Annotated in this window: 105 protein-coding genes, 2 tRNA genes and 1 other RNA gene (2 of these 108 cut by a window edge); 54 read left to right on the forward strand and 54 right to left on the reverse strand. The window is 63.8% G+C overall.

The annotated features are described in order from the left end of the window. A protein-coding gene (locus AB8841_RS12925; RefSeq protein ID WP_370436244.1) for an HAD family hydrolase crosses the window boundary here: on the forward strand, positions 1-112 show its 3' end. Its footprint begins 509 nt before the window's first position; 112 of the gene's 621 nt are visible here — the last part of the coding sequence; its start codon lies off the left edge, out of view; the stop codon is at positions 110-112. A gap of 42 nt (positions 113-154) precedes the next feature. Beyond that, complete coding sequence (gene hrpB, locus AB8841_RS12930) at positions 155-2620, forward strand: ATP-dependent helicase HrpB (protein WP_370436245.1); 2466 nt, start codon at positions 155-157, stop codon at positions 2618-2620. Positions 2621-2919: 299 nt separating this feature from the next. Here hrpB and AB8841_RS12935 read toward each other — a convergent pair whose 3' ends face one another. From AB8841_RS12935 to aroA, 4 genes are all read right to left on the reverse strand, one after another. Then, positions 2920-3297 (reverse strand): methylglyoxal synthase, encoded by a 378-nt coding sequence (locus tag AB8841_RS12935; protein WP_370436246.1) that lies wholly within the window; start codon positions 3295-3297, stop codon positions 2920-2922. Between the two features lie 9 nt (positions 3298-3306). Further along, positions 3307-4113: a DUF1194 domain-containing protein gene (locus tag AB8841_RS12940; protein WP_370436247.1), complete on the reverse strand. Its 807-nt coding sequence runs from the start codon at positions 4111-4113 to the stop codon at positions 3307-3309. Positions 4114-4192: 79 nt separating this feature from the next. Further along, complete coding sequence (cmk, locus tag AB8841_RS12945; RefSeq protein WP_370436248.1) at positions 4193-4816, reverse strand: (d)CMP kinase; 624 nt, start codon at positions 4814-4816, stop codon at positions 4193-4195. A gap of 7 nt (positions 4817-4823) precedes the next feature. Further along, entirely contained in the window at positions 4824-6170 is a 1347-nt protein-coding gene (gene aroA / locus AB8841_RS12950) for a 3-phosphoshikimate 1-carboxyvinyltransferase (protein ID WP_370436249.1), read from the reverse strand. 173 nt (positions 6171-6343) lie between these two features. On the opposite strand from aroA, the gene AB8841_RS12955 reads away from it, so the two are divergent. The 3 genes from AB8841_RS12955 (at position 6344) to AB8841_RS12965 (ending at position 9222) form a co-directional block, all read left to right on the forward strand. After that, the gene (locus AB8841_RS12955; protein WP_370436250.1) at positions 6344-6721 is read left to right on the forward strand and encodes a TIGR02300 family protein; all 378 of its coding nucleotides are present in this window, start codon (positions 6344-6346) and stop codon (positions 6719-6721) included. Positions 6722-6782: 61 nt separating this feature from the next. Then, positions 6783-6858 (forward strand) — tRNA-Ala (locus tag AB8841_RS12960). Positions 6859-7020: 162 nt separating this feature from the next. Then, the gene (locus AB8841_RS12965; RefSeq protein ID WP_370436251.1) at positions 7021-9222 is read left to right on the forward strand and encodes a malate synthase G; all 2202 of its coding nucleotides are present in this window, start codon (positions 7021-7023) and stop codon (positions 9220-9222) included. Between the two features lie 34 nt (positions 9223-9256). Here AB8841_RS12965 and AB8841_RS12970 read toward each other — a convergent pair whose 3' ends face one another. Next, positions 9257-10291, reverse strand: coding sequence for a biotin-dependent carboxyltransferase family protein (locus tag AB8841_RS12970; RefSeq protein ID WP_370436252.1), 1035 nt, complete (start codon positions 10289-10291; stop codon positions 9257-9259). After that, on the reverse strand, positions 10288-11007 hold the full coding sequence (gene pxpB, locus AB8841_RS12975; protein ID WP_370436253.1) for a 5-oxoprolinase subunit PxpB: 720 nt from the start codon (positions 11005-11007) through the stop codon (positions 10288-10290). The genes AB8841_RS12970 and pxpB overlap by 4 nt, the downstream gene beginning before the upstream one ends. Positions 11008-11236: 229 nt before the next feature. Between pxpB and AB8841_RS12980 the strand changes: the two genes are divergently transcribed. Beyond that, complete coding sequence (locus AB8841_RS12980; protein ID WP_370436254.1) at positions 11237-12022, forward strand: 3-hydroxybutyrate dehydrogenase; 786 nt, start codon at positions 11237-11239, stop codon at positions 12020-12022. A 14-nt stretch (positions 12023-12036) separates the two neighbouring features. Here AB8841_RS12980 and pip read toward each other — a convergent pair whose 3' ends face one another. After that, entirely contained in the window at positions 12037-12981 is a 945-nt protein-coding gene (gene pip, locus AB8841_RS12985) for a prolyl aminopeptidase (protein ID WP_370436255.1), read from the reverse strand. A gap of 171 nt (positions 12982-13152) precedes the next feature. Here pip and AB8841_RS12990 point away from each other — a divergent pair, with 171 nt between their 5' ends. The 4 genes from AB8841_RS12990 to AB8841_RS13005 all read left to right on the forward strand — a co-directional run bounded on the left by AB8841_RS12990 (position 13153) and on the right by AB8841_RS13005 (position 17096). Continuing rightward, complete coding sequence (locus tag AB8841_RS12990) at positions 13153-14226, forward strand: extracellular solute-binding protein (RefSeq protein ID WP_370436256.1); 1074 nt, start codon at positions 13153-13155, stop codon at positions 14224-14226. A 69-nt stretch (positions 14227-14295) separates the two neighbouring features. Further along, positions 14296-15384: an ABC transporter ATP-binding protein gene (locus tag AB8841_RS12995; RefSeq protein WP_370436257.1), complete on the forward strand. Its 1089-nt coding sequence runs from the start codon at positions 14296-14298 to the stop codon at positions 15382-15384. Next, positions 15381-16250 (forward strand): ABC transporter permease, encoded by an 870-nt coding sequence (locus AB8841_RS13000; protein WP_370436258.1) that lies wholly within the window; start codon positions 15381-15383, stop codon positions 16248-16250. The genes AB8841_RS12995 and AB8841_RS13000 overlap by 4 nt, the downstream gene beginning before the upstream one ends. A gap of 6 nt (positions 16251-16256) precedes the next feature. Next, positions 16257-17096 carry an ABC transporter permease gene (locus AB8841_RS13005; protein ID WP_370436259.1) on the forward strand — a complete coding sequence of 280 codons (840 nt, stop codon included), beginning with the start codon at positions 16257-16259 and terminating at the stop codon, positions 17094-17096. Between the two features lie 89 nt (positions 17097-17185). Here the strand turns inward: AB8841_RS13005 and AB8841_RS13010 are convergent, their stop codons facing one another. From AB8841_RS13010 to AB8841_RS13035, 6 genes are read right to left on the reverse strand one after another with little or no spacing between them, the layout of a single operon-like run. Then, positions 17186-18253 carry a dipeptidase gene (locus tag AB8841_RS13010; protein ID WP_370436260.1) on the reverse strand — a complete coding sequence of 356 codons (1068 nt, stop codon included), beginning with the start codon at positions 18251-18253 and terminating at the stop codon, positions 17186-17188. Positions 18254-18285: 32 nt separating this feature from the next. Beyond that, a complete protein-coding gene (locus AB8841_RS13015) occupies positions 18286-19065 on the reverse strand; it encodes an ABC transporter ATP-binding protein (RefSeq protein ID WP_370436261.1) in 780 nt (259 codons plus the stop codon). A 2-nt stretch (positions 19066-19067) separates the two neighbouring features. Continuing rightward, positions 19068-19904 (reverse strand): ABC transporter ATP-binding protein, encoded by an 837-nt coding sequence (locus tag AB8841_RS13020; protein ID WP_370436262.1) that lies wholly within the window; start codon positions 19902-19904, stop codon positions 19068-19070. Next, positions 19901-20833 carry an ABC transporter permease gene (locus AB8841_RS13025; protein ID WP_370436263.1) on the reverse strand — a complete coding sequence of 311 codons (933 nt, stop codon included), beginning with the start codon at positions 20831-20833 and terminating at the stop codon, positions 19901-19903. The genes AB8841_RS13020 and AB8841_RS13025 overlap by 4 nt, the downstream gene beginning before the upstream one ends. Continuing rightward, positions 20833-21888: an ABC transporter permease gene (locus tag AB8841_RS13030; protein ID WP_370436264.1), complete on the reverse strand. Its 1056-nt coding sequence runs from the start codon at positions 21886-21888 to the stop codon at positions 20833-20835. Before AB8841_RS13030 ends, AB8841_RS13025 begins: the two co-directional genes overlap by 1 nt. Positions 21889-21895: 7 nt before the next feature. Beyond that, positions 21896-23491, reverse strand: coding sequence for an ABC transporter substrate-binding protein (locus AB8841_RS13035; protein ID WP_370436265.1), 1596 nt, complete (start codon positions 23489-23491; stop codon positions 21896-21898). Positions 23492-23695: 204 nt separating this feature from the next. On the opposite strand from AB8841_RS13035, the gene argH reads away from it, so the two are divergent. The 3 genes from argH to AB8841_RS13050 all read left to right on the forward strand — a co-directional run bounded on the left by argH (position 23696) and on the right by AB8841_RS13050 (position 26349). Beyond that, entirely contained in the window at positions 23696-25096 is a 1401-nt protein-coding gene (argH, locus tag AB8841_RS13040; RefSeq protein ID WP_370436266.1) for an argininosuccinate lyase, read from the forward strand. Between the two features lie 524 nt (positions 25097-25620). Further along, a complete protein-coding gene (locus AB8841_RS13045) occupies positions 25621-26055 on the forward strand; it encodes an Hsp20 family protein (protein ID WP_370436267.1) in 435 nt (144 codons plus the stop codon). Between the two features lie 27 nt (positions 26056-26082). Then, complete coding sequence (locus tag AB8841_RS13050) at positions 26083-26349, forward strand: DUF1150 family protein (RefSeq protein WP_370436268.1); 267 nt, start codon at positions 26083-26085, stop codon at positions 26347-26349. Between the two features lie 48 nt (positions 26350-26397). Here the strand turns inward: AB8841_RS13050 and AB8841_RS13055 are convergent, their stop codons facing one another. Then, complete coding sequence (locus AB8841_RS13055; RefSeq protein ID WP_370436269.1) at positions 26398-27159, reverse strand: alpha/beta hydrolase; 762 nt, start codon at positions 27157-27159, stop codon at positions 26398-26400. 78 nt (positions 27160-27237) lie between these two features. Here AB8841_RS13055 and AB8841_RS13060 point away from each other — a divergent pair, with 78 nt between their 5' ends. The 7 genes from AB8841_RS13060 (at position 27238) to pheT (ending at position 34200) form a co-directional block, all read left to right on the forward strand. Then, positions 27238-28482, forward strand: coding sequence for a glycosyltransferase family 4 protein (locus AB8841_RS13060; protein WP_370436270.1), 1245 nt, complete (start codon positions 27238-27240; stop codon positions 28480-28482). A 128-nt stretch (positions 28483-28610) separates the two neighbouring features. Further along, entirely contained in the window at positions 28611-29141 is a 531-nt protein-coding gene (infC, locus tag AB8841_RS13065; RefSeq protein ID WP_370436271.1) for a translation initiation factor IF-3, read from the forward strand. Positions 29142-29454: 313 nt separating this feature from the next. Next, entirely contained in the window at positions 29455-29655 is a 201-nt protein-coding gene (gene rpmI, locus AB8841_RS13070) for a 50S ribosomal protein L35 (RefSeq protein ID WP_109598789.1), read from the forward strand. A 42-nt stretch (positions 29656-29697) separates the two neighbouring features. Continuing rightward, positions 29698-30066: a 50S ribosomal protein L20 gene (rplT, locus tag AB8841_RS13075; RefSeq protein WP_047187696.1), complete on the forward strand. Its 369-nt coding sequence runs from the start codon at positions 29698-29700 to the stop codon at positions 30064-30066. A gap of 177 nt (positions 30067-30243) precedes the next feature. Beyond that, the gene (gene pheS, locus AB8841_RS13080) at positions 30244-31326 is read left to right on the forward strand and encodes a phenylalanine--tRNA ligase subunit alpha (protein ID WP_370436272.1); all 1083 of its coding nucleotides are present in this window, start codon (positions 30244-30246) and stop codon (positions 31324-31326) included. A 14-nt stretch (positions 31327-31340) separates the two neighbouring features. Continuing rightward, entirely contained in the window at positions 31341-31742 is a 402-nt protein-coding gene (locus AB8841_RS13085) for an integron (protein ID WP_370436273.1), read from the forward strand. Between the two features lie 34 nt (positions 31743-31776). Beyond that, positions 31777-34200, forward strand: a complete 2424-nt coding sequence (gene pheT / locus AB8841_RS13090; protein WP_370436274.1) for a phenylalanine--tRNA ligase subunit beta — start codon at positions 31777-31779, stop codon at positions 34198-34200. 71 nt (positions 34201-34271) lie between these two features. On the opposite strand, the gene AB8841_RS13095 is transcribed toward pheT, so the two are convergent. Next, entirely contained in the window at positions 34272-35060 is a 789-nt protein-coding gene (locus tag AB8841_RS13095; protein WP_370436275.1) for a ThiF family adenylyltransferase, read from the reverse strand. Between the two features lie 157 nt (positions 35061-35217). Here AB8841_RS13095 and AB8841_RS13100 point away from each other — a divergent pair, with 157 nt between their 5' ends. The 10 genes from AB8841_RS13100 to AB8841_RS13145 all read left to right on the forward strand — a co-directional run bounded on the left by AB8841_RS13100 (position 35218) and on the right by AB8841_RS13145 (position 44559). Further along, a complete protein-coding gene (locus tag AB8841_RS13100; RefSeq protein WP_370436276.1) occupies positions 35218-36222 on the forward strand; it encodes a BMP family protein in 1005 nt (334 codons plus the stop codon). Positions 36223-36344: 122 nt separating this feature from the next. Then, a complete protein-coding gene (locus AB8841_RS13105) occupies positions 36345-37868 on the forward strand; it encodes an ABC transporter ATP-binding protein (protein ID WP_370436277.1) in 1524 nt (507 codons plus the stop codon). Next, the gene (locus tag AB8841_RS13110; protein WP_370436278.1) at positions 37868-38302 is read left to right on the forward strand and encodes a VOC family protein; all 435 of its coding nucleotides are present in this window, start codon (positions 37868-37870) and stop codon (positions 38300-38302) included. Before AB8841_RS13105 ends, AB8841_RS13110 begins: the two co-directional genes overlap by 1 nt. After that, the gene (locus AB8841_RS13115) at positions 38299-39402 is read left to right on the forward strand and encodes an ABC transporter permease (RefSeq protein WP_370436279.1); all 1104 of its coding nucleotides are present in this window, start codon (positions 38299-38301) and stop codon (positions 39400-39402) included. Before AB8841_RS13110 ends, AB8841_RS13115 begins: the two co-directional genes overlap by 4 nt. 2 nt (positions 39403-39404) lie before the next feature. Further along, positions 39405-40310, forward strand: coding sequence for an ABC transporter permease (locus tag AB8841_RS13120; RefSeq protein ID WP_370436280.1), 906 nt, complete (start codon positions 39405-39407; stop codon positions 40308-40310). A gap of 2 nt (positions 40311-40312) precedes the next feature. Further along, positions 40313-40717: a cytidine deaminase gene (gene cdd / locus AB8841_RS13125; RefSeq protein WP_370436281.1), complete on the forward strand. Its 405-nt coding sequence runs from the start codon at positions 40313-40315 to the stop codon at positions 40715-40717. 9 nt (positions 40718-40726) lie between these two features. Continuing rightward, positions 40727-41533 (forward strand): purine-nucleoside phosphorylase, encoded by an 807-nt coding sequence (locus AB8841_RS13130; RefSeq protein ID WP_370436282.1) that lies wholly within the window; start codon positions 40727-40729, stop codon positions 41531-41533. A 2-nt stretch (positions 41534-41535) separates the two neighbouring features. Further along, entirely contained in the window at positions 41536-42297 is a 762-nt protein-coding gene (gene deoC / locus AB8841_RS13135) for a deoxyribose-phosphate aldolase (protein WP_370436283.1), read from the forward strand. A gap of 1 nt (position 42298) precedes the next feature. Further along, positions 42299-43621: a thymidine phosphorylase gene (gene deoA / locus AB8841_RS13140; RefSeq protein WP_370436284.1), complete on the forward strand. Its 1323-nt coding sequence runs from the start codon at positions 42299-42301 to the stop codon at positions 43619-43621. Continuing rightward, entirely contained in the window at positions 43618-44559 is a 942-nt protein-coding gene (locus AB8841_RS13145) for a 2-hydroxyacid dehydrogenase (protein WP_370436285.1), read from the forward strand. The genes deoA and AB8841_RS13145 overlap by 4 nt, the downstream gene beginning before the upstream one ends. A 111-nt stretch (positions 44560-44670) precedes the next feature. Here the strand turns inward: AB8841_RS13145 and AB8841_RS13150 are convergent, their stop codons facing one another. The 16 genes from AB8841_RS13150 to AB8841_RS13225 form a co-directional block, all read right to left on the reverse strand. After that, a complete protein-coding gene (locus tag AB8841_RS13150) occupies positions 44671-45372 on the reverse strand; it encodes a sulfite exporter TauE/SafE family protein (RefSeq protein ID WP_370439263.1) in 702 nt (233 codons plus the stop codon). Between the two features lie 66 nt (positions 45373-45438). Continuing rightward, positions 45439-46287, reverse strand: coding sequence for a C40 family peptidase (locus AB8841_RS13155; RefSeq protein WP_370436286.1), 849 nt, complete (start codon positions 46285-46287; stop codon positions 45439-45441). 215 nt (positions 46288-46502) lie between these two features. Beyond that, positions 46503-47885: a M17 family metallopeptidase gene (locus tag AB8841_RS13160; RefSeq protein ID WP_370436287.1), complete on the reverse strand. Its 1383-nt coding sequence runs from the start codon at positions 47883-47885 to the stop codon at positions 46503-46505. Between the two features lie 268 nt (positions 47886-48153). Beyond that, the gene (locus AB8841_RS13165; RefSeq protein WP_370436288.1) at positions 48154-49065 is read right to left on the reverse strand and encodes a 2-dehydro-3-deoxygalactonokinase; all 912 of its coding nucleotides are present in this window, start codon (positions 49063-49065) and stop codon (positions 48154-48156) included. A gap of 197 nt (positions 49066-49262) precedes the next feature. Then, entirely contained in the window at positions 49263-49898 is a 636-nt protein-coding gene (upp, locus tag AB8841_RS13170) for a uracil phosphoribosyltransferase (RefSeq protein WP_370439264.1), read from the reverse strand. Positions 49899-49927: 29 nt separating this feature from the next. Continuing rightward, positions 49928-51181: a URC4/urg3 family protein gene (locus AB8841_RS13175; protein ID WP_370436289.1), complete on the reverse strand. Its 1254-nt coding sequence runs from the start codon at positions 51179-51181 to the stop codon at positions 49928-49930. 87 nt (positions 51182-51268) lie between these two features. Next, positions 51269-52531: a GTP cyclohydrolase II gene (locus tag AB8841_RS13180; RefSeq protein ID WP_370436290.1), complete on the reverse strand. Its 1263-nt coding sequence runs from the start codon at positions 52529-52531 to the stop codon at positions 51269-51271. Between the two features lie 141 nt (positions 52532-52672). Next, positions 52673-53893, reverse strand: coding sequence for a phosphopentomutase (locus tag AB8841_RS13185; protein ID WP_370436291.1), 1221 nt, complete (start codon positions 53891-53893; stop codon positions 52673-52675). A gap of 44 nt (positions 53894-53937) precedes the next feature. Beyond that, positions 53938-54939 (reverse strand): cation diffusion facilitator family transporter, encoded by a 1002-nt coding sequence (locus tag AB8841_RS13190; protein WP_370439265.1) that lies wholly within the window; start codon positions 54937-54939, stop codon positions 53938-53940. 12 nt (positions 54940-54951) lie between these two features. Continuing rightward, positions 54952-56580 (reverse strand): ABC transporter ATP-binding protein, encoded by a 1629-nt coding sequence (locus AB8841_RS13195; protein ID WP_370436292.1) that lies wholly within the window; start codon positions 56578-56580, stop codon positions 54952-54954. Continuing rightward, entirely contained in the window at positions 56577-57740 is a 1164-nt protein-coding gene (locus AB8841_RS13200) for an ABC transporter permease (RefSeq protein ID WP_370436293.1), read from the reverse strand. The genes AB8841_RS13195 and AB8841_RS13200 overlap by 4 nt, the downstream gene beginning before the upstream one ends. Before the next feature lies 1 nt (position 57741). Beyond that, the gene (locus AB8841_RS13205; RefSeq protein WP_370436294.1) at positions 57742-58848 is read right to left on the reverse strand and encodes a microcin C ABC transporter permease YejB; all 1107 of its coding nucleotides are present in this window, start codon (positions 58846-58848) and stop codon (positions 57742-57744) included. Then, a complete protein-coding gene (locus tag AB8841_RS13210) occupies positions 58848-59240 on the reverse strand; it encodes a DUF4260 domain-containing protein (protein ID WP_370436295.1) in 393 nt (130 codons plus the stop codon). The genes AB8841_RS13205 and AB8841_RS13210 overlap by 1 nt, the downstream gene beginning before the upstream one ends. 15 nt (positions 59241-59255) lie before the next feature. Next, positions 59256-61121, reverse strand: coding sequence for an extracellular solute-binding protein (locus AB8841_RS13215; RefSeq protein WP_370436296.1), 1866 nt, complete (start codon positions 61119-61121; stop codon positions 59256-59258). Next, positions 61118-62962, reverse strand: coding sequence for an extracellular solute-binding protein (locus AB8841_RS13220; protein ID WP_370436297.1), 1845 nt, complete (start codon positions 62960-62962; stop codon positions 61118-61120). Before AB8841_RS13220 ends, AB8841_RS13215 begins: the two co-directional genes overlap by 4 nt. Positions 62963-63102: 140 nt before the next feature. Further along, entirely contained in the window at positions 63103-63642 is a 540-nt protein-coding gene (locus AB8841_RS13225) for a cytochrome c family protein (RefSeq protein WP_370436298.1), read from the reverse strand. A gap of 269 nt (positions 63643-63911) precedes the next feature. Here AB8841_RS13225 and AB8841_RS13230 point away from each other — a divergent pair, with 269 nt between their 5' ends. The 3 genes from AB8841_RS13230 to AB8841_RS13240 are packed head-to-tail and all read left to right on the forward strand — an operon-like array spanning position 63912 to position 66042. Next, positions 63912-64655 (forward strand): 3-deoxy-manno-octulosonate cytidylyltransferase, encoded by a 744-nt coding sequence (locus tag AB8841_RS13230; RefSeq protein WP_370436299.1) that lies wholly within the window; start codon positions 63912-63914, stop codon positions 64653-64655. Beyond that, the gene (locus tag AB8841_RS13235; RefSeq protein WP_370436300.1) at positions 64652-65506 is read left to right on the forward strand and encodes a prephenate dehydratase; all 855 of its coding nucleotides are present in this window, start codon (positions 64652-64654) and stop codon (positions 65504-65506) included. Before AB8841_RS13230 ends, AB8841_RS13235 begins: the two co-directional genes overlap by 4 nt. After that, entirely contained in the window at positions 65503-66042 is a 540-nt protein-coding gene (locus tag AB8841_RS13240) for an N-acetyltransferase family protein (protein WP_370436301.1), read from the forward strand. Before AB8841_RS13235 ends, AB8841_RS13240 begins: the two co-directional genes overlap by 4 nt. On the opposite strand, the gene nudC is transcribed toward AB8841_RS13240, so the two are convergent. Both nudC and AB8841_RS13250 read right to left on the reverse strand, forming a co-directional pair. Continuing rightward, positions 66039-66941, reverse strand: coding sequence for an NAD(+) diphosphatase (gene nudC, locus AB8841_RS13245; protein ID WP_370436302.1), 903 nt, complete (start codon positions 66939-66941; stop codon positions 66039-66041). The two genes, AB8841_RS13240 and nudC, sit on opposite strands and share 4 nt — an antisense overlap. Before the next feature lie 17 nt (positions 66942-66958). Further along, entirely contained in the window at positions 66959-67369 is a 411-nt protein-coding gene (locus AB8841_RS13250) for an HIT domain-containing protein (protein WP_370436303.1), read from the reverse strand. 253 nt (positions 67370-67622) lie between these two features. Here AB8841_RS13250 and ffs point away from each other — a divergent pair. From ffs to recR, 4 genes are all read left to right on the forward strand, one after another. After that, positions 67623-67721, forward strand: an RNA gene (gene ffs, locus AB8841_RS13255) — signal recognition particle sRNA small type. Between the two features lie 26 nt (positions 67722-67747). Further along, positions 67748-69568, forward strand: a complete 1821-nt coding sequence (locus AB8841_RS13260; protein ID WP_370436304.1) for a DNA polymerase III subunit gamma/tau — start codon at positions 67748-67750, stop codon at positions 69566-69568. Positions 69569-69583: 15 nt separating this feature from the next. Further along, entirely contained in the window at positions 69584-69904 is a 321-nt protein-coding gene (locus AB8841_RS13265) for a YbaB/EbfC family nucleoid-associated protein (protein WP_370436305.1), read from the forward strand. Between the two features lie 9 nt (positions 69905-69913). After that, positions 69914-70519 carry a recombination mediator RecR gene (gene recR / locus AB8841_RS13270; protein ID WP_370436306.1) on the forward strand — a complete coding sequence of 202 codons (606 nt, stop codon included), beginning with the start codon at positions 69914-69916 and terminating at the stop codon, positions 70517-70519. A gap of 212 nt (positions 70520-70731) precedes the next feature. Here the strand turns inward: recR and AB8841_RS13275 are convergent, their stop codons facing one another. After that, positions 70732-72318 (reverse strand): sensor histidine kinase, encoded by a 1587-nt coding sequence (locus AB8841_RS13275; RefSeq protein WP_370436307.1) that lies wholly within the window; start codon positions 72316-72318, stop codon positions 70732-70734. 146 nt (positions 72319-72464) lie between these two features. Here AB8841_RS13275 and dapD point away from each other — a divergent pair, with 146 nt between their 5' ends. From dapD to AB8841_RS13290, 3 genes are all read left to right on the forward strand, one after another. Further along, positions 72465-73310 carry a 2,3,4,5-tetrahydropyridine-2,6-dicarboxylate N-succinyltransferase gene (gene dapD / locus AB8841_RS13280; RefSeq protein ID WP_370436308.1) on the forward strand — a complete coding sequence of 282 codons (846 nt, stop codon included), beginning with the start codon at positions 72465-72467 and terminating at the stop codon, positions 73308-73310. A gap of 3 nt (positions 73311-73313) precedes the next feature. After that, on the forward strand, positions 73314-74477 hold the full coding sequence (dapE, locus tag AB8841_RS13285) for a succinyl-diaminopimelate desuccinylase (RefSeq protein WP_370436309.1): 1164 nt from the start codon (positions 73314-73316) through the stop codon (positions 74475-74477). A 235-nt stretch (positions 74478-74712) separates the two neighbouring features. Beyond that, positions 74713-75303: a hypothetical protein gene (locus tag AB8841_RS13290; protein WP_370436310.1), complete on the forward strand. Its 591-nt coding sequence runs from the start codon at positions 74713-74715 to the stop codon at positions 75301-75303. 107 nt (positions 75304-75410) lie between these two features. Here the strand turns inward: AB8841_RS13290 and truA are convergent, their stop codons facing one another. From truA to def, 4 genes are read right to left on the reverse strand one after another with little or no spacing between them, the layout of a single operon-like run. Beyond that, on the reverse strand, positions 75411-76154 hold the full coding sequence (gene truA, locus AB8841_RS13295) for a tRNA pseudouridine(38-40) synthase TruA (RefSeq protein WP_370436311.1): 744 nt from the start codon (positions 76152-76154) through the stop codon (positions 75411-75413). A 1-nt stretch (position 76155) separates the two neighbouring features. Next, positions 76156-76650: a GNAT family N-acetyltransferase gene (locus tag AB8841_RS13300; protein WP_370436312.1), complete on the reverse strand. Its 495-nt coding sequence runs from the start codon at positions 76648-76650 to the stop codon at positions 76156-76158. Positions 76651-76659: 9 nt separating this feature from the next. Continuing rightward, positions 76660-77592, reverse strand: a complete 933-nt coding sequence (fmt, locus tag AB8841_RS13305; RefSeq protein WP_370436313.1) for a methionyl-tRNA formyltransferase — start codon at positions 77590-77592, stop codon at positions 76660-76662. Continuing rightward, entirely contained in the window at positions 77589-78107 is a 519-nt protein-coding gene (gene def / locus AB8841_RS13310) for a peptide deformylase (protein WP_370436314.1), read from the reverse strand. Before def ends, fmt begins: the two co-directional genes overlap by 4 nt. A gap of 84 nt (positions 78108-78191) precedes the next feature. On the opposite strand from def, the gene AB8841_RS13315 reads away from it, so the two are divergent. Next, entirely contained in the window at positions 78192-79379 is a 1188-nt protein-coding gene (locus AB8841_RS13315; protein WP_370436315.1) for a DNA recombination protein RmuC, read from the forward strand. A 110-nt stretch (positions 79380-79489) separates the two neighbouring features. Next, positions 79490-79993: a ferritin-like domain-containing protein gene (locus AB8841_RS13320; RefSeq protein ID WP_370436316.1), complete on the forward strand. Its 504-nt coding sequence runs from the start codon at positions 79490-79492 to the stop codon at positions 79991-79993. Positions 79994-80062: 69 nt separating this feature from the next. Here the strand turns inward: AB8841_RS13320 and AB8841_RS13325 are convergent, their stop codons facing one another. The 8 genes from AB8841_RS13325 to rpmH form a co-directional block, all read right to left on the reverse strand. Then, positions 80063-80794, reverse strand: coding sequence for a pyrimidine 5'-nucleotidase (locus AB8841_RS13325; RefSeq protein ID WP_370436317.1), 732 nt, complete (start codon positions 80792-80794; stop codon positions 80063-80065). Positions 80795-81094: 300 nt separating this feature from the next. Beyond that, complete coding sequence (gene argB / locus AB8841_RS13330) at positions 81095-81997, reverse strand: acetylglutamate kinase (RefSeq protein WP_370436318.1); 903 nt, start codon at positions 81995-81997, stop codon at positions 81095-81097. 206 nt (positions 81998-82203) lie between these two features. Then, the gene (locus tag AB8841_RS13335) at positions 82204-82572 is read right to left on the reverse strand and encodes a DUF423 domain-containing protein (RefSeq protein WP_370436319.1); all 369 of its coding nucleotides are present in this window, start codon (positions 82570-82572) and stop codon (positions 82204-82206) included. After that, a complete protein-coding gene (yihA, locus tag AB8841_RS13340) occupies positions 82569-83225 on the reverse strand; it encodes a ribosome biogenesis GTP-binding protein YihA/YsxC (RefSeq protein ID WP_370436320.1) in 657 nt (218 codons plus the stop codon). Before yihA ends, AB8841_RS13335 begins: the two co-directional genes overlap by 4 nt. An 82-nt stretch (positions 83226-83307) precedes the next feature. Then, on the reverse strand, positions 83308-84837 hold the full coding sequence (locus AB8841_RS13345) for a CHAD domain-containing protein (protein WP_370436321.1): 1530 nt from the start codon (positions 84835-84837) through the stop codon (positions 83308-83310). Positions 84838-85190: 353 nt separating this feature from the next. Next, positions 85191-87047 (reverse strand): membrane protein insertase YidC, encoded by a 1857-nt coding sequence (yidC, locus tag AB8841_RS13350; protein ID WP_370436322.1) that lies wholly within the window; start codon positions 87045-87047, stop codon positions 85191-85193. After that, complete coding sequence (gene rnpA / locus AB8841_RS13355; RefSeq protein WP_370436323.1) at positions 87040-87489, reverse strand: ribonuclease P protein component; 450 nt, start codon at positions 87487-87489, stop codon at positions 87040-87042. The genes yidC and rnpA overlap by 8 nt, the downstream gene beginning before the upstream one ends. A 20-nt stretch (positions 87490-87509) precedes the next feature. Next, complete coding sequence (rpmH, locus tag AB8841_RS13360) at positions 87510-87644, reverse strand: 50S ribosomal protein L34 (RefSeq protein ID WP_027314822.1); 135 nt, start codon at positions 87642-87644, stop codon at positions 87510-87512. Positions 87645-87929: 285 nt separating this feature from the next. Between rpmH and AB8841_RS13365 the strand changes: the two genes are divergently transcribed. From AB8841_RS13365 to AB8841_RS13380, 4 genes are all read left to right on the forward strand, one after another. Beyond that, the gene (locus AB8841_RS13365; protein ID WP_370436324.1) at positions 87930-88700 is read left to right on the forward strand and encodes a TVP38/TMEM64 family protein; all 771 of its coding nucleotides are present in this window, start codon (positions 87930-87932) and stop codon (positions 88698-88700) included. Positions 88701-88959: 259 nt separating this feature from the next. Next, entirely contained in the window at positions 88960-90393 is a 1434-nt protein-coding gene (locus AB8841_RS13370; protein WP_370436325.1) for a PAS domain-containing sensor histidine kinase, read from the forward strand. Positions 90394-90501: 108 nt separating this feature from the next. Continuing rightward, positions 90502-90578 (forward strand) — tRNA-Arg (locus AB8841_RS13375). Between the two features lie 369 nt (positions 90579-90947). After that, positions 90948-91748: a M55 family metallopeptidase gene (locus tag AB8841_RS13380; RefSeq protein ID WP_370436326.1), complete on the forward strand. Its 801-nt coding sequence runs from the start codon at positions 90948-90950 to the stop codon at positions 91746-91748. On the opposite strand, the gene AB8841_RS13385 is transcribed toward AB8841_RS13380, so the two are convergent. Beyond that, positions 91738-92658, reverse strand: a complete 921-nt coding sequence (locus tag AB8841_RS13385; RefSeq protein ID WP_370436327.1) for a LysR family transcriptional regulator — start codon at positions 92656-92658, stop codon at positions 91738-91740. The genes AB8841_RS13380 and AB8841_RS13385 overlap by 11 nt on opposite strands. A gap of 153 nt (positions 92659-92811) precedes the next feature. Between AB8841_RS13385 and AB8841_RS13390 the strand changes: the two genes are divergently transcribed. The 6 genes from AB8841_RS13390 (at position 92812) to AB8841_RS13415 (ending at position 98367) form a co-directional block, all read left to right on the forward strand. Next, positions 92812-93672 carry a D-amino-acid transaminase gene (locus AB8841_RS13390; RefSeq protein ID WP_370436328.1) on the forward strand — a complete coding sequence of 287 codons (861 nt, stop codon included), beginning with the start codon at positions 92812-92814 and terminating at the stop codon, positions 93670-93672. A 36-nt stretch (positions 93673-93708) separates the two neighbouring features. Next, on the forward strand, positions 93709-94560 hold the full coding sequence (locus AB8841_RS13395; RefSeq protein ID WP_370436329.1) for an ABC transporter substrate-binding protein: 852 nt from the start codon (positions 93709-93711) through the stop codon (positions 94558-94560). Between the two features lie 17 nt (positions 94561-94577). Next, positions 94578-95684 carry an amino acid ABC transporter permease gene (locus AB8841_RS13400; protein WP_370436330.1) on the forward strand — a complete coding sequence of 369 codons (1107 nt, stop codon included), beginning with the start codon at positions 94578-94580 and terminating at the stop codon, positions 95682-95684. 44 nt (positions 95685-95728) lie between these two features. Continuing rightward, positions 95729-96472: an amino acid ABC transporter ATP-binding protein gene (locus AB8841_RS13405; protein WP_370436331.1), complete on the forward strand. Its 744-nt coding sequence runs from the start codon at positions 95729-95731 to the stop codon at positions 96470-96472. Positions 96473-96499: 27 nt separating this feature from the next. Beyond that, positions 96500-97537 carry a P1 family peptidase gene (locus AB8841_RS13410; RefSeq protein WP_370436332.1) on the forward strand — a complete coding sequence of 346 codons (1038 nt, stop codon included), beginning with the start codon at positions 96500-96502 and terminating at the stop codon, positions 97535-97537. 65 nt (positions 97538-97602) lie between these two features. Continuing rightward, positions 97603-98367: a gamma-glutamyl-gamma-aminobutyrate hydrolase family protein gene (locus tag AB8841_RS13415; RefSeq protein ID WP_370436333.1), complete on the forward strand. Its 765-nt coding sequence runs from the start codon at positions 97603-97605 to the stop codon at positions 98365-98367. Positions 98368-98510: 143 nt separating this feature from the next. Here the strand turns inward: AB8841_RS13415 and AB8841_RS13420 are convergent, their stop codons facing one another. The 7 genes from AB8841_RS13420 to AB8841_RS13450 form a co-directional block, all read right to left on the reverse strand. After that, positions 98511-99761, reverse strand: a complete 1251-nt coding sequence (locus tag AB8841_RS13420; RefSeq protein ID WP_370436334.1) for an AGE family epimerase/isomerase — start codon at positions 99759-99761, stop codon at positions 98511-98513. An 18-nt stretch (positions 99762-99779) separates the two neighbouring features. Then, entirely contained in the window at positions 99780-100730 is a 951-nt protein-coding gene (locus AB8841_RS13425) for a carbohydrate kinase (RefSeq protein WP_370436335.1), read from the reverse strand. 63 nt (positions 100731-100793) lie between these two features. Further along, complete coding sequence (locus AB8841_RS13430; protein WP_370436336.1) at positions 100794-101732, reverse strand: ABC transporter substrate-binding protein; 939 nt, start codon at positions 101730-101732, stop codon at positions 100794-100796. A gap of 84 nt (positions 101733-101816) precedes the next feature. Then, positions 101817-102848, reverse strand: a complete 1032-nt coding sequence (locus AB8841_RS13435; RefSeq protein WP_370436337.1) for a ribose ABC transporter permease — start codon at positions 102846-102848, stop codon at positions 101817-101819. Next, positions 102845-104374, reverse strand: a complete 1530-nt coding sequence (locus AB8841_RS13440; protein ID WP_370436338.1) for a sugar ABC transporter ATP-binding protein — start codon at positions 104372-104374, stop codon at positions 102845-102847. Before AB8841_RS13440 ends, AB8841_RS13435 begins: the two co-directional genes overlap by 4 nt. Before the next feature lie 261 nt (positions 104375-104635). Next, positions 104636-106117, reverse strand: a complete 1482-nt coding sequence (xylB, locus tag AB8841_RS13445) for a xylulokinase (protein WP_370436339.1) — start codon at positions 106115-106117, stop codon at positions 104636-104638. A gap of 127 nt (positions 106118-106244) precedes the next feature. Beyond that, a complete protein-coding gene (locus AB8841_RS13450) occupies positions 106245-109679 on the reverse strand; it encodes a PAS domain S-box protein (protein WP_370436340.1) in 3435 nt (1144 codons plus the stop codon). Positions 109680-110543: 864 nt separating this feature from the next. On the opposite strand from AB8841_RS13450, the gene AB8841_RS13455 reads away from it, so the two are divergent. Both AB8841_RS13455 and AB8841_RS13460 read left to right on the forward strand, forming a co-directional pair. Continuing rightward, entirely contained in the window at positions 110544-111230 is a 687-nt protein-coding gene (locus AB8841_RS13455; RefSeq protein ID WP_370436341.1) for a response regulator transcription factor, read from the forward strand. A 674-nt stretch (positions 111231-111904) separates the two neighbouring features. Further along, a protein-coding gene (locus AB8841_RS13460; protein ID WP_370436342.1) for a chemotaxis protein CheW crosses the window boundary here: on the forward strand, positions 111905-113978 show its 5' portion. Its footprint extends 716 nt past the window's final position; 2074 of the gene's 2790 nt are visible here — the first part of the coding sequence; its start codon is at positions 111905-111907; its stop codon lies off the right edge, out of view.

A 113978-nucleotide genomic window follows, 5' to 3' on the forward strand; every position in this document is an offset into this window, starting at 1 on the left:
TTCTCGGGCCAATATCGAAACGGCCCGAACGCTCGGCATGCATGCGATCCATTATCCCGACGAGCAGGTCGACCTCGCCGCCGAGCTGAGGCGTTACGGCTTTCCGGTTTAATGCCACGCTTGCTCTTCAAACCGGCTTGAGCCATCAGGCGGCATGCGCGTTTTCGACAGCTCCCTTCCCATCGATGCGGTCCTCGCCGATCTGACGGCGAGCCTGCGGACCCGCGCCAATGCGGTGCTGGTCGCTCCGCCCGGCGCGGGCAAGACCACGCGGGTGCCGCTCGTGCTGCTCGACGAGCCCTGGGTGGGGGGCGGCAAGATCATCGTTCTGGAGCCCCGGCGACTGGCGGCGCGCGCTGCAGCGGAACGCATGGCTCAAACCCTGGGCGAGCCGGTGGGGGAGACCGTCGGTCTTCGTGTCCGCCTGGGCTCCAAGGTCAGCCGCAGAACGCGGATCGAGGTGGTGACGGAGGGTGTCTTCGCCCGCATGATCCTCGATGATCCGAGCCTCGACGGCATCGCGGCCGTCCTCTTCGACGAGTTTCACGAGCGCTCGCTCGATGCCGATCTCGGGCTTGCGCTCGCCCTTGATGCGCAGGGCGGCCTGCGTGAGGATCTGCGTCTGCTCGTTATGTCGGCCACGCTCGATGGGGCCCGTGTCGCGAAGCTCTTGGGCGACGCGCCGGTGATCGAATCCGAAGGCCGCGCCTATCCGGTGGAGACGCGCTATCTCGGACGCGATCCCAACAGGCGCATCGACGAGCAGGTGGCGGACGCCGCCTTGCGCGCCCTGCGCGGGGAGGGCGGGTCGATCCTCGTGTTCCTGCCGGGACAGGGGGAAATCCGCCGCGTCGAGACCATGCTGCGTGAGCGCATCGCCGATCCTGCCGTCGATATCGCGCCGCTCTACGGCGCACTCGATCGCGGGGAGCAGGATCTCGCGGTGAGCCCCGCTAAGCCGGGCCGCCGCAAGGTCGTGCTCGCCACGTCCATCGCGGAAACCTCGCTGACCATCGAGGGCGTGCGCGTGGTGATCGATTCGGGCCTCGCCCGCGTACCCGTCTACGAGCCGAATATCGGCCTGACGCGCCTCGAGACCGTGCGCGTTTCGCGCGCCGCCGCCGATCAGCGCCGTGGCCGAGCCGGCCGAACCGAGCCGGGCGTCTGCTATCGCTTGTGGGAAGAGGCGGCGACGGGCGCGCTGGAATCCTTCGCGCGCCCGGAAATCCTCTCCGCCGATCTTGCGCCATTGCTTCTCGATTGCGCGGCCTGGGGCGTGACGGATCCCTCGACGCTCGCCTTTCTCGATCCGCCGCCGGCTCCCGCCGTGAAGGAGGCGCGCACCCTTCTTCAGCAACTCGACGCGCTGGATGGAGAAGGCCGCATCACGGAGACGGGACGGCGCTTGCGGGATCTGCCTCTTCCTCCGCGTCTGGCCCGCATGGTTCTGATCGCGGGAGAAAACGGTCACGCCCGCGATGCGGCGGATCTCGCCGCCGTTCTCGTGGAACGAGGGCTCGGCGGCGATACGGTGGACCTGGGCGAGCGAGTCGAGCGCTTCCGCCGGGACCGCTCGCGCCGTGCGGACGACATGCGGCGCATGGCCGATAGCTGGGCAAAGAGCCAGGCGGGCGCGACCAGAGGCGAACCGCGCTCCTTCGGTGCGCTGCTGACGCTCGCCTATCCGGACCGTCTTGCAAAGGCGCGGGGCAAGCTCGGCGACTATCTCATGGCCAATGGACGCGGCGCATCGCTGGAGCCGCACGAGCGTCTGGCCAAGGAGTCCACTCTCGCCATCGCCGAGATCTCGGGCGGCGCGGCCTCCGCGCGCATTCTCGCCGCCGCTCCGATCGCCATGGAGGAGATCGAAGCCGCTTTTGCGGACTGGATCGAGCAGAGCGACGAGATCGCCTTCGATCGTCAGGCCCGGGCCCTGCGCGCTCGTGGCGTGCGTCGCCTCGGAGCGCTCGTGCTCAACGAGCGCCCCCTGAAGGTTCCGGCGTCGGAAGAGGCCGCGCGTATTCTTGCCAAAGGCCTCGTCTCCGTGGGGCTCGATGCGTTGCCTTGGTCCAAGGCGCTGGCGCAATGGCGCGAGCGCGTGATGTTCCTGCGAAAGGCCGAGGGCGACGAATGGCCCGATCTTTCGGACGCGGCGCTGGCCGCAACCGTGGAGGAGTGGCTTGCGCCGCATCTCGTCGGAAGGAGCGGCCTCAATGATATCGGTCCGGATCTCCTGAGCGAAGCTTTGCGGAATCGTCTGCCGTGGAACCTTCAGCGGCGTCTCGATGCCGAGGCACCGACCCATATCGAGGTGCCGACGGGCTCGCAGATCCCCGTCGATTACGGTGCGGAGGAGGGGCCGGTTCTGGCGGTGCGCGTGCAGGAGCTGTTCGGCCTCGACAGACATCCCGCCATCGCTGCGGGCCGTGTGCCGCTCATCCTGCATCTGCTTTCGCCTGCCCAGCGTCCCATCCAGATCACGCGGGATCTGCCGGGGTTCTGGCGCGGCTCCTGGGCGGCCGTGCGCGCCGACATGCGCGGGCAGTATCCGAAACATCCCTGGCCGGACGACCCGCTGACCGCGCTGCCGACGCGGCGCGCAAAGCCGCGCGGGACCTAGAGCATCGGACGTGAAAAGTGGAATCCACTTTTGGGGTTCCATCCGATGCTCCCTTCTGAGACTAGCGCATCGTTCCAGCGGAAAACCGGATCCACTTTTCCGCACGATGCGCTAGCGCATCGAATGCGGGAAGTGGGCACGGGTTTTGTGTGAAAAGATGCTCAAAACCATAGACTTACAGCATCGCATTGATCCCAAAAGTGGAATCCCCTTTTCAGGGCCGATGCTGCAAGTTCTCGCCATTCGATCCTCGTCCTTATCCAGAGAAAGGCGCGCAGCGGCCGTCCCGGAGTGGGAACCTATTCGCGGAACGACTGGATCAGACGCTCGGCCGTGGCGGGGTTGAGGGCCATCGGGATGTTGTAGACCAGCGCCAGACGCATCAGCGCCTTGACGTCGACATCGTGCGGGTGGGGCGAGAGAGGATCGACGAAGAAGAACAGGGCATCGATCTTGCCCTCCGCGATCATCGCGCCGATCTGCTGGTCGCCGCCGAGCGGCCCGCTCTTCAGGCGGGTGACGGAGAGGGCAGGGCAGCGTTCCATCACCCGGCCGCCCGTCGTGCCGGTGGCGAAAAGATTGAAGGGGCGAATCTCGTTCTCGAACATGGCGACGAAATCGGCCATGTCGTTCTTCTTGGCGTCGTGGGCCACGAGCGCCAAAGTCAGCTTCTTCATGAGAGGGACTCAGTTGCTCCAGCGGTCGCGCCACTGCATCTCGCCGGCCAAGCAGTTCGTGGTGGGCGCGCTCTGGATGCGGTTGATGAGGGAGGGCTTCTCGGGCATGAGGCTGGCGACCTCGAGCAGGATCTTGGTCTTGATGGCTTCGACGAATTGGTCGCGCTCACGGACGGGAACCGTGAATGCCCCTTGGCCGCCGATCACGCAGTCCCTGTAGTAGACATCGAGCTCGGCGATGTCGAGATAGCCGGGCTGGCGCATCATGATCGGCAGCCCATTGATGATGATACCCTTCGCCACCGCGTCGTCGCGGGCCTGCACGATGGCCCGGCCCTGGTTATTGGGGCCGTCTCCGGAGACGTCGATCACCTGCCGGACGGCTTCGATGCCGCTCTCTTCGAGGAGCTTCACGCCGAAATCGACGGCGCTCGAGATCGACGTGCGCTGAGCCCGGCGCAGAGGCGTCGAGGCGATCTTGTCCGCGAAGGCCATCAGGCTTTCGGAATTGTCGAGAACTGTCCAGGGAATGATCACCTTCTGGTCGAGGGAGCCCGCCCATTCCATGTAGGTGACGGCAATCTTCCCGAGCAATCCGCCTCGGATCGCGTCATGGACCTGCTGTGAGCGGAAAGCCTGCGCGAAGCCCTCGCGCTGCAGGGCCTGCTCGTCCGTGTCCATGGAAAAGGAGATGTCGACGGCGATCACGAGGGCAAGGTCGACCTCGTTGTCGTTCTGCGCCTCGGCCGGCAACGGAAGGCCCGTCCAGAGCAAGGCTAGTCCCGCGGCTAGATGGGCGATCGCTGAGCGAACCATCGTAAACTCCTCGGAAAGGGAGGCGGACTGGTTCGCTCAGTGTGCCACCTTCTGAGCGTGGCGCAAGGTTGCGTTCTGTTCAGGACTGCTTGGCCTGAACGAGGTCGAGGGCTCTGCGGAAGGCTGCATCCGCGTCGAGGTGGGTCGTATCGAGGGTGACTGCGTCGGCCGCTGGCTTCAACGGGGCCGAGCTGCGGTTCATGTCCCGCTCGTCCCTGCGGCGGATATCGTCCAGGATCGTCTCGTAGGCGATCTGCTCGCCTCTCTTCTGTAACTCGAGATGCCGGCGGCGGGCCCGTTCCTCGGGAGTGGCCGTGATGAAGAGTTTCACATCCGCGCGAGGGCAGACCACGGTGCCGATATCCCGTCCGTCGAGCACCGCCCCGGGCGGCTGCTCGGCGAACTGACGCTGAAAGGCCAGCAGGGCGTCGCGAACTGGTTGGTAGCCGGAGATGACGGAAGCCGCCTCGCCCATCTGAGCGCCCCGCAGGCGTGGATCGTCGAGATGCGTCACGTCGAGGTCGAGGGCCACCTGATGGGCGGCGTCCCGGTCCGTCAGGTCGAGCTCCCGGTCGAGCATGACTCGGGCGACGGCCCGGTAAAGCAGGCCCGTATCGAGATGCGCGAGGCCGAAATGGTCGGAGAGGCGCTTGCCCAGGGTTCCCTTGCCCGAGGCGGCGGGACCGTCGATTGCGATGATCATGGCGGACTCAGTCCTGGATCGTGGCGCCGAGTTCGCGCATGAGGGGGATGAAGGACGGGAAACTCGTCATGATCATCGCCCCGTCGTCCACGGTCACGGGCTCTTGCGTCGCCAGACCCATGACCAGGAAGGACATGGCGATGCGGTGGTCGAGATGGGTCGCAATCGGGTTGCCGCCGCCGCGCACCGTCTTGGCGCCATGCACGATCAAATCGTCGCCCTGGATTTCGTGCTCAACTCCCGCCTCTGCGAGGCCCGCTGCGACGGCCGCGAGGCGGTCCGATTCCTTCACGCGCAGCTCATGGAGGCCCTGCATGCGGGTGGTGCCTTCGGCGAAGGCGGCTGCAACTGCGAGGATCGGGTATTCGTCGATCATGGCGGGCGCACGCCCATGAGGAACGGTCACGCCGGTGAGCTTACTGGAGCGCACGCGCAGGTCCGCCACCGTCTCGCCGCCCTCGTCACGCTCGTTCAGGCGCTCGATCGATGCGCCCATTTCGAGAAGAGTGGTGATCAGGCCCGTGCGGAGCGGGTTCATCATCACGGCTTCGATCACGATGTCCGAGCCGGGGGTGATCAGCGCGGCCACGAGGGGGAAGGCTGCGGAGGAGGGATCGGTCGGCACCACGATGTCGGTTCCGCGAAGCTCGGGCTGGCCATGGAGGGTGATGGCACGGCCATCCTCTCCGTAGGGGTTGACATCGACGGTTGCGCCGAAATGGCGCAACATGCGCTCCGTGTGGTCCCGGGTCGCCTCGCGCTCGATGACCGTGGTGCGGCCGGGGGAATTGAGGCCCGCGAGCAGGATCGCCGATTTGATCTGGGCCGAGGCGGCGGGGGTCTCGTAGGTGATCGGGAGAGTCTCCTTGGGGCCGCGCAGGGTAAGGGGCACGCGGCCGCCCTCCGCCTCGCTCACCACCGTAATGCCCATCTTCACCAGAGGGTCGAGAATACGGCGCATGGGGCGTTTGCGCAGCGAGGCATCGCCATCGAAGGTGGAGGTGATCGGGTGGCTTCCCGCAACGCCCATCATGAGGCGTGAGCCTGTGCCCGCATTGCCGAAATCGAGGACGTCCTTCGGCTCGACCAAGCCGCCGATGCCGGCACCCTTGATCCGCCAGCGGCCGGGGGCCTCCCTGGTGATGGTGGCGCCGAGGGCTCGGCAGGCTTCCGCCGTGCGCAGAACGTCATCCCCTTCGAGAAGGCCCTCGACCCGGGTTTCGCCGATGGAGAGGAGCCCGAAGATCATGGACCGATGGGAAATGGATTTGTCACCGGGAACGCGAATGCGTCCTTTCAGGGCATTTCCAGATCTGCTGGAGACAGGGGCGGCCGGGCCATGGGCGTGGGACATTCTCGGATTCCTTGAGCCTTCTCTTTGGGGCGGGCTCTAACACGGCCTCCTCCTGTCGTCACGCGCAAGGTGCGCGGCATGAGCCGTCCGGCGCAATTTCTCATTTGACAAGCCTTTCCCTCATGACTAACGGGTGCCTTCCCGACCATTCACTTCCATGAAGGCAATCACCCGTGGCCAAACCGGAACTCGGCTTGAAGCGCCAGTGCATGAGCTGCGGCGCGAAATTCTACGATCTTAACAGGGACCCGGCGGTCTGCCCGAAATGCGGCACCGTCTTCCAGGCCGCGGCTCTGAGCCGCGTCCCTGCTCCCGCAGTCGCTCGCGCCTCCAATGACGAGGAAGACACCGAGCTGGAGAACACCGGTCCGGAGATGGTCTCCCTCGACGAGGTCGAGGCTGGCGAGAACGAGAAGGACATCCCGGCCGATGACGACATCGACGTGGGCGAGGACGACACCGACGACACCTTCCTCGAAGACGAGGAAGAGGGCGACGACGACGTCTCGGATCTGATCGATAGTGATCTGGAAGACGACGAAGAGGCTTGAACCTCGCGTCGGACCTGATTATAGAGACGCCGCGGTGCCCCAAACACCGCGGATTTCAAGTGGGGCTGTAGCTCAGTTGGGAGAGCGCGTGAATGGCATTCACGAGGTCAGCGGTTCGATCCCGCTCAGCTCCACCAGAACTTTCTAAAAACAGCCGCCTTCGGGCGGCTTTTTTATTGCCCCGTTTCGATTTTGCGCCGCAACCACCCTTTGTCTCAGGCAAGAGGAGAGCATCTTCATTTTTAGGCGCGGCGCCTTAAGCTAAGGCCAGGAATGGTCACTCCATGAAAGTGGGAACAATGAATCGCGTTCAGACGCATGGGCTGTCGGTAGCGGAGGCTCTTCACGATTTTGTGGTGCGGGAGGCGCTTCCCGGCACGGGGATCGCGGCGGATGCGTTCTTTGCCGGCCTGGCCGGGCTGGTGCGCGATTTCGCGCCGCGCAACCGGGCCCTGCTGGCCACCCGCGACAGCCTCCAGGCCGCGATCGACGCCTTCTACCGCGCCCGCGCCGGCCAGCCGCTCGACCCGGCCGCCGCCGAGCGCTTCCTGCGCGAGATCGGCTACATCGTGCCCGCGCCCGAGGCGGTGAGCGTGACGACCGCCCACGTCGATGACGAGATCGCCCGCATCGCCGGTCCGCAGCTCGTGGTGCCGGTCTCCAATGCCCGCTACGCGCTCAATGCCGCCAATGCCCGCTGGGGCAGCCTCTACGATGCCCTCTACGGCACCGATGCGATCCCCGATGACGGCGCCACCGCCCGCTCGGACGGCTACAACACGGCGCGCGGCGCCGCGGTGGTGGCCCGCGCCCGCGCGCTGCTCGACGAGGCCGTGCCGCTGGCCCAGGGCAGCCACGCCGCCGCCGCCGGCTATGCCGTCCGGGCCGGGGCGCTGGTGGTCCGGCTTCAGGACGGGCGCGAGACCGGCCTGGCCGACCCGGCCCAGTGCGTCGGCTACCAGGGCGCGGCGGAGAGCCCCTCTGCGGTGCTGCTCGGCCACCACAACCTGCATCTCGAGCTCCGGATCGACCGCTCGCATCCGATCGGGGCCGCCGATCCGGCCGGCGTGGCCGATCTCGTGCTCGAGGCGGCGGTGTCGACGATCATGGACCTGGAGGACTCGGTCGCGGCGGTGGATGCCGCCGACAAGGTCGCGGTCTACCGCACCTGGCTCGGCCTGATGAAGGGCGATCTCGTCGAGACCTTCGCCAAGGGCGGGCAGACCGTCACGCGCCGGCTCAACCCGGACCGGGTCTACACCGCGCCCGGAGGCGGCGCGGTGCGGCTGCCGGGCCGCAGCCTGATGCTGGTGCGCAATGTCGGCCATCACATGCTCACCGATGCGGTGCTCGACGAAGCCGGGCAGGAGATCCCCGAGACGATCCTCGATGCGGCGGTCACGGCGCTGATCGCGCTGCACGATCTCAAAGGCACCGGGCCGCTGCGCAACAGCCGCACCGGATCGGTCTACATCGTCAAGCCGAAGATGCACGGGCCGGACGAGGTGGCGTTCGCCGACGCGCTGTTTGGCGCGGTCGAGGACCTGCTCGGGCTGTCCCGCGACACGCTCAAGATGGGCATCATGGACGAAGAGCGGCGCACCACGGTCAACCTCCAGGCCTGCCTCGCGGCGGCGGCCCGGCGGGTGTTTTTCATCAACACCGGCTTTCTCGACCGCACCGGCGACGAGATCCACACGGGCATGGAGGCCGGCCCGATGCTGCGCAAGGCCGACATGAAGGCGAGCGTGTGGATCCAGGCATACGAGGACCACAACGTGGATGTGGGGCTGGCCTGCGGGCTGCCGGGCCATGCCCAGATCGGCAAGGGCATGTGGGCGGCGCCCGACCGGATGGCCGCGATGCTGGCCCAGAAGATCGCCCATCCGGAGGCCGGCGCCAGCACCGCCTGGGTGCCGTCGCCGACCGCCGCGACGCTGCATGCGCTGCACTATCATGCGGTCGACGTGGGGGCGCGCCAGGCGGCGCTGCGCCAGCGCGCGCCGGCGCCGCTGGCCGCGCTCCTGACGGTGCCGGTGGCGCAGTCGAACTGGGCGCCGGCGGCAGTGCAGGAGGAGCTCGACAACAACTGCCAGGGCATTCTCGGCTATGTCGTGCGCTGGGTCGACCAGGGGGTAGGCTGCTCGAAGGTGCCGGACATCCACGAGGTCGGGCTGATGGAGGACCGGGCGACGCTGCGGATTTCGAGCCAGCATATCGCGAACTGGCTGCGGCACGGGATCGTGACGCGCGCGCAGGTGGAGGAGAGCCTGCGGCGCATGGCGGCGGTGGTCGACCGGCAGAATGCGGGCGACCCGCTCTACCGGGCGATGGCGCCCGGCTTTGACGGCCCGGCCTTCCAGGCCGCCTGCGATCTGGTGTTCGAGGGCGCCGCCCAGCCCAACGGCTACACCGAGTGGATCCTCCATAAACACCGAAAAACCGCCAAGGCCATCGGTGCGGCGGACCGCTCCGACGAAAGCGGCGTCAAGACCAGGTGAGACAACGGATCGCCCACGAGGCGCTCCGTCACTTTCATTCCGAGGGATCGGAGGTTTGAGGAGCGTGCGCGTCCACCATGCCGCCGATCAGATTCGTGCTGAGAAGATGGTCCGTCGTGAGTTCGAAGCGCAGCGGAACGAGGGCTGAGGGAAGTGCCCCCAGCCACTCCTTCAGCCGACGAGCCGCAGCCACGGCCTCATCCCGCGAGACGGCTCGAAAGCGAACAGGGGAGCCGGGGCGCATCTGCGCGAAGCGTCCAAGGTCGGCGCTGATGATCGTGGCGATTTTCGGGTAGCCGCCTGCCGTCTGACGATCGCGCATGAGCACGATGGGAAGGCCGCTTCCCGGCACCTGGATGTGCCCGTCCACGATTCCGTCGGACACGATGTTGAAACCGTTTCCGTGCTCGAGCTGTGGGCCGTTCAGCTGGAAGCCCATCCGGTCGGCCTGAGGGCTGATGGTGAATTCTGCGCTCAGGAAGGTCCGGATCGCCTCCTGCGTAAAGTAATCGTCCTGCGGCCCCATGATCACACGGATCGGGCCGGAATCCTCAATAGGCGCGAGCGGCAGATGCCCCGGAGCGCCTTGCTGTGCATCCGGCCGGCAGGAAAGGCGATCTCCAGCCTTCAGTGCCGCTCCGTTCAGCCCGCCAAGACGGGAGCGCGGGTGAAAGGACAGGCTGCCGAGCTGCGGCTCGACCATGAAGCCGCCTGCGACTGCGAGATACGCGAATGTGCCGCTGCGCGGATGGCCGACCTGCAGCGTGTCGCCCTCGTTCAGAACGATGGTCGTGTCGGGTTCGAGGGGCTTGCCGTCCAGGCTCGCCATGCAGCCTGCGCCAACGAGGGCGACATGCAGGCTCCCGCCCTCGCAGGTGAAGCTGCCGCCAAGATTCATGAATTCGATCGCCGCGACCTCCGGCGCATTGCCGACGAGCGCGTTCGCCATGGCAAGGCAGCGGCGATCCATGGCGCCGGACGGCGAGACGCCGAAACGCTGATAACCGATGCGTCCCCAATCCTGAAGGCTCGTCATCGGCCCGCAATTCTTCACGACAAGGTCCGTCATGCGTGCACCGGCTCCGCAACGGGCTCGCCCGCCAGCGCGGCCCTTTCGAGATCGTTCCACCGTGAGGCATCGATGGGATCGAACACGACCTCGTCTCCGGCCGCGAAGAGAAAGGCCGGATCGCGCCCGGGGGCATAGCTCAGCACCGGCGTGCGCCCCAGAAGATGCCAGCCGCTCGGCATCTCCATAGGGACGATTCCGGCCTGCTCGCCGCCGATCATGATCGATCCGCTCGGAACTTTCAGCCTGGGCTGGGTGCGCCGCGACGTGGCGATTCGCGGGTCGAGGCCGCCGAGATAGGCAAAGCCCGGGATGAAGCCGATCATGTAGATCCGGTACACGGCGGCCGAATGAAGCTCGATGAGCCGGGAGGGCGTCAGTCCATGGCGCTCCGCCACGTCATCCAGGTCGACGCCGTATTCCCCGCCATAGACCACGGGGACGCGCCAGCGTGTGCCCATCGCGGCTTGCGGCTGCAGGCCGGTCGACGCCTCTTCGAGAAGGTGAATGAGCGCGTCGTAGTCGGTGATCGTGGGGTCGAATTGCAGGGTGAGGGAGCGATAGGTGGGGACGGTCTCGATGAGCCCGGCAGGCGGGTTGGCGCGCAGAAGGGAATCGAGCGCGAGGACCTTGCCGTTCAGGCCGGGGTCGATCGCGCTCCCGAACTCGACGGTCAGAGCGGTATCGCCGCAGGGTAGAAATCGAGGTGTCTGCACTATTCACCCGTCCAATCGTTGCCCCAGATCTCTCTCACATCGACCGGGTTGGAACAATGCGGGAGTTGACCTTGCGCTATGCCTTGGAGGCAGGCGAGAGGGCTCCACGTGAGGGAACAGTGGTGAGGGACGGGTGCTCCGATTTGTCAGGCTCAACGTGTCGTCCCCCTTCATGTTATGTCATTGTGGCTCGATAGCCCCGAGGCCGGAGGCCCATGCGGAGTAGATCATGACTTTGAAAGCCAAGAATGCCGTCGTTACCGGCTCGACCAGCGGGATCGGGCTGGCCATCGCCGGGGCCTTCGCCAAGGAAGGCGCGAACGTGGTCATCAACGGACTCGGTGATGAAGCGGAGATCGAGAGGACCCGTGCCGCCATCGAGAGCGAGTACGGCGTGAAAGCCCTCTATTCGCCGGCCAACATGCTCAAAGCCGACGAGATCGCCGACATGATTCATCAGGCCGAGAAAAGCCTCGACAGCGTGGACATCCTCGTCAACAATGCGGGCATTCAGTTCGTCTCGCCGGTGGAGGAGTTCCCGGTCGAGAAATGGGACCAGATCATCGCGATCAATCTCTCCTCGGCCTTCCATGCCATCCGTGCCGCGGTGCCGGGCATGAAAGCGCGCGGTTGGGGGCGGATCATCAACACCGCCTCTGCCCATTCCCTCGTGGCGTCGCCCTTCAAGTCGGCCTATGTCGCCGCCAAGCACGGCATCGCGGGCTTGACGAAAACCGTTGCTCTGGAGGTGGCGACCCACGGCATCACGGTGAACTGCATCAGCCCCGGCTATGTCTGGACGCCTCTCGTGGAAAGGCAGATCCCTGACACGATGAAGGCGCGCAACATGACCAAGGAGCAGGTGATCAACGACGTTCTGCTCGAGGCTCAGCCAACCAAGCAGTTCGTGACCGTCGAGCAGGTCGCGGCGCTGGCCGTGTTCCTCTGCTCGGACGCGGCGAGCCAGATGTCGGGCGCCAACCTGTCCATGGATGGCGGCTGGACGGCGAAGTAGGGCACTCGCGAGGGTCAGCCCCTCGCGAAAGCGTCCGTCGCCTCGATGAGATGGTGCAGGATTCCGGGCTCGTTCACGGCGTGGCCCGCATCCGGCACCATGATGAAGCGGGCCTCGGGCCATGCGCGGTGCAGATCCCAGGCCGTCTTGGGCGGCGTGGCGACGTCGTAGCGGCCCTGGATGATGATGGCGGGGATTCCTTTTAGCCTGCAGGCGTCGCGGATCAGCTGCCCTTCCTCGAACCACCCTCCATTGACGAAGTAGTGGTTCTCGATTCGGGCGAATGCGATCGCGTAATGATCGTTACCGAACTGGTTGGTGAATTCCTGGTTGTGGAGGAGGGTGATGGTCTCGCCCTCCCACAGGCTCCACGCGCTTGCGGCCTCTTGCCGGACGGCGGGGTCCGCATGGGTCAGACGCTTGCGGTAGGCGGCCATCAGGTCGCCGCGCTCCTCCTGCGGGATGGGAGCAAGGAAACGCTCCCATTTGTCGGGGAAGATCCAGGATGCGCCTTCCTGGTAATACCAAAGCAACTCCTCACGGCGGAGCGTGAAGATCCCGCGCAGCACGAGTTCCGTGACGCGCTCCGGGTGGGTTTCCGCATAGGCGAGGGCGAGGGTCGAGCCCCAGGAGCCGCCGAACACCATCCACCTGTCTACATCGATCATGACGCGAAGGCGCTCGATATCGGCCACGAGATGCCATGTGGTGTTGGCCTCAAGGCTCGCATAGGGCGTGGAACGTCCGCAACCGCGCTGGTCGAAGAGCAGGATCTTGTACTTATCCGGGTCGAACAGACGACGCGCCGCCGGCGAGAAGCCGCCGCCCGGGCCCCCATGGAGGAACACCACGGGCTTGCCATCGGGGTTGCCGCACAATTCCCAATAGACCCGGTGCCCGTCACCGACGTCGAGCATGCCGCGATCATAGGGTTCGATTTCGGGGTAGAAGGTGCGCATGGCTGAAAAAGGCTCCGGAACAGCGGAGCTTATCCATACCCATGGGGCCGTCGTCTGTCACCATGGACAGGTTCGTGAGCCGGCTTCGGACCCCCTAGCGTGTCGTCGCAGTGTCATATAACTTTGCAACTGGGGAACACGGGTAAAAGCCCGACCTTATGGAGGATGACAATGTTGACCAAGCGCGCCGGCTTGAAGCTGGCCACAGCTTTCGCCGCTCTCATGATCGCCGGAACGGCCCAGGCGGCCGAGAAGCTCCGGCTCCTGACCTGGGCGGACTACGCTCCGAAGGAGGTCGTGGATCAGTTCACCAAGGAAACCGGGATCGACGTCGAGATCACGCTCTCGAACAACGAGGAGATGATCTCCAAGCTGCGCGCAACCCAGGGCGCCGGCTTCGATCTGGTGCAGCCGAGCCAGGACCGCATCGCGGGCCCGCAAGCGGAATTCGGAATCTACAAGCCGCTCGACCTGTCGAAGCTCAAATCCGACCAGTTCATCGCCTCCATGCTCGAGGCGACCAAGAAGAACACCACCGTGGACGGCAAGGTCTACGGCGTTCCCCACATCTGGGGCACCGATGGTCTCATCGTGAACACGAAGGCCGCGCCGAAGGTTGCCGACTACAACGACCTTTGCGACCCGTCGCTCGCCGGCAAGACGAGCTTCCGCGCCAAGCGCCCGGCGCTCATCGCCTTCGCGTTCGCCAACGGCATGGATCCCTTCGCGTCCTACGGCGATGCCAAGGCCTATGCCGCGATGATGGACAAGGTCGGCGCCAAGCTCGCCGAGTGCAAGAAGAACGTGAAGTTTTTCTGGGACGGCAAGGATCAGCTTCTCAATGCTATCCGTTCCGGCGAAGTCGTCGCCGCCATGGCGTGGGACACAGGCGGCTGGAAGCTGAACTCCGAGAACCCGGACATCAAGTTCATCGCCCCGAAGTCCGGCGCTCTGGGCTGGGTCGACACCTTCGCCATTCCGGCCAAGGGTCGCAACGACGATGCCGCCTACAAGTGGATCAACTTCAACATGCGTCCTGAGGTCGCCGCGAAGGTGGCCGCTTCCGCCGGCAACTTCACGGCATCCAACGGCGCCGACAAGCTCATGCAGGGCAAGCTGAAGGATCAGTTCGCCGACAGCTTCCCGAAGGCCGCGATCGACAACATCAAGTGGTATCCGGCCGTGCCCGCGGGCATCGAGGAGATCGAAGGCAAGGTCCTCGACCGCCTGAAGGCCGGCTCGTAACATCCGCTTCCTCACGATCAGTCATCCCCTGGCGTCGTGCCGGGGGATGACCTTTTTCGGCGCGCGTCCATGGCACAAATCACCGATCTCGATCTCGTTCACGTCATCAAGCGTTTCGGCTCCTATGCGGCCGTCAACGACGTGAGTTTCAGCGTCGCTCCCGGCGAATTCTTCTCCATTCTCGGGCCCTCCGGCTGCGGCAAGACCACGTTGATGCGGATGATTGCGGGTTTCGAGGACCCGACCTCCGGCGACATCCGAATTCGCGGGAAGTCGATGATCGGCGTTCCGGCCAACAGGCGCCCCGTGAACATGGTGTTTCAGAGTCTCGCGCTCTTTCCGATGATGAGCGTGGGGGAGAACGTTGCCTATGGCCTGACCAGCCGCGGCGTTTCCCGCGCCGAGGCCGAGGAGCGCGCCGGCCGCATGCTGGAGCGCGTAGGCCTGAAAGGTTTCGGCAACCGTCGCGTCACGGCTCTGTCCGGGGGACAGCGCCAGCGCGTCGCCATCGCCCGATGCCTCGTTCTGGAGCCGACGCTCGTTCTTCTCGACGAGCCCCTCGGCGCGCTCGACCTCAAGCTGCGCGAACACATGAAGATCGAGCTCAAGCAGCTGCAGGCCACCTTCAACACCACTTTCGCCTATATCACTCATGACCAGTCGGAAGCGCTCGTCATGTCCGATCGCATCGCGGTCATGAACCAGGGCAGGTTCGAGCAGGTCGGAAGCCCGCGCGAGCTCTATCATCATCCCGCAACGCCCTTCGTGGCGAGCTTCGTCGGCGAGACGAACAAATGGCAGGGCGAAGCAGCGGCCGCCGCCGCCGACGGCACCGTTGCCATACGTCTGCCGTCCGGCACGATGGTCCAAGGGCAGGGCAAGGTCGTCGATAAGGCAACGCTCGCCTTCGTACGCCCCGAGGCCATCGCGCTGGCACAGGATTCATCGTCTCTCGGTGGCCTGCCGAACCGGTTCGAGGGCCGCGTCTCGGCCGTGCTGTTCGATGGTGCGAATTCGAGCCTGCTGATCGATGCGGCGGGTTTCGACGAGCCCGTGCGGGCGGTGCTGCCGCAGGCCGGTCCGCTCGCCGGCATTCAGGTCGGCGCGCCGATTCATGTCGGCTGGGCGGTCGAAGCCATGAAGGTCTTCGCCGCATGAGCACGAAACCGGCCCAGCGTCTCACGCTCTTTCTGCTTCTGGCGCCGGCCGTGCTCTGGCTCGGTGTGCTCATCGTTCTGCCGCATGTGGAGATCCTCGTCCTCTCCTTCAGCGAGAGGGTGGCTCCGCGCGTCTATGCCTTCGGCTTCGGCAACTACCTCGAATTCTTCACCGAACCGCTCTATTGGCGCACCTTCGCGAGGACGGCGATCGTGTCGATCGTGGTGACGGCGCTCACTCTCGTGCTCGCCTTTCCCATCGCGCTCTATATCGCCCGCGTCGCCCAGGGGCGGCTGAAGGCGATGCTGCTGCTGCTCTGCCTTCTGCCGTTCTGGGTCTCCGAGCTCGTGCGCACGCTCGGCTGGATGATGCTTCTGCGCGAGACAGGCGTGATCTCCTACCTGCTCCAGGCGACGGGAGTGACCGGGGAGCGAATCGAGTTTCTCTACAACGACGGCGCCGTCATTCTCGGCCTCGTCTATGGCGGCCTTCTTTTCATGATCGTGCCGCTCGCCAATGCACTGGAGAGCCTGGAGCCGGCCGTGGTCGAAGCGGGCTTCGATCTCGGCGGCAGCCGCTGGACGGTGCTGCGCCGGATCGTCATTCCTCATGCGATGCCCGGCATCGTGGCCGGCTCGATCATCGTGTTCATGCTCACCGTCGGCAATTTCGCGACGCCGGTGCTGCTGGGCGGCAAGAACGGGCTGTGGTTCACGGAGCAGATCTACGCGCAGTTCATCACGCGGTTCAACTGGCCGCAGGGCGCAGCCTTCGGCATGCTCCTTCTCCTGCTGTCCTCCGCCATCGTCTGGGCCGGACTTCGTCTCACCGGACAGAGCCTGGGCACCACCTTGAAGCAGGCTTGACCCGTCATGAACCGTCCGTCCTTCGCCTGGAAGCTCTATATCGCGGCGTTCTACGCGTTCCTGTTCGCGCCGCTCCTGGTCGTGGCGGTCTTCGCCTTCAATGCCAGCCCGTTCCCGTCTCCTCCCTGGAGGGGTTTCACGCTCGAATGGTTCATCGGCTCGGGCGAGACTTTCGGAAAGCCGGGCGTGCTGGTCGATCCGATCTGGCTCGACACCATCGCCAACAGCTTCAAGATCGCCGTGCCCGTGGCGCTCCTCGCCGTTATCGTCGGCACCGTGAATGCATGGGTGCTGGAGCGGGCCGAATTTCCCGGAAAGACGCTCCTGTCGATGATGATGCTCTGGCCGCTCGTCATTCCCGGCGTGGTGCTCGGCATCTCCATCCTCGCCTTCTTCTCGCGGGTGGCGAACGGGCTCGAGGAGTGGCTTCAGACCGATCTCGATTTTCTGCGCCCCGGCCTGCCTCTGGTCGTTCTGGGCCAGCTCTCGTTCATTCTGACGATTTCGACGCTCATCATCGCGGCACGGCTGCGCAAATTCGACCGCTCGCTCGAAGAAGCGGCCTTCGATCTCGGAGCCAGCCGTGCGCGTGTGCTGCGCACGATCACGCTGCCGTTCTTGAGCCCCGCGCTCGTCGGCGCGGGACTTGTGGCCCTGCTCATGTCGTTCGAGAATTTCAACACGACACTGATGCTCGTGGGGTCCGAGCCGCCGCTGCCGATCACCATGTACGGTCAGATGCGCGAGGGGGCAACGCCGGCGATCAATGCCGTGAGTCTCCTGCTGATGCTCGGCGTCGGCGGCATCGCGAGCATCTTCGCGCTCACCGCGAAGGCGGAACGGTAAAATTCATCAACGCGGCGTTATCGAGAAAGCTCGGACGTGCATGGCCGCAGGACATGCGGCCATGCCGGAGTGGGACTGACGGGGCGGGGTCACCGTCCCCAGGTACGATCGAGAACGTTGATCCAGTTCTCGTAGCAGAGCTTGCGCAACGTCGCCTCGTCATAGCCGTGCCTGCGCATGGCATCGACGAGGCGCGGCAGTCCGCGCACGTCACCGATCTCGGCCGGAATGGTTGCGCCGTCGAAATCGGACCCCAGGCCGACGCCGTCGACACCCACATGCTCGATGAGGTGATCCATGTGGCGGATCATCTCCTCCAGCGGCGTCTTGTCGTCGCGTTGCCCGTCGGGCCGGATGAACGAGGTGGCGAAGTTCACGCCCACCATGCCGCGGCTTTCGCGGATGGCGGCGAGCTGCTTGTCCGTCAGGTTGCGCGAGTGCTGACACACGGCATAGGCGTTCGAATGCGTAGCGACCAAAGGCGCATCCGACAGCTTGGCGATGTCCCAGAAACCCTTTTCGTTGAGGTGCGAGAGATCGACCATGATCTTCAGGCGGTTGCATGCTCTCACCAGTTCGCGTCCGCGATCGGTCAGGCCGGGGCCCGTATCGGGCGTCGACGGATAACGGAAGGGGACGCCATGGCCGAAGATGTTCGGGCGGCTCCAGACCGGGCCGAGGGAGCGAAGGCCGCTTTCATAGAGCACGTCGAGCATGTGCAGATCGGGGTCAATCCCTTCGGCGCCCTCGATATGCAGGATCGCGGCGAGCTTGCCGTTGTCGAGGCAGTGGCGGATGTCCGCAGCCGACCGGCAGATCTTCACCTCGCCCTTCGAGGCACGCTCGATACGCATCAGAAGCGATGCCATGTGCACCGTTACCTGCTGGCTCGGAGCCAGCGGCAGTGGTGACGGCAGGGGCACGTCGTATTCGGTGTGGGTCATCAGGGCGTCGACGTCGATGCCCATATCCTCCGAGGGTACGTAAACCGCGAAGAATCCGCCGAAGAATCCACCCTGCTTCATGCGGGGCCAATCGAGATGGCCGATATTGTCTCCCTCTAGAAACGCCTTCTCGGGCGGGAGCGAGCCGCGCATGAGGCGCAGGAGAACGTCGTTGTGACCATCGAAAACGGGCATGAGAGGAGCGCGGGACATGTTTTCAAACAATCCTATGAAGTGGAAACGTCTCAGCCGACTTTGGCGTGCACCGGCTGCGATTGATTGCGCGTGAAGCCCTGGCTCGCCTGGATCAGGGACTGGGTATACTCGTTTGCGGCCTTGCTGGAGCGCAGAGCCTCCGACGCCGTCTCCTCCACGGCCTCGCCGTGGCGCATGACGAGCAGGCGCTCGCATAGATGCGCGACCACGGCGAGATCATGGCTCACCAGAATATAGGTCAGGCCCATCTTGCGGCGCAGCTCGTCGAGAAGGTTCAGGATCTCCGCCTGCACGGATGCGTCGAGCGCCGAGGTCGGCTCGTCGAGGAGCAGCACCTTGGGGCGCAGGATGAGCGCGCGCGCGATCGCGATGCGCTGACGCTGACCGCCCGACAGCTGATGCGGATAGCGGAATCGGAAGGAAGGGCCGAGGCCCACTTCCTTCAGCGCCTGAAGGATGCGGGCCTCCGCATCCTTCACGCCGTGAATGGCGAGCGGCTCCGAGAGCGTGCGGTCGACCGTGTGGCGCGGGTGGAGCGAGGCATAGGGGTCCTGGAAGACCATCTGCACCGTTCGGTAGAAATCCCTGCTGCGCGGCGTGGTCACTTCCTTGCCATCCACGAGCACATGCCCGCCCGTGATCGGCGCAAGGCCGCAGATGGCGCGCAGCACCGTCGATTTGCCGGAGCCGGATTCGCCTACGAGACCATAGGCCTCGCCGCGCTTGACCGTGAAGCTTACGTCTTTGACCGCTTCGACCCGGAGGCGGCCCGTGCCGAAGACGACATTGAGGTTCTGAATATCGAGCATGATCAGAGCGCCCAGGATGGATCGCGGTTCAGGGTCGGAAGCGGGCGAACGTCATCCGCTAGGGTCGGCAGGCAGCGCATGAGACCTTGCGTGTAGGGATGCTGGGCATTGCGGAAGTTCTTGGCCTCCAACTCTTCCACCACGCGGCCCGCATACATCACGAGAACGCGGTCGCAGAAGGACGAGACGAGCTTCAGGTCGTGCGAGATGAAGACGAGGCCCATGCCGCGCTCGGTCACGAGCTCGTCGAGAATGCGCAGAACCTCCATCGACACCGTCACGTCGAGGGCCGAGGTGGGCTCGTCGGCGATGAGGAGGTCCGGATCCGTGACGAGCATCATGGCGATCATGGCGCGCTGGCCCATGCCGCCCGACACCTCGTGCGGATAGAGCGCGAAGACCCGTCCCGGGTCGCGCATCTTCACGGCCTCCAGCATGGTGAGCGCCTTGTCGCGAGCTTCCGCGCGGCTGGATTTCGCATGCGCCTGGTAGGCCTCGATGATCTGCTCGCCGATGGTCATGACCGGGTTCAGCGAGTATTTCGGATCCTGCATCACCATGCTGATGCGGCCCCCGCGCAGGGTTCTCAACGTGCGCTTGGAGGCGGTGAGCAGATCGACATCGTCGAAATTCAGGCGCTTGGCCGTGACTTCCCCGGGGGGCGGCGTGAGGCCAAGGATGGCGCGACCCGTCTGCGACTTGCCCGAGCCGGACTCGCCGACGATGCCGAGCCGCTCGCGGCCGAGTTGAAAGGACACGCCGCGCACCGCCTCGACGGTGCCGGTGCGCAGGTGGAAGCGGACGCGGAGGTCTTCGACTTCGAGAAGCGGCTTCGTCATTTCGCGGCCTTCGGATCGAGAACGTCACGCAGGCCGTCGCCCAGCAGGTTGAAGCCCAGGCTCACTACGAAGATGGCCAGGCCCGGCATGGCGGCGACCCACCATTGATCGATGAGATAGTTGCGGCCCGTCGCGACCATGGCACCCCATTCGGGCAGAGGCGGCTGCGCGCCGAGGCCCAGGAAGCCGAGGCCCGCAGCGGTCAGGATGATGCCGGCCATGTCGAGCGTCACGCGCACGACCAGGGACGAGATGCACAGCGGCACCACATGGCCGAGAATGATCCGCGGCGTGGAGGCTCCCTGCAGCTTCACGGCCGCGATGAAATCGCTGTTGCGGATCATTAGCGTCTCCGCACGGGCGATGCGTGCGTAGGGTGGCCAGGACGTGATCGCGATGGCAATCACCGCATTCTCGATGCCCGGGCCCAAGGCCGCCACGAAGGCGAGCGCGAGAACGAGGCGCGGAAACGCGAGGAAGATGTCGGTGATGCGCATCAGCACCGTGTCGACCCAGCCCCCGAGATAACCCGAGATCGTGCCGACCAGAAGTCCGATGGGCGTTGCGATGACCGACACCAGGACGATGACGAAGAGTGTGATGCGCGAGCCATAAATGATGCGCGACAGAATATCGCGCGCCTGGTCGTCGGTGCCGAGCCAATAGGTCCCGCTCGGCGGCAGCAGGCGCTCCGTGCGCAGGTCGCCCCCGACCACGGGAGAATAGGGTGCGATGACGTTCGCGAAGAGAGCGACCAGGATGAGCAGCACCACGATGCCGAGGCCCAGCACCGCGAGCGGGTTCCTGGTGAAGGAGCGCCAGCCGAGATAGAAGCGGCCGAAGCGCGCCTGCCAGCGGGAAGCCGGTTCGGGCGACAGAAGCCAGGCCCGCAGGCCCGTGGGTTGAGAAAGGGCAGGGGAGCCGGCCATCAGCGGGTCCTCGGATCGAGCAGACGGTAGAGCAGGTCGGAGACGAGATTGAGCAGCACGAAAACGGCGCCAATCGCAAGCGTTCCACCGAGCACGGCGTTCATATCGGCGTTGCGCAGGGAATTGGTGATGTACTGGCCGAGACCCGGCCACGCGAACACGGTTTCGGTCAACACCGATCCTTCGAGAAGATTCGCATAGGACAGCGCGATCACCGTTACCAACGGCACTGCGGCGTTGCGCAGGGCATGGCGCCAGATCACACGCATCTCGGACAGGCCCTTCACGCGCGCCGCGATCACGTATTCCTGCGCCAGTTCGTTGAGCATGAAGGAGCGCGTCATGCGGCTGATATAGGCGAGCGAGAAATAGCCGAGCAGGCACGCGGGCAGGATGATGTGCGACACCGCATCCCAGAATGCATCCCATTGGCCCTGCATGGCGGTGTCGATCAGCACGATGCCCGTCACCGGCGTGTAGAGATAGGAATAGGTCACGTCGATGCGCCCTGGACCGGCGACCCAGCCGAGCTTGGCATAGAACAGCAGCAGGCCCATGAGGCCGAGCCAGAAGATCGGGATGGAATATCCGGCAAGCCCGAGAAAACGCACGACCTGATCGATGAGGCTGCCGCGCTTCACGGCGGCCAGAACGCCGAGCGGAATCCCGACGAGAACGCCGATGATGGTGCCCAGCGTTGCTAGTTCGAAGGTCGCGGGGAACGCATTGATGATGTCGGTCATCACCGGGTTCGTGGTGAGAACCGAATTGCCGAAATCGCCCGTGACGGCCTTCTTCAAATAGATCAGGAACTGCTGGATGAGCGGCAGATCCAGGCCGAGCTCCTCCCGGACGCGGGCGTAGACCTGAGGCGGAGCCCGATCGCCGACAATGGCGAGAACCGGATCGATGGGAACGATGCGGCCGATGAAGAAGGTGACGGCAACAAGCCCGAGAAGGGTCGTCGCCAGCACGAAAACAAAGTGAGCGGTCTTTGTAAGATAGAAGCGGAGGGCGCTGTGCCCTCCGCCTCCATTCGCGATTGAAGATGCCATCGAAAAATTAGTTCTTCTTGGCTTGCGCCACGCTGTTGGTATCGAAGGACGGCCCCATGACGAAACCGTCGACGTTCTTGCGCTCCGCAGCCACTTCGATCTGCTGCAGGAACACCACGAACGGGCCGTCGTCCATGACGGCCTGCTGCAGCTCCTTGTACATCTGGGCGCGCTTCTCCGCATCGCGCTCCATCACCGCAGCGCGGGTCTTGGCGGTCAGCGGGCCCGGATCCCACGCGTTGCGCCACGCGAGCGGCTTCGCCTTGGCGTCGTCGGCGTTGTCGTCGTTCGCAGCAAACGTGTCGGCATTGGAGTTCGGGTCCTGATAATCCGAGCCCCACTGGCCGATATAGATGTCGTGCTGGCGGGCGCGATACTTGGTCAGGGTCTGCTTGTTGTCGCCCGGAATGATCTCCAGCTTCACGCCGGCCTGAGCGAAGGTCGCCTGGATGGCCTGGGCGACGCCCGTGATCTCGGGGGTGGAGCGGGTATCCATCGTGACCGTGAAGCCGTCCTTCAGGCCAGCCTTCTCGAGAAGCTCCTTCGCCTTGGCGACGTCGAGCTTGTACGGGGTCTCGTTGATCGCACCCAGGTAGCCCTTGGGAAGGAATGCCTGGTGGACCTCACCCTTGTTCTTCATGATGGTGTCGGCAATGGCCGAGTAGTCCAGGAGATACTTCAGGGCCTTGCGGACTTCGGGCTTGGCCAGGTTCGGGTTCTTCTGGTTGAGGCCGAGATAGTAGACCGTTCCCTTCGGGGCGGAGTCGATCTTGATATCCGGGTTCTTGGAGAGGGCCGTCAGCTCTTCGGGATTCAGGTTGCGGGCGACGTCGACGTCACCCTTTTCGAGGAGCAGGCGCTGCGTCGCGGTCTCTTTGATGTGACGATAGATCACGCGGGCGAGCGGAGCCTTCTTCTCGTAGTGCGGGTTGCGCTCGAGAACGACCACCTCGTTCGCCTTCCAGTCGCGGATGCTGAACGGGCCCGAGCCGGCATAATGCGTCTTGAGCCAGGCATAGCCGAGGTCGCCGTCCTTCTCGTTCTGCAGCACGAGCTTCTTGTCGACGACCGAAGCGACGGTCGACGTCAGGCAGTACAGGACAAAAGTCGGAGCATAGGGCTTGTCGACTTCCATCGTGAATTCGTTGGGACCGGTCTGCTTGATCTTGTCCTTCACGTTGTTCTTGTCGAAGCCGAACTGGCCGAGGATGAAGGCGGGCGACTTGTCGAGGAGGACGGCGCGCTGCAGCGAGAACACCACGTCTTCGGCCGTGAGGGGGTTGCCGGAGGCGAATTTCTTGTTCTGGCGGATCTTGAACGTATAGGTCTTGCCGTCGTCGGAGACGGTCCAGGACTCGGCGACCTCGCCGTAGATCTTCGAGACGTCCTTGACGTCGTAGTTGATCAGCCGCTCGTAGGTGTTGCCCGCGAGCTCCGAGGCGCTGAACTCGAAGATTTCCGCAGGGTCAAGGGAGATGATGTCGTCGATCTGCCAGGCCTGGACCAGGGTGTCCGGAGGCGTCGCCGCCTGGACGGCGTTGAACGAGGTGGCCATCGTGGCCACCATCGCGGCGGATAGGAGGAATTTCGGTAGTCTTTTCATGGGCCAGTCCCCTTCCAGCGCTGGATGCGCTCTTGTGCAGCCGTATGAATGCAAATCACATAGGCGCTGTCGAGTCTAGCGACTGGTTTTAAACTGGCAAACATTGCGCGGTGTGCTTAATGGACGTGCAGCCCTGTTACGCCTTTGCCTCGGCCGACGACCTGTGGCAAAGGCTTAGCGAACGTGAATTCCGGGTGAAACACAGTGTCTGAAGAAGCCAAGAAATCTGGTGCCAACACCATGTGGGGCGGGCGGTTCTCGTCCTCTCCGAGCGCGCTCATGGAGGCGATCAACGCCTCCATCGATTTCGACAAGCGCCTCTATGCCCAGGACATTCAGGGTTCCATCGCCCATAGCGCCATGCTGGCCAGGCAGGGCATCATCGCCGAGAGCGACCGCGAGGCCATCCACCAGGGCCTGCAGAGGGTTCTGGGCGAGATCGAATCCGGCAGCTTCGCCTTCTCCAAGGCCCTGGAAGACATCCACATGAACGTGGAGAGCAGGCTTCGGGAGATCGTCGGCGATCCCGCGGCCCGCCTTCATACGGCCCGCAGCCGCAACGACCAGGTGGCGACCGACACCCGGCTCTGGGTGCGCGAGGCCCATGACCGCGCGGACGAGCAGCTCACCAACCTGATCGGGGCGCTGCTGGACAAGGCGGAGGCCCATGTCGCGACCGTCATGCCGGGCTTCACCCATCTCCAGAGCGCTCAGCCCGTGACCTTCGGCCATCATCTCATGGCCTATGTGGAAATGTTCGGTCGCGACCGCAGTCGCTTCCGCGATTCCCGCAAGCGCCTGAATGAATGCCCGCTGGGCGCGGGCGCGCTGGCGGGCACCTCCTTCCCGATCGACCGGCACATGACGGCGCAGGCCTTAGGATTCGACGGGCCGACCCGCAACTCGCTCGATACGGTTTCCGACCGCGACAGCCTGCTGGAATTCATGGCGGCCGCCTCGATCTGCGCCATGCACCTGTCGCGGCTGGCGGAAGAGATCATCATCTGGATGTCGGCCCCCTTCGGCTTCGTGAAGCTCCCCGACCGCTGGACCACCGGCTCCAGCATGATGCCGCAAAAGCGCAATCCCGATGCGGCGGAGCTGGTGCGCGGCAAGACGGGCCGTGTGATCGGCTCGCTGATCACCCTGCTCACCGTCATGAAGGGGCTGCCGCTCGCCTATGCCAAGGACACGCAGGAGGACAAGGAGCCGCTCTTCGATGCGGCCGACACCCTCGAGATCGTCCTGGCCGCCACCACCGGCATGATCCAGGACCTCGAGCCCGTGCCGGAACGCATGGCGGCGGTCGCCGGGGCCGGGTTCTCCACGGCCACGGACCTCGCCGACTGGCTCGTGCGCAGCCTCAACATTCCGTTCCGGGATGCCCATCACGTGACGGGCCGCATCGTCTCCGAGGCCGAGACGCGCGGCTGCAGCCTCGAGGATCTGCCGCTCGACGTCATGCAGGCGGTCGAGCCGCGCATTCACGAGGGCATCTATGACGTCCTGGGCGTCGAGAATTCCGTCCGCTCCCGCACGAGTTTCGGCGGCACCTCGCCGGATCGCGTGGCCGAGCAGGTCGCCTGGTGGCGCGGCCGGGTCTAGAGCATCGAACGCAAAAGTGGGAACCGGTTTTGCGTGAAAAGATGCTCAAGCAAGGGGAGCATCGGACGTGAAAAGTGGGAACCGGTTTTGCGTGAAAAGATGCTCAACAACATAAACTGACAGCATCGGACGTGGAATCAGCGCTTGTGGCCCCTGGCGGCCCAGGCGTGCCGATAGATGGATGATGCCGTCGGATTGCGTGGGAAGCGTTTCACGCTATCTTTCGCGCGGAGCGGAGCGATCTTCTTCCCGTGGCGCCGTGCAATCGACCGGCGCGGGAGACTGCCCTCCCAGGAAAGGGCCCCAATAATCGTCGAAGTCGCGAACGACGGTGGGGGCGTCGATGGCGCGATCATAGGTCAGAACAGGTGACCGAATACTATACCACGGGAACGAGCTGCCGAGGTCTTGATCCGCTCGGGAACCATATCCATATTGCCGATAGCGGCTCGAACAGAGCCGCGTGAGTGCCGCATGAGCGGGCTCACAATCAACCGAAGTGCCTCTAACCTTGGGCTTCGAATATGTCGCGTCAGTCGCCGTTTGGGCATCCGTTTCTGTTAGGCTTCGACGAGATCGAGCAGGCGCTCGACCGGGTCGCGAAAGCAGCTGGAGACGGCTATCCTCCCTATAATATCGAGCGTTTGGCTCGAACCGAGCGCGCTCCCGAGCGTCTGCGCATCACCTTGGCTGTCGCTGGATTCACCCAGGATCAGCTGGAGGTGACCCTGGAGGAGAACCAACTCGTCATCCGGGGACGTCAGTCCGACGACAAGACCAGGCACTTCCTTCATCGCGGCATCGCCGCCCGTCAGTTCCAGCGCACCTTCCTCCTCGTCGAAGGCATGGAGGTTCTGGGTGCCGACCTGTCCAACGGCCTGTTGTCGATCGATCTTGTCCGGCCCGAGCCGGAGCGGATCATTCGCAAGATCAACATCAGCGCCCCGGACAAGCTGTAGCGGCAGCGTCCGCATAAGGAGATGGCCATGAACCACGACATCAACAATCATGCCGGTCAGCCTTTGGATGTGGCTGAGCTGGCGACCCTTGGCCTCGGCGAGATGGCTTATGTGAAACCGTTGCGCTCGGACGATGTGGCGCGGCTCTTCCCGGAGGCTCCCAAACTCCGGCCGGGAATGGAGCTCTTTGCTCTTCTGTCCGCCAGCGGGCAGCCCATCGTGCTGACGGATTCCCGCGATGCCGCGGTCGCCAATGCCTGGGCGCACGATCTGACCACGGTGAGCCTTCACTAGCATGCCGATGGCGGGCCGGAGTCTCCGGCCCGCCATCGGGTCATGAGATCAGGCAATCGCCTCGATCGCGACGATCAGGCGCTCCAAATCCTCGTCCCGGGAGAGCCGATGGTCGCCATCCTTGATGAGGGTGAGCGAGACGCTGTCCCCGGGCAGGTGCTCCACCAGTTCGAGAGCGTGGCCCCACGGTACGTCCGGATCTTCCATGCCCTGCAGAATGTGGACGGGGCAGCCGGCCTGGATCGGTTGTCCGAGGAGAAGATGGCGACGTCCGTCCTCGATCAGCGTCTTCGTGATGGGGTATGGATCTTCCGAGTAGGCGGACGGGCGGTAATAGACGCCCGTTTCCTCGAGAGTTCGCCTGAGGTCCTCCGGAAAACGGTTCCACATCAGCTTTTCCGTCATGTCCGTGGCCGGCGCGATGAGCACGATGCCCACAGGGGCGAGGGCGGGGTGCCGCTCCAGGAGGTGGCGTGTGGCGAGAAGGGAGATCCAGCCGCCCATGGAGGAGCCCACGAGAATGGGGCGTTCCTTGAGGAACTCCGTCATGACGGCAAGCGTCTCTTCCAGCCACCGGGAGATGGTGCCGGCTTCGAAATCACCCCCGGATTCGCCATGGCCGCTGTAGTCGAAGCGCAGATAGGTGCGGCCTTTGCGTTCCGCCCAGGAATCGATCAAGCTCGCCTTGGTGGCTCGCATGTCGGATTTGAAGCCGCCGATCCAGACCACCGGGGGACCCTTGCCCTCGCGATGGAGCACGGCGATCCGGCGCTCGTTCGCATCGGAACCGACTGTGACGCTTTGCTGCATGGTTAACCTGTCCTCAACTGCTTTGAAGCAAGGGTTTAATGCGATTCTGTCAACATCTTCGAGAAGGCTCTTACATCGGTGAGTTTTTCAGCGCGACCCGGCGGAGGAGCGGCATTCCCGTCGTCAAATGTTCATCCCCTGGCAGGCCGGACCATCCTGCAGATCATCCCGGAGCTTGAGGCCGGCGGGGCGGAGCGCACCACGGTGGATATCGCCGAGGGCATCGCCCATGCGGGCGCTCGCGCCCTGGTCGCCACCGAGGGCGGACGGCTCGTAGGCGAACTCCAGGCAAAGGGCGGGATCTGGATTCCGTTCCCGGCGGCGACCAAGAACCCTGTCTCCATGCTGCTCAACGTGCGCAAGCTCGCCAAGATCTGCCACAGAGAGGGCGTGTCCCTGATTCATGCCCGGTCGCGGGCCCCGGCCTGGGTCGCGCTCGGCGCCGCGCGCAGCCTCAACCTGCCGTTCGTGACGACCTACCATGGCAGCTATTCCGGCCGCTCCTCGGTGAAGGTGCTCTACAACTCGGTCATGGCCCGGGGCGATGTGGTCATCGCGAACTCGCAGTATACGAGCAACCTGATCCGCTCTCACTACCCCCAGGCCGCGGACAGGATCGGGGTGATCTACCGGGGAACGGACTTCCTGCAATTCTCGCCTTCGGTTGTGGCGCCGGAGCGGATCGAGGCCTTGCGCCAGGCCTGGAAGGTCGCCCCGCACGAGCGCGTGGTGCTGCTCGCCGCTCGCCTGACGGGCTGGAAGGGCCATAAGGTTCTCATCGAAGCAGCGGCCAAGCTGCGCGACGCAGGCGTGACGGATGTCGCCTATATCCTGGCGGGCGATCCGCAGGGCCGGGATTCCTATGTAAGGGAGCTGGAGAGCCTGATCGAGGCCAAGAAGCTCAAAGGGATCGTGCGTCGGGTCGGTCATTGCACCGACATGCCGGCGGCCTTCCTGGCGGCGGCGGTGGTGACGGTTCCGTCGACCGAGCCGGAGGCCTTCGGCCGCTCAGCCGTCGAGGCGCAAGCCATGGGCACCCCGGTAGTGGTCTCGGAACTCGGGGCCGTGCCGGAGACGGTTCTCGCCCCGCCCGCCGTTTCGCCTCAGGACCGGACGGGCTGGCGGGTTCCGGCGGGCGATTCAAATGCGCTTGCCGAAGCGGTCGGGGCCGCGCTGAACCTGGGCGCCAGCGCGAGAATCGCCCTGGGAACCCGGGCGAGGGCCCATGTGGAGCGTCACTTCTCGCTCGAACGCATGGTTTCGAGCACTCTGAATGTGTATTCCGCCCTTCTGGATAACTGGTCAGCCCACAGAACAAGTTGACTTCCCGCCATTTTGCGCGAAATGTCAGATCATTCATGGCAAGGTTGAGCATGCTGTAGAGGCTTTTGGAAAAAGGTCTCCCCCCTCAACTGAGCCTCAAACAGGAGATAAAAGCCATTCGCCGTCCCATGAGACCCTTGCCGGTGCCGCAAAAAGAAGGCCCGCGCGCAAACCGTGACATTCGCGGCGTCCGCGAAGTTCAGCTGATCGATGATACCGGACAGAATCGGGGCGTCATGCCCTTCTTCGATGCTTTGCGCATCGCCGAGGACGCTGGCCTCGATCTGGTGGAAATCTCGCCGAACGCGACCCCTCCGGTCTGCAAGATCCTCGATTACGGCAAATTCCGCTTCCTGGAACAGAAGAAGGCCGCCGAGGCGCGCAAGAAGCAGAAGACCGTTGAGGTCAAGGAAATCAAGCTGCGCCCGGGCATCGACGACCACGATTACGACACCAAGATGAAGGCCATGAAGGGCTTCTTCGAGGAAGGCAACAAGGTCAAGATCACCCTGCGCTTCCGCGGCCGCGAGATGGCGCACCAGGATCTCGGCCTGAAGGTTCTCGAGCGTGTGAAGGCCGATGTGGGCGATCTCGCCAAGGTCGAACAGGAGCCCAACTTCGAGGGCCGTCAGGTCGTCATGGTGCTGGCGCCCCGTTAAGGGATTCTAGCGCATCGCGCGGCCCTTCGGGTCCGCTCAAACGATGCGCCATTTCCAAAAAGGAAGCATCGGATGGATCCCAAAAGTGCAAATCCACTTTTGGGATCCATCCGATGCTCTGGACCCAGGCAAATTCATGGCCCCTGAGTTTCGGGGCCATTGCTTTTTGGGCGGGCTTCTGCCATAAGCCGCCCTTCATCGAACCGCCCGGCTGTTAGGGCTGCCGTGGCGGTTCGTTTTGCTCACAGCAGCAAAGAATGGGCCGAAGGGGCGGTTAGAAGCCGCTCCGCAGGCCTGACCAAAGGAGAGCCAAATGCCCAAGCTGAAGACGAAATCGGGCGCGAAGAAGCGCTTCAAGATCACTGGCACCGGCAAGGTCGTTTACGCCCAGGCCGGCAAGCGCCACGGGATGATCAAGCGGACCAAAAAGCAGATCCGCAACCTGCGCGGCACCACGACGATGTTCGAGGGCGACGCCTACAACGTGAAGAAGTACTTCCTGCCGAACGGCTAAGGCGGTCTTTCCCCACATCCCGGATTTTGAAGGAGTTTTTCCATGGCCCGCGTCAAACGGGGCGTTACCGCCCACGCCAAGCACAAGAAGGTTTTCAAGGCTGCCAAAGGTTTCTACGGCCGCCGCAAGAACACGATCCGCATCGCCAAGCAGGCGGTCGAGAAGAGCATGCAATATGCCACTCGCGACCGTCGCAACAAGAAGCGCACCTTCCGCGCTCTCTGGATCCAGCGCCTCAACGCTGCGGTTCGCCTGCATGGCCTGACCTATTCCCGATTTATCGACGGTCTCGGCAAGGCTGGGATCGAGGTCGATCGCAAGGTCCTGTCCGAGCTGGCCATCCACGAGCCGGCGGCTTTCGCCGCTTACGTGGAACGCGCCAAGGCCGCCCTGCCGCAGCAGGCCGCTTAAGTCGGATAGACTAGCTTCGGTGCGGCTGGCTCGTTCAGCCGCACCACCTTAACCCCCTTCTCCGAGACCATCCGCGCTGACGGCTGAAAGCTGTCGGTTGCGACCACGCGGCTCGGACGACTTCACGGTTCCCGCGCCGCGCCTCACTTGAAAGCGCTTGCATCTGGCAAGGGACCGATGACCGATCTCAACCAACTCGAACGTGACCTGATTTCCCAGGTCGAAGCCGCCGGCGACGAAGCGGCTCTTGAAGCCGTGCGCGTGTCTGCGCTCGGCAAGAAGGGCTCCGTCTCCGAACTCCTGAAAACCCTCGGCTCCATGACGCCGGAGGAGCGCAAGGAGCGCGGTCCGCTCATCAACGGCCTGCGCGACCGGGTCCAGGGCGCCATCGCCGGGAAGAAAGAGACGCTCGCCGAGGCGGCGCTCGAGGCGCGCCTTGCCGCCGAGCGCATCGACGTGACGCTTCCCGTACCGGAGGCGCCGGAGGCCCGCGGTCGCATCCACCCGATCAGCCAAGTGATCGAGGAGCTCACAGCGATTTTCGCCGATATGGGCTTCTCCGTGGCCGAAGGCCCGGATATCGAGACGGACTACCTCAACTTCACGGCGCTGAACTTCCCCGAAGGCCACCCGGCGCGCGAGATGCACGACACCTTCTTCCTTGCCCCCGACGAGAAGGGTGAGCGCAAGGTGCTGCGCACGCATACCTCGCCGGTGCAGATCCGCACGATGTCGGGCCAGCAGCCGCCGATCCGCGTGATCATCCCGGGCCGCACCTATCGCCACGACTCGGACCAGACCCACACGCCGATGTTCCATCAGGTGGAAGGCCTCGTCATCGATAAGCAGGCCAATATCGCGCATCTGAAGTGGATTCTCGAAGAGTTCTGCAAGGCGTTCTTCGAGGTCGACCAGGTGAAGATGCGCTTCCGCCCGTCGTTCTTCCCCTTCACGGAGCCTTCCGCCGAAGTCGACATCCAGTGCTCGCGGAAAGGCGGCGAGATCCGCTTCGGAGAAGGCGATGACTGGCTCGAGATTCTCGGCTGCGGCATGGTGCATCCGAACGTGCTCAGGAATTGCGGGCTCGATCCCGACGAGTACCAGGGCTTCGCCTGGGGCATGGGCATCGACCGCATCGCGATGCTGAAATACGGCATGCCGGATCTGCGCCCATTCTTCGAGGCCGATGTGCGCTGGCTGAACCATTACGGTTTCCGCCCGCTCGACATCCCGTCCCTCGTCAGCGGCTTGACGAGCTAAGGGAGATAAGGGCCGTGCGGCACCTTCCGATCATTCTCGCGGGTTCATTTATGGCTCTTGCCGGTGCCGAGGCGCGCGAATCCATGCTCGATGTTTCGGTCATGGTCGGCGGCAGCGGCAACTTCGATGCATGCTCGCAGGTGGGGCAGATCGTTGGTCTCGATCCCAAAGGCGACGGTTTTCTCTCGGTCCGCAGTGGGCCGGGGGGCAAGCCGTACCGTGAGATCGATCGGCTCTACAACGGCAACCGGGTTTTCCTTTGTGGCCAGAAGGGCCCTTGGCTTGCCGTCGTTTACGGGCAATCTCCCGATGCTGCCTGCGATGTCAGTACGCCATGGCCCGTTCGCCGGCCCTATACAGGACCCTGCTATGCTGGCTGGATCCATTCCCGTTACGTCCGGGTCATTGCCGGATAGCTGAACAAGCCTTCCAAGGCACACGAGATTAGCGATGAAATTCACCCTCTCCTGGCTCAAAGATCACCTCGACACCACGGCGTCTCTCGACGAGATCGTGGAGACGCTCACGCGCATCGGCCTCGAGGTCGAAGGCGTGGAGGACAAGGCGAAGACGCTGGCGCCCTATACGATCGCCTACGTGATTTCCGCCGAGCAGCATCCCAACGCCGACCGCTTGCGCGTGTGCATGGTCGATACCGGCTCCGACAAGCCGATCCAGGTCGTTTGCGGCGCGCCGAACGCCCGCACGGGCATGAAGAGCGTGTTCGCGCCTCCCGGCACCTATATCCCGGGCAAGAACATCACGCTCGGCGTGGGCACCATTCGCGGCGTGGAAAGCGCCGGCATGCTGTGCTCGGCGGCGGAGCTCGAAATCTCCGATGATCACGACGGCATCATCGAGCTGCCCGGCGATGCGCCGGTCGGAACGGCTTATGCGGCCTATGCGGGCCTCGACGATCCGGTCATCGAGATCAACCTTACGCCGAACCGTCCCGACTGCACCTCGATCCACGGCATCGCCCGGGATCTCGCAGCCGCTGGTCTGGGCACGCTGAAGGGCGATGCCATTCTGCCGATTCAGGGACAGGGCGCGTGCCCGGTTTCGGTGACACTCGATTTCGCCGAAGGCGACGAGAAGCTCTGCCCGGCCTTTGCGCTCCGCCTCGTGCGCGGCGTGAAGAACGGCCCGTCACCGGAATGGATGCAGCGCCGTCTCATCTCCATCGGCCTGCGGCCGATCAATGCGCTCGTCGACATCACCAATTACGTCACCTTCGACCGGGGCCGGCCGCTCCACGTGTTCGACGCCAAGAAGGTGAAGGGCAACCTCACGGTTCGCCGCGCGAAGGACGGCGAGGAGGTGCTGGCGCTCGACGGCCGCACCTACAAGCTCGATTCCGGCACGGTAGTGATCGCGGACGAGAACGGTGTCGAATCCATTGCCGGCATCATGGGTGGCGAGCATTCGGGTTCGGACGAGGGCACCACGGACGTGCTGATCGAGTCCGCACTCTGGGACCCGCTGAACATCGCCCAATCGGGCCGCAAACTCGGCATCATCACCGATGCCCGCTACCGGTTCGAGCGCGGCATCGATCCCGCCTTCACGCGGCCCGGGCTGGATCTCGCCACGCAAATGGTGATCGATCTTTGCGGCGGTGAGGCGAGCGAGGCCGTGACGGCCGGTCGGGTTCCCGACGAGACCTGCGTCATCGAATTCCCATGGTCGGAAGTGCCGCGCCTGTCGGGCCTCGATGTGAAGCCTGCCGAGTCGGAGGAGATCCTCAGGAAGCTGGGCTTCCAGGTTGAAGGTGCGGGCGAGCGCGTGACCGTGACGGCGCCCTCCTGGCGTCCCGATATCGACGGCAAGGCGGATCTCGTCGAGGAGGTCATCCGCATTGCCGGTGTCGACCGTATCGAGCCTCAGCCCCTGCCGCGCCTCGAGGCGGCCGTCGCGAAGCCCATCCTCACGCTCATCCAGAAGCGCACCCGCCTTGCCCGCCGGGCGCTTGCCGTACGGGGCCTAGTGGAGGCCGTCACCTGGTCCTTCATCGCGAAGGAGGAGGCCGGGCTCTTCGGCGGCGGCCAGCCGCAGCTTGCGCTCGCCAATCCCATCGCGTCGGATCTCTCCGACATGCGCCCGAGCCTGCTGCCCGGTCTCATGAAGGCCGCACAGCGCAATGCGGATCGCGGTTTCGGTGACGTGGCGCTCTTCGAGGTCGGCCAGACCTTCGCGTCGGATGCGCCGGAAGGCCAGTCCATCAAGGCGGCTGCCGTGCGGCGCGGCACGGCCCGTGCCGAGGGCGTCGGCCGTCATTGGGATGGCGGAGCCCAGAGCGTCGATGCCTTCGACGCGAAGGCGGACGTGATGGCCCTGCTGGGGGCTCTCGGCATTCCGGCCGGCGGCCTCCAGATCGTTCCCGGCGGTCCGGCCTGGTTCCATCCCGGTCGTTCGGGCACGCTCCAGTTTGGTCCGAAGAACGTCATCGGGGCGTTCGGCGAGGTCCATCCGAAGATTCTGAAGGCTCTCGATCTGAAGGGGCCGCTGGTCGCCTTCGAGCTCAATCTCAACGCGCTTCCGCCGCCCAAGGCGAAGCCCACGAAGATGAAGCCGAAGCTGAACCTGCCCGACTTCCAGCCGCTCACCCGCGACTTCGCCTTCGTGGTCGGCCGTGACGTAGCGGCAGGCGACATCATGAAGGCAGCCCAGGGTGCCGAGCGTCAGCTGATCGTGGGCGTCGACGTGTTCGACGTGTACGAGGGCACCGGCATCGAGCCGGACAAGAAGTCGGTGGCTATCGCCGTCACCCTCCAGCCCCTGGAGAAGACGCTGACCGACGTGGAGATCGAAGCCGTCTCGGCCAAGATCGTCGCCGAGGTCTCCAAGAAGACCGGCGCGGTGCTGCGCTCGTAGTCTTCGTCAATGTGTCGTTCCGGGCGCAGTCCAGCGCATCGTGCGGTCTTCGGGTCCGCTCAAACGATGCGCTAGGCCGCGCCCGTCGCTTTCCTGCCGTTGAGCGGGTTCGTCTCGTCCCATCCGTAGCGGATGGTGTCGAAGCGCATGGAGCGCGCGTCGACCATCAGGAGGCGCCCGACGAGGCTCTCCCCGAAGCCCACGATCTCGCGGACCACCTCCATGGCCATCAGGCTTCCCATCACGCCCGCCAGCGCCCCCAGCACGCCGGCCTCCGCGCAGGTCGGGATCGCGCCTGGCGGCGGTGGGGAGGGAAACAGGCAGCGATAAGTCGGATTCGGCGCGCCGTCAGGGCCGCTCTCATGCGCTTTGATGATCGTCAAAGAGCCGTCGAACTGCCCCAGCGCCGCCGTGACCAGGGGTTTTTTCTCGCTAAAACAGGCATCCGACACCGTATAGCGGGCTTCGAAATTGTCCGTTCCCTCCGCCACGATGTCGTAGCGGCGGATGAGCTCGCGGGCATTGCCGGGCGTCAGGCGCAGGTTATGGGTCTCGACCGTAACGTGAGGGTTCAGGCGCAGGACGGCCCTGGCCGCACTCTCCACCTTCGGGGCCCCGACATCGGGGGTTCCGTGGATCACCTGGCGCTGAAGGTTGGAGAGGGACACCGTGTCGTCGTCGACGAGCCCGATGGTGCCCACGCCCGCAGCCGCCAGATACTGGATCAGCGGCGCGCCCAGGCCCCCCGCGCCGACCACGAGCACGCGGGCGGCCTTGAGCTTGAGCTGCCCGGGTCCGCCGACGTCCCTCAGGACCAGGTGGCGGGCATATCGGTCGATTTCGTCGGATGTCAGGGGCATGGAGGAGACCATAACGCGGGGACCGCGGCTATCAACCATTCCTTGCAGGAAAGTAACATCATGGCTTGACAGGGACCTTGGCGTCATGACCCTTCCCATGCCATCGTCACGGGGCAACCGGAGACGAAAATCCGGCGACAGACAGGGAACATTGCCGATGACAGTCACCAAGTTCGGCCTCGCGCTCGCAGGCCTCGCCTTCACAGCTTCGGCCGCCTTCGCGCAGCAGGCGGATTTCAAGCCCGCCGTCGTCTACGACCTGGGCGGCAAGTTCGACAAATCCTTCAACGAGGGCGTTCACATGGGCGCCGAGAAGTTCAAGAAGGATACGGGCACCGAGTACCGCGATTTCGAGCCGCAGAACGACGCCCAGCGCGAGCAGGCCCTGCGCCGCTTCGCCCGCGACGGATACTCCCCCATCGTCGCCGTCGGCTTCTCCCAGGAGACCGCGCTGAAGAAGGTCGCCGAGGAATTCCCGAACATCAAGTTCGCCATCATCGATGCCGTCGTCGAGAAGCCGAACGTGCAATCCATCATCTTCAAGGAGCACGAGGGCTCGTTCCTGGTCGGCCTGCTGGCCGCGAAAGCCTCCAAGACCGGCAAGGTCGGCTTCGTGGGCGGCATGGATATCCCGCTCATCCGCAAGTTCGCCTGCGGCTACGTCCAGGGCGTCAAATACGCCAACAAGGACGCCGAGGTGTTCCAGAACATGACCGGCACCACGGGTGCCGCCTGGAACGATCCGGTGAAGGGCGGCGAGCTCGCCAAGGGCCAGATCAGCCGCGGCGCGGACGTGATCTACCACGCGGCCGGCGGCACCGGCATCGGCGTGCTGCGCGCTACAGCCGATGCGGGCAAGCTCGGCATCGGCGTCGATTCGAACCAGAACAGCCTGCACCCGGGCAAGGTGCTGACCTCCATGGTCAAGCGTGTGGACGTGGCCACCTACAACACCTTCGATCAGGCCAAGAAGGGCACCTTCAAGGGCGGCCTTCAGGTCCTCGGCCTGGCGGAAGACGGCGTGGCCTGGTCGCTCGACGACGACAACAAGTCGCTCATCACGGACGACATGAAGGCCGCGGCCGACAAGGCTGCCGCCGACATCAAGTCCGGCACCATCAAGGTCCACGACTACATGTCGGACTCCAAGTGCCCGATGTAGGCTGACGCCTCGTTCCGGCCGCAGGCTTCTCCGAAGGGCCTGCGGCCGTATCCATTTTAGGTTCATGCGTTTTCCGATAAGATCCGCCTTCGTCTTCCTTGCCGGACAACCCCTAGAGGCCGATGTCTCCCGCCATTGAACTGATCGCCGTCAACAAGAGCTTCGGCGCCGTCCATGCCAATCGGGACGTGTCCTTGAGCGTCGAGCGCGGCACGATCCACGGCATCGTGGGCGAGAACGGGGCGGGCAAGTCGACCCTCATGTCGATCCTCTACGGCTTCTACGAGGCGGATACGGGCGAGATCCGCGTGAACGGCACGCCCACCCGCATCCGCTCCTCCAATGATGCGATTGGGGCCGGCATCGGCATGGTCCACCAGCACTTCATGCTGGTCGAGCCGCTCACCGTGGTCGAGAACGTGATGCTCGGCGCCGAAGGAGGCGCCATGCTGCGTGCGGGCGAGGCCAAGGTTCGCAAGGAGCTCGCGCGTCTTGCCAAGGATTACGGCCTCGACATCGACGCGGACGCGACCGTCGGCGAACTCTCCGTCGGTCTGCAGCAGCGCGTCGAAATCTTGAAGGCCCTCTATCGCGGTGCCGACATCCTCATCCTCGACGAACCGACTGCCGTGCTCACGCCGGCGGAGGCGGACGCCCTGTTCGCGCTGCTCCGCTCCCTGAAGCAGCAGGGCAAGACCGTCATTCTCATTACGCACAAGCTGCGCGAAATCATGGCGGTCACGGACCGTGTCTCCGTCATGCGGCGCGGCGAGATGGTGGCGACCGTCGAGACGGCAGGCACCTCTCCGCCCGAACTCGCGGAGCTGATGGTCGGCCGCCGCGTGCTGCTGCGCGTGGAGAAGACGGAGAGGGCGCCCGGCGCCCCCGTCCTGGAGGTGCGAAACCTCTCGGTCGTCGACTCGCGCGGCGTGCTGCGGGTGGCCGATGCGTCCCTGACCGTCCGCGCGGGCGAGATCGTCGGCATCGCGGGCGTTGCCGGCAACGGACAGAGCGAGCTGTTGGAGACGATCGCCGGCATGCGCCGGCCCGTGCTCGGTGCCATTTCCGTCGAAGGGCGCGAGATCCGATCCTCGCAGCACGATCCCCACCGAATGCGCGAGCTCGGCCTGCTGCATGTCCCGGAGGATCGCCTGCGCATGGGTCTCGTTCCGACCTTCCCGGCTTTCGAGAGCGCGATCCTCGGCTTCAGTCATGAGCCGCAGCTCGGTTCGGGCCCGCTGCTCGACCATGACCGCCTCGTGGCGGATCTGACGAAGACAATGGAGCAGTACGATGTTCGCCCGCCCGCGCCGCGCCTGAAGACCTCGAACTTCTCCGGCGGCAACCAGCAGAAGATCGTGCTGGCCCGCGAAATCGAGCGCAACCCGAAGGTGCTCCTGGTCGGCCAGCCGACGCGCGGCGTGGATATCGGGGCCATCGAGTTCATCCACCGCCGCCTGATCGCGCTTCGCGATTCCGGCGTCGGCATTCTTCTCGTGTCGGTGGAACTCGACGAGATCATGCATCTTTCCGACCGCATCCTCACCATGTGCGGCGGCCGGATTACGGGCGAGCGCAAGTGCTCGGAAACGAACGAGCAGGATCTCGGGCTTCTCATGGCCGGCGTAAGCGACGAGGCCGCCTAATGCAGCCGCGACTGTCGCTCGTCACCCTCGGCGTCTCCGATCTCGAGAAGTCCCGCGCCTTCTACGAGGCCTGGGGCTGGAAGGCGTCGTCCGCCAGCCAGCCCAGCGTCGCATTCTTCCAGGCGAACGGTCTCGCGCTGGCTCTTTTCGGGCGGGCGGATCTCGCCAAGGATGCGGGCGTCGAGGACAGGCCGACCGGCTTTGCCGCCGTCACGCTCGCCTACAACGCGCGTTCGAAACAGGAGGCCGACGAGGTTTACGCCCGCGCCGTCGCGGCGGGCGCGAAGGCCGTGAAGCCGCTGCAGGACGTCTTCTGGGGCGGCTATTCGGGCTATTTCGCCGATCCCGACGAACACCTTTGGGAGGTGGCCTGGAATCCCTTCTTCCCTCTCGATGAACAGGGCCACCTGTTTCTGCCGGATCATCTGACGTGAGCGCTCCCATCGACATGCCCAAATGGGCCGACACGGTCCTCGTGCCCGCGACCTCGGTCGTGGCGGCCTTTCTGATCGCCGGCCTCGTGGTGCTCAGCATCGGCGAGAATCCACTGACAGCCACGCGGTATCTTCTGCAGGGGAGCCTCGGGAGCGGCGAAGGCCTGGGCTTCACCTTGTTCTATGCCACCGATTTCATCTTCGTGGGGCTTGCGGTGGCCGTCGCCTACCATGCGGGCCTGTTCAATATCGGCGGGGAGGGCCAAGCGACGCTGGCGGGGCTGGGCATTGCGCTCGCGCTCAACAACCTCACGTTCCTGCCGGGCTTCCTGCTCGTCCCCATCGGCATTCTCGCGGCCGCGGCGTTCGGCGCGACCTGGGCCGCGGTCCCGGGCTACCTGCAGGCCAAGCGCGGCAGCCACATCGTGATCACCACGATCATGTTCAACTGGCTCGCCAGCGTGCTGATCGTATACCTGCTCGTCAACGTGCTGCGCGAGCCGCAATCCATGAACCCGGAAACGCGCGCCTTTCCGGACGCCTCGTACATTCCGTTCATGCACGAGGCGTTCGCCTGGTTCGGCGTCACGATCCCGGCTTCGCAGCTCAATCTCACCCTCGTGCTGGCGCTGGTCTCGGCCTATCTCATCTGGCTTCTCATCTACCGCTCGCGCCTCGGCTATGCGATCCGCGTGGTGGGCTCCAGCCCGACGGCCGCGGTCTATGCGGGCATTTCGCCCGAGCGCATCATCATCATCGCAATGGTCCTGTCGGGCGCGCTCGCGGGAGGGCTCGCGGTCAACGAGCTCATGGGCTACCAGCACCGCCTGCTTCTGGAATTCACCTCCGGCTACGGTTTCGTCGGCATCGCGGTCGCTCTCATGGGGCGCGCGCATCCGGTCGGCATCGTCCTCGCCTCGCTCCTGTTCGGCATTCTCTACCAGGGCGGCGCGGAACTGGCTTTCGAGCAGCCCAACATCACCCGCGACATGGTGGTGGTGATCGGCGGCATCATCATTCTGTTCGCGGGGGCTCTCGACGGTCTCTTCCGGCGGCTCGTGGCGCATCTGCTGTCACGCCCCAAACTGGCGGGACTGTGAGCATGGATCTCGGCATCATCGCAACCATTCTCGACTCGGCGCTGCGCCTGTCCATTCCGCTGCTCGCCGCGTGCCTCGCCGGACTCTGGTCCGAGCGGTCGGGCGTCGTGGATATCGGACTCGAAGGCAAGATGCTGGCCTCGGCCTTCGCGGCCGCGGCGGCGGCTTATGCGTTCGGCTCCGCGTGGATCGGTCTCGTCTTCGGAATCGCCGCCTCGGTCGCGTTCGCCCTCATTCACGGCTTCGCCTCCATCAGCCAGCGCGGCAATCAGATCGTGTCCGGCGTCGCCATCAACATGCTGGCCGCGGGCCTCACGGCCATCGTCGGCAATGCGTGGTACGGGCAGGGCGGCCGCACGCCGCCGCTCGAGGGCGAGCAGCGCTTCGACGGCATTCTCTTCGGCCATTCCGTTCTGGTATACCTCGTGCTGCTCGCCGTGCCGCTCACCTGGTACGTGCTCGGCCGCACGCGCTTCGGGCTTCGCCTGCGCGCGGTCGGCGAGAACCCGGCCGCGGTCGACACCGCCGGCATTTCGGTGGCGGGCCTGCGCTATTCGGCTGTCGTCATCGGCGGAGTCCTCTGCGGGATCGGAGGAACCTATCTGTCGGTCGCGCAGGCGGCGGGCTTCCTGCCCAACATGACCGCGGGACGAGGCTTCATCGCCCTTGCGGCCCTCATCTTTGCCAAGTGGCGCGCATGGCCCGCGCTCGGCGCATGCTTTCTCTTCGGCTTTCTCGATGCATTCGCCAATCAGCTCCAGGGACGCTCGCTCCCGGGGATCGGCGAGGTGCCGGTGCAGGCCATTCAGGCGCTTCCCTATCTCCTGACGGTCATCCTGCTCGCCGGCGTCATCGGCAAGGCCATCCCACCGCGCGCCGCGGGCGTGCCTTATGTGAAGGAGCGTTGATCATGGCTTCCCTCGACAGCCTGTTCGAAGCGGCCAGGACGATTCAGGCCAAAGCCTATGCCCCCTATTCGCGCTTCAAGGTCGGGGCCGCCATCGCGACGCCCGACGGGCAGGTCTTCACGGGCTGCAATGTCGAGAACGCGGCCTATCCGGTCGGCTCCTGCGCGGAGGCCGGCGCGATTGCCGCCATGATCGCGGGCGGCCAAAGCCGCATCGGCGAGATCGTGGTGATGGGCGAGGGCGAGAGCCTCTGCACGCCGTGCGGCGGCTGCCGTCAGCGCATCCGTGAATTCGCGGCGCCCGACACCCCCATTCACGTCGCGGGCCCGGAGGGAATCCGCCGGAGCTTCACCCTGGACGAGCTGTTGCCCTTCTCGTTCGGACCCGACAACCTGACGGACAGGTGAGGGTCGGTCATGCTCCAGCAAGTTCAAGAGGCCGCCGAATTCCTGCGGGCCCGCGGCTTCGACGGCCGCTTCGACGCCGCTTTCGTGCTCGGAACGGGCCTGGGCACTCTGGCCGATGAGGTGAGGGATGCGGTGAGCCTTCCCTATTCCGAGATCCCGCATTTTCCGAAAAGCGGCGTCTCCGGTCACGCGGGCAGGCTCGTGGCCGGCACGCTCGAAGGCAAGCGTGTCCTCCTGTTCCAGGGCCGCGCGCATTACTACGAAACGGGCGATGCCGGTGCGATGCGGCTTCCCGTTGCCGTCGTCAAGGAGCTCGGCATCCCGGTGCTGGTCGCCACCAACGCGGCAGGTTCCGTGCGCGCCTCGATCCGTCCCGGCAGCCTCGTGGCGATCGGCGACCATCTCAACCTGGCCGGCGCGAACCCGCTGCTGCGCGATCACACGGAAGGCCGCTTCGTCTCCCTGACGGGCGCCTACGATCCCGTTCTGCGCGACGCTCTTCAGCGCGCTGCGGAGCGGAGCGGCATCGATCTGCCCGAGGGCGTCTATGCCTGGCTGTCCGGTCCGAGTTTCGAGACGCCTGCCGAGATCCGCATGGTGCAGATCCTCGGCGGCGATCTCGTGGGAATGTCGACCGTGCCGGAAGTGATCCTGGCGCGGTATTACGGCCTGCGGGTCGCTGCAGTCTCGGTCGTCACCAATCTCGCCGCAGGCATCGAGGGCGCATCGCCCTCGCACCAGGAAACCAAGGATACGGCCGCGGAGGCCTCCGATAAATTCAAGCGTCTCATTCGTTCATTCGTTGCGGAGCTTTGACCATGTCCGATGCGGAAATTGCCCAACATGCTTTGCGTTGCCTCGATCTCACCGATCTGACGGATAACTGCACGGATCAGTCCATCGATGCCTTGTGCAGGAAGGCGCTCGATCCGCGCGGGCCGGTGGCGGCCGTCTGCGTCTGGCCGCAATTCGTCAAGCGTGCGCAGGAGGTCCTGAGAGGTTCGCCCGTGCGCATCGCCACCGTCGTGAATTTCCCGGCCGGCGGCGAGGATATCGATCGCGTCACCGACGACGTGCAGGAGGCTCTCTCCGATGGCGCGAACGAGATCGATCTGGTGCTGCCCTACGAGGCCGTGCGCCGCGGCAACCTGAGGATCGCGACCGAGATGGTCGAGGCCGTCCGCGATCTCGTCGACCAGGGCCGGCTGCTCAAGGTGATCCTCGAAACGGGCGAACTGAAGGACCCGACGCTGATCGAGACGGCAAGTCGCCTCTCCATCGAGGCCGGCGCCGATTTCATCAAGACGTCGACCGGCAAGACGCCCGTTTCCGCGACGCCGGAATCAGCCGCGATCATGCTCGACGTCATCAAGGCGTCCGGGCGCAATGTGGGTCTCAAGCCTTCCGGAGGTATTCGGACCCTCGCCGATGCGAGGACCTATCTCGACCTTGCCGAGCGTATCATGGGGCCGGGCTGGGCGACGCCGCAAACCTTCCGCATCGGCGCGAGCAGCGTCTACGATACGCTGATGGCGGCGATCGAGGGACGTGACGGCGCCGCCGCCACCGGGGCTTACTGACATGGTTCGACTTCCGCAGGAAATCATCCGCCGCAAGCGCGACGGCAGAACGCTCGAGGCGGGTGAGATCGAGAGCTTCATTCAAGGCTTGACCTCGGGCCACGTGTCCGAGGGACAGGCCGCTTCCTTCGCCATGGCGATCTTCTTTCGCGGCCTGTCCGTTCCGGAGCGCGTGGCGCTGACCCGCGCCATGATGAATTCGGGCGAGGTGCTGCGGTGGGACCTGCCGGGCCCCGTGCTCGACAAGCACTCGACCGGTGGCGTCGGCGACACGGTGAGCCTCGCGCTCGGCCCGGCGGTCGCGGCCTGCGGCGGCTTCGTGCCCATGATCTCCGGTCGCGGCCTCGGGCATACGGGCGGAACGCTCGACAAGTTCGATTCGATTCCGGGCTACGTCACGCAGCCCGACATCGACACCTTCCGCCGTGTCACGCGCGAGGTGGGCTGCGCCATCATCGGACAGACGGCTGACCTCGCGCCCGCCGACAAGCGCCTCTACGCCATCCGCGACGTGACAGGGACGGTGGAATCCATCGATCTCATCACCACGTCCATTCTGTCGAAGAAACTGTCGGCAGGCCTTCATGGGCTCGTGATGGACGTCAAATGCGGCTCCGGCGCCTTCATGGACAATGCGAAGGATGCGCGCGCCCTGGCCGAGAGCCTCGTGCTCGTCGCCAATGAAGCGGGCCTTCCCACGAGCGCCTTGCTCACCGACATGGATCAGCCTCTCGCGACCGCTGCCGGAAACGCCGTGGAGATGGCTTACGCCGTCGACTACCTGACGGGCCGCCGCCGCGAGGCGCGCTTCCACGAAGTGACGGTGGAATTGTCCGCCGAAATGCTCGTGCTCGGTAGGATCGCGGCCGATATCGCCGAGGCGCGCGCGAAGATCGAGGATGCGATCGTCTCCGGCAGGGCTGCAGAGGCGTTCCAGCGCATGGTGGCGGCGCTCGGCGGACCGGGCGATTTCGTGGAGAGCCACAAAAGGCATCTGCAGGCTGCGCCCGTCGTCCGTTCTGTCCATGCGGAACGCTCCGGAATCGTGCAGCGCGTCGCGACGCGGGATATCGGCATCGCCGTCGTGGCCCTGGGCGGTGGACGCACGCGCCCGCAGGATGCCATCGATCATGCGGTCGGGCTCACCGGGCTTGCCCAGATCGGCGAGACGGTCGATGCCGACCGTCCGCTCGCCATTGTGCATGCACGCAGCGAAGAGGCGGCCGAAGCTGCCGCGCGCATGGTGCGTGCCGCCTATGTCCTGGGCGATGCGAAAGCTCGGTCCGGGGTGATGATTCTCGAACGTATCGGAGTGAAGTCTTGAGCCTGCTCGTCGCCGTCACCTGGGAGCCACAGCCATGGGTCGAACGTCTCGGCCGCCATCTGCCGGGCCGCGAAATCGCCGTCCTGGGAGAGGCGTTCGACCGGGACAGGATCCGCTTCGTGGCCACCTGGGGGCCGAAACCCGGATGCCTGGACGATCTGCCCAATCTCGAGGCGGTTTTCTCCCTCGGCGCGGGCGTCGATCACCTGATGAATTATCCCGGTCTTCCCGACGTGCCGATCGTGCGCGTTTCGCAGGATGATCTGACCCATCGCATGAGCGAATACATGGTCATGCATTGCCTCATGTATCTTCGCGACCATGCACGCTTTTCGGCCGCGCAGCGCGCCAAGCGCTGGGAGGACGACCGCTCGCCGCCCATCGCGTCCGAGGTGCGTGTCGGCGTCATGGGTTTCGGCGTGCTGGGGCAGGATGCCGCCAGGAAGCTCAAGACAATGGGCTTTGACGTGGCAGGCTGGAGCCGCACGCCGAAAACCGTGGAAGGCTTCACGGTCTATTCGGGCGAGGACGGGCTCTCCGAATTCCTCGCGCGCACGGACATCCTGATCAGCCTCGTGCCGCTCACGCCCGACACCCGCGGCATTCTCAATCGCAACCTGTTCGGAAAGCTGGCGCGGGACGGCAGGCTCGGCGGTCCCGTCCTCATCAACGCGGGCCGGGGCGGCCTCCAGGTGGAGAGCGACATCCTCGCCTGTCTCGACGACGGAACCCTCAAGGCGGCAACCCTCGACGTGTTCGAGAAGGAGCCGCTGCCGGAGACCTCTCCGCTCTGGGATCATTCCCGCGTCACGATCACGCCGCACAACGCGGCCGTGAGCGAGCCCGAGGCGACAGCCCGCTACATCGCGGATCAGATCCGCCGTCACGAGGCGGGCGAGCCCTTCCAGAATCTCGTGGATCGCGTGCGGGGCTATTGACGACGCGGGGGCGAGAGCATCGGACGGGTCGTCGAACCCTCGTCCGGTGCTGTAAGCCTATGATCTCGGGCATCGGGCGCAAAGCCGATTCCCCCTTTTGCGCCCGATGGTCTAAAACGCCCCGTAACCCCGCAATCCGTCCCACAAGAGCTTCACGGCCGTCAGAGCGAGCAGGGCATAGCAGACCCGATAGAGCTGCCTCTGATCCAGGCGCTCGTGCAGCCTGAAGCCTGACCAGACGCCGAGCGGGATGAGGGGCAGACACAGGGCCATCAAGGTCCAAAGCTCCGCGCCCGGCCTTGCGAGCGCGAGCCACGGCGCGACCTTCATCAGGTTGCCGGCCGCGAAGAAGCTGCTGCTCGTGCCCGCGTAGACGACCTTCGGGAGCCCGAGGGGGAGAAGGTACATGGCGACCGGCGGGCCGCCCGAATGCGCCATCATGGAGGATATGCCCGACGCCGTTCCGGCCACGATGGCCTTTGCCTTCGAGCGAGGCTGCCGAACGATCCTGCCGCCGCCGCGAAACCACAGTCCCGTGAAGGCGAGCGTGATCAGCGCGATGAGGATGGCGAAGCCGTGCGGGTCCACCACCTTCATGAGCATGAACCCGATGGCGGTGCCGATGGCGAGCGACGGGATGAGAAGCGCGAGATCGATCTTCGACCAGGTCTTGGGCCGCCAGTAATAGAGCGCCACCGCATCCATCAGCACGAAGAGCGGCGCGAGCAGCGCGCCCGCGGCGATCGGATCCATGACGAGGGACAGGACCGGGATGCCGATGATGGCGAGGCCGCCGCCGAACGCGCCCTTCATGAACGCGATGAGGAAGACCCCGAGGGCGACGACGAGGAGGGTCGTTGGATCCGGCACGATAATCGGTCAGAGGCGCTTGATGGAGCTGATCGGTCCGTAGCTGGTCCTGCGGATGCGCTCTTCCGCGACCGACAGCGGCTCGATCATCACGGTCATGCTGTGGCCGGTGGCGTGGATGAAATCCGTCGCGTCCATCATCAGGCCCACATGGCCCTTCCAGAACACCAGATCGCCGCGCGCGAGGCCGCCGAGATCGGGCGTGACCTCGACGGCGGTGCCCAGTTCGCGCTCCTGCATGTCGCTGTCGCGGGGGGCCTTGATGCCGGCCGCCGCCAGCACGGTCTGCGCAAGGCCCGAGCAGTCGATGCCGAGGCTCGTCTTGCCGCCCCAGAGATAGGGCGTGTGCAGGAAGCGCTCGGCGACGCCCACGTAGTCGGGTTCCGTCGCATCGAGAGGGGCGAGGTGCGGCGCGTAGACCCAGCCTCCATCGGCGAGCCGTGCGTAATCGCCTTCTGTGCCCGTGACCGCAAGCCGGGCGTTGAGGGTCAGGTAATCCTGGTAGGGGAGCTTCAGGCTGGGGCCGGGATAGACGAAGGTGCGGATGGCCGCGACCCTGTGCGTCGGCGCCGGTCCCGGTTCCCGCAGGACGTCGCTTGGCAGGTAGCCGACATAGCCGTCCTCATGCAATTGCACCCAGGCCCAGCCCTCGTGCTCGTCATAGACGGTCGCGGCCTCGCCGAAGATGGCCTGCGTATCCACGGGCGCCTCCCGGGAGGGATGGCGGTGAAGGGGAGCGAAGGAAGCGGCGACACGCCTGATCGTGCCGGTCGTGTAGCGCTCGGCCTCGACCCGCCCCCGAAGCCTCTCGTCGGCCAGATCGGAGCGGACAGGGGTGATGCGGCGGTCGAAACTCATCAAAGCGGCTCCTCGGCGCGGACCGTGAGGGTGTTTCCTAGCGCATCGTGCGAAAAAGTGGACCCGGTTTTTCGCAAGGACGATGCGTTTTGTCCAAGAAGGGAGCATCGTTCCCGTCCTGCCCGGCCCTGAACCGGGCATCCACGTCTTGATGGCTCAGCGGTTCCAAAGACGTGGATGACCGGGGCGAGCCCGGCCATGACGAGAGACCACGCTTAGGAGGCGTAGCGCTTCTTGAGCAGCGCATACATGAGGCGCGCGGCCTGGACCTCTCCGCCTTCCGGTCGCGCGGGGCGGGTCGAGGGATTCCAGGCGAAGATGTCGAAATGCACATGCGCCTTGGCGTCGGACACGAAGCGGCGGAGGAACAGGGCCGCCGTCACCGAACCGGCCATCGGACCGCCCGTGTTGTTCATGTCGGCGTATTTCGAGTCGAGCTGGCTCTGATAGGGAGCCCAGAGCGGCAGGCGCCACACGGGATCGTTCACGGCCATACCGGTGCGGGTGATCTCGGCGGCGAGCTCCTCGTCATCCGTGTAGAAGGGCGGCAGCTCCGGGCCGAGCGCCACGCGGGCCGCGCCCGTGAGCGTGGCGAAATCGACGATGAGGTCCGGCTTCTCCTCGTCCGCCAAGGCCAGCGCATCGGCCAGGATGAGGCGGCCTTCCGCATCCGTGTTGCCGATCTCGACCGTGATGCCTTTCCGGCTGTTCAAGATGTCGCCGGGCCGGAACGCATTGCTGGAGATCGCGTTCTCGACCGCTGGAATGAGGACGCGCAGGCGTAGCTTAAGCTTTGCGCCCATGATCATGTCGGCGAGCGCGAGGGTGGCGGCGGCGCCTCCCATGTCCTTGCGCATCAGCAGCATGGAGGAGGCGGGCTTGATGTCCAGCCCGCCCGTATCGAAGGCGACGCCCTTGCCGACGAGCGTGACGCGCGGTGCGTTCGCGTCGCCCCAGGTGAAGTCGATGAGGCGCGGCGCGATGTCCGATGCGCGGCCCACGGCATGGATCATCGGGAAGTTCTGCTTCAGCAGATCGCCGCCGACGATGCAGGTGAACTGCGCGCCGTGGGCTTCCGCAATCCGGCGCGCGGCCGCCTCGATTCCATCCGGTCCGAGATCGTTCGTCGGCGTGTTGACGAGATCGCGGCTGCGGAACACCGCGTCGGCGATCCTGGTCACTTCTTCGGCATCGACGCCGTCGGGAACGACGAGACGCACGGCTTTCTCCGTGCGCTTGCGGTATCGCGTGAAGCTGTAGGAGCCCAGGATCCAGGCGAGCGTAGCCAGCATGGCGTCGGGCGCTGCGGTCTCGAAGCGATAGACGCCCTCCGGCAGGACCGTCGGCAGCTTGCCGACGATGAAGGGATCGCGGTGCCTGGCATCGTCATTCGCAAGGCCGAACGCGACGCCCAGCAGATTGCCGTCCGCATCCGGCAGAAGGCAGTGGCTGCCCGCCTTCCCCTCGAAGCCTTGAGCCTTCGCAAAGCCCTGCGCCGTCTTCGGCAGCTGGGCGCAGATGCCGTTCCACGTGCTCTCCGTCACGAGCCAGATCGGAAGTGAGCTGTCGGCGGACGTGGCGAGAAGAGAATGGGGCATGCTCAAGCCTTGAGGTTCGTGAAGTCGTTTCGAGGAAAGTTTTAGGGACGAAATGAAGGGATGTCATCCCGGAGAACAAGAGGCCCGGAACCTGACATTTCTCGGGCGCTCATTATCATGGCCTTTTCCCGTCATGGCCGTATCGAGTGCGGCTATCCACGTCTACGGGAACCGTTGAGCCTACCAAGACGTGGATGCCCGGCTCAGGGCCGGGCATGATAGGGCGAGGGTAAGGACGAGGGCATCAAGCGCCGCCGGTCAGCTGCGCTCATGGGGCGGCATGCTGGCGCACGATCCGCGCGAGGCCTGCCAGAAGGGCCTGCTGCGTGTTCTTCAGCTCGGTCCTGATACCGTGGCGGGCAAGGGCATGGGCATAAAGGTCGGCGCGTGCCTGATCGGCGAGAATGGTGACGACTGAAGGGCGTCCGAACTGGGCGAGCGCTCCGTTGATTTCGTCGCCCGTGAGAAGGCCTGAGAGGTAGGGCCCGAGGAGATTGCTCGCCATGCGCCCGGATACCACGGCGGCCCGCGCTCCGAACAGGAGATGAAGAAGCCCCACGCGCGCTGCGCCATCCGTGCCGCTGTTGCGCTCGGCCGCGTCGAGGCCCATGTCGAAGCCCTTCGGGTCGGCCGGCTCCGTCGCAGGGCGCCCGATCATGGATTGCTCCCGCAACAGGGCATACATCTCGCCGGTCATGAAGGTGGCGAAACGCTCGATGCGCCCGTCGCGCATGTGAATCCATTTGGGGTGCGTTCCGGCCGAGCAGACGAGGCCGTTCTCGACGCCCGCGCCCAAAACCAGTGTTTCCTCGCCGCGCATCACATCCGCGGCGCCGGGAGCCGGTTCGCAGAAAAGGCCCGGGATGATGTGGCCTTTGCGGCCATCGCCGAGATCCACCGGAACCAGTGCCCGCGCAATCTCGGCCGGACCTGCAGGGCACGAGGCGTAGGGCGCTTCCTGCCATCCCTCGCGGCTGCCTACCATGCCGACGAGCAGCACGGGCGCATTCGGTTCAGCCCCCAGCCAGCGCCCGCATTGCCGCAGGAAAACGCCGCGATGCTCGCCTTTCCGCAGGGCGGATACGCCCTCGTCCGACGAGACCTGATCGAGAATGGTTTCGTTCTCGATCAGATAGCCCCGGAAGCGGGTGGTTCCCCAGTCGGCGACGATGAAGCGCACGGCCTGATCCTTGTTTCGGTCTGTGGAGGACGACAGCACCGGACGTGAAATCGAACCCGTATCCGATGCTGTCAGTTTATGCTTTTGAGCATCTTTTCACGCAAAACCGGTGCCCACTCTTGCGTTCGATGCTCGATCATCTTTTCCCGCAAAGCCAGTTCCCGCCTTTGCGTTCGATGCTCTAACCGGGCGAGGCTTCAGCGCGTTCCATACATGCGGTCGCCGGCGTCGCCGAGGCCGGGCACGATATAGCCGTGGTCGTTGAGGCGCTCGTCGATGGAGGCGGTCCAGATATGCACGTCCGGATGGGCGCTGCGCAGCCGCTCGATGCCTTCGGGCGCCGCCAGAAGACAGACGAAGCGGAGGTCCTTCGCCCCGCGCTCCTTGAGGCGCTCGATGGCGGCTACGGCCGAATTGGCGGTGGCGAGCATCGGATCGAGCACCAGCACCATGCGGTCGCCGAGATCGGACGGGGCCTTGAAATAATATTCCACCGCCTGGAGCGATTCCGGATCGCGATAGAGGCCGATATGCGCCACGCGTGCCGCGGGCACGAGGGTGAGCATGCCGTCGAGGAATCCGACGCCCGCACGCAGGATGGGGGCAAAGACGAGCTTCTTGCCGGCGATCTGCGCACCTTCCATCTTGGTGAGCGGCGTGTCGATCTCGATGCGCTCCATCGGCAGGTCGCGGGTGACCTCGTAGCAGAGAAGCATCCCGATCTCGTTGAGGAGCTGGCGGAAGCCCTTCGTCGAGCGCTGCTTGTCCCGCATCAGGGTAAGCTTGTGCTGAACCAGCGGATGATCGACCACCGTCACGCCTTCCATCCTCATTCCTCCCTGGGTCGTCATAGGCTGATTCATCAAAACACCGTTCCGTCACTGATTACGCTGAGAGGCGGCGAGCCGTCGCCGCGCTTCTCCTTGGCCAATCTGCGCCCCGTGGCCCAGGTGCCGCCTTCGAGCACCTTCGCGAGAGGGAAGGTCTCGGCGGTAAGCCCGAGCCGGGCGCGAACCGGATCGGCAATGCGGTCCAAAAGGGCAACCGTCAAGGCCCGCCACTCGACGACGAGGGTTGAATCCACCGTATGCGCATGCCCGGCGTCTTCAGGATTCTTCAGCGCGATCACGCCCGTATCGAGAAAAAGGCCGCCATTGCGATATTCCGGCAGGCCCGTGAGACCGTCGATTTCCGTGACGGCGTACCCGGCCCATTCCAGGGGTTCGATCAGCGAATAGGAAAGCCATTGGGAGAGCTTGTGGAAGGGAATAAGCCCCTTCGTGGCGTCGGGCGCCTCGACCAGCGGGTGGCGCCAGGTATCGCCGAGATCGATTCCGCCCAGGCTGATCCGCCCCGGCCAGATCGGCCCGAGATAGGTCAGAAGCGCATCCAGGATCGACGTCGCCCTGACGGCCTCGTCCTCGGCGCCTGCCGCGATCACGTCGAAGAGCCCGCCAGGGCGGGGATCGTCGACCTGCCCGAAAATGTCGGGGTTCGTGGCCACCACGCGCCCGAGACGGTTGAGAAGGGCGGCGCGGCCCTCCAGCCCGACGAGCGGGTTGTCCGCCGACACCTGGAACCCGGCGGCGAGATCATCCGCCGTCAGCGCCATCAGCACGTCCGCATCGACCCGGAACGGATCCTCCGGCCGACTCGAAAAGGCCCCGCTCACGAACATGTCGAAGCTCGCCACGGCCAAGCCCTCGGAGCGGGCGTAAGTGTCGCCCGTACGGCCTTCCTGGTAGCGCCATTGCGGCCCGGCGCCTGCGTCGAGCAGCACGGACACGATGGCGAGATCGAAGGCCGAGCGGGCCATCTCGGCGGCCTCGGTCCATGGGGCGCCTCCCATCACCGCCTCCCAGCGGTCATGGCCGCCGGCCGTGAAATGCCGCCAGCGCGCATGGAAGGGGATGTCGAGGGAAGGATAGGCTTCGCGGATCGTCGTCACCACCTCGTCGGCGCAGGCCTCCAGGCGGGTCAGGTCCACCGTGAAATGCTGGAGGCGGCCCGCAAGGCCCGCATCGAGCAATTGATGCGACCGTTCGCGCACCGCCGCGGCCGTCAGGAGCTTGCGGGCGGCTTGGGTCTCGGGGGAGGGATTCGACTGGTCCGTCACGCGGGGCTCCGATGCTCTCTGGGGGAGAAGCGATAGCACAGTCTTCGGGAGGCCAGCACCCTTGCGCCGGGCCGGTTGTGGAGAAGGTTAAAAGCGCTCGAGGTCGCGGCCCTTCACCCTGTCGAGTTCCGCCGCATCGGGGGCTCCGTCCGGGGTGTAATAGCCGGCGGCCTTCTTGGCCTCGATCTCCACCTGGGCATCCGGCGGCACCAGTTCCGGCGGGATCGGCACCCGTTCCCCCACCTCGATGCCCGATTCCGTGATGGCGTCGTACTTCATGTTCGACATGGACATGAGCCGGTCGATGCGGCGGATGCCGAGCCAGTGGAGCACATCGGGCATGAGCTGCTGGAAGCGCGCGTCCTGCACGCCCGCCACGCATTCCGTGCGTTCGAAATAGGTGGCGGCCGAGTCGCCGCCTTCCTGGCGCTTGCGCGCGTTGTAGACGAGGAACTTGGTGACCTCGCCCAGCGCACGGCCCTCCTTGCGGTTATAGGCGATCACGCCGACGCCACCGTTTTGAGCCTCCTTCACGCATTCCTCGATGCCGTGCACGAGATAGGGCCTGCACGTGCAGATGTCGGAGCCGAAGACGTCCGAGCCGTTGCACTCGTCGTGCACGCGGCAGGCGATGCGGGTTCTCTCGTCGCTCAGGCGCGCGACGTCGCCGACGATGTAAAGGGTCGTGTTGCCGATGGGCGGCAGGAATATGCTCATATCCGGGCGCGTCACGAGCTCGGGGAACATGCCGCCGGTCTGCTCGAACAGGGTGCGGCGCAATTCGCCTTCCGAACAGCCGAAGCGCTCCGCGATGCCGGGTAGGTGCCAGACGGGATCGACGGCGATCTTCGTGACCGAAATATCGCCGGATTCGTGCAGGAAGCCGCCGTCGGCCTTCAGGCGCTTCGCCCCCATGGCCGAGAGGATTTCCGGCATGTTGAGGCGCGCCTTCGTGACCGCGATGGAAGGGCGGACGTCGAGGCCGCCCGCGATGTCGTCTCCGAAAGCTTGGCCGACCAGATGGCCCCAAGGGTCGAGCGACACGATCCTGCCCGGCTCGAACCATTGCGGGTGCGGGCCGATCTCGGCGGTGGGATGGGTGTTGTGGAGATCGGGCCGCGACAGGGGATTGAGCGCGCGTGCCGAGATCGCCAGGGCCCGGTAGAGCGAATAGGAGCCGCCATGCGCGCCGATCACGTTGCGGTCGCCTGGATTGGTGACGGTGCCGATGATCGGTCCGCGCTCCTTCGGGTCCTTGGCGCCCCATTTGATCGGATGCTTGATGGTGCCTGCATTCGGCTCGGGGTGGGATGTGAGCCTGATATGGGTCGAGCGGTTAGGCGTGCTCATGAATGATCTTCCACGCGTGAACGGGAAGACTCCCCCAACGATCGTCAGGAAAGTCTCCTTACGATCCTTGGAAGACTGAGCCAAAGTTGCGTTGCCGTCAACGGCTTAAGAGAAGGGTGCGACGCCCCGGGACGACGGTGGTCAAATCCAGGATTGTCCCTTTCTCGCGGGCCCAAGGCCCAGGTGAGTCAGAATGCTCGCTCCGATATCGGCGAAGCTGTCCCGCCGCCCGATACGGCCCGGCTCCACTCCGGGTCCGAAGCAGAGGATCGGCACATGCTCGCGGGTATGGTCCGTGCCGGGCCAGGACGGATCGTTCCCGTGGTCGGCCGTGATGATGACGAGATCGCCGTGCCTCAGCGCGGCTTCGATCTCCGGCACTCGCCTGTCGAAGGCCTCGAGCGCCGCCGCATAGCCCGGGATGTCGCGGCGATGGCCGAACTCGCTGTCGAAATCCACGAGATTGGCGAAGACGAAGCCGCCCTCAGGGAGGATTCTCATGGCCTCGATCGCCGCCGACAGACAGGCGTCGTTGCCGTTCGGCTTGACCTCCTGGCCGGTGCCGCGATGCGCGAAGATGTCACCGATCTTACCGACGCTCACCATCGGGCGTCCCGCCTTCGCCAGCGCATCGAGAATGGTATCGGAGGGCGGGGGCGTCGCGAAATCCTTGCGGTTTCCCGTGCGTGTGAAGCCGATTTCGGGAGTGCCCTGGAAGGGCCTCGCGATCACGCGCCCGATCCTGTATTCGTCGCAGAGCTCGCGGCAGATCCCGCAGAGATCGTAGAGACGCTGCAGGCCGAAGAACTCCTCGTGCGCCGCGATCTGCAGCACGCTGTCCACGGAGGTGTAGCAGATCGGCTTTCCGGTGCGCAGATGCTCGACGGCGAATTCTTCGATGATCGCGGTGCCGGATGCGTGCTTGTTGCCGAGAATGCCGGGAAGGCGGCCGCGCTCGATCAGCGCCGTCGTCAGCTTCTCCGGAAAAGCCGGAACCGTATTCGGGAAGTAGCCCCAATCGAAGGCGACGGGAACGCCCGCGATCTCCCAGTGGCCCGAGGGCGTATCCTTGCCCCTGGAGGTCTCGACGCCGTACCCCCAGGCTCCCGTGAGAGCGCCGCGCGGCGCAAGGTTCGGCGGCATGCGGCCCGTGGAGGCCTCGCAGGCCAACCCTAAGCCGAGGGCGCTCATGTGAGGAAGATCGAGCGGGCCTTGGCGCAGGCCCGGCTGGTCGCCGCGGCCCTGCGCGCAGGCCTCGGCGATGTGACCGACGGTGTCGGCGCCGATATCGCCATAGGTCTTCGCATCCTCCGCTCCGCCGATGCCAACGGAGTCGAGAACGATGAGGAGAGCGCGCGCCATGAATCCTGGTCCTTCGAGCGGTTCGAATCAAAGATGATACGGCATTACGGCGAGCGACGCGATGCCTCGGTTCCATGGAGGTGTCCCCCAAGATCATGCCCCTCGTGATTGTCGAGGGGACAGTCGCGTCCGTGATCGTGGGCGCCGGGGGAATGGATCTCGATCTGCAGGGTCGCATGCCCGATCCCGAACCGTTCTCTCAGCTCGTGCTGCGTCTCGGCGAGGAACCGATCGCCCGGATGGCCGTCCGGCATGACGAGATGGGCGGTAAGCGCCGTTTGCGTCGTGCTGATGGCCCAGATGTGGAGATGGTGGACGCGCGAGACGCCCGGACGTTCCGCCAGGAATTCCCGCACGCGCGCCACGGATATTCCGCTCGGCACGCCATGAAGCGAGAGCCTGAGCGACTGGCGCAGCAGGTCCCAGGTTCCCCAGACGATCACGGCCGAGATGACAAGGCTTAGAACCGGGTCGATCCAGGTTGCGTCCGTCCAGAGAATGGCGAGACCGCCGAGCACGACGCCCAGGGATACGACAGCGTCAGCGACCATGTGCAGGAACGCTCCGCGAATGTTGAGGTCATCGTGTCCGCTCATGAAGAGAAAGGCCGTAAAGCCGTTCACGAGAATGCCGATGCCCGCCACGACCATCATGGTGCCGGCCATCACGGGAGCTGGCTCGATCAGGCGCTGGACGGATTCCCACACGATTCCGCCGACGGCGACCATCAGGAGAAGCGCGTTGAGGAGGGCGGCCAGAATGGAGCTTGCACGCAGGCCGTACGTATAGTGCTCGTTGGGCTCACGCCTGGCCAGGGTCGCCGCCCCCCAGGCGATGCCGAGTCCCAGCACGTCGCTCAGGTTGTGGCCCGCATCCGACAGAAGCGCCATGGAGCCCGCAAAAAAACCGTAGCCTGCCTCGATGGCCACGAAGGCGAGATTGAGCGTAATGCCGATCAGAAAGGCACGGCCGTGAGTCACGTCACGGGAGTGGGAGTTGCTATGCCCGTGATGGGAATGACCTGACGGATGATGATGCGCCTGCATGGTCTTCACGCGTCATTGCCGGACGGCGTCGGCTCCGACAGTCTCGAGGTTGAAGGCTGCTGCGAACAGGGCCCGCGTGTACTCGGTCCGAGGCGCGGCGAAGATGCTCTCGGCGGATCCCTCCTCGACCACCTTGCCGTTCTGCATCACGATCACGTGGTTCGCGAGAGCCCGCACCACCTTCAGATCGTGGCTGATGAACATATAGGCCAAATCGCGGCGCTTCTGAAGATCGCGCAGCAGCTCCACAATCTGCGCCTGAACGGACATGTCGAGAGCAGAGGTCGGCTCGTCGAGCATGATGAATTGCGGCTCCAGCGCCATCGCCCGGGCAATTGCGATGCGCTGGCGCTGGCCGCCGGAGAATTCATGCGGGTAGCGGTCCATCGTTGCGGGATCGAGCCCCACATCGTGCAGTGCCTTTGCCACCACGTCGCGGCGCTGGCGATAGTTCAGGTTCTTGTCCTGCACCAGAAGCCCTTCCTCCACGATCTCGGCCACGGACATGCGCGGCGAAAGAGAACCGTACGGATCCTGGAACACGACCTGAAGATCCTTGCGCATGGGACGGATCTCCCGGGAACGCAGGCCGTCGATCCGGTTCCCGAGGAAGACGATGGGCCCCTGCGATTGGACGAGACGCAGGATCGCCAGGCCGAGCGTCGTCTTTCCCGAACCCGACTCGCCCACGACGCCGACCGTTTCGCCCCGTCGCACGCGGACGGATACGCCGTCGACGGCCTTCACATGACCGACGGTCTTCCGGAAGAAGCCGCGCCTGATCGGGAACCACACCTTGATGGGGCCCGCCTCGACCACGGTGGGGGCGCCGGCGGGCAGAGGATTGGCGCGGCCTTTCGGCTCGGCTGCGAGAAGGCGCTGCGTATAGGCGTGCTGCGGGTTGTCGAAGACCTCCGCTGTCGTGCCGTGCTCCACGATCTTGCCGTTGAGCATCACGCAGACGCGGTCGGCGATCTTGCGCACGATGCCGAGATCGTGCGTGATGAACAGCATCGACATGCCGAGCTTGTTCTTCAGCTCGGCCAGGAGCTTCAGGATCTGCGCCTGCACCGTCACGTCGAGCGCCGTCGTCGGTTCGTCCGCAATGAAGAGATCGGGCTCGTTCGCCAGCGCCATGGCGATCATCACGCGTTGCCGCTGTCCGCCGGAGAGCTGATGCGGGTAGGCTTTGAGGCGGCTCTCCGCATCGCGGATGCCGACAAGCTCGAGCAGCTCCAGCGTTCGGGCAAGGGCCTCCTTGTCGGAGAGGCCGCGATGGAGCTTGAGGATTTCGCCGATCTGCCGGTCGATGGTGTGGAGCGGATTGAGCGAGGTCATCGGCTCCTGGAACACCATGGTGATATCGTCGCCGCGCACGCGGCGCATCTCGTCCTCGTTCAAGGCGATCAGGTCCTTGCCCTTGAACAGGATGCGGCCCGATGGATGATGGGCGGAGGGGTAGGGCAGGAGCTTGAGCACCGAGAGCGCCGAGACCGACTTGCCCGATCCCGACTCGCCTACCAGCGCCACGGTCTCGCCGGGCAGGATGTCGAAGGAGACGCGGTCCACCGCCAGCATGTCGCGCCCGCCCTGGCGGAACGCGACGGAGAGATCTCGGACGGAGAGGAGGGGCTCTGTCATCGGAAGGTCTTTCTCGGGTCGAAGGCGTCACGCACCGCTTCGCCGATGAAGATGAGAAGGCTGAGCATGAGGGCGATCACGAAGAAGCCCGCGAGGCCGAGCCATGGAGCCTGGAGATTGGCCTTGCCCTGGGCCAGGAGCTCGCCGAGCGACGGCGAGCCCGGCGGCAGGCCGAAGCCGAGGAAATCGAGCGAGGTCAGCGTCGAGATCGAGCCGTTGATGATGAACGGCAGGAAGGTGAGCGTCGCGACCATGGCGTTGGGCAGGAGGTGCTTGAACATGATGGTGGCGTTCGAGAGCCCAAGCGCGCGCGCGGCACGCACATATTCGAAGTTTCGCGCCCGCAGGAATTCCGCGCGCACGACGCCCACCAGGGACACCCAGGAGAAGAGCAGCAGGATGCCGAGCAGCACGAAGAAGCTCGGCGTGATGATCGCCGAAATGATGATAAGCAGATAAAGCGAGGGAATGGCGGTCCAGATCTCGATGAAACGCTGGGCGACCAGATCGATCCATCCACCGTAATAGCCCTGCACGGCGCCGGCGAAGATGCCGATGACGGACGAGATGCCCGCGAGGATCAGGCCGAACAGCACGGAGATGCGAAAGCCATAGATGAGGCGCGCCACCACGTCGCGGCCCTGGTCGTCCGTGCCGAGCCAGTTCCACTCGATGTCCTTGCAGCCCGTGCCGCCCGTGCGCTCCGCAATGGGGCGGCATTGTTCGTCGGTGAGCATCCAGGTCGGCGGAGCCGGAGCGGGAACGGGAAGGTCGAGATTGTGGGTGTTGTACGAGAAGTGGATGGGGGCCCAGAGCATCCATCCGTTGTCCTGGATCTCCTTCGCGATGACCGGATCGCGATAATCGGTCTGCGCCAGGAAGCCGCCGAATTTTTCTTCCGGGTAGTCGACGAAGGCCGGATAGAGCAGTTCGCCCTTATAGGAGGCGAGGATCGGCTTGTCGTTGGCGATGAGTTCCGCGAACAGGCTGAGCACGAACAGAACGGTGAAGATCCAGAAGGACCAATAGCCGCGACGGTTCGCCTTGAAGTTCGACAGGCGGCGGCGGTTGAGCGGCGAGAGCTTGATGAAGCCTTCCTTCGGCAGCGGCGGCGCGACCGGCGAGGCGGCCGGGGAGACGACGGGGACGTTCTCGTTCATCTCACGCCTCCCTGGTCTCGAAATCGATCCGCGGATCGATCCAGGTATAGGTGAGATCGGACAGCAGGTTCACCACCAGGCCCATGAGGGAGAAGATGTAGAGGTTGGCGAACACCACCGGGTAGTCGCGGTTCACGATGGATTCGAAGGAGAGCAGGCCCAAACCGTCGAGGGAGAAGATCGTCTCAATGAGCAGCGAGCCCGCGAAGAAGGCGCCGATGAAGGCCCCCGGAAAGCCGGCGATCACGATCAGCATAGCGTTGCGGAACACGTGGCCGTAGAGCACCTGCCGCTCGGATAAGCCCTTCATGCGCGCGGTGAGCACGTATTGCTTGCGGATCTCGTCGAGGAAGGAGTTCTTCGTCAGCAGGGTCGAGGTGGCGAAGGCGCCCAGCGCCATGGCGGTGATCGGCAGCACCAAATGCCAGAAGTAATCGGCGATTTGCATATACCACGGCAGGAAGGCGAAGTTCTCCGAGGTCAGGCCACGCAGGGGGAAGATCTGCCAGAACGATCCGCCCGCGAACAGGACGATGAGCAGGATCGCGAACAGGAAGCCCGGAATCGCATAGCCGACGATGACGACCGCCGACGTCCAGATGTCGAAGGACGAGCCGTCCCGCACCGCTTTCCTGATGCCGAGCGGAATCGAGATGGCATAGGAGAGAAGCGTCATCCAGAGACCGAGGCTGATCGAAACCGGCAACTTCTCCTTGATCAGCTCCAGCACGGAAATGTCGCGGAAATAGCTCTTGCCGAAGTCGAACCGCGCATAGTCCCACAGCATCTTGAAAAAGCGCTCGTGGGCCGGCTTGTCGAAACCGAACTGCGCTTCGAGCTGCTTGATGAACTGGGGGTCGAGACCCTGTGCGCCGCGATAGCGGGAGGAGGACGATTCACCGCCGCCGGGGCTCCGGCTCCCGCCCGAGAAATCTCCACCGCCACCCGAAATGCGTGAGGTCGCGCCCGTGTCCTGTCCCTGCAACTGCGCGATGATGCGCTCGACGGGGCCACCGGGCGCGAATTGCACGAGCACGAAGGAGATGAGCATGATCCCGAGAATGGTCGGGATCATGAGAAGGATGCGGCGTGCGATATAGGCCAGCATCAAGCGCCTGCACGGTTGCGGCCGATACGGCCGAGATGGGTGTCACTGAAAGCGGTGGCGTATTTCAATCCGTATCCGAGCATGCGGTCAAACCCGATATGCGCCGCCCAAATGGCGGCTAATCCGAGAAAGATAGGGGAATTCAGCGCCAGCCCAATGCCGAGCAGGACGGCGGGCCCGAGGAGGGTATGGGCCGCGTTATAGAGGATGGCCCCGACCTTGGGACCCGCCAGGTAGCCCGCGAAGCTCAGATCCGGGCTGAAGAACAGGACGGCATAGAGCCACCAGGACAACCCCATGCGGGAGAAAGCCCCTGTGGCAAGGATGAGCAGCGCCGTGCCCTCGAGACGCAGGAGCAGGCGGGGCGTGCCCGCCACGGCCGGGGCCGTCATGATCGTGTCCAAACCCTACCCTCGTCCGATCCGCTTGGCCTTTTCGGCATCGTACCACCAGGTTCCCGGAGCGCCCGAGGCGAAGCGAGGCTTCTGTTCGGGGCGGGAAAACTGGTCCCAATAGGCGATCCAGTCGCTGGCTCGATACCACATGGGCACCCAATAATGGCCCGAACGGAGAACCCGGTCCAGGGCGCGGCAGGCAGTGTTGAGGTCCTGCCGGGACTTGGCGTTGGCGATCGTTTCGATCAGGGCGTCCACGGCCGGGTCGCTGATGCCGGCGATGTTCTGCGAACCGGGCGTCTTCGCCGCCTCCGAGCCGTAGACCACCCGCAGGCCGTCGCCAGGCGTCGATCCGCCGGAGAGATTCCGGCTCGCCATGTCGAAATCGAACTCCTCCATGCGGCGCTGATACTGGGCGGCATCGACGACGCGGGAGAATGCATCGATTCCGAGCCGCTTGAGATTGGCCTGGAAGGGTTGCGTGTGCGGCTGGAGCGCGGCCTGGAAATCGAGGAACTCGATTCGGAACGGCTGCCCGTTGGGCAGCTTCAGCGCGCCGCCCTCGCGCTTGCACCCGGCCTCGCGCAGCAACTCGTCGGCGCGGCGCAGCAGTTTCCTGTCCTGGCCCGATCCGTCGGAGACCGGCGGCACGGGCGGTTCGCCGAATACGGAGGCCGGAAGCCGGCTGCGGAACGGCTCCAGAAGGGCAAGCTCCTCAGGAGGCGGCGGACCGGCGGCCTTCATGTCGCTGTTCTCGAAATACGACGTGGTGCGCTTGTACAGGCCGAACATGATGTTGGCGTTCGTCCACTCGAAGTCGAAGACGAGCCCGATCGCCTCGCGGATGCGCGGATCCTTGAATGCCTCGCGGCGGGTGTTGAAATACCAGCCCTGGACGGAGGAGGGCGCGTCGTTTCCGATCTCTTCCTTCTTCACCTTGCCGTCGCGGATGGCCGGAAAGTCGTAGCCGGTCGACCAGATGCGCGAGGTGAATTCCTCGTGATAGTTCAGCGTGCCGTTCTTGAAGGCCTCGAAGGCCACCGTCCGGTCGCGGAAATATTCCCAGCGGATGCGGTCGAAATTGTTCTGGCCCACATTCACGGGCAGGTCCTTGGCCCAGTAATCGGGGACGCGCTCGAACTCGATGAAGCGTCCCACTTCGAACTTGCCGACCTTGTAGGGTCCGGAGCCGAGCGGCGTCTCCAGCGTCGAGGCCTCGAAGTCCTTGCCCTGCCAGTAGGGTTCGGAAAAGATCGGAAGCGCGGCGACGACGAGATGCAGGTCACGGCTGCGCTTGGGCGTGAACCGGACGCGCAGGACGTCGTCGGCCTCCGCTTCGGCGGAGGCCATCTGAGTCAGCAGGGCGCGATAGACGGGGTGGCCCTTCTCCTTCAGGATGTTGAGAGAAAACGCCACGTCCTTCGCGGTGAGCCGCGAGCCGTCGTGAAAACGCGCCTCGGGGCGCAGGATGAAGCGGTAGGTGAGCTTGTCGGCAGAGACGCGCACGGTCCTCGCGACCAGCCCGTAGAGAGCATCCGGCTCGTCGCCCGAGCCTGCCATCAGCGTGTCGAAGGTGGCGCCCATGCCGGCGGCGCCGTCACCCCGCAGCACAAAGATGTTGAGCGTATTGAAGGTGTCGAAATTCTGGTTGCCTGAGGTCTGCTTGATCTGGAGCGCCAGCGTGCCGCCTTTCGGAGCCGCGGGATTCACATAGGCGAAATGCTGGAAGTCCGGCGGATATTTCAGATCGCCGAAGGCGGAGAGCCCGTAGGTTTCGGTCTCTTCCGGCGATTGAGCGAGGCTGCTTCTCGGGAGGAGGCTCAACACCGCGCCGGCGGCGCCGGTCTTGAGGAGGGTACGCCGATCGAACGTCCTCATCGCGGCGCTCCCACCTTCGCGGCCTTGGCCTCGTCATACCACCAGACGGTCGGAAAGGCCGCGCCGCCATAGCGCGGCATGGTCTCCGGGTGGCTGTAGCGATCCCAGCGGGCCGTGCGCTGCTTCAGCGACGTCCATTGCGGAACCACGTAATGATGCGCGAGCAGGACCCGGTCGAGGGCCTTCGTGGCGGCCACGAGCTCATCGCGATCCTTGGCGTAGATGATCTTGTCGATCAGCACGTCGACCGCCGGATCCGAAATGCCCGCGAGGTTGCGCGAGCCTTCGCGCCGGGCCGCCTGGGACCCCCAGAACTCCCGCTGTTCGTTGCCCGGCGACAGCGATTGCGGCCAGACCGCCGTGGTGATGTCGAAGTCGAAGGAGCGAGTGCGGTTGGTGTATTGCACGTCGTCGACCGTCCGGACCGAAACGACGATGCCGAGCCGTTCGAGCACCGACTTGTAGGGCAGGAAGACGCGCTCGTCGTTGGGGCTGCTGCTGAGAAGCTCGACGCTCAGCGGTTCGCCGCTCGCATTCATCCGCCGGCCGTTCTTCACGTCCCAGCCGGCTTCGCGCAGCAGGCGGTCCGCTTCGCGCAGGTTGCCGCGGATGTTTTCCGGTGTGTCGTTGATCGGATTCTTGTAGGGCGTCGTGAACACCTCGGGCGGAACCTTGTCGCGCAGCGATTCGAGGATCTCCAGCTCCTTGCCTTCGGGCAGGCCGGAGGAGGCGAGTTCGAGGCCGTAGAAGTAGCTGTTCACGCGTTCATAGAGCCCGTAGAAGACGGCCTTGTTGAGCTCCTCGAACGGAAACGCGAGGTTGAAGGCGCGCCGCACGCGCTCGTCCTTGAACTTGTCGCGGCGCAGGTTCAGCACGAAGGCCTGCATGATGCCGGTGGCGCGTAAGGGGAATTCCTCGAGAACGACGCGGCCCTCCCGCCGCGCCGGGAAATCGTAGCCCGTCGCCCAGTTGCGGGCGCTGTTCTCTGTGCGGAAATCGATTCGATCCGCCTTGAAGGCCTCGAGCAGCACCGTCGCGTCGCGATAATATTCGTAGCGGATCTCGTCGAAATTGTTCTGACCGACATTCACGTTGACCGCCTGGCCCCAGTAATCCTTCACGCGCTCATAGGCGGCGTTGCGGCCCGCGTCGAAGCTCTTGAGGCGATAGGGGCCCGAGCCCAGCGGCGCCTCCAGCGTCGTCTGCGTGATGTCGCGCCTGCGCCCGTCCGGGCCGTTGCCCTCCCACCAGTGCTTGGGCAGCACCATCAGCTGGCCCATGATCTGGGGCAGCTCCCGGTTGCCTTTTTCGTTGAAGGTGAACGTCACGTCGCGCTCGCCTGACTTCTCGGCCTTCGTCACGTTGGCGTAGTAGAAGGCATAGGTTGGGCTGTTCGCCTTGAAGGCCTCGAAGGAGAAGATCACGTCGTCGGCCGTGACGGGCTGCCCGTCATGCCACTTGGCCTCCGGGCGCAGCCGGAACGTGACGGAGGAATAATCCTCCGGATAGGAGAACGTTTCGGCGAGCAGGCCGTAGGAGGCGCTCGGCTCGTCGAGGGACGACGTGGTGAGCGTCTCGTAGACCAGGCCGAGGCCCTGTTCGGGCGATCCCTTCACGCCTGCGACCACGATGTTGAAGCTGTCGAAGGTGCCCTGCGCCCCGAGCCGGACCAGTCCGCCCTTGGGGGCGTCCGGGTTCACATAATCGAAATGCGGGAAGCCGGGCTGGTACTTGGGCTCCCCGAGGAGGGCCGCACCATGCCGCCACTGGGCTTCCTGGGCTGCGAGGGGGTTGAGGCCAAGGCAGGCGGCCAGGAGGCTGAGCAGAAGGGTACGGATCACGAAGCGTCTCCTGAAGGGCGAGGCGTCTGGCGGCAGGTTACATTTTTGGGCGGACCGGGGCGAGCGCAAGGGAGGAGGGGTAAAACAAAAGCCGGGCACAAGGCCCGGCTTCTCTAAAATTCAGGTTTGTTCTCTGGACCTTACTGGGCCGGGAACGGAACGGGGCTATCCGACAGGGTCCGCAGGTAAGCGAGCAGGTCGGCGCGCTCCTTGTCGTTCGCGATGCCGGCGAAGGCCATGATGGTGCCCGGCGTTGCCTTCTTCGGGTTGTGAACGAAGTCGTTCAGGGCCTCGTAGGTCCAGTTGCCGCCATGGGCCTTCATGCCGTTGGAGTAGTTGAAGCCTTCGTGCGAGGCGACCGGACGGCCGACGACGCCGTAGAGGTTCGGGCCGACCTTGTTCGGGCCGCCCTTGGTCAGATCGTGGCAGGCGGCGCACTTTTTGGCTGCCGCCTGGCCCTTGGCCGGATCGGCGTTGGCCAGAAGGACGGGGAGCGGCTCGGCCGGTGCAGCCGGCGCGCCTGCGCCCCCAGTGGAAGCCTCCTCGGCTGCCGGAAGGTCATAGCCCGGAACGGCCGGTGCATGAGGCGAGAACAGACCTTCGGCAACGACTTTGACGCCGACCACGAAGAGAAGCGTACCGAAAAGGGCACCCAGGATCTTATTGGTCTCGATATTCATAAGTTAGGCTCTCCTCGCCTGGTCACGGCGAACCCAGCGCAAACAGAACGGCTTCGCGGGCGGGCGCCCACGGTTACGCGGCGTTGCTTAGCCGTTATGAAGGGGTTTTGACAATGGGGTTGTTGCAGGTTTTGCCGCTCCATTGGTCGCAGCGCGGTTCAAAACACCGGCCGGGGGGCTCGGGTTCCTGCCGTCAAGTGCCGCACAGCCCATGACAAACGGGAGACGCCTTGGTAAGGACGCGCAGCTTTTACTCAGTAGACTGCGCCATGTCCGACCCTCTCATTCTCATTCCCGCCCGCCTCGCGGCGACCCGCCTGCCGAACAAGCCCCTGGCGGAGATCGCCGGCGAGCCCATGATCGTCCATGTCTGGCGGCGGGCCGTGGAGGCCGGAATCGGACCGGTCGCGATCGCGACCGACGCCTCGGAGATCGCCGAGGCCGTGACGCGCGCCGGCGGCCGGGCCGTCATGACCCGATCCGACCACGCCTCAGGTTCCGACCGAATCTTCGAGGCTGTGGAAAAGCTCGATCCCGAAGGGCGGCACGACGTGGTGGTGAACGTCCAGGGGGATCTGCCGACCGTCGATCCGGCCGCCATTGCGGCCTCGGTTGCGCCTCTTTCCGACACCGATGTCGATCTGGCCACCCTGGTGGCGGTGATCGATCGTGAGGAGGAGAGGACCAATCCGAACGTGGTGAAAATGGTGGGAGCCCAGATTTCGCCCGGACGCTTCCGGGCGCTCTACTTTACCCGCGCCACGGCCCCTTTCGGGGAGGGTCCGCTCTATCATCACATCGGTCTTTACGCTTATCGCCGCAAAGCCCTGCAGCGCTTCGTCGCCATGCCGCCGTCTCCGCTGGAGATGCGCGAGAAGCTGGAGCAGCTGCGGGCGCTGGAGGCCGGCATGCGCATCGACGCCGTGGTGGTCGAGGGCGTGCCGCTCGGCGTCGACACCCCTCAAGACCTGGACAGAGCCCGCGAGATCATCGCGGCCCGGAGGACAGCATGAAGCAGGTTATTTCGTTCCAGGGCGAGCCGGGTGCCAATTCCCACATCGCCTGTTCGGAAATGTATCCCGGTTGGGAGGTGCTGCCGTGCCCGACCTTCGAGGACGCCTTCGCGGCCGTGAACGAAGGTGAGGCGGGGCTTGCCATGATCCCCATCGAGAACTCGATCGCGGGCCGCGTGGCGGACATCCATCACCTTCTGCCGACCTCCGGCCTCCATATCGTCGGCGAGCACTTCCTGCCCATCCATTTCCAGCTGATGGCGCTGCCCGAGGCCGATCTCGGCACGATCAAGAGCGTGTACAGCCACGTCCACGCCCTGGGGCAATGCCGCAAGATCATCCGCAAGCTCGGCCTGAAGGCGAACGTCGCGGGCGATACCGCCGGGTCCGCGCGGCAGGTCGCGGAGTGGAAGGACCCCACCCGCGCCTCGCTCGCCCCCCGTATGGCTGCCGACATCTACGGCCTGAAGATCCTCGCCGAGGATGTGGAGGACGAATCGCACAACACCACGCGCTTCGTGATCCTGTCGAAGACGCCGCAATGGGCTCCGGCCGATAAGGGGCCGACCGTCACCTCTTTTGTCTTCCGTGTGCGCAACCTGCCCGCAGCGCTCTACAAGGCCCTGGGCGGCTTCGCCACGAACGGCATCAACATGACGAAGCTCGAGAGCTACATGGTCGAGGGCTACTTCAAGGCCACGCAGTTCTATGCCGAGGTGGACGGCCACCCGGAAGACCGGAACCTCAAGCGCGCTCTCGAAGAACTCGAGTTCTTCTCCCGCGAGCTGCGCATCCTCGGCGTCTATCAGGCCGCGCCCTTCCGCGAGCATATCCAGGAAGCCGCGGAGTGAAGACCATCATTCGCGACGGGAGCGTGGCCGACATCGAAGGCATCGCTCGCGTTCATGTGCAGGGCTGGCGGGAATCCTACAAGGACATCCTGCCTGCTCCCGCACTCGCGGGTTTGACCGTCGAGGCGCGGATCAGCGGCTGGCGGCATGTCATGGAGCAGGCTGACGATCGATCGCTTCTCCTCGTGGCGGAGGGTTCGAGCGGTGGCATCGTCGGCTTCGCGCAAGGCGGTCCCGTTCGGCCCGACCATGCCGCGATTTTCGAGGCGGATGCCGAGATCTATGCCATCTACCTGATCGACGAAGTGAAGCGTCAGGGAATCGGGCGAGCCCTTCTGGGACAGGTTTTCGCCCATCTCGCCAACCGGGACTTCCGCTCCGCCGGGTTATGGGTGCTGAAGGACAACCACGCCGCGCGAGGCTTCTACGAGACTTTCGGCGGCAAGGCGGGGCGGGAACAGGAGCTTTCCTTCGGCGACTGCTCCGTCACCGAGATCGCCTATCGATTCGACCCGATCCCGCAGCCGGGCCCTTAATCCTTCACCCACTCCCTCAGCAGGTGGTTCGCAATGGCGATGGGCGAGGGCGCCGCGAAGTGCTCGTGCGAGCCCTCCAGCATGCGGCGCACGTCGTCCTTCGTGAACCAGCGGGCATCCTCCAGTTCGTCCCGGTCGAAGGCGATCTCTTCGCTGATCGCTTCGCCGACGCATCCGATCATGATATTCGACGGGAAGGGCCAGGGCTGCGAGGTCAGATAGCGAACCTTGCCAACCCGGATGCCGGCTTCCTCGAAGGTTTCGCGGCGCACCGCGTCCTCGACGGTCTCGCCCGGCTCCAGGAAGCCCGCGAGACAGGAATACATCTTCTCCGCAAAGCGCGGCTGACGGCCCATGAGGCACCTGTCGCCGCGGGTGATCAGCATGATCACGACAGGGTCGGTGCGGGGGAAATGCTGCGCGCCGCAAGCCGCGCAATCGCGCCGGAACCCGGCCTGAGCGGCCTGGGTGGGGGCGCCGCAATTGGCGCAGAAGCGATGGCGGTGGTGCCAGTCGAGGATCGACTTCGCCATGGCCAGAATGCCGAGTTCTTCCGCCGGCACGAGGCCGCGGACCGCAATCGAGCGCAGATCCGTCACGGTATAGGCGGGATCGCTCTGAAACAGCTCCGCCGCTTCAGGCGCAGCCAGGGTCGCGATCACGGGCCGCTCCTGCAGGGTGCCGAGGAAGACCTGCTCCTTGTGCGACGGCAGGTGGTCCAGGGCGGAGAAGGGGAGGAGACCCGTGCCGGGCTCTCCGGCCTTCAGGATCGGCAGGTCGCCTGCCAGGAGGATCAGGGCGCTCTCCGGGTTTTGGGCCGCGTGGGCAAGAGCTTCCGGGTCCCGCTCCGCGCTGTGGCGGACGAGAGGATTGGTGATGTAGCCGATGGGACGCGTCATGGGTCGGGCTTTTAGGTTCAGGCTTCGGCGAAAAGAACGGCGGCGCGCTCGATGAGCGCGGTTGCCGCATGGTCCGGGTAGGGCGTGCGCGTGCCGTGGCCCCAGACGGGGCCGGGCCAGGCGGGGTCCGAGCGGAAGCGCCCGATCACATGGACATGAAGCTGCGTCACGATGTTACCCAGCGCGCCCACATTCACCTTGTCCGGCTTGGAGAGGGCCAGCATGACCTTGGTCGCAATGCGAATCTCCTGCGCCAGCCGGGCGTAGTCCGCGTCCGAGAGATCGGTGAACTCGCTCACGTTCGGGAGGCGCGGCACGAGCACGAACCAGGGAAAGCGGGCATCGTTGAGGAGCAGGACCGAAGAGAGAGTGAGATCCCCGATGGGGAGCGTATCGGCTTCGAGCCGGGAATCGAGCTGGAACATCATAAGCCCTATCTAGCCGAGGTCGCGGCTCTCTGTCAGCCGTCATCCCCGCTTCTTGCGTCATCCCCGGCGGGCGGAAATCCATAAACGCTGACGCTCCCGGAAAGGGCACGGCCGCCTCTCGACTGATCCGGCATCGTCAGCGTATGTGGATCTCGGGCCTTGGCGCAGCGGGATCGCCGGTCTGGTCGGGCAAGGAACCCACAGGAAGAAGTTTCCAACTTGCGTTCCTGATCCGAAACGCCCATATAGCGATTGGGAGGTTGGCGAGGGACGTCTCACTCGCCAACCGGGTCAGGTCCGGAAGGAAGCAGCCCTAACGAGACCGAACGGGTCTTCGTCCAGCCTCCCACCTTAAAGTTTCCCAAAGCCTTGCAGCCGATGGACAACACCACAGCCGGCACGCCCATGAACGACGAGCCGGCTTTGCCGGGTTTCCCCGCCGCGCCACAACCGGCCGCGCCGTCCTCGCCCTATCGCGTTCTCGCCCGCAAATACCGTCCCCGCACCTTCGACGACCTGATCGGTCAGGAGGCGATGGTCCGCACCCTCTCGAACGCCTTCGAGACCGGGCGCATTCCCCAGGCCTGGATGCTCACCGGCGTCCGCGGCGTGGGCAAGACGACGACGGCGCGCATCCTGGCCCGCGGCCTCAATTACCAGAAGCCCGACGGCTCCGGCGGCCCTACCATTCACATGCCCGAGCTCGGCGTGCATTGCGAAGCCATCATGGAATCGCGGCACGTGGACGTGCTGGAAATGGACGCCGCCTCCCATACCGGCATCGACGACGTCCGCCAGATCATCGACGGCATCCGCTATTCGCCGGTTTCCGCGCGCTACAAGGTCTACATCATCGACGAGGTTCACATGCTCTCGGAGAAGGCGTTCAACGCCTTCCTGAAGACGCTGGAGGAGCCGCCGCCGCACGCGAAGTTCATTTTCGCCACCACCGAGATCCGCAAGGTCCCGGTCACGATCCTGTCCCGCTGCCAGCGTTTCGACCTGCGCCGGGTGGAGGCGGACAAGCTCGTCGGCCATCTCTCCCGGATCTGCACCTCCGAAGGCGTGCAGGCCGAGCAGGAGGCTCTTGCCGCCGTCGCTCGCGCGGCCGAGGGCTCGGTGCGCGACTCGCTGTCGCTGCTCGACCAGGCCATCGCTCACGGCGCGGGCGTGGTGACGCCGGACACGGTGCGCGACATGCTGGGGCTCGCGGACCGCACCCAGGTGATCGATCTCTTCGAGGCCGTGATGCGCGGCGACGTTCCCGCCGCTTTCGCCGGACTTCGCTCCCAATACGATGCGGGCGCTGATCCGGCCGTAATTCTGTCCGACCTCGCCGCTTTCTCCCATGTGGTCACGCGCTTGAAGCTCATTCCCGAAGCCGCGAAGGATCCGGCTTTGTCGGAGATCGAGAAGACGCGCGGTCTGGATTACGCGCAGAAGCTCTCGGTGCGCACGCTCTCCCGCGCCTGGCAGATGCTTTTGAAGGGCATTCCCGAAGTCCAATCCTCCAGCCGTCCGATCTCGGCGGCCGAGATGGTGCTCGTGCGTCTGGCCTATGCGGCCGATCTGCCGACGCCCGACGAGGCGCTGCGCGCGCTGAAGGACGGCGCTCCTCCGCTCGTTCCCAGCGGGCCCGCGCCGTCACGCCCGTCCGGCGGTCCCGCGACCTCCGGCAACATGGCGCTCGCTACGTCGCAGGCCCGGCCGCAGCCTCGCCCGCAGCCCGCGCCCGCCGAACCTGCCATGCGTCTGCGCCGTTTCGAGGATGTGGTGGCGCTCGCCGGGGAGAAGCGTGAAATCGTGCTGAAGGCAGCCCTGGAGCGTGACGTTCGTCTCGTGCGCTTCCAGGAGGGCCATATCGAACTCAGCCTCGCGGAAAACGGCAGCCGCACCATCGCCAATGATCTGGCGCGCGCACTTCAGCAATGGACGGGCGAGCGCTGGATGGTCTCCCTCTCGTCGGAAGAGGGTGCGCCGACATTGCGCGAACAGGCGGTGGCGGCGGAGCGCGAGCGCAAGGAAGGCGCCGCCAGCCATCCGCTCGTGCAGGCGGTCCTGTCCAAATTCCCCGGCGCGCAGATCGTCAACGTGATCGAGCGCGCCGAGAAGGCGGGCGAGGACGCGGAGACGGAAATCTTGGGCGAGGCCGATGCGCTGGCAGCGCATGAGGCGGAAGCCGACGACGATCTTTTCTAATCAAGGAGCGCGGTCATGAAGGACATCATGGGATTGATGAAACAGGCTCAGGCTATGCAGCAGAAGCTGCAGGACGCCCAGGCCGAGCTCGACAATCTCGAGGTCGAAGGCACCGCCGGCGGCGGCGTTGTCGCCGTGAAGATCACGGGTAAAGGCAATCTCAAGGCCATCAGCATCGATCCCTCGCTCATGAACCCTGATGAGAAGGAGATCCTCGAGGATCTCATCGTGGCCGCCATGAACGACGCGCGCGGCAAGGCTGACCGCGCCGCGCAGGAGCGCATGGAGAGCCTGACGAAGGGCCTTCCCCTGCCGCCCGGTCTGAAGCTGTTCTGAGGCTCTTGAATGGCCCAGCACGTTGCCGGTCCCGAGATCGAGCGCCTGATCCAGTTGCTCGCGCGCCTGCCGGGCCTCGGCCCGCGCTCGGCGCGCCGGGCCGCGCTCCATCTCATCAAGAAGCGGGACACGCTGCTCAATCCGCTGAGCGAAGCGATGCGCATCGCCAATGAACGCATCGTCGTGTGCTCGTCCTGCGGCAACGTGGATACGTCCGATCCCTGCACCATCTGCCGCGATCCCAAGCGCGATCCGTCGATTCTGGTGGTGGTGGAGGACGTGTCGGATCTCTGGGCGCTCGAGCGTGCAGGCGCGATCAACGCGAAATACCATGTGCTGGGCGGCGTGCTCTCGCCGCTCGACGGCGTGCGTCCGGAGCATCTCAACCTCGACCGCCTCGTCGCGCGCGCATCGGAGACCGGCGTAACCGAGGTGATCCTCGCCCTCAACGCAACTGTCGACGGGCAGACGACCGCACATTACATCACCGAGCTTCTCGGACATCTACCCGTGAAAGTGACAAAGCTCGCTCATGGGGTGCCCGTCGGCGGTGAGCTTGATTACCTCGATGAGGGAACGCTCTCCGCCGCCATCCGCCAGCGCACGTCGTTCTAGAGCAACTTGCATTCTGACGGGATCAGAATGCTTGCTCTTTCTCTTTGGCGAAGCATCGCTTTTCGCGAAGAACCGGTTCCCACTTCTTCGCACGATGCTCTAGAGCATAAACTTGACGCATCGAACGCGGGAAGTGGATTTGCATTTTGGGTGCTTTCCGATGCTCCCTCCGTAAAAATCGCGATTGTTGAGGGTGGGCCCGAAGGGCCGCTTCAAGCTGGAATCAGAAGCCGGTAGACCGCGCCACCGTTGCTCTCCAACGTGAAGCTTCCTCCGAGTTGCGAAGCGAAGGCGCGGATCAGCTTCATGCCGAGCGAAGAGGCATTTTCCGTGGCGCCGGATATGCCCTTGCCGTTATCCCGCACCACGATTTCGATCCGGCCATCGAGATGTCGGGCGAGGACTTGAACCTGTCCGCCGTGACCCGGCTCGAAAGCATGCTTGAAAGCGTTCGTGATGGCCTCCGTCACGACAAGGGCAAGAGGGGCCGCGCGTTCGAGATCGACCGCAATGGGCTCGGCATCGAGCGATACCGTGATGCCGCGGGCCTTCGCACCGTAGGTCGATGAAATCTCCTCGACGAGGCGGTCGAGATAATCCTGCAGGTTGATCGTGCTGCCGGTTTCCTTCCGGTAGAGGAGGTCGTGGATCAACCCTACGGATTGCAGGCGATTCTGGGTCTCCTGGAACGCAGCCTTCACGGCCTCGTCCGAGAAGCGTCGGGCCTGCATCTGCAGAAGGCTCGACGTGATCTGCAGGTTGTTCTTCACCCGATGGTGGATCTCCTGCAGCAAGGTGACTTTATCGGCGAGCGCCTGGGCCAGTTCGTCGTTGACGGTCCTCAGCTGCTGCTGGGTCTGTTCCGTCTGGCGGCTGAGGCGGACGCCGAGCCAGGTCAGCCATCCGAAAGCCGCCAGAATAACCACGGCGATCGCGGCACTCCAGTAAAGCCCTTTCGTCCAGGATGCCAGGGCCACGGTCAATGGAGTACTGGCCGTTGCGGTGACGGGCCAGCGCTCCAAGCGCCGGAAGGAGATGATCCGCGTCACGCCGTCGTTAGGATCCTTCTCACGATAGGTGCCTGTCCGCTGCGCTTCCTTTTCGTTGAAAAGAGCCGTGTGGTCGATGCCGGAATCGACTTGTTGCTGTGTCAGCCCCGTACGAGCGATGACTCGTCCGTCCCGTCCCCAAAGTCCCAATGTGGCCTGCTCGGTGGTAATATCCGGCCGCGAGAGGCCCTGCAGGAAGGTGGGGCGCAGCCCGATATGGGCAACGCCATCGAAGTTCCCGTTCAGGTCAGAGATGCGGCGTGAATAGGTGTAAAGAAGTTCATGACTGAGACGCCCGAAAACGGCGCTGCCGACATAGCTCTCCGCTCCTGCCCGGAGCGCCTTGAACCATGCCCGGTCCGCGAAGGACATGGCGCCGCGGATCTGCGGGACTGAACTCGCCACCAGCTGACCGTTCCGATCGGTAATGAGCAAGATTTGGCTGAGGGAGGATCGCCGCGTCAGCTCGGAGAGAAACTCGGCTGCCTCCCCGGTCTCATGCAGCGTATCGGTGCCGCCCCTCGATTGCACGAACGTGACGATGTCGCCCAGGAGCAGATCGCTCGTCTCCAGGGTACGTTTCGTATATTCCTCCATCAGCAGAGAGAGATCCTGCGTCGCGGCCTCTGCCCTGGTCAGGGCGGCGTCGTACTCGATCCAGAGAAACGCGCCTCGCAGTCCAAGCACGGCAACAGCGAAAAGGATCGCCGTGGCATAGAGAATGCTGCGCATGTCACGGACGGGGATCATGAGACGCCGTCTCGGGCTTCGGGAACGTCCGAGGGATCTAGGGTCGATGAGGCGCTCTGCTAGGCAGTGGGGCTCCTGTGCAGGTGACAGAGGCGGATCTCGTTGCTAAGCAAGGCGCCAATAATCCCTTTTCTCCGAGTGATGCCATGACCCTGACCGATCTCGCCCGCACCATCGATGCCGCCTGGGAGGACCGTGCCAATGTCGGTCCTGCGACGACCGGCGCCGTGCGCCAAGCCGTGGAGGAGGCGATGCATCGGCTCGATTCCGGCAAGGCCCGCGTGGCCGAGAAGGTCGAAGGTGGCGAGTGGCAGGTCCACCAATGGCTGAAGAAGGCGGTGCTCCTCTCCTTCCGCCTCAACGACATGTCCGTGATCAAGGGCGGTCCTGGCGAAGCGACGTGGTGGGACAAGGTTCCGTCCAAGTTCGACGGATGGACCGAGGCCGAGTTCAAGGCGGCGGCGTTCCGCGCCGTGCCGAACTGCATCGTGCGCCGCGGCGCCTATGTCGCGCCCGGCGTGGTGCTGATGCCCTCCTTCGTTAATCTCGGCGCCTATGTGGACGAGGGAACCATGGTGGACACCTGGGCCACGGTCGGGTCCTGCGCGCAGATCGGCAAGAACGTGCATCTCTCCGGCGGCGTCGGCATCGGCGGCGTTCTCGAGCCGCTTCAGGCCAATCCCACGATCATCGAGGATAACTGTTTCATCGGCGCCCGTTCCGAAGTGGTGGAGGGCGTGATCGTCGGCGAGGGGTCCGTGCTCTCCATGGGCGTGTTCATCTCCGCCTCCACCAAGATCGTCGACCGCAACACGGGAGAAGTCTTCGTGGGCCGCGTTCCGCCTTACTCGGTGGTCGTCCCCGGCTCACTTCCCGGCAAGCCGCTGCCGGACGGCACTCCGGGTCCGTCGCTCTACTGCGCCGTCATCGTCAAGCGCGTGGATGCCCAGACCCGCGCCAAGACGGGCATCAACGAGCTGCTGCGGGATTGATCGATGAACTCCACGCCCCTGTCCCTCGCTCAGTCGCTCCTCCGCTGCCCCTCCGTGACGCCCGAGGAGGGCGGTGCGCTCGCCTTTATCGAGAGCGTCCTGAAGGCGGCGGGGTTCGAGGTGCATCGCCCGGTCTTCTCCGAGCCCGGCACGGCGGACGTGGAGAACCTTTACGCACGCTATGGCACCGGCGCGCCTTACCTGCTCTTCGCGGGCCACACCGATGTGGTGCCGCCCGGTGACCTCGGCCGCTGGCGGCATGACCCGTTTAGCGGTGAGATCGAAAACGGTGAGCTCTTTGGGCGCGGCGCCGTCGACATGAAGGGCGGCATCGCCTGCATGATGGCGGCCGCGCTCGCGTTCATCCGCGCGAATCCCGATTTCACCGGCTCCATCGGCTTTCTCATCACCGGCGACGAGGAGGGGCCCGCCGTCAACGGAACGGTCAAGCTTCTCGAATGGGCGAAAGAGCGCGGCGAGCGCTTCGATCACTGCATCCTCGGTGAGCCGACGAATCCCGATCAGCTCGGCGACATGATCAAGATCGGGCGGCGCGGTTCGCTCACGGGCAGGATCATCATCGAAGGCAAGCAGGGGCACGTGGCTTATCCGCACCTCGCGGACAATCCCATCCCCGGCCTGCTGCGCCTCCTCGAAGGGCTCCTGCGCGAGCCGCTCGATCACGGGACCGAGCATTTCGACGCCTCGAACCTCGAGATAACGACGGTGGATGTGGGAAATGCCGCCTCCAACGTGATTCCCGCCGAGGCGAAGGCCACCTTCAATATCCGCTTCAACGATCTCTGGACGCCCGAGAGCCTGGAGGCGGAAATTACGCGGCGTCTGAGCGAGGCTGCGGGCAACAGCGTTCGCTATATCCTGCGCATGGAGCCGACGAACGCCGTTGCGTTCCTCACGCCTCCCAACCAGTTCGTGGGCTTCATCGCCGATGCCGTGGAAGCGGAGACGGGGCTGCGCCCCAAGCTCTCCACCACGGGCGGCACGTCCGATGCCCGCTTCATCGTGAAGGATTGCCCGGTGGTGGAGTTCGGGCTTGTCGGCCAGACCATGCACCAGGTTGACGAGCGCGTGAGAGTGTCGGACCTAGACCGGCTCACCGCTATCTATCGCAAAGTGTTGAACGCCTATTTTTCGAGCGCTCCCTAGAGCATCGGATGCGGGAAGTGGAATCCACTTTTGGGATTCCATGCGATGCTCCCTCCTAGAGGAGTGCATCGCTCATTGCGGAAAACCGGGTCCACTTTTCGCGAGCGTGGCCCGCCGGGTCCGCACGATGCGCTAGCAGAAGCGAGGCCTTACTCAACTAAAGTCGCAATAGGGCCGGAACGTTTTTCGGTTCCAGCCTGTTTTCGTGAGCATCCTAATCCATGTGAGGCTGCTCATGATCGTGACGGCAGAAGAGGTCAATCGCTCGTTCAGGGGAACGCTCGAGCTGCTTCACAGCAGGGCGGAAGGGTTGAAATCCTTCGACATGAGCGAGCAGGGATTCTGGCGCTCCTTTGGGGCGATCTGGCTGACGCTGCCCGCCTATATCGTGTCGCTCGCCTTCGAACGTCTGCGCCTCGGCCTGCTGCAGCCGGACCGCTCGCTGCTCGGCAACCTGTGGATAGACCTCGTCGTGGCCTTGGGCCACGTGGCGAGCTTCGTCGCGCTGCCTCTCGCCATGATCTGGGTCGCCCGCCGCTTCCAACTGACGAGAGCCTATGTGCCCTTTGTCATCGTCACGAACTGGATCACGGTCGTCGGCCTGCTCCTGCTGTCCGTACCGGCCATGCTCCTGCTTCTCGGTTGGGCCACTCCGCCGCTCGCCAGCCTCTTCAGCCTCGCCTTCGCGATCATCATCGTACGGATGCAGTGGTTCGCCACGAAGGCGACGCTCGGTATATCGAGCTTGGCGGCCTTCGGAATCGTGCTGTTCGGGATCGTCCTCAATTCCTGCGTGGCAAGCCTCACCCGGGCTCTGCTCGGCTAAAGTATCGGACGTGAGATCGAACCCACATTCGATGCACTAAGCCTATAAGCCTATGTTTTTGAGCATCTTTTCACGCAAAACCGGTCTCAGCTTTTGCATTCGATGCGCTAATCCGGATAGTCCACGCCGATCAGATAGAGACCCGCCGACGGCGCCATGGGGCCGCAGCGGGTTCGGTCGCGGGCATCGAGGGCGGCGCGCACGTCGGTAACCGACCATCGCCCGGCACCGGCTCTCTCCAGGGTTCCCGTCATCGAACGCACCTGATGGTGCAGGAAGGAGCGGGCCGAGGCGTAGATCCGGATTTCGTCACCGATCCGTTCCACATCCAGCCGGTCGAGAGTGCGGACCGGGCTGTTCGCTTGGCACTCCGCCGCGCGGAAGGTGGTGAAGTCGTGCCGGCCCAGGAGGGACTGCGCAGCCTCGTGCATGACGGCCGCATCGAGATGCCAAGCCACATGCCAGACCCGAGAGGCGTCGAGAGCCGGCGGGGCACGGCGGTTGAGGATGCGGTAGACATAGTGCCGCTTCGTGGCGGAGAGGCGCGCGTTGAACGTCTCGGGCACGATCTGGGCCGAGACGACCGCGACGGGCGCGGGCTTCAGGTGAGCGTTGGTGGCATCGCGGACCGTGTCGGGCCGCCATTCCTTCCCCAGGTCCACATGGACGACCTGATGGGTTGCGTGGACGCCCGAATCCGTGCGCCCGGCGCAATGGATACGGACAGTCTCGCCGGCAAAGCGCGCGATGGCATCCTCCACGGCCTGCTGCACGGAGAGGCCGTTCGTCTGATGCTGCCAGCCTGTAAAGGGCGTGCCATCGTATTCCACGACGAGCTTGTAGCGGGGCATGTCACTTCAATTCTGCAAAGGCCCGGGCATAGGATACCGGACCATGGGCCTGTTTCCCCTTCTCGGACAGGGCAAGGGCCTGGAGATAAGGCCCGTCATAGGGAGTTTTCAACCGGCTCGCCAGAGCGGGCGTGAAACCGAACCGTCGATAGTAATCCGGCTCGCCGAGCACCACGACGAGATCGTATCCGTCCTCCGCAAGCCTCTCGAGTCCCTCCCGGACGAGCGCTGAACCGATTCCTTGGCCCTGGAGTTCAGGGATGACGGCCAGCGGGGCCAGCGCGCAACCGGCCAGGGTAAGGTTGTCACGAAGCACCAGACGTGAAAAGGCGACGTGACCGGCGGGCCTGTCGGCATGTGCCGTCAGGGACAGGATCAGATCCCCGTCATCTCGCATGCGCCGCACGAGTTCGGCTTCGGACGTTCGCTGGAAGGCCGCCTTGTGGATGGCATGGGCCGCGGGCCAATCGGCGGTGTCCTCCACGCGGATCTCCATGATCACACCTTACGAAAAGCGGGCGCCCGGGGCGATCCTCACTCCTCGAAGGAACTCTTCGAAAGCGACGGGTCCCTTGCCGGCTCGCTGGACCTGGACCAGGCGCACAGCCCCGTCTCCGCACGAGACGGTACCGTCGCCGTCGAGAAGCGTCCCCGCCGCGCCGGAGCCTTTCCCCTGCGCGGCCTTGAGGACTTTCACGCGCTCGTCGCCCTTGCCGAAATCGGCCGCGAAGAAGGCTCCCGGAAAGGGGGACAGGCCCCGGATCTGATCGTGCACGGCCTGCCCGGACCGCGTCCAGTCGATGCGGGCGTCGTCGTTCTTGAGCTTGTGAGCGTAAGTCACGCCCTCTTCAGGCTGCGGCGTGAAGCCCAGGCCTCCGCGCGAGAGGGCCGCAAGGGCGCGGACCATCAGGTCGGCGCCGAGAACCATGAGCCGGTCGTGGAGTTCCCCAGCGGTCATGTCGGGTCCGATCGCCACCTTCTCGACCATGGCGACGGGACCGGTATCGAGGCCCTCTTCCATCTTCATGACGGCGACGCCCGTTTCCCTGTCACCCGCCATGATCGCACGCTGGATCGGAGCCGCACCGCGCCAGCGGGGGAGGAGTGAGGCGTGAAGGTTGAGGCAGCCGAGTTCCGGCGCCTCCAGGATCGCCTTCGGCAGGATCATGCCGTAGGCCACCACCACGGCCACATCGGCCTCGAGGCTGCGGAAGGTTTCGGCCGCTTCTTCGGCGCGCAGGCTCTTGGGCGTGAAGACGGGGAGGCCGAACCGCTCCGCCATCCGGTGCACGGGGGAGAGCTTCAGCTCCATCCCGCGACCGGCCGCCGCCGGCTCGCGGGTATAGACCGCGACGACCTCGTGGCCCTGCCCGACGATTTCGGCCAATGTGGGCACCGCGAAATCCGGGGTGCCCATGAAGACGACGCGCAGGCTCATGCTCCGGCCTCGCGCTTGGCAGCCTTCTTGAATTTGGTCATCACCCTGTCCCGCTTGAGCTTTGACAGATAGTCGATGAAGAGAACGCCGTTCAGGTGATCGATTTCGTGCTGCACGCAGGTCGCCATGAGGCCGTCGGCGGCCTGCTCGATGATATCGCCTTTGAGGTTCATGTAGCGGAAGCGCACCCGGTCCGGCCGCTCCACCTCCTCGTAATATTCCGGGATCGACAGGCAGCCTTCCTCATAGGCCCGCGTCTCCTCCGAGGCCCAGATGATCTCCGGGTTGAGCAGCACCATGGGCTCCCGTTCGTCCTCCGATTTAGAGATGTCCATCGTCACGATCCTCAACGGCACGCCGATCTGGATCGCGGCCAGGCCGACGCCAGGGGCGTCGTACATGGTCTCCAGCATATCCTCGGTCAGCTGGCGGATCTCCTTCGTGATTTCCTTAACGGGCTCGGAAATCAGGCGGAGCTTGGAATCGGGAAGAATGACAAGGGGTTTGATGCTCATGATTGCGGGAAATAAGGGCTTGCAAGTGGATGGTCAAATCGTTCGTGATATGTTCGGATGCCGCCGTCAATCGAAAGCGTGACCATGAACGATATCGTCCTGATCCTCGGCGCCCACGCCCTGACCTGGGGACATCTCGTGGCCGGCATGGCGGCATCGAGCCTGCTGCTCCTGACCCTCGTCACGGTGCTGCTCCTGCGGACGCGCCGGGAGAAGGCCGTGGAGGCTGCGGTCGCGGAGGAGCGGGCCCGGGAGATGGACGACAAGGTCGCCGAGCTCACCCGCATTCAGGCGGAGATGACCGGGCGGATGCGGACCATGGCGGAGGTCTTCGGATCCCGCCAGAGCGACTTCGTCCGCGTGATCTCGGAGCGAATCGACGGGTTGCAGCACCGGGTCGGGCAGGGGCTCGAGGCCTCGACGCGCCACCAGAGCGAGAACCTGTCGAAGCTCAATGAGCGGCTCGCGGTGATCGACGTGGCGCAGCAGAACCTCAGCAATCTGACCGGCGAGCTCGTCGGCCTGAAGGATATTCTCTCCAACAAGCAGAGCCGGGGCGCCTATGGCCAGGGGCGGATGGAGGCCATCATCCGAGACGGGCTTCCTGCCAGCGCTTTCGCGTTTCAGGCAACGCTCTCCAACCGCACGCGCCCGGATTGCCTCGTGCGGCTTCCCGGAGACGCGCGCGGCCTCGTGATCGATGCCAAGTTTCCGCTCGAAGGGTTTACGTCGTTCCGCGACGCGAAGGGCGAGGAGGCGCGGGTCCGCGCCGCCGCAAAGGTGCGCAGCGACATGCTCGTGCACGTAAAGGACATCGCCGAGAAGTATCTCATCCCCGGCGAGACCCAGGACATCGCCATGCTGTTCGTTCCGGCGGAGTCGATCTATGCGGATCTCGCCGAGCATTTCGACGACGTGATCCAGAAGGCCCATCGAGCGCGCGTCGTCATCGTCTCTCCGTCGCTCCTGACGCTTGCCATCCAGGTCATGCAGGCGCTCGTGCGTGATGCCCGCATCCGGGAGGAGGCGCGCGTGATTCAGGTCGAGGTTCAGAAATTGCTCGAAGACGTGGGCCGGCTCGACAACCGCGTGGCCAAGCTCGACGCCCATTTCCGGCAGGCGCAGGAGGATGTGGCCCAGATCCGGGTTTCCACGGAAAAGATCACGCGGCGCGGCGAGCGGATCGAGACTCTGGAATTCGAGGACGACGATGCGACGGCTCGCGCAGAGCTGCTGCGGCTGAACGGGCGGGATCTTCGGATCGTCGAGTAGCCCGGAACCGCCTTTCCCCGGCGACGTTCTTCCAGTTCTAGCCGACGCGCCAGGCGGATACTGGCGCTTGCATATTCCATGAGATCACAACACGAGAAGGATGAAGCGCTATGGGCCTTCTGTCGAAAGACATCAAGTCGCTGGACGATCTCTTCGTTCATACCCTTCAAGACATTTATTATGCCGAGCAGCAGATCACGAAGGCGCTGCCGGACATGATCGAGCAGGCTTCGGACCCCCAGCTGAAGCAGGCTTTTCAGACGCATCTGGGCGAGACCCAGCAGCAGATTCAGATGGTCGAACAGGTTTTCCGCATGCACGGACAGGATCCCAAGGGCGTGACCTGCCCGGCCATCGACGGCATCATCGACGAGGCGCAGGACATCGCGGGCGACATCGACGATCCGCAGGTTCTCGATGCTGCGCTGCTCGCAGCCGCTCAGGCCGTCGAGCACTACGAGATCACCCGCTATGGGACGCTTGTCGCTTGGGCCAAGCAGCTCGGTCGCGATGATTGCGCCGGCGTTCTGCATCAGATTCTCGATCAGGAGAAAGCTACCGATCAGAAGCTCAACCGCATTGCCGAGAGCAAGGTCAACACGCGCGCGGCGTAAGGTCTTCCCGGTCAAATGCAAAATGGCCTCCTTCGGGAGGCCATTTTCATATTTCGCGGAATAGGCGGTTTATTTCAGGAGCAAAGCATATTGCCGTAAAAACTCCGCAAGATCGTTGGTGATGTAGTCGATCTCCGGGGTCTTGACCGCTTCCTGTTCGAAACTCTCTCGGAATGGGTCGATCGTTTTCGGCACGATCAAGGTCGTGGTCATGCCGAGTTCGTGCGGAACCGTGAGATTCTTGGCAATATCTTCGAACATGGCCGAACGTGAGGGTTCGACGCCATGCTTGTCGAGGAAGCTCTCATAGGCGCGCCGCTCAGGCTTGGGCACGAAGTTCGACGCGGCAATATCGAAGACGTCCTCGAAATGGTCGAGGATGCCGATCTTCTTCGCCACGTTCTCGGCATGCTTGCGCGAACCGTTCGTGAGGATCAGCTTGCGGCCCGGCAGTTTCTCGATCGCGGCGCCCAGGCTGGCATTCAGTTCGATGTCGGTGTGATCGATATCGTGCGCGAAATCCAGGAAGTCCTGCGGGTCGATATCGTATTCGTCGATCAGCGCCCGCAGGGTTGTCCCGTATTTATGATAGAAATACTTCTGCAGTGCCTTCGACGAGATGCCGTCGAGGCCGAACAGATCCGCAACGTAGAGGGTAATGCGCTCGTCGATCTGGGGCCACACCCGCGAGGTGTGCGGATAGAGCGTATTGTCGAGGTCGAAGACCCACGTGTCCACATGCGAGAAGGCGCGGGATTCAGGCGATGACAGGTGGTTCTCGACAGGCGGTTTTGCGTTCATGGGTCCTTAGCGCATCGTGCGGAAAAGTGGACCCGGTTTTCCGCTCAAACGATGCGCTCCTCTAAGAAGGGAGCATCGGATGGAATCCCAAAAGTGCAAATCCACTTCCCGCGTCCGATGCTCTAGAGCATCGGACGTGAAGTCGAACCCACATCCGATGCAGTAAGTTTCTGTTTTTGAGCATCTTTTCACGCAAAACCGGTACCCACTTTTGCGTCCGATGCTCTAGAGACGACAATGGGGCCGTGCGGCCCCACTGCTGATAATATAGTGACGGTACGGGCACAGGGGAAGGGGGGCTCAGCTCCGCCGGATCAGCGTTCCCGCGCCGTGGTCCGTGAACAGCTCCAGAAGCACCGCATGGGGTACCTTGCCGTCGAGGATGACCACGGCTTCCACGCCCCGTTCGAGGGCGTAGATGCAGGTTTCGATCTTCGGGATCATGCCGTCCGTGATGGTGCCATCGGCGATGAGACGGCGGCAATCATCGATCGTCATTTCCGGAATGAGGTTCTTGTTCTTGTCCAGCACGCCCGGAACGTCCGTCAGCAGCAGAAGGCGCTTGGCCGTCATCGCTCCGGCGATGGCTCCCGCGAAGGTATCCGCATTGACGTTGTAGGTCTGGCCGTCATGGCCGATCGCCACAGGGGCGAGAACCGGGATCAGCTCGGCGCTGAGCACCTGGTCCAGAACCTCCCGGTTCACCTTCTCGGGCTCGCCGACAAAGCCGAGGTCCACGACCTTCTCGATATTGGAATCCGGGTCCACGGCGGTGCGGGTCGCCTTGCGGGCGATCACCATGTTGCCGTCCTTGCCCGACAGACCCACGGCCTTTCCGCCCTCGGTGCCGATCCACCCTACGATCTGCTTGTTGATGGAGCCTGCGAGCACCATCTCGACGACCTCGACCGTAGCTTCGTCCGTCACCCGCAGGCCGCCCTTGAACTCGGACTTGATCCCGAGCTTTTCCAGCATCTTGCCGATCTGAGGACCGCCGCCATGAACCACGATGGGCTTGATGCCCGATTGTTCGAGCAGGACTACGTCCTCGGCGAAGTCCTCGGCGGCGGCGCGGTCGCCCATGGCATGGCCGCCGTACTTGATCACGACGACCTGCTGATCGTAGCGCTGCATGTGCGGCAGGGCCTGCACGAGCACCTCGGCCTGGACATGGACGTCGGGGAGCTGTTTGGAATCGGACATAGGCGGCTCCAGCGGATGGAATAAAGACGGAACGGCCTGCGTTCTAGAGCATCGGGCCTCAAAGTGGAATGCACTTTCGGGTTTCTTCCGATGCTGATTTCCTGGCGTGGCGCACCCATTCGCCCGAAACTGGGTCCCCCTTTTTGGGTTCCTGGCGCTCCGGCGCCACATAGCGCCTCGACGGCAGGAGCATGCGGGTCTGGGCTTCAGCCTCGCAAGCGGAGCAGGGCGGCCAGCGCCACGAGAAGCCAGCCGAGCATCAGCAGGACCCCGCCCGTGGGCGCGGCCCTGGGGAAAAGGGCCATCCCCGCGAAGGCGCGCCGGGAAAGGTCGCCACAGAACAGCGCAAGACCCAGGACAAGGACATAGCCCGCAACCTGGGCGATGGTCGGATGGACGGACCCGGTCGCGATCAGGGCCGCGAGGGCGAGCAGCGCCGGAGCATGGAAGAGGAGGAACTGGGCAGCCGTGGTCAGGTTGCCTCCCGTGATGTGGGCGGCCGCCGCTGACAGGGCCACGCCCAGGGCGCCGGAGAGGCCCGCCAGAACGATCAGGAGGCGGGCTCCCAGGTTCACAGGGCACCTCTTTCGTCGAGCAGCCGGGCAATCCCTGCGCGCAGCTCGGGAATGCCGAAGCCCGTACGGCTCGACGTCGGCAGGATCTCGGGAAAGGCTGCCGCCCGCTTCGAGATCTGCTCCATCGTCGTGGCGATCCGCTTTTCGAGCTCGTCCTTCTTCAGCTCGTCCGCCTTGGTCAGCACGACCTGGTAGGACACGGCGGCGGTACCGAGGGTCTCGAGGACGCCCTCGTCCACGGGCTTGATGCCGTGGCGGGCATCGATCAGCACAAAGACGCGAGCAAGGCTCGCACGGCCCCGCAGATAGTCATGGATCAGCTGCGTCCAGGCATGCACCTTCCCCTTGTCCACGGCCGCGTAGCCGTAGCCGGGCATATCCACCACGTGGAGGCGGTCGCCGATATTGAAGAAATTGAGCTGCTGCGTGCGCCCGGGCGTGTGCGAGGTGCGGGCCAGGGTGTTGCGCCCCGTGAGGGCGTTCACGAGGCTCGATTTGCCCACGTTGGAGCGCCCGGCAAAGGCAATCTCCACCTTGCTCATGGGCGGGAGGTTCTTCAGGGAATTGGCAGCCCAGATGAAATCTGCCTCGCCCGCGAAGAGCTTGCGGCCAATCTCAAGGAAGGGGTCGGTTTGGGGGTCCATGTCGGTCATGGGGTTCTTATCGGGGGTTGGGGCGCATTCTTCAAGGCATCATTCCCGTTCTTCCCCGACGGCCCGGCCGTATGAAAGCGATTCAGACCCAAAACGGTTCGGCCCTTCGAAGTTTCCGGGCCGTTTTTTCCGCCCTTGAAAGGAGCTTCTTCTCGCGTGTTTTTCTTTGCTTGGGATTGGACCGAGACAAGGCCGGGAAACGCTCCGAGGCGACGGCGATGTCGTTCATCTCGCCCAACGCATCCTGGAGGCGCTTGAGCCGGGCGAGCCACCAGGCGTGGCGTTTCTTCGCGGGGTTCTGCCCGAACAGGCTTTCAAGGAACTCGGCGATGTAGCGCAGTTTCTTGGCCTTGATCCTCACCCCGTGCCGCCGGTCCGGTTCCAAGGCGGCGAGCCGTTTCGTCCCCTTTCGAATGGGTTTCCAGCGTCGGGGAAGCTCCTTGGCGGCGTGGTCCGCGATAGAGCGCCGTCTCGTCGCTGCCTTGCCGCGCGTGAGCCATCGGCCTGTCTCGATCCACGCCGCCGTCTTCAGGATGGCACGCGTGAACCGGGGAGAGGCGAGGGTCTCGAGCAAAGCGTCATAGGCTTCCGTTCTCGCCCTTTCGGCGTTCATTCTCTCGAGCTGGACGTCCTGAACCTTCGTGGCCGGCACATTTGCTAATAGGACGTCGAGATCGCGCGCCGGGCCGAGCTGGCGGCCTGCCCACCGCAGTTCCGCTTTGATCGTCTCCGTTTCCCGATTGCCCAGCATTCTCTTGAACAAGGACAGGCATGCTTTGAGCCGCCGGAAGCCGACGCGTGTCTGATGAAGGGCCGAGGCATCTCGGGTTCGACGAAACAGGGCTTCGTTTCCGACGATCTGCGACAGGCAGGAGCGGGCGATCCTCTGGAAGGCTTCCGCGCAGGGCGTAGACGACGAAAGCGCGATCTCTCCGGAGGTCGAGGGGCGGGAGGCTGCGGCGCCGGTCAGAGCGTAGCCGCGTTCGGATTTGGTCGTGAGCGACAAGCGAAGGGCTGCCGCCTCGGCCAGTTTACCCGCGAGATCGAAGAGGCCGGAGGCCTTTCCCTCCTTGAGTTCGAGCTCCAGTTCCGAGAAGGAGGAGTTTTGGGAGCCGGCGGTCGCGACGACCTGATCGAGCGCCAGCTCGATCACGGCTCCCGCGTGCTCGATCAGGAAGACGCGCCTGTTCGTTTCGACCGTAAATGCAGGCCGGATCAGCCTCCGGCCGTCGATGTCGCCGATGAACGGTGCGAGGGGGGTCTCGGCCGCTGCGGCGAAATCGAGCCGACCATCGACGTCGCGTTCCCATTCCGCACGGTCGAGAGCAAGGCCGCTGTCGCCGTTCTCGGCCTTGATGGTTTGGACCTGATGTCCTTTGCTGCTGCGGATCCGAAGAGACAGCCTGGCCCGGCGCAGAGCATGATCAACCGTGTCGTAATAGACGGCAAACAGGGTGCCGCTGCGATCCGGGGCCGGCTTGGCCCGAGCGAGCAGGGGATGATCGAGGAGATCGTCCATGCGTCCGGAAGCGAGTTCGAGCTTCATCTCGACCTCGCGCGGGGCAGTCTGCTCCGAAACATGCTGCTCGATCATGGGGTTGCGCGCTTCCATGGCCAGACCGTCGTGGGACCGGTTCCTCCTGAAGATATGGCGCAGCCGATCGGAAGGTCTCGCGCTCGCACGAATTTTTGCCTGTCTGGAGCATCGGACGCAGGAAGTGGAATCCACTTTTGGGATTCGGTCCGATGCTCCCTCCGAGACAACGAATCGTTTGAGCGGACCCGAAGGGCCGCGTCAGCGAATACCGGGTCCACTTTTCGCTCGCGCGGCCCGCCGGGTCCGTACGATGCACTAGGGATCGGGGCCGCAGGGGTGCGATGCTCCTCCGTTGATCCGGGCCATGGGCCCAAAAAGAAAATCCCCGGGGCGGAGCCCGGGGATGATCGTCTGACATGCATCAATCTTTAGCTGCGGGCCGGACTGCTCCGGCGACTGAAGGTCTTCCGCAGGTTGTCCCACAGCTCGATCTTCACGCCGTTGCGCCTCATGATGAAGGCCTGCTGCGTCACGGAGAGCAGGTTATTCCAGGCCCAGTAGATCACTAGACCGGCCGGGAACGAGCCGAGCATGAAGGTAAAGATCACCGGCATCCACGAGAAGACCTGCTTCTGCACCGGGTCCGGCGGCTCCGGGTTCATCTTCATCTGGAGCCACATGGTGACGCCCATGAAGAGCGGCCAAGCGCCGAGCATGAGGAAGTGGCCGATCACCGGCACCGCCCCCGGGTTGTAGGGCAGCAGACCGAACAGGTTGAAGACGGAGGTCGGGTCGGGGGCCGCAAGGTCGCGGATCCAGCCGAAGAACGGCGCGTGGCGCATCTCGATGGTGACGAAGAGCACCTTGTAGAGAGCGAAGAACACCGGGATCTGGATCAGCACCGGCCAGCAGCCTGCGACCGGATTGATCTTTTCCTTCCGGTAAAGCTCCATCAGCGCCTGCTGCTGCTTCATCTTGTCGTCGGCATAGCGCTCGCGGATCGAGGCCATCTCCGGCTGAACCGCCTTCATCTTGGCCATGGAGGCGTAGGACTTGTTGGCGAGCGGGAAGAAAAAGATCTTCAGGATCACCGTCACGAGCAGGATCGCGATGCCGAAATTGCCGAACAGCTTGTAGAAGAAGTCCAGGACCTTAAACAGCGGCTTGGTGATGAAGTAGAACCAGCCCCAGTCGATCACCAGATCGAAGTTCTTGATGCCGAGCGAGTTCTGGTAGGCGTCGACCGTCGCCACCTCCTTGGCGCCTGCGAAGAAGCGCTGCGTGGCCTCGGCATTGCTGCCGGGCTCGATCGTCTGCGGCGTGCCCTGCATGATCGCATGATAGGTGCGGCCTGACTGGCTCTGCTGGGACGTGAAGGCGCCCTGGTACGTTTGCGCCTGGTCGGGAATGACGGTCGCGGCCCAGTACTTGTCGGTAATGCCGAGGAAGCCCCCCTGCACGTTGTCCCATTTCTTCTCGGAAACGGTCGAGCCTGCGACGGGCGCCTCCTTGTCCAGGGTGTCGTACTTGATCTCCTGGAGGCCGTGGTCGCCCAGAACGCCGATCATGCCCTCGTGCAGCACATAATAGCCGAGGGTCGTGGGCCTGCCGTGCCGCGACACGAGGCCATAGGGCTGCAGCGCGACAGCCGCGGAGCCGCGGTTCTCGACGGAATTCTTGACCGTGAACATGAACTTGTCGTCCACCGAGATCGTGCGGTGGAAGACCAGGCCCTGGCCGTTGTCCCAGGTCAGGGTCACGGGTGTGGAGGGGGTGAGCCGATCGCGGTCTGCCGTCCACTCGGTCGTGGCGTTGGGCAGGCCCCCTGCCTGGGCGCCGACCCAGCCGAAATCCGCATAATACGGGTTCTGCGAGCCCTCGGGCGACAGGAGCACGATGTTCGCGCTCTTAGGGTCGACGGTTTCGCGATAGTTCTTCAGCGCCACGTCGTCGATGCGGCCACCGCGCAGGTTGATCGAGCCCGCAATGGCCGGAGTATCGATCGGCACCCGCTTCGTACTGGCGAGCGCGGCCTCGCGGGACATGATGGTGGGAGCTACCGGAGTGCTCGGCACAGTACCGGGCACGGTGGGCGAGGCGCCGCCGGCCTGGCTCGGGCTCGGAGGCGGATTGGGCGCGGTGGGGTTCACCTGCGTGGATTGCTGCTGGAGGGCCGCCTGGCGCTGCTTTTCAGCCTGGGGAGCGGCGAAGAAATACTGCCAGCCCAGCAGAACCGCCAGTGACAAGGCGATGGCAACGATCAGGTTTTTATTTTCTTCACGCATGGGAATGTCCGCGACGCTCGCCTTTGGGATGAGGTGAGGAGGGGAGGGGACGATCAGAGATGTGGGCGCTTTTCGGCTTGGTGACAACCCGCAGAGCGCGCCGAAGATCGTCGATGAGAACGTCGTAATCCGCGGTCAGAATCTCGCGCCGGCCGATGATGACGACATCCGCATTGATGGTTGCGTAGTCCAGCCCTGCCAGAGGGACGGCAGCTCGGAGCCGACGCTTGATCCGATTGCGCTCGGTCGCATGGCCAACCCGTTTCGTAACGGTCAGGCCGATCCGAAGACCAAGAGCCGAGCTGCTGGAATCCGTAGGTGGGCGCAGGCGGGCCTGCACCGTCATCCGCTCCGTATGAAAGCGGCGGCCCGAGGCCGCCGCGACGAAGTCGGGTCTTTTCGTCAGACGCCCGATGGTCACATGTGCGCGAGCGTCGCGCATCGGGTGTCCTTTAAGGCTGCTTACGCCGAAAGGCGCTTGCGGCCATGGGCGCGGCGAGCGGCAATGACCTTGCGGCCGCCCTTGGTCGCCATGCGCGCACGGAAGCCGTGGCGGCGCTTGCGAACCAGCTTGCTCGGTTGATACGTCCTCTTCACGGCACATCTCCGGTCGAAAGGGGCAGCGGTGCTCGAAGGCTCGCGCCCGTCTGGTAAGGTAAGGGGTTGCCCCCGAAACTGTCTCGAAAAAACGATCAGCGCCCACGAAGAGCGCTGTCAGCTCGCGGGCTTATGACGGAAGAGAAGGGCAAAGTCAACGCTGCTCTGGCTCTTCTGCGGCAATCCGGCAGCCCGAGCCTTTCGTGAGGGGCCCGGTAGGTTCGGATCTATGGAGCGCTATATAGGAGCGCCCAGACCGGAGGAAGCGTGGCGGATAGGAGTGTCATGGCAGAAGGAGCGCCCACCCGTCGCAATTTCGGGAGCTATCTGTCTCTTGCGGTGCTGCTGATCGCCATTGTGACGGCCTTTGCCACGGGGCTGCACCGGTCCCTGAGCTTCGCCACCTTCCTGCACTACCAGGCTCAGCTTCGAGAGCTCGTGGCGGAGCACCGGCTGGCCATGCTGGGGCTGTATATGGCGGTTTATGTGGCCGCCGTTTCCTTGTCCCTGCCGGCTTCCGCCTTCCTGACCACCATCGGAGGATATCTGTTCGGCTGGGCCCTGGGCAGTCTCGTGGCCTCCATGGCTGCCACCCTGGGAGCGACCTGTATTTTCGCCCTTGCCCGGACCTCCTTGGGCGGGCCGCTTCTGAAGCGGGCCAGCGCCAGGGTTCGGAGCCTGGCCGCCGGCTTTCAGAAGCGGGCGTTCTCCTATCTTCTTTTTCTGCGATTGATGCCGATCATACCGTTCTGGCTGACCAACCTGGCCGCCGCCTACTTCGGCATGCGGCTGAAAAGCTACGTGCTGGCGACTTACCTCGGTATGCTCCCGACCTGTTTCGCTTTTGCCTTTGCGGGTTCAGGTCTCGACGAGGTCATCGCCAGTCACGAACAGGCCTACCGGCAATGTCTCGAGAGTGGGCAGGCGGATTGCACCATGGGCCTTGATGCCAGGAGCGTTTTGACGCCCGAACTGACCATGGCGCTTTCGATCCTGGGCATTCTGGCCCTGGCGCCTCTTGCCGTCCGATACTGGCGAGACCGAAAGAAGCCGTGAAGGGGCACGGGCCCGCTAGGCCTTCGAGACGCGGTCAGGCGGCGGAGCCGCCGGGGTCGATCCGGAGATCTTTCAAAGACAGTGGGTTACGGGCGATAATGAAAGGATTGAAGGTTTGCGATCTCGCCGGCTTGGTCTATCCCTACCTCGCTCCTCCAATCTGACGAAGAGCACGGGGTGGAGTTTCTGAGGCCTCCGGCTCGGAATTTATGATCGCGGCGGAGCATTGGGATGCTCTGCCGTTGAGGACAAGGCGGGCATGAGCGTCGAGCAGCCGCATTCACTGACGTGGCGGATCTTGAGCCAATTCGGGCTCTCCGCCCGCCTGCTGCTGCTGACCGTTCTGTTCGTCATGATCGCGGAGGTGCTGATTTATGTGCCCTCCATCGCCAGTTTTCGCCAAACCTGGCTGCATGATCGTATTGCCGCAGCCCAGATTGCGGCCATGGTGCTGGATGCCGCGCCGGAAGAAAGCCTGTCCGAAGAGCTCGAAATGCGCCTCCTGCAGGGTGTCGGGGCTCAGGCCATCGCCCTTCGCGGCGGCGGACGCAGGAGCCTTCTCGCCATCAGCGAGGTTCCGCCCGAGGTCAGCAAGAGCATCGACCTGCGCGATGCAAATTGGACGACCCTCGTGACGGATGCCTTCGCGGTTCTGTTCAATCCGGCCGACAAGCCGATTCGGGTGATCGGCCATGGCATGGGGGTCGAGTTCGTCGAGATCATTCTCGATCAGCGCCCCTTGCGGGCCGCCATGCTCGAGTTCTCGCGCAATATTCTTCTGGTGTCGCTTCTCATTTCGATCATTACGGCAAGCCTTGTCTATCTCACCCTGCAATGGGTGATCGTGAGGCCCGTGCGGCGGCTGACCGGGAATATCGCGGAATTCTCCGGAAATCCGGAGGATGCCTCCCGGGTCATTCAGCCGTCGGACCGTGCCGACGAAATCGGCCTGGCGGAGCAGGCCCTCGCACGCATGGAAACGACGCTTGCGGATGAGCTTCGCCAGAAACGGCGGCTCGCGCAGCTTGGCCTTGCGGTCAGCAAGATCAATCATGAGTTGCGCAATATGCTCACGACCGCTCAGCTGCTCACGGACCGGCTTGACCGGGTGAACGACGAGACGGCCCAGCGGGTCGCACCCCGGCTTGTCGCGACCCTCGACCGGGCCATTGCCTTCTGTGAAACGACGCTAGCCTATGGCCGCGCGACGGAGCCTTTGCCGCAGCGCCGGCTCATTCCGCTGGCGCCTCTCATCGCGGAGCTCTCGCATCTGAAGGATCTGGCTCCCGAGGTCGGCATTGCGTTCAATGCTCACGTGCCCGAGGACGTGATGATCGATGCCGACCGGGACCAGCTCTCGCGGGTTCTCGTGAACCTCGTCCGCAACGCCGTGCAGGCCTTGAGCCAGGCGGGCTCTTCCGGAGGGCAGCCATGCATCGACGTTACGGCGAGGCGCGAGGGAAATAGCGTTACCATCCTGGTCGAGGATAACGGACCCGGAATCCCGGAGCGGCTGAAGGCCGATCTCTTTACGCCGTTCCAGAGCTCTGCCCGGAAAGGAGGGACGGGGCTGGGGCTGACGATCGCCGCGGAGCTGATCCAGCTCCATGGCGGCACGATCAGCCTTGACGATAACGGCGGCCACACCCGTTTCCGTATCCGGATCCCCGATCGGACCACCGCTCAGGAATAAAACGCGGCTTGTGCAAAATCTCTTGAAAGGAGGCTTGCCAAGCGCGTCAGAACCCTTTAAGTCACCCGCCTCGGCCGATGTTGCTTCCCGCGACGATCTGCCGACCAAGCGCCCGTAGCTCAGCTGGATAGAGCACCAGACTACGAATCTGGGGGTCAGAGGTTCGAATCCTTTCGGGCGCGCCATTTTTCCCTTCATCATCGATTGATCGTCGAGATCGCCCATGCCGGGACGCTGGCTTGTGATCCGGGTCGATGCCCGTTGGGGCGAGCGGCTTAAGACAAGTCGCGATTCGGTTCGTGCCGAAGCTTTCCCGCGCAGATTCGACTTGCGGAGTCTGCCTCTCTGGACATAGGGCAGGATTCATTCAGTCGGCGCGGCCTTCCGCGATCCCGGACAGACAATCCCATGCTCTGCCGATTGAGGGTCTTAGCGCACATTTTGACGGCGAAGCGGATCCGCTTCGCCGTCAAAATGTGCGGCCGATCAAAGAAGAGAGCTGATTCCACGCCCGTGAAAACAGCTCTGGATGCGCGAGAATGCGGAGAGGTGGAATGAAGGTCTTCATCAGTGCCGATATCGAGGGCTCTGCAGCGATCACGACCTGGGACGAGGTTCATAAAGGCCGGGCCGGATACCAGGAGTTTCGCGAGCAGATGACGGCCGAAGTGGTCGCGGCCTGCGAAGGCGCGCGTGCCGCTGGCGCGACCGACATTCTGATCAAGGATGCGCACGAGTCCGGCTGCAACGTGATCGTCTCGCGTCTGCCGGACTACGCGCGAATCGTTCGCGCGTGGAGCGGACATCCCTACGTGATGATGTTCGGGCTGGATTCGAGCTACGACGCGGCGCTCTTTATCGGCTACCATGACGCGGCAGGGTCGGATACCAATCCGCTTGCCCATACGATGAATGAGCGAATCGCTCGGCTTTCGATCAATGGCGAGCTTGCTTCGGAATTCACGGTTAATGCCTACACGGCGGCTCTGAACGGCGTGCCGCCGGTGTTCCTCTCGGGCGATCGGGGGATCTGTGCCGCCGCAAAACGGCTCGTCCCTGGAATGAAGACCATTGCTCTCAGCGAGGGCTTCGGGCGCGCCACGATGTCGGTCGCGCCCTCGAAGGCCGTTCGGATGATTCGCGAGGGTGTCGAGGAAGCGCTGACGGAAGGTCGTTCGCAATGCGCGCTCACGCTCCCCGACAGATTCGAGGTCGAGCTCGAGTTCAACAATGCCAGCGACGCATACCGCTCCAGTTTCTATCCGGGCGTGGAGCACCCCAAGCCCTGCATGCTGCGCTTCGTCTCGAACGACTACTTCGAGGTCTTAAGGGCGATCCGCTTCATCACGGTGTGACGAGGACGCTACGGAGGCCGGCGGCTCTCCAAAGCTCGTCCACGATGGGCCGTGCCCGCTGGGAGTGCCGGTAGAGGCGGATCTCGATCGTCAGGGACCAGGCAGGGTCGTCGCTTGCGGGCACCAGGGTGCCCTCAGCCAATTCCTGCCTGACGAGGCTCAATGGCAGCCACGCGACGCCCCAGCCCGCCAGCGCCATGGCCTTGTGGCCGATGGAGATGGTGTTCTCGTGGACAACCTGCCTGTTCAGGAGCGGCCGGTTGGCGAAGAGCTTGTTCAGGGCGACGCCGAAGAACGAGAAGTCGCCGTAGCTGATGAAGGGCACGGAGTGGGTGCTTTCAACCGCGCGGTCGAGAATCGGCCCGGCCGGTTGGGGGCGTGAGACCGGCAGCACTTCCTCGGTGCCGAGCACGAGATAAGGGAACCGCGCCTGATCGAGGAGGAACGGGACGGACGCGTGGGCATAGGTCAACAGGAAGTCGCAATTGCCGTCGACGAGGGATGCGATGTTGTCCTCGATGCCGCCCTTGTCCGGGCTGAGATGTGAGCTGAAGGCCGGCAGAGCCTTCTGAATCGATTGAAGCCAGTCCGGAAAGAACGTGACCGTCAGGGTGTGGAGCGCCGAGAATGTCAGCCGGTGTCGTTCGGCTGACGGGTCCGGTCGCAGCGCCGTTCGGTGCTCATGCCATTCCCGGACGGTCTGCTCCGCAATGGGCAGAAACCGCCTGCCTTCGTGGGTGAGCTCAGATGGAAAAATCGCCCGGTTGATGAGCGTCACACCCATCCATTCTTCCAGTTGTCGGATTCTCCGGCTGAAAGCGGGTTGCGAGACGCCGCGGAGGGACGCGGCTTTCGAGAAGCTCAGATGCTCCGCAAGGCAGCAGAAATCCTCCAGCCATTTCAGCTCCATGTTCCCCTTGTGCCTCCTGCGGGAGCGAATGCCAATCGAAACTCCCTATCATTATGCATTTTCTGCATCATGATCAGAGAAACACGGCATTAGCAATATGCAGGTGATCTCACTAGCGTTCGCGGCACACCTCAGTCTCAAAGGGGAAACGCGTTGCCGAGAACAATCTACATCAACGGACGCTACGTGCCTGAATCCGAGGCGCATATCTCGATCTTCGATCGGGGCTTTCTGTTCGGCGACGGCATTTACGAAGTAAGCGCCGTGATCGGCGGCCGTATGATCGACAACGATCTCCATCTCGATCGGCTCGAACGCTCCTTGAACGAGCTCGGCATTCCGATGCCAGTGTCGAGAGACGACATCGTCGCCATGCAAAACAGCCTCATTGCTCGCAACGAGCTCAACGAGGGCGTCGTCTATCTTCAGGTGACGCGCGGGAGCGAGGACAGGAATTTCGATTACGGTAATGCGCTGAGGCCGAATTTCATCGCCTTCACTCAGGTCAAGAAGCTCGTCGATACGGACGCCCACAGGACCGGGGTCAGGGTCGCGCTGGTCGATGACATTCGCTGGGGGCGCCGCGATATCAAGACCGTGATGCTCCTGGCCCAGGTACAGGCGAAGCGCGATGCCAAAGCGCAGGGCTGCTTCGAGGCATGGATGGTCCAGGACGGCTTCATTACGGAGGGTGCCTCCTCGACGGCGTTTATCATCACGCAGGCCGGCAAGATCATCACCAGGCCGAATTCGCGGGCCACATTGCCGGGATGCACGCGGCGCGCCGTGCTGCAGGTCGCGGCCGATCACGGGCTGCAGGTTGAAGAGCGCCTGTTCACTGCGGACGAGGCGCGCCTTGCTCGCGAAGCGTTTCTCACGAGCGCCTCGAGCCTCGTCACGCCGGTCATCGAGATTTCCGGCCACCGGATAGGGGAGGGAAGACCCGGTCCGGTCACACGCCGCATTCAAGAGATCTACCTGAACCTCGCCCTCGAACGAGCCGCGGTTCAATAGATAGTGCCACCACAAAAGCCAAAGGGGACTAAGACAATGACATTCAAAGCCATCAAAACCGCGCTGCTCGCCTCGGCGCTCACCTTCATGGCGGCCGGTATCGCGTCCGCCGAGACGGTCGGCTACGGGCAATGCGAGGTGACCGGCAAGAAGGGCGCCCAGTCGATCAAGCCTGCGGTGCCGGGCCAGTTCACGGTGATCATCAACCTGCCTGCGGTCGGACAGTTCAACGGCGATACGCCCGAGACCATCCGTGACGGCTACGAATTCTGCATGGCCGTCAACATCGCTCACCGTCTCGGCCTCGACAAGGTGAAGCTCGTCAATGCTTCATTCGACTCCATCGTGGCCGGGCAGAACAAGGATTTCGATATCGCGCTTGCCCTGATCTCGGTCACCGAGCCACGCAAGAAGGTGGTCGACTTCTCGACGGTCTACATGAATTCCAGCTACGGTGTCGCCACGAAGGCGGATGCGAACGTGACCGAGGCTTCGATCAAGTCTGGTCGCGTCGGCGTGCAGGCCGGCACGACGCTGGTGCCCTTCGCCCAGGAGACGCTGAAGGCTTCCAAGGTCGACGTCTATGACGACACGGCCTCCATGTTCACGGCCGCGGCCGCCGGCAAGGTCGATGCCGTCATGACGGATCTCACCATCGTTCTGGGTCAGGTCGCGAACTCCAAGGGTCGGTTGAAGGTCGTCGGCCAGTATCCCAGCGGCGGCGAGACGGCAGGCATCTATCCGAAGGGCTCGGCCAACAAGCCCGTCATCGATGCGATCATTCAGGAGCTCAAGGACGACGGCACGCTGAAGAAGCTCGAGGCTGCTTACCTTCTGCCGTCCTGGGGTGGCGTCTCGCCGGACAACGTCCCGACCTGGAAGCACTGAGACAGGTATCGGAAGCGATGAACAAACCGGCTTTTCAGGCCAGTGTCGAGCGCGCCAATCAATGGCGCGCTCGTAGCAAGGTTCGCGTCTACGGCGCTCAGACCTTGGCGGCACTCTCGATCACCGCGCTCACTTTCATGGCCGTGGTGGCAACGGTCATCTCCGTCGGTCAGTTCGCGATCGAGGAGGGATGGGCTGCATGGCCTGTCCGGATCTTGGGACTCCTTCCTGCCGCCCTGTCCTTCCTCGTCGTGGCGTTCGCGGCACAGGCGGCCCGCCTGTCGGCGAAAGCCAAGTCGTCGTCCGACGTCTATGAAGCCCGCGCCCTCGGCGCCAGGGCGTCGGAGATGTCCTGGAAGGCCATCTCGTATTCCGTCGCCTTTTTGATCCTGTGCGCGCTTGCCTGGTTCATGGTGGTGAACGATGCTGCCGTCAGCCGCACATTCTTCGACATCGAGCTGATCATCCGCTCGGCAGCGACGGTGCTCAAGGCCTTCGGAACCAATGTGCTCATCTTCGCGGTCTCCGCGGTGCTGATCCTCGTCTGGGCTCTCGTGGTCGCGATTGCCCGCACGTTGCCGGGCGAAGCGGGCCGCCCGATCCGGACGATCGCTATCATCTACAGCGATCTCTTCCGCGGCCTGCCCGCCATCATCACCATCTATCTGATCGGCTTCGGGCTACCGCTCACGAACTTGCCGATCCTGAAGGATCTCTCCTCGAACGCCTATGCCATCATTGCGCTGACGCTTACCTACGGCGCCTATACCTCCGAGGTCTATCGCGCCGGCATCGAAAGCGTGCATCCAAGTCAGATCGCCGCTGCGCGCTCGCTCGGCCTCTCCTACTTCAGGACGATGCGCTACGTGATCGTTCCTCAGGCTGTTCGCGGCATCATTCCGCCCCTGATGAACAACTGCATCAGCCTTCAGAAGGATACGGCGCTCGTCGCCATCATCGGGACGATCGACGCTTTCAATCAGTCGAAGATCATTGCCAGCAACAATTTCAATCTCTCGGCGGTGACGACAGTCGCCATCATCTTCATTCTGATCACGATCCCGCAGGCCCGCTTCGTCGACAAGCTCATCGAGCGCGACCGCAGCAAGCGGCGGTCCGGTTGAGCACCGGCCCAAGGCGACAACGGAACGGCGGAAGGGACAACACCATGGCACTCGTTGAGATCGACAAGGCCTACAAGCATTATGGGAGCCTGGCCGTGCTGAACGGCCTCTCCCTGGATATCGAGGAGCATCAGGTCGTCTGCCTGATCGGGCCGTCGGGCTGCGGCAAGTCCACCTTGCTTCGGTGCATCAACAGGCTTGAGACCATCCAGGGCGGCGAGATCCGACTGCATGGCGACCGCATCACCGGTCCCGGCGTGGACCTCGACGTGTTGCGCCGTGAAATCGGCATCGTGTTCCAGGGCTACAATCTGTTCCCGCATATGAGCGTGATCGAGAACATCACGCTCGGTCCGCTCAAGGTGCTCGGAATGGATCGCGGCGAGGCCCGCGACAAAGCCATGGCGCTTCTGTCGCGCATCGGCCTGGCACACAAGGCGGACGAATATCCTGACCGGCTCTCGGGCGGGCAGCAGCAGCGCGTCGCCATCGTCCGCGCTCTGATGATGGATCCGGCGCTGCTTCTGCTCGACGAAATCACCTCGGCCCTCGACCCGGAACTCGTCTCCGAGGTGCTCGATATCGTGCGGGACCTTGCCGCCAAAGGCATGACGATGGTACTCGCCACGCACGAAATGGGGTTTGCCCGCGAAGTGGCCGACAAGGTGTGCTTCCTGCAAGAGGGAATCGTCTACGAGGAAGGACCGCCCTCCCAGATTTTCGGGAACCCTCAGGGCGACCGAACCAAGGCATTCCTCAAGCGGATCATCGATGCCGGGCGCCTCTGACGGCCGACATCACAGCGTGAGACAGGGATGAGCCGAACAGTCAAAGATTTCAATCTGGTCTGCGGAATTCTTCCGCAGGGTCCATGGAACGCGATCACGGATGTGCCGGGCGTCCGCGTGGGGCACTGCACATTGCGCGACCGCGACGTCAATACCGGCGTCACGGCGATCCTGCCGCATTCGGGCAATCTCTTCCGACGTAAGGTCGGCGCTGCATCTCATGTGATCAACGGCTTCGGGAAATCGACGGGGCTGGTTCAGGTCGACGAGCTGGGGACGATCGAGACGCCCATTCTTCTCACGAACACACTCTCCGTCGGCACCTGCGCGACAGCCCTGATCAGGGATGCGATCTCGCGCAATCCGGATATCGGGCGCTCGACATCGACCGTCAATCCGGTGGTGGGCGAATGCAACGACGGGCCCTTGAACGACATCCAGGCTCTGGCGGTGACGGAGAACCACGCATGGGCTGCCCTCGAGGCTGCGCAGGACGGGCCCGTGGGGCAGGGGAGCGTCGGCGCGGGAACCGGCATGACCTGCTTCGGCTTCAAGGGCGGCATCGGATCGTCCTCGCGCAGGATCGAACTTGATGGAAATGAACATCATGTGGGGGTGCTGGTCCTGTCCAACTTCGGCAATGCCGGGGACCTCGTGCTGCCGGATGGCCGCCGTCCCAGCCCGAAGATGGCAGAGCCGCCCGTCAGGGCGCAGGAGAAGGGTTCGATCATCATCGTTCTCGCCACGGATGCGCCGCTGGAGCATCGCCAGCTCAACCGGGTCGCCAAGCGCGCCGGAGCAGGGCTTGCCCGACTCGGTTCTTTCTGGGGCCATGGCAGCGGCGATATCGCCATCGCATTCACGACCGCCAATACGGTGGAACATGACAGTGGTGCCGATATTCTCGACATGCGGGTCCTGAATGAAAACAGGATCGACCTCCTGTTTCGCGCCGCCGCCGAGGCGACGCAGGAAGCCGTGTTGAATTCGATGCTCTCGGCGGATTCCTTCGTCGGCCGGGACGGCACAACGCGTGTCTCGCTGGCTGACATTCTGCGAGGCTGAACGACAGCCCGACGATCAACCCCTCGCAGCAGCCGGACGTGGCCAGCTGCTTGAAAGGCAGTCTCATGACCCAACGGTTAGGTTCGAAGCCTATCGTAGGAATTCTCGGCAACCGAACCTACGACGGATTGCTGCCGACACAATCCGTGGACGAGAAGTATCTTCGCGCCCTCGTCGACCTGTCCGGCGTCGACGTGATCATCCTTCCCGCGCTGGAGAACTCTTCCGGACTCGAGAACATCCTCGACCATGTCGACGGCATCCTTTTCACGGGGGCGGCAACGAACGTTCATCCGGACTATTTCGAGCCTGGCGCCGAGGAGGCCCGGTACAGGCCCTTCGATGCCGGTCGGGACGACGCTGCGTTCAGGTTGATCCGGCTGGTGTGCGAGCGCGATCTCCCGATGCTGGCCATATGCCGTGGCATTCAGGAGCTCAACGTCGCCTTCGGCGGCAGTCTCCATGCCGATATCGCCACGGATGAGGAGCACCACTGCCATGGCTCCTGGGTTTCCGGTGCCCCGCTCGAACAGCTCTACGGCCCGGCCCACGAACTGCTCGTCACGCCGGGCAGCTTCATGGCGGCACTGACCGACGGGAAAACTCCCGTCGTGAACTCTCTGCACGTCCAGGCCATCGACAGATTAGGGAATGGCCTCACCGTCGAGGCAAGGGCGCCGGATGGAACGATCGAGGCGGTCAGCGTCGACGGACGCACCTTCAGCCTGGGCGTTCAATGGCATCCGGAGTTCCAGGCTTCCGAGAACGAGTTGTCGCGCAGGATCTTCCAGGCATTCGGAGATGCGGTGCGGGCTTTCCACCGCATGTAGGAAATGCCTTAACGGAAAGGGCCCTCGGCGGCGCCGCTCTACAGCATCGGACGTGACATCGAACCCACATCCGATGCTGTAAGTCTACGGTTTTCTGAGCATCTTTTCATGCAAAACCGGTCCCCACTTTTGCGTCTGATGTGCTAACCCATTTCCTCGGATATGACCCGCGTTAGGCTTCCCGTTGCGGGGAAGAGTGGAATGAGGCAGGCCTGCAGGGCATGGTACAGGTCGGGCTTGCCCGTGAACAATGTGCCGGTCGGCTGGAGGTCTTCGGAGAGTTCCGGATGCCAGCCACCTCGCTCGTGGTCGATCAGGTGCTGGTCCACGAAACTCCAGACGTGCCGGTACCAAGTTTCGTGAAACGCGCTCGGGCTGTGTTCGCATAGGAAGGCGGCCGCGCCTATGGCTTCTGCACAGGGCCACCAGAGCTTGTGCGGCAGCCTTGGCTGGTCGTTCCAATCGAGGGCATAGAAGAAGCCGCCCCTCTCCTTATCCCATCCGAGCTCGACCGCTTGCTTGAACAATTCGCGGGAGGCCTCAGGCATCCAGCCATGCCGCTTGCCGCCCAGCACCCAGAGCTGCACCAGAAGGCGCGCCCATTCGAGCCAATGCCCCGGCGTCGTGCCAAAGGGACGGAACACATCGGAGCCGCGATAATCCCGGTCCAAGGACCAATCCGCATGGAAGTGCTCAGCCACCCGGTAGCCGAGCGATGCGGCGTGTCGCCCGATGATCAGCTCCGCGATGCGCTGGGCCCTTGCGAGATAGGTTCTCTCACCTGTCGCCTCGAAAGCGGCCATCAACGCTTCGGTAAGATGCATGTTCGAATTCTGGCCGCGATACTGGCTGATCGGTGACCAGTCGCGGGCGAATTCTTCTGCGACGGCACCATGTCTCTCCTCCCAGAAGTGCTCATCCAGCACCTCCGTGACGTCGGTCAGGAGCCGATCGGCGAGAGGGTGTCCGACAACCTTGGCGCTCGCGGCGGCCAGCAGCACGAAGGCGTGACCATAGGCCTGCTTCGTATCGTCCTGGGGTCCATTGTCGTCGAGCGACCAGACATAACCTCCATGCCTGGCGTCGCGGTGGCTCTTCCAGAGATAGTCCATGCCATGATCGACGATCGCGTCGCATCCGGGACGACCCAGAAGAACACCGATGGAGAAGCAGTGCACGAGACGCGTCGTGCTGTGGATCTGCCGGATCGAATCGGTGAGGTCGAGAGGACGGCCAGCATCGTCGAGATTGAAGAACCCGCCCGCCGGGTTGATGCTCCCGTGCTGGAAGAGCTCGAACAGAGTGTCGGCCTGCTCCATCAGCCATCGGCGGTGAAAGGGGCGGGTTGGCCAGCTTGAGCCGGTTGCGGGAAGAATGGGAAGAGGCATCTCCATGTCGAACTCCAACGGACCCTAAGCACGCTCTGCCATGAAACGGTTCACTTCCTCCCATGTCGGGGGATTCGCGCCTCGCCGGGTACAGACGATGGCTGCCGCGGCTGCCGCGAAATCAAGACCTGCCGTAACATGGGCTTCGTTCAATCCGGCAAAGCCGTGAGGCGTGAGAAGCTCGTTCGCATCGAACCAGGAGAGCAGCCCGGCGTGGAAGGTGTCGCCCGCGCCGACCGTGTCCACCACATCGATGCGAGGCGCAGGGCGCTCGATGACAGAGGGGCCGAAGACGCATAGGGGTCCCTCCGCACCCCGTGTCACGACGACGAGCTTCGGGCCGTACTGAAGCCACTCCCGCGCGACCGGGACGAGGTCCTGACCGGGATAGAGCAGACCGATGTCTTCGTCGCTCGCCTTGACGATATGCGCATATCCCATGAGCCGCTCGAAGCGCTCCCGGTAGATCGCCAGGTCGCCGACCACCCGAGGGCGGACGTTCGGGTCGAGCGAGATCACGCGCGACCCGGCTTCACGGCGGAGCAGCGTTTCGATTGCGCTGGCGATAGGCTGTACTCCGAGCGCGTACGAGCCTGCCGCAATCGCAGTCACGTCAGGCGGGAGTTGCGGGGGAAGCCTCTCGGGAGCGAGGGCGCGGTCCGCGCTGTCCGGGGCATAGAAGGAATATTGCGGTTCGCCGGATGGGGTTGTCGCGACAACGCTCAGAGTGGTCGGATTGGGGCACCGCAGCAGATAGGATGCGCTGACGCCTGCATCGGCGAGCCTGCTCGCCAGGAAGGCCCCGAAGGTGTCTTCCGAGAGGGTCGACAGAAAGGCGGCCGGACGGCCGAGGCGGCCGATCCCGATCGCCACATTGAAGGGCGAGCCGCCCGCCACGGCCTCGGCCGACAGCCCGACCGGAGACGGCGCTCCGACAAACAGGTCGATCAGGGCTTCGCCACAGACCAGGATCATTCTTGGCTCCCATATCAAAACGGCGCCGGAGCCTCCGGCGCCGCACGAGCTGGCGCAAAAGGATCAGGAGCGGGGCGCGGACCAACCTTGATACTGGCCGACATTGTCCCGCGTGATCAGCTTCGAGGGCATCAACGTTACCGTATTCTCTGGCTTCTTACCATTCATGGCGTCGTTGCCCAAGCGGACGGCGAGCTGCGCCATGGCATAGGGGTCCTGGCTGGCGGAAGCCTGGATCATGGGGCTGCCGGGATCCTTCAAGGCCGCTTCGATGTCGGGAGCGCCGTCGACCGACGTGATGATGATGTTGTTTCGGTTGAGCTGCTTGGCGGCGAGGTTCGTCCCAATGGCCTGGGGATCGTTGATGGCGAAAACCGCATTGATGTCCGGGAAGCGGGTGAGATGGCTCTGCATGACCTGGAGGCCGCCTTCGCGGGAGCCCTTCGCGTCCTGATCATCCGACAGGATCTTGATGCCGTTGTTCTTCGCGAAGACCTCCTTGCAGCCCTTCACCCGGTCGATGACCGCCGAGACCTGGGGGCCGTTCTGGATGATGACATTGCCTTTGCCCTGAAGCTTGTCGACGATGTACTGGCAGGCGATCTGTCCGGCCTGAACGTTGTCGGTCGTCACCGTCAGGTCTGCGCCCTTTGCGGCCGTGTCGACCGCAACGACCATGATGCCGGCGGCCTGAGCCTTCTTGATGGCAGGTTCGACCGCATTCGGATCCCCCGGATTGAGAAGGATCATATCGACGCCGGCCGCAATGAAGTTGTCGATCTGCGTGAACTGCTTGTTGAGGTCGTAATCATAGCCGACGGCCGTGACCCTGACGTTCGGATTGATCTTCTTCGCCTCGGCTTCAGCGCCACGGGCGAGGGCGACGAAGAACGGGTTGCCCATGGAGCCGAGCGAGATGCCGATGGATTTCAGCTCCTTGGCCTGAGCCGCACCCGCGCCGAGCGCTGCGGCTGCGACAGCCACCAGAAGAATACGCTTCATGTGTCTTCCTCCACGTGAGTTGGTCTTTGTTGCGCCGCGTCGGGACGACCAAACCTCGATCGCGGTGACCGTGCGGCATGACCTTCATGTGCGCGCGGAACCTTTCAAACGATAACGGTCGAGAGCCACTGCGCCGATGATGACGAGACCCTTGATGATGAATTGCCAGATATCGGAGACGCCCACGAGAATGAGGCCGTTCGTCAGGACCGCAATGATGAGTGCTCCGATCAGCGTGCCCCAGATCGAGCCGATGCCGCCGACGAAGCTGGTCCCCCCGAGAATAACGGCCGCGATGGCGTCAAGTTCGTAGGATTGGCCAAGCTGAAGCCCGTTCGCCGCATAGAGCCGCGCCGCAGACATCACACCGCCCAGCCCACTGGTGAGGCCCGAGGCGCAGTAGACGAAGAGGAGAACGGCCCAGACCTTGATCCCTGTCAGGCGTGCCGCATCGGGGTTGCCGCCGACCGCATAGACATGCACGCCGAGCACCGTGCGGCGCAGGATGAACCAGGAGACCAGCACGACGACGAGGGCGATCACCACCAACCATGGAACGCCGAACAGATCTCCGTTGCCGATGAATGCAAAGGGCAGTTCCGAATTGAACTGAGTGGTATCCGCTCCGAGTAGGCGCGCCAGGCCGCGCACCGCTGTCAGCGAGCCGAGCGTCACGATGAACGGCGGCAGCCCGATAAAGGCGATGAGCGCGCCGTTGACGAAGCCCAGCGCAAGTCCCATCAGCATGGCGGCAGGAATGCCCAGCATGCCCCAGTCGGGAATTTTCGAGGCGAGGATCGCCACCATGGCGGCTGCCGCGAGAATGGAGCCAACGGAGAGGTCGATGCCGCCGGTGAGAATGACGAAGGTCATGCCGGCGGCAAGAACGATATTGATCGATGCTTGCTGCGCGACGATGGAGAGGTTCTGGACGCTCAGGAAGCGCCCCGACATGAGGTCGAAGGCGATGCCGAGAATGATGAGCACGGGCAGCATGCCGACAGCTTGCAGGGTGGATCGCCATGCAAGGCGTCGCCGCAGGCTTTTCCTTCCCGCATCTGCGCTTATTGCTCCTGAACTCTGAAGAGATGCGCTGGTCTCATTGGGAGATGTCATGCGGCGGCTTCCTTTACCCCGGTCGCGATCGCGACGATGTTCTCCTGGGTCATGGGCGGGTGACCGGCACCCCCCACTTCGCCGGCGATCCTTCCCTCGCGCATCACCAGAACGCGGTCGCAGATGCCGACGATTTCAGGAAGCTCGCTCGAAATGACGATGACGCCGACGCCGCTTCTGACAAGCGCGTCGATCAGTCGATAGATCTCCGATTTCGCGCCGATATCCACCCCGCGTGTCGGTTCGTCGAGAATGAGAACACGAGGCTTCGTTTCGAGCAGGCGGGAGAGCAGAACCTTCTGCTGATTGCCGCCGGAGAGGCTGCCGACGGGCACAATGTCTCCGGCAACCCGGATGGTAAGAGAGCGGATCGCCTCGGCAGCCCGGGTTCTCGCGGTCTTCTGGTTCAGCACTTTCCCGGCGCGGGCATCTCGCCCGAGCACGTTCATATTGATGTTGTCACGGACCGTCATGTCCAGAAAGAGGCCAAGGTGCTTTCGGTCCTCGGTCAGATAGACGATGCCGGCATCGATCGAGTCCTCCGGATGGTGGATAGAGAGCGGCCGGCCCTGGAGCAGAATCTCGCCCCTGGTTCGGGCATCGGCTCCATAAAGAAGGCGGGCGAGTTCGGTTCTTCCGGCTCCGACAAGCCCCGCAATTCCGAGCGTCTCTCCCAGGTGCAGATCGAAAGAGCAGTCGTGGACCCGCCGCCCGTCACCCACGTTGCGGACGGAGAAGATCACCGGCCCCCGGCTTCCCTTCGCGTCATGGTCCTTCTTGTAAAAGGAGGAAAGGTCGCGTCCCACCATCATGCGGACGAGGCGATCGGCCGAGATGTCTCGGTGATCGAGCGTTCCGACATAGGCGCCGTCCCTCAGTACCGAGACTCTGTCCGCGAGTTCGTAGACCTCACCCATTCGGTGGCTGATATAGATGATGGCCAAGCCCTCCGCCCGAAGCTGCCGCACGAGCGCGAACAGGGCGTCCGTTTCCCGAGAGGAGAGGGATGTGGTCGGCTCGTCCATGATCAGGATGCGGGCATTGGCGATGAGGGCGCGGGCGATCTCCACCAATTGCCGTTCGGCCATCGACAATTCGCTGACCCTGGTCGACGGCCCGAAGGAGACCCCCAGCCTGGCGAGCACGTTCCGGCAGGCGTTCTCCATCGAGCGGCGGTCGATCATGGGTCCGCTTCGGTGCTCGCGCCCCAGCAGCATGTTCTCGGCGACCGATAGGTTCGGCGCGAGAGCGAGTTCCTGATAGATCGTCGATATCCCGTGGTGAAGAGCGGCGAGGGGACCGTTGATCGTTGCGGGCTCCCCGTCGATCCGAATCTCTCCGCCGCTGTCGGCCTGATACGCCCCCGAGAGAATTTTCATCAGGGTCGATTTGCCGGCGCCGTTTTCCCCCATGAGGGCATGGATCTCGCCGGGATAGACCGTGAGCGACACATCGGACAGTGCCCTCACGCCCGGGAAGGTCTTCGAGATCCCGGACATTTCGAGGATCGGAGATGATCCGGTCATGAACCCTCCCTGTGCGGCGTTCCGCCAGAAGGGGTGCTGGGAGGTGCATTCTCCGGACGGCATCGGTCGGCATGCCGCTGCTTCAGAGCAGCCAAGAGCGTGCCCTGCCTGGATTTTCCAGGAATGGCGGCAGTGGTATCTGGGGATGCGACGACAGAGCCCCGGCCCACGGTTCTTTCCTCCCTGACGTCCTCGGCTTTGCAAGAGGCGACTTGATCGTTCAGGATGAAAAAAGACTAGGGCTGCTCAAAATACTTTCAATTACCACCCCGTCGGCGCATTCCGAAACTCAGGCTCGAGCGCTCGGTAGAGGCGGCGGAAGGCATCGACGCGCGGACCATACCGATCGACGAGGCGAGGCTGGGGCTCGATCGTCTCGATCACCGCGGGCGCCGAGCAGACTGTTTCCGGAGCCTCTCCGGTGGCAGCAAGCCGCGCCAGGCGCGCGGCACCGAAGGCAGGGCCCGTTTCACTCCCTTCGTACCGGGAGAGCGGAATGTTCAGGACATTGGCAAAAATCTGTGCCCAGAAGGCGCTGCGGGATCCGCCGCCGATCAGGCCGGCGTAAGAAAGTTGCGTGCCTGCCTGCACAAGGCACGCCTTGGCGTCGGCGAAGCTGAAGGCAACGCCTTCCAGAACGGCTTGGATCATGTCGACCGGCTGCGTCTCGGGAGAGAGCCCGAAAAAGACGCCCCTCGCGTAGGGATTGTTATGCGGTGTCCGCTCACCGGCCAGATAAGGCAGGAAGATCAGGGGAGAGGGGCCGCGATAGGCGGCTTCGGTTTGGCGCAGAAGCCCGGGGACTTCCGACTTGAGGAGCCCGGCCGCCCAAGCGAGGCAGCTGGCCCCGTTCAGCATGGCCGCCATCTGGAACCAGCGCCCCGGAAGGGCATGGCAGAAGGAGTGGACCAGGGTTTCAGGTGCGGGGCTAAAGCGGTGCGTGGTGACAAAGAGCTGCCCGGATGTGCCGAGAGAAATAAAGGCGGATCCATCGTCGATTGCTCCCAGGCCGACCGCTCCGGCCGCCGCATCGCCCGCGCCGCCGGAAACCGTGACGTCGCCCCGCAGCCCCCATGCCCGGGCAATTTCCGGGCGCACCATGCCAGACGGTGCCGATCCCTCGATCAGCTCGGGCATTCGCAGGCGATCGAGCCCCGTTGCCGCGAGCGCCTCGTCGGACCAGTCGCGCGCCGCTTCGTCGAGCCACCACGTGCCGGCGGCATCCGACATCTCGGTGATACAGACGCCGGTCAGCTTCAGGCGGATGAAGTCCTTCGGCGAGAGAACCATTCGCATGGCACGAAACGTTTCAGGCTCGTGCCGGGCGAGCCAGAGCAGCTTCGGAGCCGTGAAACCGGGCATCGGGATGACGCCCATCGTTCGAGAAAGCTCGGGATGGAACCTCCTAAGCTCCTCCGCCTCCTGAAAGGACCGGCCGTCATTCCAGAGGATGGCTGGCCGTAGAGGCTGCCCGCGTTCATCGAGCAGCACGGCGCCATGCATCTGTCCTGACAATCCTATTCCCTCGATCCCGGAAAAGGCGGCTGGAGCCCGAATGCAGAGGCGTTCAACGGCTGTCTGAACGGCGGCCCACCATGTCTCGGGATCCTGCTCGGACCAGAGATCTTGCGGGCGAGACGTTTCCAGAGGGATCGTCGCGTCGGCCATGGTGCGTTGCTCCTCGTCGACGAGGAGCGCTTTGACCGCCGAGGTCCCCACATCGATACCGAGATAGCAAGGCATGCGAAGGCTCCAACAGACCCGCCCGAAGGCTGCCGACCCAACTATAAACGGTACTCTAACATCTTGCGATGCCGGATACCTTTACGGGGGAAGCGGGTTATTCGAGGCCTACCGTTCCATGGGCTTCTCAGGATTCAGGCGATGCGACTTCTTCGACATCGACGTTCCTGACGGTGAAGTGGAACGTGGTTCCTGAAGCCGGGTCCGAATCGGCCCAGATCTTTCCCCCATGAGACTCCACGATGGTCCGGCAGATCGACAAGCCGACGCCCATACCGCTCGTCTTCGTCGTCGTGAACGGTGTGAAAAGCTTGCTCAGGACCTCCGGAGGAATGCCGGGGCCTGTGTCCCTCACGCTGACCTGGACCAGGGTCCCATCCTGAACCACGCGTGCATGGATTGCCAGGAAAGGATTCTGAGTATCGTGCATGGCTTCGACCGCATTGCGGAGAAGGTTGATCAAAACCTGCTGGATCTGAACGCGGTTGACGATGACCTGCGGGCTTTCCTGAGGAAAATCGAACTCAACCTGGATGCCCTTCTCCTTGGCTCCAACAAGTCCGAGGGCACTGGCCTCTTCGACGAGGCGTTGAAGGTCTTCGATCCGGTGCTCGGTCTCTCCCCGCGCAACAAACTCGCGCAACTGGCGGATGACCTCGCCGGCACGCAAAGCCTCTTCGGCGGCCTCATGAACGGCGAGTTTGAGCATTGCCACATGCTCTCCTTCCATGCGGTCAAGGATCAAGCCGCATCCGTTGAGATAGCTGGTAATCGCGGTCAGAGGCTGATTGATTTCGTGAGCAAGCGTCGATCCCATTTCGCCCATGGCGGTGAGCCGTGACATGTAGGCGAGTTCGGCCTGCAGCTCTCGCATGCGCAATTCGGTATTCTGCCGGTCCGTGAGGTCGCGAACGAACGCCGTGAAGTAGCGCTCTCCTTCCCATTCCATCTCACCAACCTGTACTTCCATAGGGAAAGTGGTGCCGTTCTTCCTTTGAGCCATCGCGATGCGGCCTGACGTGACGATACGGCGTTCCTCTGGACTGCGATGATGACGAACGAAGTCGTCATGGTGCTCGCGGGCTACACGCGGCATCAGGAATTTGACATTCGTGCCGATCACTTCTTCGGGCCGATACCCAAAGATATGTTCTGCCGTGGCGCTGAACGATCTGACGATGCCCATCTCGTCGGAGACGATCATCGCATCGGGAACCGTCTCGAGAATCGAGCGAAGGTGAGCTTCACTGCGGCTCAGCTTGTCCTTGCTGGACTTCAAGGCAATTTCGGCAAGTTTGCGCGCCGTAATGTCTTGAACCGTGCCGATTTTGCGAACAGCTCTTCCATCCTGGTCCAGGACCGTACGGCCGGTCACTGCAATCCAGCGCTCTTCACCATTGTCGGCGCGGAAAATTCGGAATGTATCGCTGTATGCCAAGGCTCCATCGGTTTCGCCGGTATGGAAAATGTCCTTAAATCTGTCGCAATCATGCGGATGAACCAACTTAAGGATGCAATTCGTGTCAATCCCGGTATGCGGATCGAGGCCCAGGAGGTGATGAGCCTCCGGCGTCCACTGGTGTCGGCCGGTTACGAGGTCGAAGTCCCAAATCCCTAAGCTGGTTGTTTCCACAGCCAGGCGCAGACGCTCCTCGCTCGCCCGCAGTTTTTCTTCGGCGGACCGTCGATCATGAATATCGGCAATCGTGCCGGTCCACTCCTGAACGTCTCCCGCCTCGTCCAAGAGTGGAAGGGCGCGACAGAACACCCATCGATATTCGCCGGCCGGGCCCAGCATTCTGTGAGTAATCCTTGCCGCCTCCTTCCGGATGACGGCCTCCAGCCATGCGGAAGCCGTCTTGTCGCGATCAGCGGGATGGATCAGATCCAGCCAACCGAGCGGGGCTCCTACCATCGGTTCAAGGCCGCAGAACTCACGCCAGCCCCAGCCTTCGATGTACATTCCTTGTGCGTTCGCGCGCCAGACAATGGCTGCGCTGGTTTCGACCAATGCACGGTATCGCTGCTCGCTCATGCGAAAATGCTCGGCCGCAGCTTTTTGCTCATGGATATCCGTCAGCGTGCCGATCCACTGCTGGACGTCCCCATGAAGATCGACCAGCGGTATTCCCGTGACAAGGACCCATCGGTAATCGCCATTGGGAAGCAAAACGCGACACTCGGCCCTCCCGAGTTCTTCCGATCGGATGAGATCCCTCCAAGCTTCCGTGACGCGAACACGGTCGTCGGGATGCACGGCGTCCAACCATCCGTTTCTTTTGAAGTCCTCCGGAGTTTGACCCGTGAACTCCTGCCAACCGGGACTTTCGAGCAGGACACCCTTTGCATCCGCACGCCACACGATGGCCGTGCTGGCCTCGAGCAGCGCACGGTAACGGTCGTTGCCGAGACGCAGATCCTGCTCGGCTTCCCGGCACTGGCTGGCATCTCTTGCAATCGCGAGAAAGGTCTCGAGCTTTTCGTCGCTGTTCAGAATGGGGGTGACTGTGACATCCCACCACTTCGTGGCATCGCAACGAAGCGTATCCTGTGCCTGGAAGCGCTCCGTTTTCCCGGATCTGACGGCCTCAAATGCAGCGTTCACATCCCGCTGGGCGGCGTCGTTCCAGAAATCATGCCAAAGGCAGCCATCGATTCTGGAAAAATCGTCAATCTCCATAGCCTTCTGGCCGCGCTCATTCATGAACAGGAGACGGCCATCCAGATCGAAGACCATGGCACAGCCGTCAAAGCTCGCGAGCAGGCGATCGGCGAATTCCTGACTCGATGAAAGCGCGTGTTCGACTTCGCTGACGGCATTGATATCGACGCTCGTGCCAATCCACCGCTCGACATGCCCTTCACTGTTTCGCAAAGGCTGAACGCGGGAGGAAACCCATCGGTAGCCGCCCGAGTGATGCCTCAAACGATATCTTACCTCTTCGAACCCGGCCGTGGCGGCCCCCTGCAGACGGCTTGCGAGCTCAGCCTCAGCGTGACCGGATACCGGGCTTTCCGGGCGTTCCTGCCTGTGCTGAGAATTCAGCAAGGTAAGCCGTTTGGCCGCGAGTTCGCGGGTCACCAGCCGAGACAGCGCGAGAAGACTTTCTGACTGTTTTCGGCTGAGAGGGCCGGAATGGGAGGCCGTGTCAAGGACGCAAAGAGAGCCCAGCGCAATTCCGTCGTCGCTCCATAGCGGCACGCCAGCATAGAAGCGTGCATGGGGTTCGCCTACGACGAGAGGCTTGGCCTTGAACTCAGGACGTTGAGAGATCTCCTCGACGCTGATCACGTCCGTGCCTTGGAGAGCATGGGCGCATATGGAAGCGTCGATAGGGATTTCGCGCAGGTCGATTCCAGTTGCCGCACTAAACCATTGACATTCTTGCCCAATGAACGTGACGGCTGCCATCGGGCACCCGCAGATCTGTGCGGCCAGTTGCGCAATGTCGGAAAAAGCTGGTTCAGGGCTTGAGGCGCTGATCCCCAATCGGCTGAGGATAGAATCGCGATGAGCACCAAAGGCTGAGAAGAGTCCACCCTTGGACGAATGGTAGGTCATAGATGGGGCCGGCCGAGGAGCGTTATTGTTCTTTTTACACATTGAGCGGTTCGGCCATCAAAGGGAACTGAAAATTTCAATGGGTTCGTCCTTATGGACAAACACGATGCGCTATGTGCCGCAAAGGGGCGATTAACGTCTCTTAAACTTGGTGTGCTCTATGGCGGGGGTTGCCTGCCCGGTTCTCCAGCATCTGGCGCATCGCGCGGTCCGCCGGGACCCGCTAGCGAAAATTGGCCCCGGTTTTCCGCGAGAACGGTGCGCTTTTCCAAGAAGGGAGCATCGGAGGGAGACCCAAAAGGGTCAATCCACTTCCCGCGTCCGATGCTCTAGGATGCGCGAGATTGGAGCAAGGTTGGCGAGCTATGATCAGCTCGCCCAGAAAGGCTTTTGGGGTCGAGGCAGGATAAAGGCGCTGGGCGAATCGGCCCAAAACGGGCGCCGCCAAGCCAGGGCGAACCAAGCGCGCTTGAGCGGCCAAATAGGCAGGATTACGTAGTGATTTATTTCGCATAATCCTTAGTTATGAAACAACATAAATAAAATTGCCGGCCATTATTTTCCTGGTGGTGAGGGGCTTCTTCAGCGAAGGAAAATGTTGAGCCTCAGTGGGTTGGCATTTCAGACGGCAATTTACCCGATTCGGGTTAAGCAGCCATGAGCCGAGGCTGGGCAGGAAACCCAAAACTTAACAGTCATTAACTTTCCGGGTCTTGACTCTCTGTTTCAATACGTATTGCCCGTCAAAACGAATGGGCATAGTTTCCAATCGCCGAACAAAAATATCCGCCGATTGCGGCGAGAAAACGGCAAGACTGACATTGTATTGAGTAAGTATTTCGGAATACAGGCTGGGGGCCTATCATGTATATCGTTGTCGATGATCGACAAATTGTGACGTCTGGGTATGTAGCAAGCTTCAAGCGCGAAGGTGTTTCTTCGATTGGCTTGTACTCGAGCGAATTCAGCGAGTGGTTGGAAACGGCGTCCGATACCGACATGGAAGCAATTCAGGGCTTCGTTCTCGGTACCTTCGAGCAGCGCGCCACTTTCGCAGAGAGCATCCGGCGCCACTCCAAAGCTCCCATTATCGCATTGAGCGACGTTCGCTCCCTCGAGGAGACGCTGGAGCTCTTTACGGCCAAATTCGACGATGTCGTCCGCAAGCCGGTTCACGTGCGTGAAATCCTGGCCCGTTCAGAGGCCGTGTGGCGACGGGTCAATGCGGGCCTTGGAAGGTCGAACCAGAACGATAAGGATCGTCTCAAGGTTTTCTTCGACGGACGCGATCCCGAGATCGATGGAATTCCGCTCGCATTGCCTCGCCGTGAGCGTCATATCCTTGAGTACCTGGTTCGCAAGAAGGGTCATCGCCTGACGAAAAAGCAGATCTTCGACGCGGTCTATGGTCTTTATAGCGACGATGTCGAGGACAGCGTCGTCGAGGGGCATATCAGCAAGCTCCGCAAGAAGCTGCGGCAGCGTCTGGGATACGACCCGATCGACGCAAAGCGCTATATCGGCTATTCCTATACGGGTCCGGTCTCGTAAAAATACGAGCTGCCGCAAGGAACAGCGCTTCCGCCCGTAGTCCCGGTTTTTGAAATTGACGAATGGGCGAGCCGGGTTCACGCGGACCCGGCTTTTCGCGTTGAAGGTTAGCGCATCACGCGGACCCGGCGGGCCGCGCTAGAGCAAGTTGCATTCTGACGGGATCAGAATGCTTGCTCTTTCTCTTTGGCGAAGCATCGTTTTTCGCGAAGAACCGGTTCCCACTTCTTCGCACGATGCTCTAGCGAAAGCCGGCGCCACATTTTCGCAAGATGCGCGAGCGACTGGCAATACTCGCACGGTGATAACGAGGCTTCGGTAAGCCAGCTTGACGCAAGATAGACTGGGTAAGGTCAGAAAAGCTATTCGGAACGTCAAGTTTTCTGTCCATGTCTCGCCCGATTTCCCGCTTCCTGGGGACGCCCACGATCGCTGCCCCGGCTGCCTGCACTCTTGTCGCTGCTGCTCCTTCGCAGGAGGCTCTGAGCGATGTCTCGACATGGCGAAGCATCGATGATCGAGGATCTGCCGCTTCACGACGAGAGATTGCCGCAAGCAGATCTTCGCAGCGTGAAGAGAAAGCTCTCGCCCCGATACCCGATATCGAAGCCACCTAACCCAAGCCTCATGCGAACACGCGGCACCAATTACTCTAACCGAGATGAGACACGGTGATGGACGACCTTCTCCTTGAGTTCCTGACGGAGACCAACGAACACCTCGAAACGGTCGATGTGGAGATGGTCCGTTTCGAGCAGGATCCCAACAATCAGGCCATCCTCAGCAATATCTTTCGACTGGTCCATACCATCAAGGGTACCTGCGGCTTCCTAGGGCTGCCCCGACTCGAGGCTTTGGCCCATGCGGCAGAGACGCTCATGGGTAAGTTCCGCGATGGTATGCCCGTCACGACAAACGCGGTGTCGCTGATCCTGAAGACCCTCGATCGCATCAAGGACATTCTTGGTGAACTGGGGCGCCATGGCATAGAGCCGCAGGGGACGGACGATGATCTGATAGCAACGCTCGACCGCATGGCGAATGCGCCGGATACCGTTCTGGAGTCGGCCGCTTCGCAGGCCACGAAAGAAACTGTGGGAACAGCGGTCTATCAGGTACTGGAGCGCGAACTGAAGCCTGGCGAGGTCTCGCTCGATGAGCTGGAACGCGCTTTCCAGGAGGCGCCGGGTCCCGACACGGGGGGCGCTTCCGGAACGCTCGTCTATCAGGTGTTGGAAAGGGCATTGAAGCCGGGCGAGGTTTCCCTGGACGAGCTGGAACGGGCTTTCCAAGAGGCTCCAGGACCTGAACTGGCGGTTTTAGCCAAGCCACCTGCTCAATTGCCCCCTAAGGCGACTGCGCCGAAGAAAACCTCCAAGAACGACGCCGAGACCGCGGAGCAGGGCGAGGCAGGGGAAGGCATTGCCGGAAAAGTTCAGACGATCCGCGTGAACGTCGATACGCTCGAACACCTGATGACAATGGTGTCCGAGCTGGTATTGACGCGCAACCAATTGCTGGAAATTGCGCGGCGTAGTTCCGAAGATCACGGCTACAAGGTGCCGCTGCAGAGGCTGTCCCAGGTGACGGCCGAGTTGCAGGACGGTGTGATGAAGACGCGCATGCAGCCTATTGGCAATGCCTGGCAGAAGCTGCCGCGTGTCGTGCGCGACCTCTCGAACGAATTGTCCAAGCAGATCGAGCTGATCATGCAGGGAGCCGATACCGAGCTCGACCGTCAGGTCCTGGAGGTCATCCGGGACCCCCTGACCCATATGGTCCGCAATTCGGCGGATCACGGGATCGAGAGTCCTGCCGAGCGTCGTGCGGCCGGAAAGCCGGAGAAGGGCATCATCCGGCTGAACGCCTATCACGAGGGGGGATCGATCACGATCGAGATCGCCGACGATGGCAAAGGTTTGAATCACGCCGCCATTCGTAGAAAGGCCCTCGAGAGAGGGATCGTGAGCGAATCGGAATTGGAGCGGCTGAGCGACGCCCAAGTGGCGAAGTTCATTTTCCACCCCGGCTTCTCGACAGCTGCTGCGGTCACGTCCGTGTCCGGGCGCGGTGTCGGCATGGATGTGGTGAAAACCAACATCGAATTGATCGGCGGAGCTGTCGATATCAGATCGGAGCAGGGACGCGGAACGACGTTTACCATCAAGATCCCCCTCACGCTCGCGATCGTGGCTGCACTGATCGTGTCCTCCAAAGATCAGCGGTTTGCCATTCCGCAGCTTGCGGTCTCGGAACTCGTTCGGGTCTCTCCCGCATCCGAGCACTCGATCGAGCGGATCAATGGTACGCCGATCCTGAGGCTGCGGGAGCGTCTGCTGCCGATCGTTCCTCTGTCAAAGATCATGCTTCTATCAAACGACGAGGAGGTCGATACCGGCTTCGTGGTCGTCACGCAGGTTGCGCAACAGCGCTTCGGTATTCTTGTCGACGGTGTCTTCCATACCGAGGAGATTGTCGTCAAGCCGATGTCTTCCAAGCTGCGGCATATTCAACTCTTCTCGGGAAATACGATCCTGGGTGATGGGGCTGTCGTGTTGATCGTAGATCCAAACGGTCTTGCCCGTATGGTTGGATCGGGAGCGCAGAGCGACGAATTCCAAATGGATGCCACCATCGATCAAACGGTTGTCGCCGTGGTGGAAACGACGAGCCTGCTCGTCTTCCGCGGTGGAGGGGAAAGCCTGAAGGCAGTGCCTTTGTCGCTTGTAACGCGCCTTGAGGAAATCG

It is taken from the genome of Microvirga sp. TS319 (genome assembly GCF_041276405.1).
GTDB lineage: Bacteria > Pseudomonadota > Alphaproteobacteria > Rhizobiales > Beijerinckiaceae > Microvirga.

Coding starts and splice junctions, on each gene's coding strand:
- hrpB (WP_370436245.1), top strand. CDS start 155: ATGCGCGTTTTCGACAGCTCCCTTCCCATCGATGCGGTCCTCGCCGAT.
- AB8841_RS12935 (WP_370436246.1), bottom strand. CDS start 3,297: ATGAAGAAGCTGACTTTGGCGCTCGTGGCCCACGACGCCAAGAAGAAC.
- AB8841_RS12940 (WP_370436247.1), bottom strand. CDS start 4,113: ATGGTTCGCTCAGCGATCGCCCATCTAGCCGCGGGACTAGCCTTGCTC.
- cmk (WP_370436248.1), bottom strand. CDS start 4,816: ATGATCATCGCAATCGACGGTCCCGCCGCCTCGGGCAAGGGAACCCTG.
- aroA (WP_370436249.1), bottom strand. CDS start 6,170: ATGTCCCACGCCCATGGCCCGGCCGCCCCTGTCTCCAGCAGATCTGGA.
- AB8841_RS12965 (WP_370436251.1), top strand. CDS start 7,021: ATGAATCGCGTTCAGACGCATGGGCTGTCGGTAGCGGAGGCTCTTCAC.
- AB8841_RS12970 (WP_370436252.1), bottom strand. CDS start 10,291: ATGACGGACCTTGTCGTGAAGAATTGCGGGCCGATGACGAGCCTTCAG.
- AB8841_RS12980 (WP_370436254.1), top strand. CDS start 11,237: ATGACTTTGAAAGCCAAGAATGCCGTCGTTACCGGCTCGACCAGCGGG.
- pip (WP_370436255.1), bottom strand. CDS start 12,981: ATGCGCACCTTCTACCCCGAAATCGAACCCTATGATCGCGGCATGCTC.
- AB8841_RS12990 (WP_370436256.1), top strand. CDS start 13,153: ATGTTGACCAAGCGCGCCGGCTTGAAGCTGGCCACAGCTTTCGCCGCT.
- AB8841_RS12995 (WP_370436257.1), top strand. CDS start 14,296: ATGGCACAAATCACCGATCTCGATCTCGTTCACGTCATCAAGCGTTTC.
- AB8841_RS13000 (WP_370436258.1), top strand. CDS start 15,381: ATGAGCACGAAACCGGCCCAGCGTCTCACGCTCTTTCTGCTTCTGGCG.
- AB8841_RS13005 (WP_370436259.1), top strand. CDS start 16,257: ATGAACCGTCCGTCCTTCGCCTGGAAGCTCTATATCGCGGCGTTCTAC.
- AB8841_RS13010 (WP_370436260.1), bottom strand. CDS start 18,253: ATGTCCCGCGCTCCTCTCATGCCCGTTTTCGATGGTCACAACGACGTT.
- AB8841_RS13015 (WP_370436261.1), bottom strand. CDS start 19,065: ATGCTCGATATTCAGAACCTCAATGTCGTCTTCGGCACGGGCCGCCTC.
- AB8841_RS13020 (WP_370436262.1), bottom strand. CDS start 19,904: ATGACGAAGCCGCTTCTCGAAGTCGAAGACCTCCGCGTCCGCTTCCAC.
- AB8841_RS13025 (WP_370436263.1), bottom strand. CDS start 20,833: ATGGCCGGCTCCCCTGCCCTTTCTCAACCCACGGGCCTGCGGGCCTGG.
- AB8841_RS13030 (WP_370436264.1), bottom strand. CDS start 21,888: ATGGCATCTTCAATCGCGAATGGAGGCGGAGGGCACAGCGCCCTCCGC.
- AB8841_RS13035 (WP_370436265.1), bottom strand. CDS start 23,491: ATGAAAAGACTACCGAAATTCCTCCTATCCGCCGCGATGGTGGCCACG.
- AB8841_RS13045 (WP_370436267.1), top strand. CDS start 25,621: ATGTCGCGTCAGTCGCCGTTTGGGCATCCGTTTCTGTTAGGCTTCGAC.
- AB8841_RS13050 (WP_370436268.1), top strand. CDS start 26,083: ATGAACCACGACATCAACAATCATGCCGGTCAGCCTTTGGATGTGGCT.
- AB8841_RS13055 (WP_370436269.1), bottom strand. CDS start 27,159: ATGCAGCAAAGCGTCACAGTCGGTTCCGATGCGAACGAGCGCCGGATC.
- infC (WP_370436271.1), top strand. CDS start 28,611: ATGAGACCCTTGCCGGTGCCGCAAAAAGAAGGCCCGCGCGCAAACCGT.
- rpmI (WP_109598789.1), top strand. CDS start 29,455: ATGCCCAAGCTGAAGACGAAATCGGGCGCGAAGAAGCGCTTCAAGATC.
- rplT (WP_047187696.1), top strand. CDS start 29,698: ATGGCCCGCGTCAAACGGGGCGTTACCGCCCACGCCAAGCACAAGAAG.
- pheS (WP_370436272.1), top strand. CDS start 30,244: ATGACCGATCTCAACCAACTCGAACGTGACCTGATTTCCCAGGTCGAA.
- pheT (WP_370436274.1), top strand. CDS start 31,777: ATGAAATTCACCCTCTCCTGGCTCAAAGATCACCTCGACACCACGGCG.
- AB8841_RS13095 (WP_370436275.1), bottom strand. CDS start 35,060: ATGCCCCTGACATCCGACGAAATCGACCGATATGCCCGCCACCTGGTC.
- AB8841_RS13100 (WP_370436276.1), top strand. CDS start 35,218: ATGACAGTCACCAAGTTCGGCCTCGCGCTCGCAGGCCTCGCCTTCACA.
- AB8841_RS13105 (WP_370436277.1), top strand. CDS start 36,345: ATGTCTCCCGCCATTGAACTGATCGCCGTCAACAAGAGCTTCGGCGCC.
- AB8841_RS13110 (WP_370436278.1), top strand. CDS start 37,868: ATGCAGCCGCGACTGTCGCTCGTCACCCTCGGCGTCTCCGATCTCGAG.
- AB8841_RS13120 (WP_370436280.1), top strand. CDS start 39,405: ATGGATCTCGGCATCATCGCAACCATTCTCGACTCGGCGCTGCGCCTG.
- cdd (WP_370436281.1), top strand. CDS start 40,313: ATGGCTTCCCTCGACAGCCTGTTCGAAGCGGCCAGGACGATTCAGGCC.
- AB8841_RS13130 (WP_370436282.1), top strand. CDS start 40,727: ATGCTCCAGCAAGTTCAAGAGGCCGCCGAATTCCTGCGGGCCCGCGGC.
- deoC (WP_370436283.1), top strand. CDS start 41,536: ATGTCCGATGCGGAAATTGCCCAACATGCTTTGCGTTGCCTCGATCTC.
- deoA (WP_370436284.1), top strand. CDS start 42,299: ATGGTTCGACTTCCGCAGGAAATCATCCGCCGCAAGCGCGACGGCAGA.
- AB8841_RS13150 (WP_370439263.1), bottom strand. CDS start 45,372: ATGAAGGGCGCGTTCGGCGGCGGCCTCGCCATCATCGGCATCCCGGTC.
- AB8841_RS13155 (WP_370436286.1), bottom strand. CDS start 46,287: ATGAGTTTCGACCGCCGCATCACCCCTGTCCGCTCCGATCTGGCCGAC.
- AB8841_RS13160 (WP_370436287.1), bottom strand. CDS start 47,885: ATGCCCCATTCTCTTCTCGCCACGTCCGCCGACAGCTCACTTCCGATC.
- upp (WP_370439264.1), bottom strand. CDS start 49,898: ATGAGGATGGAAGGCGTGACGGTGGTCGATCATCCGCTGGTTCAGCAC.
- AB8841_RS13180 (WP_370436290.1), bottom strand. CDS start 52,531: ATGAGCACGCCTAACCGCTCGACCCATATCAGGCTCACATCCCACCCC.
- AB8841_RS13185 (WP_370436291.1), bottom strand. CDS start 53,893: ATGGCGCGCGCTCTCCTCATCGTTCTCGACTCCGTTGGCATCGGCGGA.
- AB8841_RS13190 (WP_370439265.1), bottom strand. CDS start 54,939: ATGCAGGCGCATCATCATCCGTCAGGTCATTCCCATCACGGGCATAGC.
- AB8841_RS13195 (WP_370436292.1), bottom strand. CDS start 56,580: ATGACAGAGCCCCTCCTCTCCGTCCGAGATCTCTCCGTCGCGTTCCGC.
- AB8841_RS13200 (WP_370436293.1), bottom strand. CDS start 57,740: ATGAACGAGAACGTCCCCGTCGTCTCCCCGGCCGCCTCGCCGGTCGCG.
- AB8841_RS13205 (WP_370436294.1), bottom strand. CDS start 58,848: ATGCTGGCCTATATCGCACGCCGCATCCTTCTCATGATCCCGACCATT.
- AB8841_RS13210 (WP_370436295.1), bottom strand. CDS start 59,240: ATGACGGCCCCGGCCGTGGCGGGCACGCCCCGCCTGCTCCTGCGTCTC.
- AB8841_RS13215 (WP_370436296.1), bottom strand. CDS start 61,121: ATGAGGACGTTCGATCGGCGTACCCTCCTCAAGACCGGCGCCGCCGGC.
- AB8841_RS13225 (WP_370436298.1), bottom strand. CDS start 63,642: ATGAATATCGAGACCAATAAGATCCTGGGTGCCCTTTTCGGTACGCTT.
- AB8841_RS13230 (WP_370436299.1), top strand. CDS start 63,912: ATGTCCGACCCTCTCATTCTCATTCCCGCCCGCCTCGCGGCGACCCGC.
- AB8841_RS13235 (WP_370436300.1), top strand. CDS start 64,652: ATGAAGCAGGTTATTTCGTTCCAGGGCGAGCCGGGTGCCAATTCCCAC.
- nudC (WP_370436302.1), bottom strand. CDS start 66,941: ATGACGCGTCCCATCGGCTACATCACCAATCCTCTCGTCCGCCACAGC.
- AB8841_RS13250 (WP_370436303.1), bottom strand. CDS start 67,369: ATGATGTTCCAGCTCGATTCCCGGCTCGAAGCCGATACGCTCCCCATC.
- AB8841_RS13260 (WP_370436304.1), top strand. CDS start 67,748: ATGGACAACACCACAGCCGGCACGCCCATGAACGACGAGCCGGCTTTG.
- AB8841_RS13265 (WP_370436305.1), top strand. CDS start 69,584: ATGAAGGACATCATGGGATTGATGAAACAGGCTCAGGCTATGCAGCAG.
- recR (WP_370436306.1), top strand. CDS start 69,914: ATGGCCCAGCACGTTGCCGGTCCCGAGATCGAGCGCCTGATCCAGTTG.
- AB8841_RS13275 (WP_370436307.1), bottom strand. CDS start 72,318: ATGATCCCCGTCCGTGACATGCGCAGCATTCTCTATGCCACGGCGATC.
- dapD (WP_370436308.1), top strand. CDS start 72,465: ATGACCCTGACCGATCTCGCCCGCACCATCGATGCCGCCTGGGAGGAC.
- dapE (WP_370436309.1), top strand. CDS start 73,314: ATGAACTCCACGCCCCTGTCCCTCGCTCAGTCGCTCCTCCGCTGCCCC.
- AB8841_RS13290 (WP_370436310.1), top strand. CDS start 74,713: ATGATCGTGACGGCAGAAGAGGTCAATCGCTCGTTCAGGGGAACGCTC.
- truA (WP_370436311.1), bottom strand. CDS start 76,154: ATGCCCCGCTACAAGCTCGTCGTGGAATACGATGGCACGCCCTTTACA.
- AB8841_RS13300 (WP_370436312.1), bottom strand. CDS start 76,650: ATGGAGATCCGCGTGGAGGACACCGCCGATTGGCCCGCGGCCCATGCC.
- fmt (WP_370436313.1), bottom strand. CDS start 77,592: ATGAGCCTGCGCGTCGTCTTCATGGGCACCCCGGATTTCGCGGTGCCC.
- def (WP_370436314.1), bottom strand. CDS start 78,107: ATGAGCATCAAACCCCTTGTCATTCTTCCCGATTCCAAGCTCCGCCTG.
- AB8841_RS13315 (WP_370436315.1), top strand. CDS start 78,192: ATGAACGATATCGTCCTGATCCTCGGCGCCCACGCCCTGACCTGGGGA.
- AB8841_RS13320 (WP_370436316.1), top strand. CDS start 79,490: ATGGGCCTTCTGTCGAAAGACATCAAGTCGCTGGACGATCTCTTCGTT.
- AB8841_RS13325 (WP_370436317.1), bottom strand. CDS start 80,794: ATGAACGCAAAACCGCCTGTCGAGAACCACCTGTCATCGCCTGAATCC.
- argB (WP_370436318.1), bottom strand. CDS start 81,997: ATGTCCGATTCCAAACAGCTCCCCGACGTCCATGTCCAGGCCGAGGTG.
- yihA (WP_370436320.1), bottom strand. CDS start 83,225: ATGACCGACATGGACCCCCAAACCGACCCCTTCCTTGAGATTGGCCGC.
- AB8841_RS13345 (WP_370436321.1), bottom strand. CDS start 84,837: ATGGAAGCGCGCAACCCCATGATCGAGCAGCATGTTTCGGAGCAGACT.
- yidC (WP_370436322.1), bottom strand. CDS start 87,047: ATGCGTGAAGAAAATAAAAACCTGATCGTTGCCATCGCCTTGTCACTG.
- rnpA (WP_370436323.1), bottom strand. CDS start 87,489: ATGCGCGACGCTCGCGCACATGTGACCATCGGGCGTCTGACGAAAAGA.
- AB8841_RS13365 (WP_370436324.1), top strand. CDS start 87,930: ATGGCAGAAGGAGCGCCCACCCGTCGCAATTTCGGGAGCTATCTGTCT.
- AB8841_RS13370 (WP_370436325.1), top strand. CDS start 88,960: ATGAGCGTCGAGCAGCCGCATTCACTGACGTGGCGGATCTTGAGCCAA.
- AB8841_RS13380 (WP_370436326.1), top strand. CDS start 90,948: ATGAAGGTCTTCATCAGTGCCGATATCGAGGGCTCTGCAGCGATCACG.
- AB8841_RS13385 (WP_370436327.1), bottom strand. CDS start 92,658: ATGGAGCTGAAATGGCTGGAGGATTTCTGCTGCCTTGCGGAGCATCTG.
- AB8841_RS13395 (WP_370436329.1), top strand. CDS start 93,709: ATGACATTCAAAGCCATCAAAACCGCGCTGCTCGCCTCGGCGCTCACC.
- AB8841_RS13400 (WP_370436330.1), top strand. CDS start 94,578: ATGAACAAACCGGCTTTTCAGGCCAGTGTCGAGCGCGCCAATCAATGG.
- AB8841_RS13405 (WP_370436331.1), top strand. CDS start 95,729: ATGGCACTCGTTGAGATCGACAAGGCCTACAAGCATTATGGGAGCCTG.
- AB8841_RS13410 (WP_370436332.1), top strand. CDS start 96,500: ATGAGCCGAACAGTCAAAGATTTCAATCTGGTCTGCGGAATTCTTCCG.
- AB8841_RS13415 (WP_370436333.1), top strand. CDS start 97,603: ATGACCCAACGGTTAGGTTCGAAGCCTATCGTAGGAATTCTCGGCAAC.
- AB8841_RS13420 (WP_370436334.1), bottom strand. CDS start 99,761: ATGGAGATGCCTCTTCCCATTCTTCCCGCAACCGGCTCAAGCTGGCCA.
- AB8841_RS13425 (WP_370436335.1), bottom strand. CDS start 100,730: ATGATCCTGGTCTGTGGCGAAGCCCTGATCGACCTGTTTGTCGGAGCG.
- AB8841_RS13430 (WP_370436336.1), bottom strand. CDS start 101,732: ATGAAGCGTATTCTTCTGGTGGCTGTCGCAGCCGCAGCGCTCGGCGCG.
- AB8841_RS13435 (WP_370436337.1), bottom strand. CDS start 102,848: ATGACATCTCCCAATGAGACCAGCGCATCTCTTCAGAGTTCAGGAGCA.
- AB8841_RS13440 (WP_370436338.1), bottom strand. CDS start 104,374: ATGACCGGATCATCTCCGATCCTCGAAATGTCCGGGATCTCGAAGACC.
- xylB (WP_370436339.1), bottom strand. CDS start 106,117: ATGCCTTGCTATCTCGGTATCGATGTGGGGACCTCGGCGGTCAAAGCG.
- AB8841_RS13450 (WP_370436340.1), bottom strand. CDS start 109,679: ATGACCTACCATTCGTCCAAGGGTGGACTCTTCTCAGCCTTTGGTGCT.
- AB8841_RS13455 (WP_370436341.1), top strand. CDS start 110,544: ATGTATATCGTTGTCGATGATCGACAAATTGTGACGTCTGGGTATGTA.